104 protein-coding genes and 1 pseudogene (2 of these 105 cut by a window edge) are annotated in these 113,038 nt (G+C 64.2%); 39 read left to right on the top strand and 66 right to left on the bottom strand.

Annotated features, from left to right (window positions below):
• The 3 genes from PSEMAI1_RS0103890 to PSEMAI1_RS0103880 form a co-directional block, all read left to right on the top strand.
• A protein-coding gene (locus PSEMAI1_RS0103890) for a hypothetical protein (protein WP_024301603.1) crosses the window boundary here: on the top strand, positions 1 to 366 show its 3' portion. The gene continues 150 nt to the left of window position 1, outside the view; 366 of the gene's 516 nt are visible here — the last part of the coding sequence; its start codon lies beyond the left edge, outside the window; its stop codon occupies positions 364 to 366.
• Between the two features lie 158 nt (positions 367 to 524).
• Positions 525 to 2,453, top strand: a complete 1,929-nt coding sequence (locus tag PSEMAI1_RS20450) for a sensor domain-containing diguanylate cyclase (RefSeq protein WP_024301602.1) — start codon at positions 525 to 527, stop codon at positions 2,451 to 2,453.
• Between the two features lie 193 nt (positions 2,454 to 2,646).
• Positions 2,647 to 3,588 carry a diguanylate cyclase domain-containing protein gene (locus PSEMAI1_RS0103880; protein WP_024301601.1) on the top strand — a complete coding sequence of 314 codons (942 nt, stop codon included), beginning with the start codon at positions 2,647 to 2,649 and terminating at the stop codon, positions 3,586 to 3,588.
• 134 nt (positions 3,589 to 3,722) lie between these two features.
• Here PSEMAI1_RS0103880 and mpl read toward each other — a convergent pair whose 3' ends face one another.
• The 18 genes from mpl to grpE form a co-directional block, all read right to left on the bottom strand.
• Positions 3,723 to 5,099, bottom strand: coding sequence for a UDP-N-acetylmuramate:L-alanyl-gamma-D-glutamyl-meso-diaminopimelate ligase (gene mpl, locus PSEMAI1_RS0103875; RefSeq protein ID WP_024301600.1), 1,377 nt, complete (start codon positions 5,097 to 5,099; stop codon positions 3,723 to 3,725).
• Positions 5,100 to 5,208: 109 nt separating this feature from the next.
• Positions 5,209 to 6,606 carry a sodium:proton antiporter gene (locus PSEMAI1_RS0103870; RefSeq protein ID WP_024301599.1) on the bottom strand — a complete coding sequence of 466 codons (1,398 nt, stop codon included), beginning with the start codon at positions 6,604 to 6,606 and terminating at the stop codon, positions 5,209 to 5,211.
• A 212-nt stretch (positions 6,607 to 6,818) separates the two neighbouring features.
• A complete protein-coding gene (locus PSEMAI1_RS20835; protein WP_232219829.1) occupies positions 6,819 to 9,095 on the bottom strand; it encodes a diguanylate cyclase domain-containing protein in 2,277 nt (758 codons plus the stop codon).
• Between the two features lie 223 nt (positions 9,096 to 9,318).
• Complete coding sequence (gene gloA / locus PSEMAI1_RS0103860) at positions 9,319 to 9,705, bottom strand: lactoylglutathione lyase (protein ID WP_024301597.1); 387 nt, start codon at positions 9,703 to 9,705, stop codon at positions 9,319 to 9,321.
• A gap of 25 nt (positions 9,706 to 9,730) precedes the next feature.
• Entirely contained in the window at positions 9,731 to 10,423 is a 693-nt protein-coding gene (locus PSEMAI1_RS0103855) for a M48 family metallopeptidase (RefSeq protein WP_024301596.1), read from the bottom strand.
• Positions 10,404 to 11,174: a 1-acyl-sn-glycerol-3-phosphate acyltransferase gene (locus tag PSEMAI1_RS0103850; protein ID WP_024301595.1), complete on the bottom strand. Its 771-nt coding sequence runs from the start codon at positions 11,172 to 11,174 to the stop codon at positions 10,404 to 10,406. The genes PSEMAI1_RS0103855 and PSEMAI1_RS0103850 overlap by 20 nt, the downstream gene beginning before the upstream one ends.
• Positions 11,175 to 11,202: 28 nt before the next feature.
• A complete protein-coding gene (gmhB, locus tag PSEMAI1_RS0103845) occupies positions 11,203 to 11,745 on the bottom strand; it encodes a D-glycero-beta-D-manno-heptose 1,7-bisphosphate 7-phosphatase (RefSeq protein WP_024301594.1) in 543 nt (180 codons plus the stop codon).
• A gap of 77 nt (positions 11,746 to 11,822) precedes the next feature.
• Positions 11,823 to 13,883: a glycine--tRNA ligase subunit beta gene (glyS, locus tag PSEMAI1_RS0103840; protein WP_024301593.1), complete on the bottom strand. Its 2,061-nt coding sequence runs from the start codon at positions 13,881 to 13,883 to the stop codon at positions 11,823 to 11,825.
• The gene (locus PSEMAI1_RS0103835; RefSeq protein WP_024301592.1) at positions 13,880 to 14,320 is read right to left on the bottom strand and encodes a surface-adhesin E family protein; all 441 of its coding nucleotides are present in this window, start codon (positions 14,318 to 14,320) and stop codon (positions 13,880 to 13,882) included. The genes glyS and PSEMAI1_RS0103835 overlap by 4 nt, the downstream gene beginning before the upstream one ends.
• 2 nt (positions 14,321 to 14,322) lie before the next feature.
• Complete coding sequence (glyQ, locus tag PSEMAI1_RS0103830; RefSeq protein WP_024301591.1) at positions 14,323 to 15,213, bottom strand: glycine--tRNA ligase subunit alpha; 891 nt, start codon at positions 15,211 to 15,213, stop codon at positions 14,323 to 14,325.
• 139 nt (positions 15,214 to 15,352) lie between these two features.
• Entirely contained in the window at positions 15,353 to 16,384 is a 1,032-nt protein-coding gene (gene tdh / locus PSEMAI1_RS0103825; protein WP_024301590.1) for an L-threonine 3-dehydrogenase, read from the bottom strand.
• Between the two features lie 133 nt (positions 16,385 to 16,517).
• Positions 16,518 to 17,720, bottom strand: coding sequence for a glycine C-acetyltransferase (locus tag PSEMAI1_RS0103820; RefSeq protein ID WP_024301589.1), 1,203 nt, complete (start codon positions 17,718 to 17,720; stop codon positions 16,518 to 16,520).
• A gap of 216 nt (positions 17,721 to 17,936) precedes the next feature.
• Positions 17,937 to 18,938 (bottom strand): porphobilinogen synthase, encoded by a 1,002-nt coding sequence (gene hemB / locus PSEMAI1_RS0103815; RefSeq protein WP_024301588.1) that lies wholly within the window; start codon positions 18,936 to 18,938, stop codon positions 17,937 to 17,939.
• Positions 18,939 to 19,059: 121 nt separating this feature from the next.
• Complete coding sequence (locus PSEMAI1_RS0103810; RefSeq protein ID WP_024301587.1) at positions 19,060 to 19,305, bottom strand: hypothetical protein; 246 nt, start codon at positions 19,303 to 19,305, stop codon at positions 19,060 to 19,062.
• Positions 19,306 to 19,741: 436 nt separating this feature from the next.
• A complete protein-coding gene (locus PSEMAI1_RS0103805) occupies positions 19,742 to 21,232 on the bottom strand; it encodes a sodium:alanine symporter family protein (protein WP_024301586.1) in 1,491 nt (496 codons plus the stop codon).
• A 321-nt stretch (positions 21,233 to 21,553) separates the two neighbouring features.
• Complete coding sequence (gene dnaJ, locus PSEMAI1_RS0103800; protein ID WP_024301585.1) at positions 21,554 to 22,672, bottom strand: molecular chaperone DnaJ; 1,119 nt, start codon at positions 22,670 to 22,672, stop codon at positions 21,554 to 21,556.
• 157 nt (positions 22,673 to 22,829) lie between these two features.
• Complete coding sequence (gene dnaK / locus PSEMAI1_RS0103795) at positions 22,830 to 24,746, bottom strand: molecular chaperone DnaK (protein ID WP_024301584.1); 1,917 nt, start codon at positions 24,744 to 24,746, stop codon at positions 22,830 to 22,832.
• Positions 24,747 to 24,877: 131 nt separating this feature from the next.
• Positions 24,878 to 25,423, bottom strand: coding sequence for a nucleotide exchange factor GrpE (gene grpE / locus PSEMAI1_RS0103790; protein WP_024301583.1), 546 nt, complete (start codon positions 25,421 to 25,423; stop codon positions 24,878 to 24,880).
• A gap of 436 nt (positions 25,424 to 25,859) precedes the next feature.
• On the opposite strand from grpE, the gene aceA reads away from it, so the two are divergent.
• Positions 25,860 to 27,158 carry an isocitrate lyase gene (aceA, locus tag PSEMAI1_RS0103785; RefSeq protein WP_024301582.1) on the top strand — a complete coding sequence of 433 codons (1,299 nt, stop codon included), beginning with the start codon at positions 25,860 to 25,862 and terminating at the stop codon, positions 27,156 to 27,158.
• A 140-nt stretch (positions 27,159 to 27,298) separates the two neighbouring features.
• Here the strand turns inward: aceA and PSEMAI1_RS0103780 are convergent, their stop codons facing one another.
• Positions 27,299 to 28,696 carry an amino acid permease gene (locus PSEMAI1_RS0103780; protein ID WP_024301581.1) on the bottom strand — a complete coding sequence of 466 codons (1,398 nt, stop codon included), beginning with the start codon at positions 28,694 to 28,696 and terminating at the stop codon, positions 27,299 to 27,301.
• 732 nt (positions 28,697 to 29,428) lie between these two features.
• Between PSEMAI1_RS0103780 and PSEMAI1_RS0103775 the strand changes: the two genes are divergently transcribed.
• From PSEMAI1_RS0103775 to PSEMAI1_RS0103755, 5 genes are all read left to right on the top strand, one after another.
• A complete protein-coding gene (locus PSEMAI1_RS0103775) occupies positions 29,429 to 30,397 on the top strand; it encodes an ABC transporter substrate-binding protein (RefSeq protein WP_024301580.1) in 969 nt (322 codons plus the stop codon).
• Between the two features lie 59 nt (positions 30,398 to 30,456).
• Complete coding sequence (locus PSEMAI1_RS0103770) at positions 30,457 to 31,383, top strand: ABC transporter permease (protein ID WP_024301579.1); 927 nt, start codon at positions 30,457 to 30,459, stop codon at positions 31,381 to 31,383.
• A complete protein-coding gene (locus tag PSEMAI1_RS0103765) occupies positions 31,370 to 32,164 on the top strand; it encodes an ABC transporter ATP-binding protein (RefSeq protein ID WP_024301578.1) in 795 nt (264 codons plus the stop codon). The genes PSEMAI1_RS0103770 and PSEMAI1_RS0103765 overlap by 14 nt, the downstream gene beginning before the upstream one ends.
• Positions 32,165 to 32,326: 162 nt before the next feature.
• Entirely contained in the window at positions 32,327 to 33,034 is a 708-nt protein-coding gene (locus PSEMAI1_RS0103760; protein WP_024301577.1) for an SIMPL domain-containing protein, read from the top strand.
• Positions 33,035 to 33,134: 100 nt separating this feature from the next.
• Entirely contained in the window at positions 33,135 to 33,746 is a 612-nt protein-coding gene (locus PSEMAI1_RS0103755) for a glutathione S-transferase (RefSeq protein ID WP_024301576.1), read from the top strand.
• Positions 33,747 to 33,784: 38 nt separating this feature from the next.
• On the opposite strand, the gene PSEMAI1_RS0103750 is transcribed toward PSEMAI1_RS0103755, so the two are convergent.
• The 5 genes from PSEMAI1_RS0103750 to htpG form a co-directional block, all read right to left on the bottom strand.
• Complete coding sequence (locus PSEMAI1_RS0103750) at positions 33,785 to 34,432, bottom strand: 3'-5' exonuclease (RefSeq protein WP_024301575.1); 648 nt, start codon at positions 34,430 to 34,432, stop codon at positions 33,785 to 33,787.
• A gap of 86 nt (positions 34,433 to 34,518) precedes the next feature.
• Entirely contained in the window at positions 34,519 to 34,962 is a 444-nt protein-coding gene (gene trxC, locus PSEMAI1_RS0103745) for a thioredoxin TrxC (protein WP_024301574.1), read from the bottom strand.
• 103 nt (positions 34,963 to 35,065) lie between these two features.
• Positions 35,066 to 35,449 carry a DUF2784 domain-containing protein gene (locus PSEMAI1_RS0103740; protein ID WP_024301573.1) on the bottom strand — a complete coding sequence of 128 codons (384 nt, stop codon included), beginning with the start codon at positions 35,447 to 35,449 and terminating at the stop codon, positions 35,066 to 35,068.
• Between the two features lie 38 nt (positions 35,450 to 35,487).
• Positions 35,488 to 35,841, bottom strand: coding sequence for a hypothetical protein (locus PSEMAI1_RS0103735; RefSeq protein WP_024301572.1), 354 nt, complete (start codon positions 35,839 to 35,841; stop codon positions 35,488 to 35,490).
• A gap of 198 nt (positions 35,842 to 36,039) precedes the next feature.
• The gene (gene htpG, locus PSEMAI1_RS0103730; RefSeq protein ID WP_024301571.1) at positions 36,040 to 37,944 is read right to left on the bottom strand and encodes a molecular chaperone HtpG; all 1,905 of its coding nucleotides are present in this window, start codon (positions 37,942 to 37,944) and stop codon (positions 36,040 to 36,042) included.
• Positions 37,945 to 38,119: 175 nt separating this feature from the next.
• Here htpG and PSEMAI1_RS0103725 point away from each other — a divergent pair, with 175 nt between their 5' ends.
• A complete protein-coding gene (locus tag PSEMAI1_RS0103725; protein ID WP_029770482.1) occupies positions 38,120 to 38,911 on the top strand; it encodes an ABC transporter substrate-binding protein in 792 nt (263 codons plus the stop codon).
• Between the two features lie 37 nt (positions 38,912 to 38,948).
• Here the strand turns inward: PSEMAI1_RS0103725 and ispH are convergent, their stop codons facing one another.
• From ispH to PSEMAI1_RS0103685, 8 genes are all read right to left on the bottom strand, one after another.
• The gene (ispH, locus tag PSEMAI1_RS0103720; RefSeq protein WP_024301569.1) at positions 38,949 to 39,884 is read right to left on the bottom strand and encodes a 4-hydroxy-3-methylbut-2-enyl diphosphate reductase; all 936 of its coding nucleotides are present in this window, start codon (positions 39,882 to 39,884) and stop codon (positions 38,949 to 38,951) included.
• Between the two features lie 109 nt (positions 39,885 to 39,993).
• Positions 39,994 to 40,497, bottom strand: coding sequence for a signal peptidase II (gene lspA / locus PSEMAI1_RS0103715; protein WP_024301568.1), 504 nt, complete (start codon positions 40,495 to 40,497; stop codon positions 39,994 to 39,996).
• Positions 40,490 to 43,273: an isoleucine--tRNA ligase gene (ileS, locus tag PSEMAI1_RS0103710; protein ID WP_024301567.1), complete on the bottom strand. Its 2,784-nt coding sequence runs from the start codon at positions 43,271 to 43,273 to the stop codon at positions 40,490 to 40,492. The genes lspA and ileS overlap by 8 nt, the downstream gene beginning before the upstream one ends.
• Positions 43,270 to 44,205, bottom strand: a complete 936-nt coding sequence (locus PSEMAI1_RS0103705; protein ID WP_024301566.1) for a bifunctional riboflavin kinase/FAD synthetase — start codon at positions 44,203 to 44,205, stop codon at positions 43,270 to 43,272. The genes ileS and PSEMAI1_RS0103705 overlap by 4 nt, the downstream gene beginning before the upstream one ends.
• 133 nt (positions 44,206 to 44,338) lie before the next feature.
• On the bottom strand, positions 44,339 to 44,995 hold the full coding sequence (locus PSEMAI1_RS0103700; RefSeq protein ID WP_024301565.1) for an OmpA family protein: 657 nt from the start codon (positions 44,993 to 44,995) through the stop codon (positions 44,339 to 44,341).
• Between the two features lie 230 nt (positions 44,996 to 45,225).
• Positions 45,226 to 45,750, bottom strand: coding sequence for a DUF934 domain-containing protein (locus PSEMAI1_RS0103695; protein ID WP_024301564.1), 525 nt, complete (start codon positions 45,748 to 45,750; stop codon positions 45,226 to 45,228).
• A complete protein-coding gene (locus PSEMAI1_RS0103690) occupies positions 45,734 to 47,392 on the bottom strand; it encodes a nitrite/sulfite reductase (RefSeq protein WP_024301563.1) in 1,659 nt (552 codons plus the stop codon). Before PSEMAI1_RS0103690 ends, PSEMAI1_RS0103695 begins: the two co-directional genes overlap by 17 nt.
• 30 nt (positions 47,393 to 47,422) lie before the next feature.
• Positions 47,423 to 48,130, bottom strand: a complete 708-nt coding sequence (locus PSEMAI1_RS0103685; protein WP_024301562.1) for a phosphoadenylyl-sulfate reductase — start codon at positions 48,128 to 48,130, stop codon at positions 47,423 to 47,425.
• A gap of 121 nt (positions 48,131 to 48,251) precedes the next feature.
• Between PSEMAI1_RS0103685 and cysB the strand changes: the two genes are divergently transcribed.
• Positions 48,252 to 49,193, top strand: coding sequence for an HTH-type transcriptional regulator CysB (cysB, locus tag PSEMAI1_RS0103680; RefSeq protein WP_024301561.1), 942 nt, complete (start codon positions 48,252 to 48,254; stop codon positions 49,191 to 49,193).
• 81 nt (positions 49,194 to 49,274) lie between these two features.
• Here cysB and fabG read toward each other — a convergent pair whose 3' ends face one another.
• Positions 49,275 to 50,015 (bottom strand): 3-oxoacyl-ACP reductase FabG, encoded by a 741-nt coding sequence (fabG, locus tag PSEMAI1_RS0103675; RefSeq protein WP_024301560.1) that lies wholly within the window; start codon positions 50,013 to 50,015, stop codon positions 49,275 to 49,277.
• A 211-nt stretch (positions 50,016 to 50,226) separates the two neighbouring features.
• Entirely contained in the window at positions 50,227 to 51,855 is a 1,629-nt protein-coding gene (locus PSEMAI1_RS0103670; protein WP_024301559.1) for an ABC-F family ATPase, read from the bottom strand.
• Between the two features lie 171 nt (positions 51,856 to 52,026).
• Between PSEMAI1_RS0103670 and dapA the strand changes: the two genes are divergently transcribed.
• Together dapA and bamC are read left to right on the top strand one after the other, a co-directional pair.
• Entirely contained in the window at positions 52,027 to 52,902 is an 876-nt protein-coding gene (gene dapA, locus PSEMAI1_RS0103665) for a 4-hydroxy-tetrahydrodipicolinate synthase (protein WP_024301558.1), read from the top strand.
• A 22-nt stretch (positions 52,903 to 52,924) separates the two neighbouring features.
• On the top strand, positions 52,925 to 54,055 hold the full coding sequence (gene bamC, locus PSEMAI1_RS0103660; protein ID WP_024301557.1) for an outer membrane protein assembly factor BamC: 1,131 nt from the start codon (positions 52,925 to 52,927) through the stop codon (positions 54,053 to 54,055).
• Positions 54,056 to 54,357: 302 nt separating this feature from the next.
• Here the strand turns inward: bamC and PSEMAI1_RS22125 are convergent, their stop codons facing one another.
• Together PSEMAI1_RS22125 and PSEMAI1_RS0103655 are read right to left on the bottom strand one after the other, a co-directional pair.
• Positions 54,358 to 54,810, bottom strand: coding sequence for a hypothetical protein (locus PSEMAI1_RS22125; RefSeq protein WP_232219828.1), 453 nt, complete (start codon positions 54,808 to 54,810; stop codon positions 54,358 to 54,360).
• Positions 54,811 to 55,944, bottom strand: coding sequence for a cupin domain-containing protein (locus tag PSEMAI1_RS0103655; RefSeq protein WP_024301556.1), 1,134 nt, complete (start codon positions 55,942 to 55,944; stop codon positions 54,811 to 54,813).
• A 143-nt stretch (positions 55,945 to 56,087) separates the two neighbouring features.
• On the opposite strand from PSEMAI1_RS0103655, the gene PSEMAI1_RS0103650 reads away from it, so the two are divergent.
• Positions 56,088 to 56,567 (top strand): peptidylprolyl isomerase, encoded by a 480-nt coding sequence (locus PSEMAI1_RS0103650; RefSeq protein ID WP_024301555.1) that lies wholly within the window; start codon positions 56,088 to 56,090, stop codon positions 56,565 to 56,567.
• A gap of 25 nt (positions 56,568 to 56,592) precedes the next feature.
• On the opposite strand, the gene PSEMAI1_RS0103645 is transcribed toward PSEMAI1_RS0103650, so the two are convergent.
• The 6 genes from PSEMAI1_RS0103645 to PSEMAI1_RS0103620 form a co-directional block, all read right to left on the bottom strand.
• Positions 56,593 to 57,342, bottom strand: a complete 750-nt coding sequence (locus PSEMAI1_RS0103645) for a phosphatase PAP2 family protein (RefSeq protein WP_024301554.1) — start codon at positions 57,340 to 57,342, stop codon at positions 56,593 to 56,595.
• Positions 57,342 to 58,154: a peptide chain release factor N(5)-glutamine methyltransferase gene (gene prmC, locus PSEMAI1_RS0103640; protein ID WP_024301553.1), complete on the bottom strand. Its 813-nt coding sequence runs from the start codon at positions 58,152 to 58,154 to the stop codon at positions 57,342 to 57,344. The genes PSEMAI1_RS0103645 and prmC overlap by 1 nt, the downstream gene beginning before the upstream one ends.
• A 7-nt stretch (positions 58,155 to 58,161) precedes the next feature.
• The gene (gene mgtE / locus PSEMAI1_RS0103635) at positions 58,162 to 59,604 is read right to left on the bottom strand and encodes a magnesium transporter (RefSeq protein WP_024301552.1); all 1,443 of its coding nucleotides are present in this window, start codon (positions 59,602 to 59,604) and stop codon (positions 58,162 to 58,164) included.
• Positions 59,605 to 59,818: 214 nt separating this feature from the next.
• Entirely contained in the window at positions 59,819 to 60,502 is a 684-nt protein-coding gene (mtgA, locus tag PSEMAI1_RS0103630; RefSeq protein WP_029770480.1) for a monofunctional biosynthetic peptidoglycan transglycosylase, read from the bottom strand.
• Positions 60,502 to 61,323 (bottom strand): shikimate dehydrogenase, encoded by an 822-nt coding sequence (aroE, locus tag PSEMAI1_RS0103625; RefSeq protein WP_024301550.1) that lies wholly within the window; start codon positions 61,321 to 61,323, stop codon positions 60,502 to 60,504. Before aroE ends, mtgA begins: the two co-directional genes overlap by 1 nt.
• A gap of 116 nt (positions 61,324 to 61,439) precedes the next feature.
• Positions 61,440 to 61,892: a rhodanese-like domain-containing protein gene (locus PSEMAI1_RS0103620; protein ID WP_024301549.1), complete on the bottom strand. Its 453-nt coding sequence runs from the start codon at positions 61,890 to 61,892 to the stop codon at positions 61,440 to 61,442.
• Between the two features lie 279 nt (positions 61,893 to 62,171).
• On the opposite strand from PSEMAI1_RS0103620, the gene glnA reads away from it, so the two are divergent.
• The 5 genes from glnA (at position 62,172) to PSEMAI1_RS0103595 (ending at position 69,976) form a co-directional block, all read left to right on the top strand.
• Positions 62,172 to 63,590, top strand: a complete 1,419-nt coding sequence (gene glnA, locus PSEMAI1_RS0103615; RefSeq protein WP_024301548.1) for a glutamate--ammonia ligase — start codon at positions 62,172 to 62,174, stop codon at positions 63,588 to 63,590.
• Positions 63,591 to 63,774: 184 nt separating this feature from the next.
• On the top strand, positions 63,775 to 64,272 hold the full coding sequence (locus tag PSEMAI1_RS0103610; protein ID WP_024301547.1) for a DUF4124 domain-containing protein: 498 nt from the start codon (positions 63,775 to 63,777) through the stop codon (positions 64,270 to 64,272).
• A gap of 97 nt (positions 64,273 to 64,369) precedes the next feature.
• The gene (glnL, locus tag PSEMAI1_RS0103605; protein ID WP_024301546.1) at positions 64,370 to 65,419 is read left to right on the top strand and encodes a nitrogen regulation protein NR(II); all 1,050 of its coding nucleotides are present in this window, start codon (positions 64,370 to 64,372) and stop codon (positions 65,417 to 65,419) included.
• 209 nt (positions 65,420 to 65,628) lie between these two features.
• Positions 65,629 to 67,092 carry a nitrogen regulation protein NR(I) gene (gene ntrC, locus PSEMAI1_RS0103600; RefSeq protein WP_024301545.1) on the top strand — a complete coding sequence of 488 codons (1,464 nt, stop codon included), beginning with the start codon at positions 65,629 to 65,631 and terminating at the stop codon, positions 67,090 to 67,092.
• A gap of 175 nt (positions 67,093 to 67,267) precedes the next feature.
• Entirely contained in the window at positions 67,268 to 69,976 is a 2,709-nt protein-coding gene (locus tag PSEMAI1_RS0103595) for an HAD-IC family P-type ATPase (protein ID WP_024301544.1), read from the top strand.
• A 3-nt stretch (positions 69,977 to 69,979) separates the two neighbouring features.
• Here PSEMAI1_RS0103595 and PSEMAI1_RS0103590 read toward each other — a convergent pair whose 3' ends face one another.
• A complete protein-coding gene (locus PSEMAI1_RS0103590; RefSeq protein ID WP_024301543.1) occupies positions 69,980 to 70,903 on the bottom strand; it encodes a LysR family transcriptional regulator in 924 nt (307 codons plus the stop codon).
• Between the two features lie 268 nt (positions 70,904 to 71,171).
• On the opposite strand from PSEMAI1_RS0103590, the gene metE reads away from it, so the two are divergent.
• The gene (metE, locus tag PSEMAI1_RS0103585; protein WP_024301542.1) at positions 71,172 to 73,454 is read left to right on the top strand and encodes a 5-methyltetrahydropteroyltriglutamate--homocysteine S-methyltransferase; all 2,283 of its coding nucleotides are present in this window, start codon (positions 71,172 to 71,174) and stop codon (positions 73,452 to 73,454) included.
• Between the two features lie 144 nt (positions 73,455 to 73,598).
• Here metE and PSEMAI1_RS0103580 read toward each other — a convergent pair whose 3' ends face one another.
• The 3 genes from PSEMAI1_RS0103580 to PSEMAI1_RS0103570 all read right to left on the bottom strand — a co-directional run bounded on the left by PSEMAI1_RS0103580 (position 73,599) and on the right by PSEMAI1_RS0103570 (position 75,259).
• Positions 73,599 to 74,063, bottom strand: coding sequence for a histidine phosphatase family protein (locus PSEMAI1_RS0103580; protein ID WP_024301541.1), 465 nt, complete (start codon positions 74,061 to 74,063; stop codon positions 73,599 to 73,601).
• Between the two features lie 105 nt (positions 74,064 to 74,168).
• Positions 74,169 to 74,885, bottom strand: coding sequence for an LrgB family protein (locus PSEMAI1_RS0103575; protein ID WP_024301540.1), 717 nt, complete (start codon positions 74,883 to 74,885; stop codon positions 74,169 to 74,171).
• Positions 74,882 to 75,259, bottom strand: coding sequence for a CidA/LrgA family protein (locus tag PSEMAI1_RS0103570; protein WP_232219827.1), 378 nt, complete (start codon positions 75,257 to 75,259; stop codon positions 74,882 to 74,884). The genes PSEMAI1_RS0103575 and PSEMAI1_RS0103570 overlap by 4 nt, the downstream gene beginning before the upstream one ends.
• A 126-nt stretch (positions 75,260 to 75,385) precedes the next feature.
• Here PSEMAI1_RS0103570 and PSEMAI1_RS0103565 point away from each other — a divergent pair, with 126 nt between their 5' ends.
• Positions 75,386 to 75,919, top strand: coding sequence for a chorismate lyase (locus tag PSEMAI1_RS0103565; RefSeq protein WP_232219826.1), 534 nt, complete (start codon positions 75,386 to 75,388; stop codon positions 75,917 to 75,919).
• Positions 75,916 to 76,785, top strand: a complete 870-nt coding sequence (gene ubiA, locus PSEMAI1_RS0103560; protein ID WP_024301537.1) for a 4-hydroxybenzoate octaprenyltransferase — start codon at positions 75,916 to 75,918, stop codon at positions 76,783 to 76,785. Before PSEMAI1_RS0103565 ends, ubiA begins: the two co-directional genes overlap by 4 nt.
• Positions 76,786 to 76,955: 170 nt before the next feature.
• Here ubiA and PSEMAI1_RS0103555 read toward each other — a convergent pair whose 3' ends face one another.
• A complete protein-coding gene (locus tag PSEMAI1_RS0103555; protein ID WP_024301536.1) occupies positions 76,956 to 77,381 on the bottom strand; it encodes a hypothetical protein in 426 nt (141 codons plus the stop codon).
• Positions 77,378 to 78,319 (bottom strand): Nudix family hydrolase, encoded by a 942-nt coding sequence (locus PSEMAI1_RS0103550; RefSeq protein ID WP_024301535.1) that lies wholly within the window; start codon positions 78,317 to 78,319, stop codon positions 77,378 to 77,380. The genes PSEMAI1_RS0103555 and PSEMAI1_RS0103550 overlap by 4 nt, the downstream gene beginning before the upstream one ends.
• Before the next feature lie 175 nt (positions 78,320 to 78,494).
• Here PSEMAI1_RS0103550 and PSEMAI1_RS0103545 point away from each other — a divergent pair, with 175 nt between their 5' ends.
• The gene (locus tag PSEMAI1_RS0103545; RefSeq protein ID WP_024301534.1) at positions 78,495 to 78,878 is read left to right on the top strand and encodes a VOC family protein; all 384 of its coding nucleotides are present in this window, start codon (positions 78,495 to 78,497) and stop codon (positions 78,876 to 78,878) included.
• Between the two features lie 117 nt (positions 78,879 to 78,995).
• Positions 78,996 to 79,591: pseudogene (locus PSEMAI1_RS22450) on the top strand (dihydrofolate reductase family protein).
• Positions 79,592 to 79,780: 189 nt separating this feature from the next.
• On the opposite strand, the gene PSEMAI1_RS21965 reads toward PSEMAI1_RS22450, so the two are convergent.
• Positions 79,781 to 80,128, bottom strand: a complete 348-nt coding sequence (locus PSEMAI1_RS21965; protein WP_198019573.1) for a hypothetical protein — start codon at positions 80,126 to 80,128, stop codon at positions 79,781 to 79,783.
• Positions 80,129 to 80,205: 77 nt separating this feature from the next.
• Between PSEMAI1_RS21965 and PSEMAI1_RS0103535 the strand changes: the two genes are divergently transcribed.
• The 4 genes from PSEMAI1_RS0103535 to PSEMAI1_RS21645 all read left to right on the top strand — a co-directional run bounded on the left by PSEMAI1_RS0103535 (position 80,206) and on the right by PSEMAI1_RS21645 (position 84,680).
• Entirely contained in the window at positions 80,206 to 81,891 is a 1,686-nt protein-coding gene (locus PSEMAI1_RS0103535) for an IS1634 family transposase (protein ID WP_024301533.1), read from the top strand.
• A 171-nt stretch (positions 81,892 to 82,062) separates the two neighbouring features.
• Positions 82,063 to 82,473, top strand: coding sequence for a hypothetical protein (locus PSEMAI1_RS21960; RefSeq protein ID WP_024301532.1), 411 nt, complete (start codon positions 82,063 to 82,065; stop codon positions 82,471 to 82,473).
• Positions 82,474 to 82,507: 34 nt separating this feature from the next.
• On the top strand, positions 82,508 to 83,899 hold the full coding sequence (locus PSEMAI1_RS0103525; protein ID WP_024301531.1) for an NAD(P)/FAD-dependent oxidoreductase: 1,392 nt from the start codon (positions 82,508 to 82,510) through the stop codon (positions 83,897 to 83,899).
• A gap of 373 nt (positions 83,900 to 84,272) precedes the next feature.
• On the top strand, positions 84,273 to 84,680 hold the full coding sequence (locus tag PSEMAI1_RS21645) for a hypothetical protein (protein ID WP_156943080.1): 408 nt from the start codon (positions 84,273 to 84,275) through the stop codon (positions 84,678 to 84,680).
• Positions 84,681 to 84,782: 102 nt separating this feature from the next.
• On the opposite strand, the gene PSEMAI1_RS0103520 is transcribed toward PSEMAI1_RS21645, so the two are convergent.
• The 3 genes from PSEMAI1_RS0103520 to hda form a co-directional block, all read right to left on the bottom strand.
• The gene (locus tag PSEMAI1_RS0103520) at positions 84,783 to 85,652 is read right to left on the bottom strand and encodes an ATP-binding protein (RefSeq protein ID WP_024301530.1); all 870 of its coding nucleotides are present in this window, start codon (positions 85,650 to 85,652) and stop codon (positions 84,783 to 84,785) included.
• Between the two features lie 189 nt (positions 85,653 to 85,841).
• Complete coding sequence (locus PSEMAI1_RS0103515) at positions 85,842 to 86,510, bottom strand: HAD family phosphatase (RefSeq protein ID WP_024301529.1); 669 nt, start codon at positions 86,508 to 86,510, stop codon at positions 85,842 to 85,844.
• Complete coding sequence (gene hda / locus PSEMAI1_RS0103510; RefSeq protein WP_024301528.1) at positions 86,507 to 87,181, bottom strand: DnaA regulatory inactivator Hda; 675 nt, start codon at positions 87,179 to 87,181, stop codon at positions 86,507 to 86,509. Before hda ends, PSEMAI1_RS0103515 begins: the two co-directional genes overlap by 4 nt.
• A gap of 551 nt (positions 87,182 to 87,732) precedes the next feature.
• Here hda and purM point away from each other — a divergent pair.
• From purM to PSEMAI1_RS0103470, 8 genes are all read left to right on the top strand, one after another.
• The gene (gene purM / locus PSEMAI1_RS0103505; RefSeq protein WP_024301527.1) at positions 87,733 to 88,770 is read left to right on the top strand and encodes a phosphoribosylformylglycinamidine cyclo-ligase; all 1,038 of its coding nucleotides are present in this window, start codon (positions 87,733 to 87,735) and stop codon (positions 88,768 to 88,770) included.
• Positions 88,771 to 88,868: 98 nt separating this feature from the next.
• Complete coding sequence (gene purN / locus PSEMAI1_RS0103500; RefSeq protein ID WP_024301526.1) at positions 88,869 to 89,504, top strand: phosphoribosylglycinamide formyltransferase; 636 nt, start codon at positions 88,869 to 88,871, stop codon at positions 89,502 to 89,504.
• Positions 89,477 to 90,694 (top strand): DUF3108 domain-containing protein, encoded by a 1,218-nt coding sequence (locus PSEMAI1_RS0103495; RefSeq protein ID WP_232219823.1) that lies wholly within the window; start codon positions 89,477 to 89,479, stop codon positions 90,692 to 90,694. Before purN ends, PSEMAI1_RS0103495 begins: the two co-directional genes overlap by 28 nt.
• A 13-nt stretch (positions 90,695 to 90,707) precedes the next feature.
• Complete coding sequence (locus PSEMAI1_RS0103490; protein ID WP_024301524.1) at positions 90,708 to 91,961, top strand: SAM-dependent methyltransferase; 1,254 nt, start codon at positions 90,708 to 90,710, stop codon at positions 91,959 to 91,961.
• A 207-nt stretch (positions 91,962 to 92,168) separates the two neighbouring features.
• Positions 92,169 to 92,489, top strand: coding sequence for a Grx4 family monothiol glutaredoxin (grxD, locus tag PSEMAI1_RS0103485; protein ID WP_024301523.1), 321 nt, complete (start codon positions 92,169 to 92,171; stop codon positions 92,487 to 92,489).
• Between the two features lie 122 nt (positions 92,490 to 92,611).
• Complete coding sequence (locus tag PSEMAI1_RS0103480; protein WP_024301522.1) at positions 92,612 to 93,439, top strand: EAL domain-containing protein; 828 nt, start codon at positions 92,612 to 92,614, stop codon at positions 93,437 to 93,439.
• Between the two features lie 133 nt (positions 93,440 to 93,572).
• On the top strand, positions 93,573 to 94,205 hold the full coding sequence (upp, locus tag PSEMAI1_RS0103475; protein ID WP_024301521.1) for a uracil phosphoribosyltransferase: 633 nt from the start codon (positions 93,573 to 93,575) through the stop codon (positions 94,203 to 94,205).
• Positions 94,206 to 94,349: 144 nt separating this feature from the next.
• Positions 94,350 to 95,594: a uracil-xanthine permease family protein gene (locus PSEMAI1_RS0103470; protein ID WP_024301520.1), complete on the top strand. Its 1,245-nt coding sequence runs from the start codon at positions 94,350 to 94,352 to the stop codon at positions 95,592 to 95,594.
• A gap of 99 nt (positions 95,595 to 95,693) precedes the next feature.
• Here PSEMAI1_RS0103470 and PSEMAI1_RS0103465 read toward each other — a convergent pair whose 3' ends face one another.
• From PSEMAI1_RS0103465 to PSEMAI1_RS0103420, 10 genes are all read right to left on the bottom strand, one after another.
• Positions 95,694 to 96,206 (bottom strand): GNAT family N-acetyltransferase, encoded by a 513-nt coding sequence (locus tag PSEMAI1_RS0103465; RefSeq protein ID WP_024301519.1) that lies wholly within the window; start codon positions 96,204 to 96,206, stop codon positions 95,694 to 95,696.
• 158 nt (positions 96,207 to 96,364) lie between these two features.
• The gene (locus PSEMAI1_RS0103460; protein WP_024301518.1) at positions 96,365 to 97,987 is read right to left on the bottom strand and encodes an MFS transporter; all 1,623 of its coding nucleotides are present in this window, start codon (positions 97,985 to 97,987) and stop codon (positions 96,365 to 96,367) included.
• A 139-nt stretch (positions 97,988 to 98,126) separates the two neighbouring features.
• Positions 98,127 to 98,873 (bottom strand): TerC family protein, encoded by a 747-nt coding sequence (locus PSEMAI1_RS0103455; RefSeq protein WP_024301517.1) that lies wholly within the window; start codon positions 98,871 to 98,873, stop codon positions 98,127 to 98,129.
• Between the two features lie 68 nt (positions 98,874 to 98,941).
• Positions 98,942 to 100,447, bottom strand: a complete 1,506-nt coding sequence (locus PSEMAI1_RS0103450) for a tripartite tricarboxylate transporter permease (RefSeq protein ID WP_024301516.1) — start codon at positions 100,445 to 100,447, stop codon at positions 98,942 to 98,944.
• 14 nt (positions 100,448 to 100,461) lie between these two features.
• On the bottom strand, positions 100,462 to 100,926 hold the full coding sequence (locus tag PSEMAI1_RS0103445) for a tripartite tricarboxylate transporter TctB family protein (protein WP_029770477.1): 465 nt from the start codon (positions 100,924 to 100,926) through the stop codon (positions 100,462 to 100,464).
• An 81-nt stretch (positions 100,927 to 101,007) separates the two neighbouring features.
• Entirely contained in the window at positions 101,008 to 101,907 is a 900-nt protein-coding gene (locus PSEMAI1_RS0103440; protein WP_029770476.1) for an SMP-30/gluconolactonase/LRE family protein, read from the bottom strand.
• A 56-nt stretch (positions 101,908 to 101,963) separates the two neighbouring features.
• The gene (locus PSEMAI1_RS0103435) at positions 101,964 to 102,920 is read right to left on the bottom strand and encodes a tripartite tricarboxylate transporter substrate binding protein (RefSeq protein ID WP_024301515.1); all 957 of its coding nucleotides are present in this window, start codon (positions 102,918 to 102,920) and stop codon (positions 101,964 to 101,966) included.
• Positions 102,921 to 103,020: 100 nt separating this feature from the next.
• Positions 103,021 to 104,001 carry a tripartite tricarboxylate transporter substrate binding protein gene (locus tag PSEMAI1_RS0103430; RefSeq protein ID WP_024301514.1) on the bottom strand — a complete coding sequence of 327 codons (981 nt, stop codon included), beginning with the start codon at positions 103,999 to 104,001 and terminating at the stop codon, positions 103,021 to 103,023.
• Positions 103,998 to 105,200 (bottom strand): CaiB/BaiF CoA-transferase family protein, encoded by a 1,203-nt coding sequence (locus PSEMAI1_RS0103425; protein ID WP_024301513.1) that lies wholly within the window; start codon positions 105,198 to 105,200, stop codon positions 103,998 to 104,000. Before PSEMAI1_RS0103425 ends, PSEMAI1_RS0103430 begins: the two co-directional genes overlap by 4 nt.
• Positions 105,197 to 106,144: a hydroxymethylglutaryl-CoA lyase gene (locus PSEMAI1_RS0103420; protein WP_024301512.1), complete on the bottom strand. Its 948-nt coding sequence runs from the start codon at positions 106,142 to 106,144 to the stop codon at positions 105,197 to 105,199. Before PSEMAI1_RS0103420 ends, PSEMAI1_RS0103425 begins: the two co-directional genes overlap by 4 nt.
• 358 nt (positions 106,145 to 106,502) lie before the next feature.
• Here PSEMAI1_RS0103420 and PSEMAI1_RS0103410 point away from each other — a divergent pair, with 358 nt between their 5' ends.
• The gene (locus PSEMAI1_RS0103410) at positions 106,503 to 107,285 is read left to right on the top strand and encodes an IclR family transcriptional regulator (protein ID WP_024301510.1); all 783 of its coding nucleotides are present in this window, start codon (positions 106,503 to 106,505) and stop codon (positions 107,283 to 107,285) included.
• A 117-nt stretch (positions 107,286 to 107,402) separates the two neighbouring features.
• Here PSEMAI1_RS0103410 and PSEMAI1_RS0103405 read toward each other — a convergent pair whose 3' ends face one another.
• Entirely contained in the window at positions 107,403 to 110,243 is a 2,841-nt protein-coding gene (locus PSEMAI1_RS0103405; RefSeq protein WP_232219822.1) for an FAD-binding and (Fe-S)-binding domain-containing protein, read from the bottom strand.
• 181 nt (positions 110,244 to 110,424) lie between these two features.
• Here PSEMAI1_RS0103405 and PSEMAI1_RS0103400 point away from each other — a divergent pair, with 181 nt between their 5' ends.
• Positions 110,425 to 110,976 (top strand): hydrolase, encoded by a 552-nt coding sequence (locus PSEMAI1_RS0103400; RefSeq protein WP_024301508.1) that lies wholly within the window; start codon positions 110,425 to 110,427, stop codon positions 110,974 to 110,976.
• Positions 110,977 to 111,548: 572 nt separating this feature from the next.
• A complete protein-coding gene (locus PSEMAI1_RS0103395) occupies positions 111,549 to 111,884 on the top strand; it encodes a DUF2322 family protein (protein WP_029770474.1) in 336 nt (111 codons plus the stop codon).
• 228 nt (positions 111,885 to 112,112) lie between these two features.
• Here the strand turns inward: PSEMAI1_RS0103395 and rplI are convergent, their stop codons facing one another.
• The 3 genes in view from rplI to priB are tightly spaced (at most 20 nt apart) and all read right to left on the bottom strand, a layout consistent with a single transcriptional unit that may run on beyond the window.
• Positions 112,113 to 112,562, bottom strand: coding sequence for a 50S ribosomal protein L9 (gene rplI / locus PSEMAI1_RS0103390; RefSeq protein ID WP_024301506.1), 450 nt, complete (start codon positions 112,560 to 112,562; stop codon positions 112,113 to 112,115).
• Between the two features lie 20 nt (positions 112,563 to 112,582).
• Positions 112,583 to 112,810: a 30S ribosomal protein S18 gene (gene rpsR, locus PSEMAI1_RS0103385; RefSeq protein ID WP_008953312.1), complete on the bottom strand. Its 228-nt coding sequence runs from the start codon at positions 112,808 to 112,810 to the stop codon at positions 112,583 to 112,585.
• 5 nt (positions 112,811 to 112,815) lie between these two features.
• A protein-coding gene (gene priB / locus PSEMAI1_RS0103380; protein WP_024301505.1) for a primosomal replication protein N crosses the window boundary here: on the bottom strand, positions 112,816 to 113,038 show its 3' portion. 77 nt of this gene lie beyond the right edge of the window; 223 of the gene's 300 nt are visible here — the last part of the coding sequence; its start codon lies off the right edge, out of view; the stop codon is at positions 112,816 to 112,818.

Raw genomic sequence — 113,038 nt, 5'->3', positions numbered from 1 at the left:
GACGACGCCGACCCGCTGTTGCTGCGGCTCGAGGCCAAGATCGACCTGACGCTGGAGCTGGTGCTCGCCTCGCGCTACCCCGAGCGCCCGCCGATCACCCCTTGCCGGCTCGGCCTCGACGCCGTCGCCTGGCGTTCTGCGACGGCTCATGCCGTCGGCGAGCAGGTCTTGCTGACGCTCTACCCCAATAGCGACTCCGCCCTCATCCTGCGGCTGGCGGGGCGCATCGTGGACTGCCAGCCGGCCCACGGCCAGCCTGGCTTCCTGCTGCAAGCCGACATCAAGCCCTCCTTCGACAAAACCACCCATCTGCAGTGGGAAAAATGGGTGTTTCGTCGCCACCGCCGCGCCATCCAGGAGCGCTGAGTCCCCCCTCGTTCGGTATTCGTCACACCTCTTTGATTCAACAATCAACAAAATTTTAAAAATTACCGTCTATCTTTAAATCAGGCCTGTTCCACCTGGCATTTTCCATCCGCCGTGGAACGGCTTATGATTCAAACATCATTGCGCTGGGATGACTCATGAGCCCCACCATGACCACGGATGAGCCAAAGCTCATCGGCCACCGGCTTCGCCGTGAGTGGCGTGCCCACTTGCTCGGCCTGCTGCTGTTTTGCCTGACCCTGATCTGGCTGATGACAGCGGCCCTGTTGCGCGCGCGCTCCCTCTCGATCGAAGAACATGCCCGGCACATGGCGCAGGCCCAGCTCAATCTGGCCAGCATCCAGTTCGAGCAGCAGTTCACCTTGCTCAAACGAGCTCTGCAGCAACACACCGCGGAATCCGGCAGCACCGCCTTGCTGTCCCAGCCGATCGACAATCTGGACGAGCTCTGGCTGATCCCGCCACAGGGCACGCCGTACTCGCTGACCAAGGGCAGCAGCCGCCCACCCCGCCACATCCAGGAACAGGCACGGCAACTCGGCGCCCTCCCGGTGGAGAAGGAGGCTTTCGTGCTGATCCCGCCGCCGCTGCAATTCTCCGTCAGCAAACGCATCCCCTTCCTGCTCCCCGCCTGCAGCAAAGTGGGCTGCGAGGGGGTCTATTACGGGAGCTTCAATGCCACCGGCTGGCTACCCACGCTGCTACGCAACAGCCCCGGCAGCCAGCTCCAGCTGCTCAATTCCGCCGGCCAGCTGCTAGTCCAGTCCACCGCCGACCCGGCCCAGATCGAACCACCGGGAGTGCTGCAGCAGCTGGCACAGTGGCTGACACTGCAGCCCCCCTCCCGCGTGGAGGCGACCCAGCTCATCCCGTCGATCCCGCTGCGGCTCAAGTCGTTCGTCTCCACCGGCGAAACCTGGAGCACCGATCACAGCTTGCCGCTGCTGCTGCTGGGCAGCAGCCTGTTGAGCACCCTGCTGATCTTTTTCGGCATCATCGGCAACCACCTGCACCGCCAGGCGCAGATGGAACGACAGCGCATGGACGAGCATGCCGCACTGCTATCGCTCTCCAACACCAATCTGAAGAACAAGCTGCACAAGCTATCGTCCACGCACCAGGACCTGCAGGCGCTGCTCGACACCATCCAGGTCGGCGTGCTGATCCTCCACCCAGACAAGCATGAAGTCACCACCGCCAACATGGCGGCGGGGCGTCTGTTCGGCCTGCACACCTCCGAACTGGTCGGCCGCAACATCCTCAGCCTGCTCGCCGATCCGGCCGAGGTGGAAGACTGTGAGAGCCTGCTCGATCAGGGAGTGGGGGTGAGCGACCGCGAAATCCAGCTGCTGGACGGTAGCGGCAAGACCTTCTGGTCCCAGGTCTCGATGCGCCGTGTCCGCTTCAACGACCACCACAGCATCGTCATGAGCGTGGTCGACATCAGCGAACGCATGAGCCATAGCCAGCAGCTGGAGCGGGAAAAGCAGGAGACCGAACGGCTGGTGAAGCAGCTGCAGGAGATGCAGCACGAACTGTACGAGCGCGCCACCCACGACGACCTGACCGGTGTCGCCAACCGCCCGCACTTCCTGCAGCAGGCGCAGCAGGCGTATCGCCAGGCGCTACGCCAGGGCACACCGCTCAGCCTCGCCATCATCGACCTGGACATGTTCAAGCTGGTGAACGACACCTATGGCCACGATGCCGGCGATCTCGTGCTGCAGCAGGTCGCCATGGCCTGCGAAAGCTGCCTGACCGAACCGCAGCAGCTGGGCCGGCTGGGAGGGGAAGAGTTCGCCATCCTGATGCCGCAATACGACTACACCCAGGCGATCGAACTGGCCGAAAAGGTCAAACGCACAATCGCCGAACTGATCATCAACTATCATGATGACAAGATAAGGGTGACCTTGAGCATCGGCGTGTCTTGCTGGAGTCCACAGGACAGGCCGCTGATGATAGGCCGGCTGTTCAAGCTGGCCGACCTGGCGCTATACCAGGCCAAGGAAACAGGACGCAACCGCGTCGTCCCCGCCCGGGCACTCAACTGTCTGGAGCCCTGAAGACACCTGAAAACCGTTGCGCCGCGATCGGAAGCAAGCGGTCCGAAGCGGCGCTTGGAATAGAACCAGGGAGCACGGCGAAAGTGCAGGCGGTGCGTGGCCGCTATCGGCCGAACGACCGGTTTTTCGACGAGCCCCTGAGCGGGGTCGCAGGGGATGTGGCCGGGGGACGGCCACAGCCGAGGACGATGCCATGAAGCTATCAGAAGAAGTCTTGCAGCCGCTCATCGACACTTTGCCCGGTGGGGTATTGCTGATCGATGCCGACACCAACCGCATCGTTCATGCCAACCAGTTGTCGTCCATCCTGCTCGGCGTACCCTACAACGAACTGGCCGGCCAGCCGTTCTTCCCTTTCCTCGCCGACGACCCGGACGGCCGCACGCTGATGCAGGCGCTGGAGCAGCGCGGCATGCTCTACAACTATCCTTGCGTACTGCGCTCATCCAGCGGCCGCCCCTTCCAGGTGTCGCTGCTGATGCGCCGCCTGCCGCAGACCGACCGTCCGGTCCTGGTGGTCAGTTTCAGCGATCAGTCGGAAAACAAGATCCTCGGCCAATTGCTCGACTACGAGCGCCAACTGCTCAACCGTACCCTCAAGCTGGTCAAGACCCTGCGCGAAGAAATCCAGCAGCACGAACTGGAAGACTCGGTCAGCGGCGTGATGGGCATCCGCTCGCTGATGAGCAACACCCAGACCGAGGTAGGACGCGCTCATCGCTACGGCAGCCCGCTGGCCGGCCTGTTGCTGCGGCTGGACGAACCGCCACAGACGGCGGGACAAGACACCAGCAAGGACAGCAACCTGACCCACCTGCACCAGCTGACCAGCAGCCTGTGCATTCAGGCCTCGCGCGAGAGCGACCTGATCGCCAAACGGGAAGACGGCGCACTGGTGATGATACTGCCCAACACCACGCTGGACGGCAGCAAACTGCTTGCCCTGCGCCTGCTCCGCTCGCTGTCGCAGCTCACGCTGGTGCGCAACGGCAAGGAAGAACACCACACCGCCAGCATCGGCGGCAGCAGCCTACGGCAGGAGGAGCGCTCGCCCAAGGCGATGCTGGAAAGAATGGATTTGGCACTGCAGGTGGCCCAGGCACGCGGCGGCAATCAGCTGATCATGCAAAGCTGAGAGCTTGTGAATAAATCTGCTGTGCGCCCCGATCCCGGTCCTGCGATGCTCGCTGTACCATTTGTACGGCTGTGCTTCTCAAACCGGCCTCATGGCGCTCGCGACGATTTCTTTCACAAGCTCCGAGGTGGGGCTCAACGAGCCGACAAGGCGTCCAGCAGCTTCTGGTGGATGCCACCGAAACCGCCGTTGCTCATCACCAGCACGTGGCTGCCCGCCTCGGCCTTGGCCACGATGGCCGCCACCAGGCGCTCCAGATCATCGAAGGTCGCCGCCTTGTCGCCCAGCGGCGCCAGCGCCTCGGCCGGATTCCAGCCCAGGTTCGCGCCGTAGCAGAACACCAGGTCGGCCCCGGCCAGCGCCCCCGGCAGCGCCGCTTTCATGGTGCCGAGCTTCATGGTGTTGGAGCGCGGCTCCAGCACCGCCAGGATCGGGCTGCGGCCCACCTTGCGGCGCAAACCTTCCAGCGTGGTGGCGATGGCGGTGGGATGATGGGCGAAGTCGTCGTACACCGTCACCCCATCCACCACGCCACGCACTTCCATGCGCCGCTTCACGTTCTGGAAACGCGCCAGGGCGTCGATGGCGTCCTTGACCGCGACGCCGGCATGGCGGGCGGCGGCGATCGCGGCCAGCGCGTTGAGACGGTTATGCTCGCCCAACAGCGTCCAGCGCACCCGCCCCTGCAATTCGCCACCCAGCAACACGTCGAAATGACCCTGCTCGTCCACGTTGGCAAGCTGCCAGCCGGCATCGACGCCGAAGCGCTCCACCGGCGTCCAGCAGCCGCGCTCCAGCACCTCGTCCAGGCTCGCCTCGCGGCCGTTGCTGATCAGCCTGCCATTGCCCGGCACGGTGCGCACCAGGTGATGGAACTGGGTCTGGATCGCGCCCAGATCGGCAAAGATGTCGGCGTGGTCGAATTCCAGGTTATTGAGCACGGCGGTGCGCGGGCGGTAGTGCACGAACTTCGAGCGCTTGTCGAAGAAGGCGGTATCGTACTCGTCGGCCTCGATCACGAAGAACGGGCTGCGGCTCGCCGGATCCAGCGCCGGCGCCCCCGGCAGGCGCGCCGAGATGCCGAAGTTCTGCGGAATGCCGCCGACCAGGAAGCCCGGCGCCAGTCCAGCATCCTCCAGGATCCATGCCAGCATCGAACTGGTCGTGGTCTTGCCGTGCGTGCCAGCCACCGCCAGCACCCACTTGTCGGCCAGCACGTTCTCGGCCAGCCACTGCGGGCCGGAAATGTACGGCAGGCCGCGGTTCATGATCTCTTCCATCAGCGGCGTGCCGCGCTTGACCACGTTCCCGATCACGTACACGTCGGCACCGATGGCCAGTTGTTCCGTCCCGAAGCCCTGGGTCAGTTCGATGCCCATGGCCTCAAGCTGGGTGCTCATCGGCGGGTAGACGTTGGCGTCGCAGCCGGTCACCTTGTGACCGGCCTGTTTGGCGATGGCGGCAAGACCTCCCATGAAGGTGCCGCAAATTCCGAGGATGTGGATATGCATGGAGAAGAAATTCCAGAACTGCGTGGCGGTTGGTGCCAAAAGCGGCTAGCTTACGCGGGATTGCCTCCCCCCTCAAGCCGGCCCCAGGCTGGCGGCCAACCGGCCACGTTCAGAAGAAGATCACCGTCAACCCGGCAAACAGCGGCAACAGGATGGCCCCCGACCACAGCAGGAAGCCGAAGAAGCCCGGCATCGCGACCCGGCGTTGCTCGGCGATCGCCTTGACCATGAAGTTCGGCGCGTTGCCGATATACGTCATCGCCCCCATGAATACCGCCCCCATCGAGATCGCCATCAAGGTCTGCGGCAGTTCCTTCATCAACAGCTGCGCGTCGCCGGCCGCCAGGTTGAAGAACACCAGGTAGGTCGGGGCATTGTCGAGGAAGCTCGACAACAGCCCTGTCAGCCAGAAGTACATGGCGTTGGCCGGCATGCCGTCCTCGCCCGATACCAAGCCCACCAGGGCCGCCAACTGGCCGTCACTGCCGGCCTTCAGGATGGCGATGGCCGGCACGATGGTGATGAAGATGCCGGCGAACAGCTTGCCCACCTCCAGCATCGGCGCCCAGTTGAAGTCGTTGCCGGCGCGCACCTGGCTGGGCGTCAGCGCCAGCGACACCAGCGCGATCAACAGCAGGATCAGGTCGCGCACCACGTTCTGCAGCTCGACAGGCGTACCGAGCACGTCGACGTTCAGCCCCGGCTTCCAGAGGCCGGACAACAACACAGCGCCGACCACGCCGGCGATCAGCAGGAAGTTGCCGCTGCCATAGAGTTTCAGCGGCGAATCCGGCGACGGGTCGCGCGGCAGCACCCCTTCCTTGCGGTAATAGTAGCTATCGACCAGGTAGAACAGCGCCAGCAGCGCCAGCGCGGCGACCAGCACCGGCAGCGCCATGTGCCGGACGGTCCAGAAGAAGTCGACGCCCTTGAGGAAGCCCAGGAACAACGGCGGGTCGCCCAGCGGCGTCAACCCGCCACCGACGTTGGCCACCAGGAAGATGAAGAACACCACCACGTGCACGTTGTGCTTGCGGTTGTCGTTGGCCTTGAGCAACGGGCGGATCAGCAGCATGGCCGCACCGGTGGTGCCCATGACCGACGCCAGCAGCGTGCCGATCGCCAGCAGGCCGGTATTGAGCCGGGGCGAGCCGTGCAGATTGCCCCACAGCAGGATGCCGCCCGACACCGTGTAGAGCGCGAACAACAGGACGATGAAGGGCAGATACTCGGTCAGCAGGGCGTGCACGATCAGCGCCGCCGTGCTGGCGGGGCCGAAGATCACGGTGAACGGCAGCAAGAACAACGCGCTCCACAGCGCGGTGATCTTGCCGAAATGGTGATGCCAGATTCCCGGCGCAAAGATCGGAAACAGCGCGATCGACAGCAGGATGCCGCAGAACGGCAGGGTCCACAGCAGACTCAGCGAGGCACCGTCGAGTTCGGCGGCGTGCGTCAGCGAAGGTAACAAGGACAGCAAGGCAAGCGGCAGCAGGTTCCTGCTCATCGGATCTCCTGAAAAGGGGGTTGGCCTTCCCTCCGCCTCTCCTCTACCAAGAGACCGGAACGGAAGGCGAGAGCCCGGCACGCATCGCGGCCGGACGGAAGAAGCGGTGCGATCGCTCCTGGCAAGGCACGCCGGCAGGCGTGCCGCCTTGAATCCGGCCATGGCGACAGGAGAAAGTTCCGCCGCCCCTTCCCGCGTGCGCGGCTTGCCGCTCAGTCAACGGGCAGGCCGGATGCTTCGGCGGAATGATTCTCCTGTCCCGACGAGCCCCCCACGTCGAAGCAGCGGATGGTGTTGCGGCCGGCGCGCTTGGCCCGGTACAGGGCGACGTCGGCGTGCTTGAGCAGTTCGTCCACCGTCTTCTGCTCGGCCAGGAACAGGCTGATGCCGATGCTGGGCGAGCTGTGGTATTCGTAGCCCTTGAGCGAGTAAGGCCGGTTGAGACTGGCGCGGATTTTTTGCGCCACACGCTCGGCTAGGGACACCGCCGGCAACAGATCGCCGCTCAGCCTCTCCAGCATCACCACGAACTCGTCGCCACCGAGCCGGGCTACGGTATCCTCTTCGCGCACCGCACCGACCAGCCGTTCGGCCACCTCGACCAGCAGCAGGTCACCCATGTCATGGCCCATGGTGTCGTTGAGTGCCTTGAAGTGGTCCAGATCGATGAACAGTACGGCCCCATAGCTATGCTGTCGCGTGCTCTTGGCAAATGCCTGGCGCAGCCGGTCCTGCAGCAAACGGCGGTTGGCCAGACCGGTCAGCGGATCATAGAAAGCGAGACGGTGGATGTCCGCCTCCGCTTGCTTGCGCTCGGTGGCGTCCTGGAACGTCACCACTACGCCGGTCAGCCTGCCCTGCTCCCGGATCGGCGAGACCGTCAACGTGACCGGGAAGCCGCTGCCATCCTGGCGGGTGAACCATTCGTCACGCCCCTGTCGCGGCAGGCCGTCCGCCAGAGTTTGCTGCAACGGACACTCATTGTCCTGACGGGGCCGGCCATCGGCGTGCTGGCCATGGAACAACTGGTGCGCAGCATGGCCGATGACCTCGTCGGCACGGTAGCCCAGCATGCGCAGCGCCGCCGGATTGATAAAGGTAATGCACTGTTTAGAGTCCACCCCGTAGATACCCTCACCCGCCGCCATCAACAGTAGCTCGTTGCGCTGCGACAGGCGCTCGATCTCGCGTAGCGCATTGCGCTCCTCGGTAACGTTCCGTCCGATAACGATCAACCCCTTGCGCCGGCCGTCGCTCTCGAAAATCGGCACCTTGCGCACCTCGAACTCATGCAACCGGCCCTCCTCGTCGTGCAAATGCTCGTCAAACAGGCACAGCTTGCCGGTCTGCCAGGTGAGTTCATCGTCACGCTGGCAGGCCTCGCTGATGGCGCGGAATTCGGGCCGCTCCGTCCCCAGTTCGAGGTCGGTCTTGCCTTGCCAGTCGACACCGTGCAAACGGAACAGGCGCTGCGCGGTACCGTTAGTGATCAGCCAGCGGCCATCCCCATCCTTGAAGAAGATGGCGTCGGGCATCGCCTCGATCAGGCTGCCGAGCCGCTCCTTGGTGCTCTTGATCTCGGCCTCGGCCCGGTCCCGCTCCGCCTGCAATGCCGTGATCAGTAAGCCGATCAGCACCAGCGACACCATGAAGGCCCACAGCAGCATCAGCCCCTGATGCACATCGTTCAGGAAAAAAGGCCCGTGCCCGCTGGCGGTCCCCACGGTGGCGATCGCCGACAACAACAGCGCAGCCAGCGAGGCGCCGGTCACGCCAAAGCGCAAGGCGGCCCAGACGACCAGCGGCAAGAGGAGGAACACCAGCGGCAACGCACGATGACCCTGTCCGGGATTGGCGACAAACGTCATCCACGCCGCCAGCACCGCCAACAGGCACCAGACCATCAGCTCGGTGCGGCGATAGTGCAGCGCTTGCCGGCTTTCCCCGCTGAGGGTCAGCAACAGCGGACCCGCCAGCAGGACGCCGACCGTGTCGCCCATCCACCAGGTCTGCCAGGCGCGGCCCGCCATCCCTTCGGGAATCTGACCGGCCAGCGACAGACTCACGACCCCGCCGGAAGCCGACAACAGCATGCCGAGCGCGGCCGCCAAGGCGAACAAGGCGACGTCCTGCTGCCGGTCGAAGGTGCGATGGAAACCCAGCCGCTGCAATACCCACAAGGTCGCAAGCGGGCCCAGGGTATTGCCGATGGAGATGCTGGCGGCGGTCCCCCACGGTGAGCCGATAGACAGGTTGACCAGTATCGCACCCAGCCAGATGCCCGGCCAGTAACGCCATCCCCAACGCGCCAGCGCCGCCACGGCGATGCCGGTCGGCAGCCAGACCAGCGTGATGTTCGAACCAATATAGGGGATGGCCAGCCCAAGTCGACCGGTGCCGACGTAGGCGCAGACGAGCAGCAGGAAGCGGAAAATCATCTGCCCTCGTACGCTCGGGCCGGAGGTGGAGAACGGGGCGGAGTTGGACACGGAATGGTTCTATCGATAGTTGACCTGGCGCCGCGCGGCAAGCCTCTATCGAGAGCAAGGCGGCGCACCCCGGGCATGACGGTGCCGGGGTAGCATACCATGCGACTATCCTATCAGGTAGAAAAAATCCCTGAAACCCGAAGGGGATATTGGGCTGGGACAAGATGCGACGGGAGTCGCCATGGGCCAGACGGCGGCCCGCCCCGCCCTCGCCCGGCGGGACTCAGCGATGCTTCTGGATGAACTCGATCTTGTAGCCGTCCGGGTCCTCGACGAAGGCGATCACGGTATGGCCGTGCTTCATCGGGCCGGCCTCGCGCACCACCTTGCCGCCCTTGGCACGCACCATGTCACAAGCCTGGGCCGCGTCGTCCACCTCGATGGCGATATGACCGAAGGCGGTGCCGAGTTCGTAGCTGTCGGTATCCCAGTTGTGGGTCAGCTCCAGCACGGTATGGGCGGACTCGTCGCCGTAGCCGACGAAGGCCAGGGTGAAACGGCCTTCGGGGTAGTCGTTGCGGCGCAACAGGCGCATGCCGAGCACCTCCTGGTAGAACGCCAGGGAACGCTCGAGATTGCCGACGCGCAGCATGGTATGCAGTAGACGCATGATTTTTCCTTCCGTTGAAATCAGATCAGCCGAAGGCGAACAGCGTGTCGCCGTGTTGCTTCAGCCACTGGCGCGCCGCGCGCCAGTGCGGAAACATCCGTTCGGTTTCCGACCAGAACGCGGCGGAGTGGTTCATGTGCACGAGGTGGGCCAGTTCGTGCGCCAGCACGTAGTCGAGGATGTCGGTCGGCGCCTGCACCAGCCGCCAGTTGAGGCGGATGGCGCCGCTGGCCGAGCAGCTGCCCCAGCGGGTGCGGGCCGACGACAGCGCCAGCGAAGCGGGCTGACGGCGGCAGAGCCGTGCCAGCTCGGCGAGCCGGGCGGGAAAACGGCGCGCCGCCTCGCGCCTGAGCCAGGCGGCGACGGTGGCATCGAGCCGTTCGCGCTCGTGCTCGGCCACGCCGGCCACCTGCAGGGTCCGGCCGGCCTGCCGGGCCGCCGGACGATTGCCGGCGACGTGGGCGATCTCGAGCGGCTCGCCCGCCAACAGCAGCCGGAACGGCTGCGCCGCCCGTTCGGCACTACGCCGCTGCTGCTCCAGCCAGTGCTGCCGTATCCACTCGCGGCGCTTTTCCAGCACCGCCTGCAGCGTGCTCATCGGCACCGCCGGATGGGCGATCAGTTCGACCCGCCCCTGGCACACGCGGATGCCGATGCTCTGGCGCGGCCGACGCACCAGCGTGACCGGGATATCGGCCTCAGGCAGGCTGAGAATCACCTGCCCGCCGTTTGCGCTGGTCCGGATGGGCGAACGGGCCGACGCCGCCGATTTCCTGCTGGCGCGCCTCGATCCATTCTTCAGCCTCACGCGTCATCGCCGCCGAACTCTTGTCCTGCGGCAGGATCGGCTTGCCGATCACCACGGTGATCTCGCCCGGAAACTTGCGAAAGGCATTCTTGGGCCAGAACTCGCCGGCGTTGAGCGCCACCGGCACCATCGGCACGTCGAAGGCCTTGGCCATGCGCGCCGCGCCCTGCTGATAACGTCCCTGCTCGCCCGGCGGGGTGCGCGTGCCCTCGGGGAACACCGCGATCCAGTAGCCCTTGGCGATGCGCTCGCGGCCCTGTTCGACGATCTGCTGGCTGGCCTTGGTCTTGGCCGAGCGGTCGATGGCGATGGTGTCGAGCAAGGCCAGGCCCCAGCCGAAGAACGGAATCCACAGCAGCTCCTTCTTGGCGACGAATACCTGCGGCGGGAAGATCGCCTGCAGCGCCAGCGTCTCCCAGCCGGACTGGTGCTTGGAGCAGATGATGGACGGCGTGTCGGGGATGTTCTCGGCGCCGACCACCTTGTAGCTCAGACCGCAGACGTGTTTCAGCAGCCACAGCAGACCCTTCACCCAGGCCTGGGCAAAACCGTGGCGCACACGATGCGGCGCGACGCAGCCCAGCAGGATCAGCAGGAAGCAGAACGTCGTCAGGAAGGAAAGCCCCACCCAGTAAATCAGGGTACGAATCCAGATAAGCATTACGGCACTATGCCCTTGTGTAGAGATGTCAGTGGTGCGTTTGAATCAGGTATTCGGCCGCGTCGTAGAGGTCGTCGAACACCAGCGTGCCCTCCGGCAGGCCGCCCTTTTCCAGGGTCTTGGCGCCCTTGCCGGTCTTGACCAGGATGGGCTGGCCGCCCACCGCGGCGATCGACTCGAGATCGCGCAGGCTGTCGCCGATCATCGGCAGGCCTTCCGGCTTGACGTTGAAGCGCTCGGTGATCTCCTTGACCATGCCGGGCAGCGGCTTGCGGCAGTCGCAGTTGTCGTCCGGCGTATGCGGACAGAACACCACGGCGTCGATCCGCCCGCCGGCCTGGTTGACCAGCCGGTGCATCTTGGCGTGCATGGCGTGCAGCGCGTGCAGGTCGAACAGTCCGCGGCCGAGGCCCGACTGGTTGGTGGCCACCACGATGCGCCAGCCCGCCTGGGTCAGGTTGGCGATGGCCTCCAGGCTGTGGTCGAGCGGCTCCCACTCCAGCGAGTTCTTGACGAAGTCGTCGCGATCCTTGTTGATCACGCCGTCCCGATCCAGGATGACTAGTTTCATGGCAGTTTTTCTGTCGGTAGAACGACCCAAAGCGCGGACCGGCCGTTGCAGCCCGCCCGCGCCACTCGGTGGCGGCCTCAGTCGGCCAGCAGAGAGATGTCCGCCACGCGGTTGAACAGCTCGGCCAGACGCGCCAGGAGCGCGATGCGGTTGGCGCGCACCGCGGCGTCGTCGGCCATCACCATCACGCCGTCGAAGAAGGCGTCGACCGGCGCCTTCAGGCTGGCGAGCTGGGAGAGCGCACCGGCGAAGTCGTGCGCGGCGAACTTGTCAGCGACCTGCGGCGCCAGCTGCTGCACCGCGGCGTACAGCGCCTTCTCGGCCTCTTCGACCAGCAGCGCATGGTTGACCACGCTCACCTCCCCCTCGGCCTTCTTCAGGATGTTCTTCACGCGCTTGTTGGCGGCGGCCAGGGTGGCGGCTTCCGGCAGCTGCTTGAACTCGGCCACGGCGGCCAGCACGGCGCGCACTTCGTCGAGGCGGGTCGGCTCGAGCGCCAGCACGGCGTCGATCTCGTCCACCTTGTAGTCGGCGGCGAGGAAGTTCTTCAGGCGCTCGAGGCAGAAGGCGAACACTTCGTCGACCACACTGGCGGAGAGCTTGCCGGCCGGGAAGGAGTCGTGGGTGTCGACGATCAGCTGCTTCAGGTCGAGCGGGGTGTCGAGCACCATGCGCAGCACGCCCAGCGCGGCACGGCGCAGCGCGAACGGGTCCTTGTCGCCGGTCGGCACCAGACCGATGCCCCAGATGCCGACGATGGTTTCCAGCTTGTCGGCCAGCGCCACGGAGAGCGCCACCGGGCCGTGCGGCAGGCTGTCGCCGGCGAAGCGCGGGTGGTAATGGCCTTCGATGGCGGCGGCCACCGCTTCGCGCTCGCCGTCGTGACGGGCGTAGTACATGCCCATGATGCCCTGCAGCTCGGGGAATTCGCCGACCATGTCCGACACCAGGTCGGCCTTGGCCAGGTAGGCCGCGCGGCGGGCGTCGTCGACGTTGGCGCCGAGCTTGCCGGCGATGGTGCCGGCCAGGTTCTGCAGGCGCTCGACGCGCTCGAGCTGGCTGCCGATCTTGTTGTGGTAGACCACGTCGGCCAGGCGCGGCAGGCGCGATTCCAGGCGCACTTTCTGGTCCTGCTCGAAGAAGAACTTGGCGTCGGAGAGGCGCGCGCGCAGCACGCGCTCGTTGCCGTGAGTGATGTGCGACGGGTCGGCCGCCTCGAGGTTGGACACCAACAGGAAACGGTTCATCAGCTTGCCGTGGGCATCCAAGAGCGGGAAGTACTTCTGGTTCTGCTGCATGGTCAGGATCAGGCACTCCTGCGGCACCTTGAGGAATTCGGCCTCGAAGCCGGCCTCCAGCACCACCGGCCATTCCACCAGCGCGGTCACCTCGTCGACCAGCGCCTGGTCGGCGGCGATCACGGCGCCAAGCTTGCCCGAGGCTTCGGCCAGGCGGTGGCGGATCAGTTCGCGGCGCGCTTCGAAGCTCGCCACCACCTTGCCCTGTTCGTACAGCACGCGGGCGTAGCTGTCGGCGTCGGGCAGGCTGACCTCGCCCGCGGACAGGAAGCGGTGGCCCAGCGTCACACGGCGGCTGGCGAGTCCCAGCACCTCGCCCGCGATCAGTTCGCTGCCATGCAGTAGCACCAGGCCGTGCACCGGGCGCACGAACTGGTATTCGGAGTCGCCCCAGCGCATCAGTTTGGGCGCCGGCAGCTTCTTCAGTGCCAGCGCGACGATGTCGGACAGCACGGCGGCGAGCGGCTGGCCGGCCTTGACGCTGCGGTAGGCGTAAACGTCCTGCTTGCCGTCGCTCATGGTGGTGAGCTCGCTCACCTCGACGCCGCAGGAGCGGGCGAAGCCGGAGAGCGCCGGCGTCGGCTGGCCGTCCTTCATGCCGGCGGCGACCGCCGGGCCTTTCTTGACGATGGTCTGGTCCGGCTGCACAGCGAGCACACCGGGCAGGGTCAGCGCCAGGCGGCGCGGCGAGGCGAACACGTGGGCGCTGGCGTCGGCGGCGACGAACTGCAGTTTTTTCAGCTCGTCGGTGATGGTCTGGGCAAAGCTTGCCGCCAGCTTGGGCAGGGCCTTGGGCGGCAGTTCCTCGGTGAGGAGTTCGATCAGCAGGGTCGGATTCATGGTCTGTTGGATTTCTTGCTGGAAGCGGTTTTGCCGGCGGCACAGACGACGCGCATCATGGCGTCGGCCACCGAGCCTTCATAAACGGGTTGCCAAGCCCAGCTGTAGCGCGGCAGCGGGTACATCGTCGACCACACATGCTTGTTGGAGCGGCTGTAATAGTCTGAGGAGACGAAGGCGTACTGGTACTTGGCGCAATCGGCATAGCCGGAGGTACGACGGATGTGGAACTTCACGTCGTAACCTTTCTCGTACTGGCGCTCGGCAAAACGCTCCTGGTTGACGAAATGGATCAGCCCGTCCTCGCGCCAGATGGACGCGAGGTCCACCGCCAGCTCGAGCGCCCCGCCCTGGCTGTACACCGACCAGTCGGCGGCCGGCGCCGCCAAGGCGGGCGCCGCGAGCGCGGCAAGACAGAGTCCGACCCACGTCTTCATGGTCAGGCCTTCTGGCACATCGGGAAGCCCAACGCCTCGCGCGAGTCGTAGTAAGCCTGTGCCACCTGACGGGCGAGGTTGCGGATACGCCCGATGTAGGCGGCGCGTTCGGTCACCGAGATGGCGCCGCGCGCGTCCAGCAGGTTGAAAGTGTGGCCGGCCTTGAGGATGGTCTCGTAGCCCGGCAGCGGCAGCCCGGCTTCCAGGAGGCGCTTGGCTTCCGCCTCGTAGTCGGTGAACTGCTGGAACAGCAACGGGACGTTGCTGTGCTCGAAGGCGAACCGGGACTGCTCGACTTCATTCTGCAGGAACACGTTGCCATAGCTCAGCATGCTGCCGTCCGGCATGCGCGTCCACACCAGGTCGTAGACGTTCTCGACACCCTGCAGGTACATCGCCAGGCGCTCCAGGCCGTAGGTCAGCTCGCCCAGCACCGGCTTGCACTCCAGCCCGCCGACTTGCTGGAAGTAGGTGAACTGCGTCACTTCCATGCCGTTGAGCCACACTTCCCAACCCAGCCCCCAGGCGCCCAGCGTCGGGTTTTCCCAGTCGTCTTCGACGAAGCGGATGTCATGCACGGTCGGGTCGATGCCCAGTTCCTTCAGCGAGCCCAGGTAGAGGTCCTGCAGGTTGGGCGGGGACGGCTTGATCACCACCTGATACTGGTGATGCTGGAACAGGCGGTTGGGGTTCTCGCCGTAGCGGCCGTCCTTGGGACGGCGCGACGGTTGCACGTAGGCGGCCGCCCACGGCTCGGGGCCCAGCGCGCGCAGGAAGGTGGCGGTGTGCGAGGTGCCGGCACCGACTTCGGTATCGTACGGCTGCAACAGTGCGCAGCCCTGACGGTTCCAGTAGTTCTGCAGCGTGAGGATGATTTCCTGGAAAGTGAGCATGTCGCGTATCACGAGTGAAAGAGTAAAGACCGATTCTACCGATTACCGGGGAGCGGGAAAAGCAAACGGCAGGCCAAAACGGCCTGCCGTTGTCAGAAAAATGCCCACCGCATGGCTACCCATGCGGGACAGCAGCCGCTTACGCGGCTTGCCAGTCGAGAATCACCTTCCCGCTCTGCCCCGACAGCATCGCGGCAAAGCCCTGCTCGAAGTCGTCGACCTTGAAGTGGTGGGTGATGATCGGGTCGAGCTTCAGCCCGGACTGCAGCAGCGCCACCATCTTGTACCAGGTCTCGAACATCTCGCGGCCGTAGATGCCCTTGATCTCGAGGCCCTTGAAGATCACCTGATTCCAATCGATGGCGGTATTGGCCGGCGGGATGCCAAGCAGCGCGATCTTGCCGCCGTGGTTCATGGTCTCCAGCATCTGGCGGAACGCCTGCGGGTTGCCGGACATCTCCAGCCCGACGTCGAAGCCTTCGCACATGTGCAGCTCGCCCATCACCGCCTTCAGGTCTTCCCTGGCCACGTTGACGGTGCGCGTGGCGCCCATCTTCCTGGCCAGTTCCAGGCGGTAATCGTTGACGTCGGTGATCACCACGTGACGCGCGCCGACGTGGCGGGCGATGGCCACCGCCATGATGCCGATCGGGCCGGCACCGGTGATCAGCACGTCCTCGCCGACCAGGTTGAAGCTCAACGCCGTGTGCACGGCATTGCCGAACGGGTCGAAGATGGCCGCCAGATCATCGGAGATGTCGTCCGGGATCGGGAAGGCGTTGAAGGCCGGGATCACCAGGTACTCGGCAAACGCACCGGGACGGTTGACGCCGACGCCGACGGTGTTGCGGCACAGGTGGCGGCGCCCGGCACGACAGTTGCGGCAGTAGCCGCAGGTGATGTGGCCTTCGCCCGAGACGCGCTGGCCGAGGGCGAAGCCCTGCACTTCCGAGCCGATGCCGGCCACCACGCCGACGTATTCATGGCCGACGTGCATCGGCACCGGGATGGTCTTCTGCGCCCAGTCGTCCCAGTTCCAGATGTGGATGTCGGTGCCGCAGATGGCGGTCTTGGTGATCTTGATCAGCAGATCGTTGTGGCCGATTTCCGGCACGGGAACGTCGGTCATCGAGAGACCGCGTTCGGATTTGAGTTTGGCAAGCGCCTTCATGGTGTCGTCCTGTGCGGGGCCGGTCGCAGGATCGCCGCGGCCAGCCTTAAAGCCCATCCCATCAGGTGGCTGCGCTCCGGCAGCACTCAATCGCTCACCTACTGGGACTGGCACCGAAAAGTCATATTGAAAATCAGCGGATCACGCCCAGTTCGCGGCCGACGCGCACGAAGGCGGCGACCGCGGCTTCCACCTGTTCCGGGGTGTGGCCGGCCGACATCTGGGTGCGGATGCGCGCCTTGCCCTTGGGCACCACCGGATAGGAGAAGCCGATCACGTAGACGCCTTCGGCCAGCAGCGCCGCGGCCATCTCGCCGGCCAGCTTGGCGTCGCCCAGCATCACCGGGATGATGGGATGCTGGCCCGGGATCAGCGAGAAGCCGGCGGCGCTCATGCCGTGGCGGAACAGCTCGGCGTTGCGCTGGAGGCGGGCGCGCAGTTCAGCGCCTTCACTGCTTTTCAGGATTTCGAACACCTTGAGGCTGGCGGCGGCAATGGCGGGCGCCAGGGTATTGGAGAACAGGTAGGGGCGCGAGCGCTGGCGCAGCAGGTCGATGATGGGCTGACGGCCGGACACGTAGCCGCCGGAGGCGCCACCCAGCGCCTTGCCCAGCGTGCCGGTATAGATGTCGACGCGCTCGGCCACGCCGCACAGCTCGGGGGTGCCGGCACCATGCTCGCCGATGAAGCCGACGGCGTGCGAATCGTCCACCATGACGATGGCGCCGTAGCGGTCGGCCAGCTCGCAGATGCCCTTGAGGTCGGCGATGATGCCGTCCATCGAGAACACGCCGTCGGTGACGATCAGCTTGAAGCGCGCCCCGGCGGCGTCGGCCGCCTTGAGCTGGGCCTCGAGATCGGCCATGTCGTTGTTCTTGTAGCGGAAGCGCTTGGCCTTGGAGAGACGCACGCCGTCGATGATCGAGGCGTGGTTGAGTTCGTCCGAGATCACCGCGTCCTCTTCCGACAACAGGGTCTCGAACACGCCGCCGTTGGCGTCGAAACAGCTGGAATAGAGGATGGTGTCGTCGGTGCCGAGGAAGTCGGCGATGGCTTTTTCCAGGTCCTTGTGCACCTGCTGCGTACCGCAGATGAAGCGCACCGAGGCGCAGCCGTAGCCGTAGTCGTCGAGCCCCTGCTTGGCCGCGGCGATCAGTCGCGCGTCGTCGGCAAGGCCCAGATAGTTGTTGGCGCAGAAATTCAGCACATGGTGGCCATTGGCCAGCGCGATGTCGGCCCCTTGCGGGCTGGCGATGATGCGCTCGGGTTTTTCGAAACCGTCGGCGCGGATTTGCGCCAGCGTCGCCTGCAGATGGGCGAGATAGGTATGGTTCATCGGGCACATTCCCTGTGTGGTCGGCGTGGAAGCCGGAGCGGGATCGCCGCCAACCGGCCGTCATCGTTCTGACACCATTCTAGACCAGCCCCGGACCCCTGATCAGTCACAGTTGCCGGCGATTTGGCGGGGGCGGCTGTCACTGTCCGGCCGAGTCCGGCACAAACAAAACCCGCCACGCGGGCGGGTCGGGAGGGATGCGGATGGGGCGGAGACTCAGCGCTTGAGCAAACGTGCCGCGTCCAGCGCGAAGTAGGTCAGGATGCCGTCGGCGCCGGCGCGCTTGAACGCCAGCAGGCTTTCCATCATGCACTTCTCTTCGTTCAGCCAGCCGTTCTGGAACGCCGCCTTGAGCATGGCGTACTCGCCCGACACCTGGTAGGCGTAGGTCGGCACGCGGAAGGTGTCCTTGATGCGGCGGATCACGTCGAGGTAGGGCATGCCCGGCTTGATCATCACCATGTCGGCGCCCTCTTCCAGATCCATCGCCACTTCCTGGATGGCTTCTTCCAGGTTGGCCGGGTCCATCTGGTAGGTGGACTTGTCGGCCTTGCCGAGGTTGGCCGAAGAACCGACCGCGTCGCGGAACGGGCCGTAGAACGCCGAGGCGTACTTGGCCGAGTAGGCCAGAATCTTGGTGTGGATGTGGCCGGCTTCTTCCAGCCCCTCGCGGATGGCGGCAATGCGGCCGTCCATCATGTCGGACGGGCCGAACACGTCGGAGCCGGCCTCGGCGTGACACAGCGCCTGCTTGACCAGCACCTCGATGGTCTCCTCGTTGAGCACGTAGCCGGACTCGTCGATGATGCCGTCCTGGCCATGGATGGTGTAGGGGTCGAGGGCGCCGTCGGTCATCAGTCCCAGTTCGGGGAAACGCGCCTTCAGCTCGCGCAGCACCGTCGGCACCAGCCCTTCCGGGTTGTACGCCTCGGCACCGGCATTGTCCTTGCCGGATTCGATCACCGGGAAGATCGACAGCATCGGGATGCCGAGCTCCAGCGCCTGCTCGGCGGTGTAGAGCAGCTTGTCCAGGCTCTGGCGCGTCACCCCGGGCATCGAGGCCACCGCCTCTTCGCGGTTGGTGCCTTCCAGCACGAACACCGGATAGATCAGATCGTTGGCGGTCAGCACGTTTTCGCGCATCAGCCGGCGCGAAAAGTCGTCCTTGCGCATGCGGCGCAGGCGCGTGGCGGGGAAGAAACGGTTGGCGAAAATCATCGTGATTCGGGTCCTGTCGGAACGTGACGGCGTACCCTGGGGTGGTGGGCAAGGCACGCAAAGGCCGTTAGCTTAACAAGCCCGCCCGGTCCAGACCAGCGAACGACGGAGAACACGCTGTTCACTCGGGGCGAGCGTTGCCCTCCGGCGGACTGCCGGCCTCTTCCGCCTGGCCACCGTCCTGCTCCGGCTTCTTGCCCCAATCGTCCTCCTCTTCCTCATCGAAAGCGTAAGGCTGCGGCACCACACCCGGCGGCAACTCGATCGGCGGCTCCTTGCGCGCCAAGCGCGCCAGCAGCCCTAGAGCGGACACCAAGGGGGCGCCAATCACCACCACCCAGAACCACGTTTCATGAACGATATCCATAGCGTCGGCCAACCTTTTGCCGTGCCGGCACGCGCCAGCAATTGATTAGACAAGTTAATTCTATGCCGGATTCGTCCCCTGCCTCATTCTCATCCCGACATGGAGTTAATATTTGGTTATTGATCAGAAATTTTTATAAATGGATATAACATTGATATCCTGAAATACTGGTGCGGGAGAAAACCCGCCTTGCCGACTCTGTGCCCCATGAAGAAGTGCACGGACTCATGAAACTCGATCAGACAATCCGATACATCCGCTAACGACCATTTGCTCTGACTGCTCCATTGGTGGGAGCGTGTTCCCTTGCCCCCGGTTTCGGGGGATTTTTTTGCTTCCGCACAACGCAGGAGCCCATGGCACCTAATTTTCCCGCGCAAAAAGAAAAACGCCGGAGATGAATCCGGCGTTCGCGTAAGGCAATGGTGTTACAGGCTTACATCTTCTCGTAGACCGGCTGGCCGCCATGCTGGCGTTCGGCCTCGAGGTTGTCTTCCGCCTGATGGCCGGTCCAGTAGTCGGCATTCTTGATGCCCAGTTTTTCCGGATGGAACACCGGGTCCAGCCCCTTGGCCTTCTGCGCCTCGTAGTCACGCAGCGCGATGAAGGCCGGCTTCTGCAGCATCAGGATGGCGGTGATGTTGAGCCAGGCCATCAGGCCGACGCCCAGGTCGCCCAAGCCCCAGGCCAGGTCGGCGGTCTTGACGCTGCCGTACACGGTCGCCGCCATCAGGCCAAACTTCAGCACCAGCGTCAGCCACGGACGGTTCACCTTGCGGTTGATGTAGGCGATATTGGTTTCAGCAATGTAGTAGTAGGCCACGATGGTGGTGAAGGCAAAGAAGAACAGCGCCACCGCCACGAAGATCGAGCCGAAGCCCGGCATGATGTTTTCCATCGCGGTCTGGGTGTAGCCCGGACCCGCCGCCACGCCGGCGATGCCGGTGAACAGCGCCTTGCCGTCCGCGCCCTGCACGTTGTACTGGCCGGTGATCAGCAGCATGAAGGCGGTGGCGGAGCACACGAACAGCGTGTCGACGTAGACCGAGAACGCCTGCACCAGGCCCTGCTTGGCCGGGTGCGACACGGAAGCGGCGGACGACGCGTGCGGGCCGGTGCCCTGGCCGGCTTCGTTGGAATACACGCCGCGCTTCACGCCCCACTGGATCGCCATGCCGAGGATGGCGCCGAAACCGGCATCCAGGCCGAAGGCGCTGTTGACGATCAGGCTCAGCACGTGCGGCAGCTGGCCGATGTTCAGCGCTACCACCACGCAGGCCACGATGATGTAGCCCAGCGCCATGAACGGCACCACGATCTCGGCGAACGAAGCGATGCGCTTGACGCCGCCGAAGATGATGAAGCCGAGCATCACCGCCAACAAGGCTGCAGTCACGTTAGGATCGATACCCAGAGCGTTCTGCAGACCGGCCGCGATCGAGTTGGACTGGGTGCCCGGCAACAGCAGGCCGCAGGCGAAGATGGTGGCGATGGCGAAGAACAGCGCGTAACGCTTCATGCCCAGGCCCTTCTCGATGTAGAAGGCCGGACCGCCACGGTATTCGCCGTTGATCTTTTCCTTGTAGATCTGGCCCAGGGTGGACTCGACATAAGCCGAGCTCGCGCCGAGGAAGGCAACGACCCACATCCAGAACACGGCGCCCGGACCACCAAAGGTGATCGCGGTGGCGACCCCGGCGATGTTGCCGGTACCAACGCGGCCGGCCAGGGTCATGGCCAGCGCCTGGAACGACGACACGCCGCTGTCGCTGGACTTGCCGTCGAACATCAGGCGGATCATTTCGCCAAAGTGGCGTACCTGGGCGAAACGGCTGCGCAGCGAGAAGAACAGGCCGACGCCGAGGCACAGGAAGATCAGCGCCTTGCTCCAGACCCAGCCGTTGAGAAAATCGACTATTTCCATCATATCTTGTGTTTCTCCGGGACTCAGTTGATACCAGTTGTTGTCGGACGGTGGCGGGATGCGCCGTCCTTGTTGTTAGCAGGTTCCTGTCCGCTAGCCCTGTCGATCCGGGCCGAGCAGTCAGAGGAGCAGAAGATACTGAGGAAGTTTCCGGATGACTACAAAAAACTGTCTACAAACTCCCAAAAAGCAACGTCTCACCAAAATTCTCCAAAACCAGGCAACAAAACAAGAAAACTGCCTGCACTAAAGGCAAAAATCGCAATAAAAAACGGCGCCCAACAGGACGCCGTTGTATTTCCACTACGCCTAAGCAGCTCGGCCTCAGCCGAAAAAGTCCTTCAGCTTGTCCATGAACGACTTGGCGCGCGGGTTGTGCATCGCGGTATCGCCCTGGCTGATCGCCTCGAACTCGCGCAGCAGCTCCTTCTGGCGCTCGGTCAGGTTGACCGGGGTCTCCACCACCACGTGGCACAGCAGGTCGCCGTAGTCGGAACCGCGCACCGCCTTGATGCCCTTGCCGCGCAGCCGGTACTGGCGGCCGGACTGGGTTTCCGCCGCGATCTTGACCTTGGCCATGCCGTCGAGCGTGGGGATTTCCACCTCGCCGCCCAGCGCCGCGGTGGCAAAGGAAATCGGCATCTCGCAGTGCAGGTCCATGCCGTCGCGCTGGAACACCGGGTGCGCCTTGATGTGGGTGACCACGTACAGGTCCCCGGGCGGGCCGCCGTTCTGCCCCGCCTCGCCCTCGCCGGACAGGCGGATGCGGTCCCCCTCGTCGACGCCGGCGGGAATCTTCACGTTCAGCGTCTTGTGGGTCTTGACCTGGCCGGCGCCATGGCACTTGTGGCACGGGTCGGTAATCTGCTTGCCGCTGCCGTGGCAGGTCGGGCAGGTCTGCTGGATCGAGAAGAAGCCCTGGCTCACGCGCACCTGGCCATGGCCGCCGCAGGTGGGGCAGGTCTTGGGCTGGGTGCCCGGCTTGGCGCCGGAGCCGTGGCAGACGTCGCAATTCTCGTGCGAAGGGATGCGGATCTGCTTCTCGCAGCCGCGTGCCGCCTCTTCCAGCGAAATTTCCATGTTGTAGCGCAGGTCGGCGCCACGATAGACGTTGGAACGACCGCCGCCGCGACCGCCAAAGATGTCGCCGAAGATGTCGGAGAAAGCGTCGGCAAAATCGCCGAAGCCTTGGCCGCCGCGCGCGCCGGCGGCGTTGGGATCGACCCCGGCGTGGCCGAACTGGTCGTAGGCCGCACGCTTCTGCCCGTCGGACAGGATCTCGTAGGCCTCCTTGACTTCCTTGAACTTCTCCTCGGCGTCCTTGCTATCCGGATTGCGGTCCGGGTGGTACTTCATCGCCAGCTTGCGATAGGCCTTCTTGACGTCGTCGTCGGAGGCATCGCGGTTCACGCCGAGGGTGTCGTAATAATCACGTTTGGACATGCTGTTCTACCTTGGGGCCATGCGCCGGGGCTGGCCGAAAAGGGGGATTCCGAAACAGGAAAGGCACAGAGGCCGGGGAAAGCCCTCGGAACCCTGTGCCTCTCTAGAGCCCGCCGCCGACATGCAGCGCCGGAGCCGGCCCTAGGCGCAAGAACGCTTACTTCTTGTCCTTCACTTCTTCGAACTCGGCATCCACCACGTCGCCTTCGTCCTTCTTGCCGGCACCGGCAGCCTCGGCCGCGCCCGCTTCGGCCTGGGCCTGGCTGTACATCTGCTCGGCCAGCTTGTGCGAGGCGGTCATCAGCGCCTGCACCTTGGCGTCGATGGCGTCCTTGTCATCGCCCTTCACCACTTCCTCGGCTTCCTTCAGCGCGGCTTCGATGGCGGACTTCTCGTCGGCCGAAACCTTGTCGCCATGCTCGGCCAGCGACTTCTTCACCGAGTGGATCATGCCTTCGGCCTGGTTGCGCGCCTGCACCAGCTCATGCAGCTTCTTGTCTTCCTCGGCGTTGGCCTCGGCGTCCTTCACCATGCGCTGGATCTCTTCCTCGGACAGGCCGGAGGACGCCTGGATGGTGATCTTGGCTTCCTTGCCGGTGCCCTTGTCCTTGGCCGACACGTGCAGGATGCCGTTGGCATCGATGTCGAAGGTCACTTCGATCTGCGGCATGCCGCGCGGCGCCGGCGGAATGTCGGACAGGTTGAACTGACCCAGCGACTTGTTGGCCGACGCCTTCTCGCGCTCGCCCTGCAGCACGTGGATGGTCACCGCGGTCTGGTTGTCGTCGGCGGTGGAGAAGGTCTGCTGCGCCTTGGTCGGGATGGTGGTGTTCTTCTGGATCAGCTTGGTCATCACGCCGCCCAGCGTCTCGATACCCAGCGACAGCGGGGTCACGTCGAGCAGCAGCACGTCCTTGCGGTCGCCGGACAGCACCGAACCCTGGATGGCGGCGCCGACGGCCACGGCCTCGTCCGGGTTCACGTCCTTGCGCGGCTCCTTGCCGAAGAACTCCTTCACCGCGTCCTGCACCTTCGGCATGCGGGTCTGGCCGCCGACCAGGATCACGTCGGAGATGTCGTTGATCGACACGCCGGCATCCTTCAGGGCGACGCGGCACGGCTCGATCGAGCGCGCGATCAGGTCTTCCACCAGGCTCTCGAACTTGGCGCGGGTGATCTTCATCGCCAGGTGCTTCGGACCGGTGGCGTCCATGGTGATGTACGGCAGGTTCACCTCGGTCTGCGAGGCGGACGACAGCTCGATCTTGGCCTTTTCCGCGGCATCCTTCAGGCGCTGCAGCGCCATCACGTCGTTCTTCAGGTCCACGCCCTGCTCGCGCTTGAACTCGGTCACGATGTAGTCGATCAGGCGCTGGTCGAAGTCCTCGCCGCCGAGGAAGGTGTCGCCGTTGGTCGACAGCACTTCGAACTGGTGCTCGCCTTCCACGTCGGCGATCTCGATGATCGAGATGTCGAAGGTACCGCCGCCCAGGTCGTACACGGCGATCTTGCGGTCGCCTTCCTTCTTGGCCAGGCCGAAGGCCAGCGCAGCCGCGGTCGGCTCGTTGATGATGCGCTTGACGTCCAGACCGGCGATACGGCCGGCGTCCTTGGTGGCTTGGCGCTGGCTGTCGTTGAAGTAGGCCGGCACGGTGATCACGGCTTCGGTCACTTCTTCGCCGAGGTAGTCTTCGGCGGTCTTCTTCATCTTGCGCAACACTTCGGCGGAAATCTGCGGCGGCGCCAGTTCCTGGTCACGCACCTTGACCCACGAGTCGCCGTTCTTGGCCTTGATGATCTCGAACGGCATCAGGTCGATGTCCTTCTGCACTTCTTTTTCTTCGAAGCGGCGGCCGATCAGGCGCTTGATGGCGTACAGGGTGTTCTTCGGGTTGGTCACCGCCTGGCGCTTGGCCGGCGCGCCGACCAGGATCTCGCCGTCTTCCATGTAGGCGATGATGGACGGCGTGGTGCGCGCGCCTTCGGCGTTCTCGATCACCTTCGGATGGCCGTTCTCAATGACGGCCACGCAGGAGTTGGTGGTGCCCAGGTCGATACCGATGATTTTGCCCATGTCTTGTTCCTTTTCCTTGAATCTCTTACAGCGGCGCCGCCTGTCGCGATAGTCGCCGCCTGTTGACTGGATAGGTAATGGCTATGCCCACGTTTTCAAGAGGACTTTAGCCAACCTTTTTAAACTTGGATTTACTCTTGCGCCTTCGTCTTGGCGACCACGACCATGGCCGGGCGCAGTACGCGGTCAGCCACTTGGTACCCCTTCTGCATCACGCGCAGCACGGTGTTCGGCTCGGCGTCCGACTCCTCGGTGCTGATCGCCTGATGGCGGTGCGGGTCGAGCGGCTCGCCCACCGGGTTGATTTCCTTGATCTGAGCCTTGTCGAAGGCCGATACCAGTTGCTTCAGCGTCAGGTCGACGCCGAACTTCAGGTTGTCGAACTGGCCGCTCTGGTCGGCCAGCGCCATCTCCAGGCTGTCCTTGACCGCCAAGAGCTCGAGGGCGAACTTGTTGATGGCATATTTCTGCGCATTCACCACCTCTTCGGCCGTACGACGGCGCATGTTCTCCATTTCGGCACGGGAGCGCAAAAACTGTTCACGGGCTTCGGCCAACTCGATCTCCAGTGCGGCAACGCGCGCCTCCGTGGTCGGCTCGACCGCGGTCTCGGCGGGAGTCTCGGCGGCGGAGCTGTCCACGGCCTCGTTGACCGGATTCTGTTGGTTTTCCTGCATGACGATTCCCTTGTTGGCTAGGCGATTGATGATGACCTGACGCTAGGTAGGGGCTTTGGCGAAAAATTCAAGAGCGCGCGGATGACGCGCAAGCGATCAAGCAACCGCTCGTTTGGAAACTTTTTCGTTCGAAACAGGAAAAAATCGGCGCAAGCTTGGATTCGTTTTTTGTCGCTTTTGTTAGCTTTTGAAAACAAAGGATTTTTTTGTGCTGCAGCGCACACATTACGATTTTTTTATGATTAAATGGACTCACAGCACACGCCGACAAGCAGGTCTGCCTCCCTTACGGAATAGGCTTTCGCGGTCGGAAACGACAACGGGCAAAACACGTTGTCAATAAAAAGGTGACGGTAAAACCGATTCATCCTAGCCAGAGGAACGCCGGCTGAATTGACCGGTTTACTAAGAAACGTATTCGAGAAGGATTGACCGCATGACTACTCGCGAACAACGCATTGCCGCCATCCAAAAAGACTGGGACGAAAATCCGCGCTGGAAGGGCATCAAGCGCGGCTACACCGCCGCCGACGTAGAGCGCCTGCGCGGCTCCGTGCAAGTGGAACACACCCTGGCCCGCAACGCCGCCAACAAGCTGTGGCACCTGGTCAACAACGAGCCGTACATCAACTGCCTGGGCGCGCTGACCGGCGGCCAGGCCATGCAGCAAGTGAAGGCCGGCATCAAGGCCATCTACCTGTCCGGCTGGCAAGTCGCCGCCGACAACAACGAATACTCCGCCATGTACCCGGACCAGTCGCTGTACCCGGTTGACTCGGTGCCGAAAGTGGTCGAACGCATCAACAACGCCTTCACCCGTGCCGACGAAATCCAGCACGCCAAGGGTATCGAGCGCGGCGACGCCGGCTACATCGACTACTACGCTCCGATCGTGGCCGACGCCGAAGCCGGTTTCGGCGGCGTGCTGAACGCCTACGAACTGATGAAGGCGATGATCCGCGCTGGCGCCGGCGGCGTGCACTTCGAAGACCAACTGGCTTCGGTGAAGAAGTGCGGCCACATGGGTGGCAAGGTGCTGGTGCCGACCCAGGAAGCGGTGCAGAAGCTGATCGCGGCGCGCATGGCCGCCGACGTCTACGGCGTGCCGACCCTGGTGATCGCCCGTACCGATGCCGAAGCCGCTGACCTCCTGACCAGCGACTGCGACGAGCGCGACCGTCCGTTCCTGACCGGCGAGCGCACCGCCGAAGGCTTCTACAAGACCCGCAAGGGCCTGGAGCAAGCCATCAGCCGCGCCATCGCCTACGCCGACTACGCCGACCTGGTATGGTGCGAAACCGGCACGCCGGACCTGGAGTTCGCCCGCAAGTTCGCCGAGGCGGTCCATGCCAAGCACCCGGGCAAGCTGCTGGCCTACAACTGCTCGCCGTCCTTCAACTGGAAGAAGAACCTGGACGATGCCACCATCGCCAAGTTCCAGCGCGAGCTGGGCGCCATGGGCTACAAGTACCAGTTCATCACCCTGGCCGGCATCCACAACATGTGGTACAACATGTTCGATCTGGCGCAAGACTACGTGGCTCGCGGCATGTCCGCCTACGTCGAGAAGGTGCAGGAGCCGGAATTCGCCGCCCGCGAACGTGGCTACACCTTCGTCTCGCACCAGCAGGAAGTCGGCACCGGCTACTTCGACGACATCACCACGGTGATCCAGGGCGGCAAGTCCAGCGTGACCGCGCTGACCGGCTCGACCGAAGAAGAGCAGTTCCACTAAGCGTTCGACTGAACGGCAATTCGACCCTGCCGTCTGTGTCAAACTACCCCCGCCCCTCAGGGCGGGGGTTTTTCATTGCGCGCGAGCGCAAAAAAGGCCGGTCGCGACCGGCCTTGAAGCACTTTGACGCCAGGTGAAGATCAGCCGGCAACGTGCAGCAGCGAGCGGCGGCGCGAGTAACCGAAGTACACCACCAGGCCCAACACCAGCCAGATCACGAAGCACAGCCAGGTCAGCGCCGCCAGTTGCGTCATCAGGAACACGCAGAACACGATGGCCAGCGCCGGCACGTAGGGCACGCCCGGGCAGTGGAACTTGCGCGGCAGGTCCGGTTCGCGCTTGCGGAGCAGGATGATGGCGGCGGCGATCAACGAGAACGCGGCCAGCGTACCGATGTTCACCAGCTCGGCCAGCGTGCCCAGCGGCACGAAGCCGGCGATCAGCGCGATGACGGTGCCGATCAGCCAGGTGGCCTTGTACGGCGTGCCGTACTTCGGGTGCACCTCGGAGAACACCTTGGGCAGCAGGCCGTCGCGCGACATCGCGAACAGGATGCGCGTCTGGCCGTAGGTCATCACCAGGATCACGGTGAGCATGCCGAGGATGGCGCCGAGATCGACGAAGCCGGCGAACCAGTCGAGCTTGGCCACCTGCAGCGCCAGCGACACCGGGTGATCGATGCCCTTGAACTGCAGGAACGGCACGATGCCGGTCATGATGGCGGAGACGATCACGTACAGCAGCGAGCAGATCGCCAGCGACCAGATCACCCCTTTCGGGATGTCCTTCTCCGGGTTCTTCACCTCTTCCGCGGCGCAAGTCACCGCGTCGAAGCCGAGGAAGCTGAAGAACACGATGGCGGCACCGTGGAACACGCCGCTCATGCCGTAGGGCAGCGCCGGGTCCCAGTTGGCGGGCTTGACGTGCCACACCGCGATGCCGATGAACAGCACCACCACGGCTACCTTGATCAGCACCACCACGTTATTGACCTTCTTCGACTCCTTGATGCCGAAGGCCAGCAAAGCGGTGATCAGCATGGCGATGACGAAGGCCGGCAGGTTGAACACGGTCTCCACGCCGGGACGCGCCCCCGCGGCGGCGGTCAGCGCATCGGGCAGATGGAAGCCGAAGCCCGCCATCAGGCTCTGGAAGTAGCCCGACCAGCCCACCGAGACCGCCGACGAAGCCAGCAGGTATTCCAGCATCAGATCCCAGCCGATGATCCAGGCGATCAGTTCGCCCAGCGTGGCGTAGGCGTAGGTATAGGTGGAGCCCGACACCGGCAGCATCGAGGCGAACTCGGCGTAGCACAGCGCGGCAAAACCGCAGGCGATGGCACCGATGACGAAGGACAACACCAAGCCGGGGCCGGCCACCGTGGCGCCGGTGCCGGTCAGAACGAAGATGCCGGTGCCGATGATGGCGCCGATGCCCAGCATGGTCAGGTCGAAGGCGGACAGCTCCTTGCGGAGCCCTTGCGAGGTCTGGGCAACGGACAGCATGCCCATCACACTCTTCTTGCGCAGCAAGCTCATGATTCAAACAATCCCTGTGTGTTTCGTGGTACTCAAAATGCCATGCGCCCGCTATCCGGGCGGGCGCATTACAGGGCAGGCACACGGCATTCCGACAAAAACCCGTCAGCCGATGGAAGAAGCATAAAAGCCACTGCCATGGCGACGAAATGGCGCGATATTACCCAAATACTTCCAGCAAGCAAGGCAAAAATCCCAGAGCACGCTCGCCATCGTCATGACGGAGCGTCGTTCAGCGTCGGCCCTTGCACGGACAGGCATGCAAAATAGCCCCTATTGTCATCTACCTGAAACACTTCGCTACGATCTGCCGATCCAGCGCAATTTCACGCCTTTTCAATCCCTCCGGGAACGGCACTCGCCAAGCCACAGCGAACAGCCATGATGGAACGTGGTCGCAAAGCCGCAGGCCAAGGGACGGACGACTCGTCGGGACGACACACCATTCATGCTATTTCACCACAGAAACTCGCAGCACCAGCGGATTCAGCTACCAAACAGAAAAACTGCAGACAAAATACTTTGCCACGATTCACCCCGTAGCACCCGGCACATGCCGCCCTCTCTCCATGCACACCTTCAGACAAGCATGATTTCACTAAAACACCCGTCATCGACGGCACTTTATTGCGCAACATCGGGAAATTATTTTTGTGCTTTGCCATAAAATTGCCGCACCGTCCGGACGCGAGCCCCCCCCCGTTCCGGCCCCATACAGAACAAGGAGCCACCATGAAGTCCCTATCCCATCGTACCCTGCTGCTGGCCGCCGCCGTTTCCGCCCTGTCCAGCCCGCTGTTCGCCGCCGGGATGAAATCGGTGGCGGTGACCGCCATCGTCGAGCACCCGGCGCTGGACGCTGCCCGCAAAGGCATCGAGGACGAGCTGAAGGCCGCCGGCTACACCGCCGGCCAGAACCTCAAGTACCAGTTCCAGAGTGCGCAGGGCAACGCCGCCACCGCCGCCCAGATCGCCCGCAAGTTCATCGGCGACCAGCCCGACGTGATCGTCGCCATCGCCACGCCGAGCGCCCAGGCCGTGGTGGCCGGCACGCGCAGCATCCCGGTGGTGTTCACCGCGGTCACCGACCCGGTCGCCGCCAAGCTGGTGAAGGACTGGAAGGCTTCCGGCGGCAACGTCACCGGCGTCTCCGACATGCTCCCGCTCAAGCCGCAGGTGGAGCTGATCAAGAAGGTGAAGCCGGGCGCCAAGCGCGTCGGCATGGTGTACAGCCCGGGCGAAGTGAACTCGGTGACGGTACTCAAGGAGCTCAAGACCGAGCTGGCGAGCCAGGGCATGACGCTGGTGGAAGCCGCCGCGCCGCGCAGCGTCGACGTGGCCTCCGCCGCCAAGAGCCTGGTCGGCAAGGCCGACGTGGTCTACACCACCACCGACAACAACGTGGTGTCGTCCTACGAGGCGCTGTACAAGGTGGCCGTGGATGGCAAGCTGCCGCTGGTGGCCGCCGACACCGACACCGTCAAGCGCGGTGCCGTGGCGGCACTCGGCATGAACTACTACGACATGGGCCGCCAGACCGGCAAGATCGTGGTGCGCATCCTCAAGGGCGAAAAGCCGGGCGCCATCGCGCCGCAGACCGGCAGCGCGCTGAACCTGGTGCTCAATCCCGGCGCCGCCGCCAAGCAGGGTGTGACGCTCTCGCCTGAGCTGCTGAAGTCCGCCAAGGAAACCGTCAAGTAAACCCTCACTCCGGCCCGGGCCCTGACGAGCCCGGGCTTTTGCATTTCGAGGTTCCCATCATGTCGACCATAGCCCTCATGGGCGCACTGGAAATCGGCTTCATCTTCGCGCTGGTGGCGCTGGGCGTGCTGATCTCCTTCCGCATCCTGAACTTTCCCGACCTGACCGCCGACGGCAGCTTCCCGCTCGGCGGCGCAGTGGCGGCAACGCTGATCGCCGGCGGCCACGACCCGTGGCTCGCCACGCTGGCCGGCACCGCCGCCGGCGCGCTGGCCGGCCTGACCACCGCCTGGCTCAACGTACGTCTCAACATCCTGCAGCTGTTGGCCAGCATCTTGGTGATGATCGCGCTCTACTCGATCAACCTGCGCATCATGGGTGCGCCCAACGTGCCGCTGATCGGCGCCGACACCGTGTTCACGCCCATCATAAATCAGGCACCCGAGCAGCAATACCTGCTGCAGCCGCTGGTGCTGGCGGCGATCGTGCTGATCGCCAAGCTCGGCCTCGATGCCTTCTTCGCCTCGCACACCGGTCTTGCCATGCGCGCCACCGGCGCCAACCCGCGCATGGCCCGCGCCCAGGGCATTTCCACCGATCGCCTGACGCTCGCAGGCATGGCGCTGTCCAACTCCCTGGTGGCGCTGGCCGGCGCGCTCTACGTGCAGACCCAGGGCGGCGCCGACATCTCGATGGGCATCGGCACCATCGTCATCGGACTCGCCGCCGTGATCATCGGCGAAACGCTGCTGTCCGGGCGCGGCATGATGATCGCCACGCTGGCGGTGGTGCTGGGTGCGCTGATCTATCGCCTGTTCATCGCGCTGGCGCTGAACGCCGACTTCATCGGCCTGCAGGCGCAGGATCTCAACCTGATCACCGCGCTGTTGGTGGGCTTTGCGCTGGTGCTGCCCTCGCTCAAACGCAAATTCGCCGCCAAACGGCCGGCCGCCACCAAGGGGAGCACTGCTCATGATGCGCGCTAAGGGCCTGTTCAAGACCTTCAACCCCGGTACCCCGATCGAGAACCCGGCTCTGCGCGGGACCTCGCTCGACATCCCACAGGGCCAGTTCGTCACCGTGATCGGCTCCAACGGCGCCGGCAAGTCGACCTTCCTCAACGCCATCAGCGGCGACCTGATCGTCGATCAGGGCAGCATCGAGATCGCCGGGCGCGACGTCACCCGTCTCAACGCCTGGCAGCGCGCCGGGCTGGTGGCACGCGTATTCCAGGACCCGATGGCCGGCACCTGCGAGGCGCTGAGCATCGAGGAGAACCTGGCGCTGGCGTGGCAACGCGGCGAGCGGCGCGGCCTGAGGGGCGCGCTCAACGCCAAGCTGCGCGCCGAGTTCCGCGAACGGCTGGCCACGCTCAAGCTGGGACTGGAAAACCGCCTGTCCGACCGCATGGGCCTGCTCTCCGGCGGCCAACGCCAGGCGGTCAGCCTGCTGATGGCCTCCTTGCGTCCGTCGCAAATCCTGTTGCTCGACGAACACACCGCCGCGCTCGACCCCAAGACCGCCGCCTTCGTGCTGGAACTGACCGACAAGATCGTGCGCGACAGCGGCCTGACCGCGATGATGGTGACACACTCGATGCGCCAGGCGCTCGACCACGGCGACCGCACCGTGATGCTGCATCAGGGCCGGGTAATCCTCGACGTGGCCGGTGACGAACGCCGCCGCCTCGACGTGCCCGACCTGCTGGCGATGTTCGAGAAGAGCCGCGGCGAGAAGCTGGCGGATGACGCGCTGCTGCTGGGCTGAGCGCGTCCCACCCTCCCCCTTCGGCCAACCATGACAGGTTGGCCGAAGCTTTGGGTGTGGTGCTGAACTCATCGCGCCGACCATCGTCATAGTCTCTTGTCACGACAGCGGCCGCTTCTGCGCCATACTGTCATCACCCATTTCCTTGCGACAGGAGCCCCCATGACCCGCCTGACCACCCTGTTGAGCCTGGCCGCCCCCTTGTTCCTGCTGGCCCCGCTGGCGCCGGCCGCCGAACCGGCCGACCCCGCCGCCACCATGCTGAACCTGTCGGCCAGCGCCCAGCGCGAAATCGCCAACGACCAGATGATCGCCACGCTGTACGTGCAGGACCGCCAGCCGCAGCCGGCCCAACTGGCCAATCGCCTCAACCAGCTGATCAACCGCGCCCAGAGTGACGCGCGCGCCTACAAGAACGTCGAGGTCAGCAGCGGCAGCTACAACAGCTGGCCCGCCTACAACAAGAGCGGCAAGATCGACGGCTGGCAAGGCCGCGCCGAACTGAAGCTGAAAACCCGCGACATGGCGCAAGGCAGCGAACTGATCGCCAAGCTGCAGGGTTACCTGTTGCTGGAAGGCGTGCAGTTCGTCGTCTCCGACGACGCCCGCCGCATCGCCGAAAAGGCCATGATCCCGGAAGCCATCGCCGCCTTGATGGAGCAGGCCCAGATCGCCTCCAAGGCGCTGGGCAAGAGCACGCTGAACATGCGCCAGCTCACCATCGGCAACCAGGCACCGCCGCCGGTGCCGCTCCTGATGCGCGGCAAGACGCTGGCGATGGCCGCCGATGCCGAAGTCGCCCCGGCCGAATGGCAGCCCGGACGCAGCCAGCTGCAATTGCAGGTCAACGGCCAGCTGGAACTGCGCTAAAGCGCTTTGAGGCGGCACGCCGATACGTTAAAGTAAGCTGGCTTACCGGCCGGTCCGTGCCGACCGGCCCCTCCCCACGACCAAGCACTCTGTTCACGCCATGAAACTGATAGCGTCACTGACCAGCCCCTACGCCCGCAAAGTGCGGATCGTGCTCGCCGAGAAGAAAATCGACTGCCCGATCCAGATCGACCAGCCCTGGGAGGCCGATTCGCAGGTCGCCCGCTACAACCCGCTCGGCAAGGTGCCGGTGCTGGAACTGGACGACGGCAGCACTCTGTACGACTCGCGGGTGATCGTGGAATACCTCGACAACATCTCGCCGGTGTCGCGGCTCTTGCCGCAGGACAACCGCTCGTTCATCGCCACCCGACGCTGGGAAGCGCTGGCCGACGGCATCTGTGATGCCGCCGTCGCCATCGTGATGGAACGGCGCCGCCCACCGGAAAAGCAGAGCGAGGAATGGATCGCGCATCAACAACAAAAGGTCGAGCGCGGCCTGGCGGCGCTGGAGCATGATCTGGGCGAGCGGCCCTGGTGCAACGGCGAAGGCTACAGCCTGGCCGACATCGCGGTCGGCAGCTGCCTGGGCTATCTGGATTTCCGCTTCGCACAACTGGACTGGCGCGCCAGTGCCCCCCATCTCGCCGACTATTACCAGCGGCTCACGGCACGGCAATCGTTCATCGATACCGCGCCACCGACGGCCTGAACCGGACCGCCGCGCTCCCCCCACACGAACCGGGACAGTCACCCCGGTTTTTTGTTGCCTGAACCCGCGTGCCCCAGCCCGGCATCAGCCCGCCCCAGCCGCTCCAGCTCGTGGAATACCTGCAAGGCGACGTAGGCATCGTTGCCGGCGTACACCCGCTGCGCCTCGCTCAGCACCGGGCTCGCCCAGTTCGAGGTCGACTGGCGCTTCGACTTGCGGAACTGCTGCCCGAACAGCCGCGCCACCGCCTGGACCGCACCCACGGTATGGCGGTCGCCCGGCTGGCGGAACAAACGCCCGATGTCCACCAGCCCGGCGCACTCGATGCCCAGCTTGGCCTTGAGACGCTGCACGTCCGACCCGAGTTCGAAGCCGACCTTGCGGATCGCCGGCGACTCCAGAATATCCCGCAGCCGTGCCAGATCGCCCAGCCGCTCCACCGGGAACAGATAGGCGTGGCCGGCGGTGGCCAGCTGAATCAGGTGCGGCCCGCTCGATACCTCGCCCTTGAGGAAGGTCGGGCGGGACTCGGTATCGAAGCCCAGCACGCGGCACACGCTCAACTGGCGATACGCGGCCTCCATCTCCGCCTCGTTCGTCACCACGCTGACGGCCTTGAGCGCCAGCCCCGGGTAGGGTGGCAGGGTCCGGATATCGTCCTTGGAGAAGTGTTGTTCTGGAATCATGGGATGGCGGCAGGGACAAAAGTAACGGAGCCGGCCGAGTGTACGCGGGGCCCGGCCGGAACACCAGCGCGGCCCCTCCGCTTGCCTCAGCGCAGCGGACAGCCCGCTGCGCTGAGCTGCCGCTCGGCCCATTGCAGCAGCTCGGTCGCCTGCAGCACGCCGCTATGACGCGCCAGCTCGCGCCCCTGCCAGAACAGGATCAGGGTCGGGATACTGCGGATCTGATATTGCCGCGACACCAGCGGAGCCTGCTCGGTATCCACCTTCACGAAGCGCATCGCCGGACGTGTCTTGGCCGCGGCGGCGAACTGCGGCGCCATCATCTGGCACGGCCCGCACCAACCGGCCCAGAAATCCACCAGCACCGGCAACTCGGTGCCGGCGAGAAAGCCCGGCAAGGCGGCGTCAGACAAGGCCACCGGGGCGGCGGCGAGCAGTGAAGTCGCGCACTTGCCGCACTTGGGCGACTCGTGCAGACGCTCCTCGGGCACACGGTTGCGCACGCCGCAGGCGGGACAAACCAATTGCATGAAACGTTCCTTTCCGATCGGCGATGCCCACAGCCCGATCCCGGCACCGCAGGCCGGCGCAGATCGAACCCGGCGCGAGGTAGGCTCAAGCACCGCCACCCGCTCACCCGGCCCCTCTGTTCCGGCCCTTGCGCCAGCGATGGATCACGTAGCCGTACACCGCCAGGTTGACGGCCACGACCAGCCCCCCCAGCACCAGCTGGATATCCCGGTTCAAGGCCTCCGGATAGATCAGCGGCACGAGGTAGTTCTCGACAAAGCCGCCATGATAACCAGCCGCCCCACCCAGCTCACGCAGCCAGTTTTCCAGCGGCGTCAGCGGGCAGACCCATCCCCCCACCTCCACCGCAAAGCCCCAGCCGACGGCGGGTAGATGCCACCATGCCCACCATCTCCGCCACAAGGCCAGCAAGCCGCCCAGCAGCACGAAAACGATGAACGACAAGTGAAGCAGCACCACGGCATCGGCCAGCAGGCGATAGATCATGCGCACATCCTCCCACGGCAGGAGCAGACCGGAACGGCTTACCGGCCTTGGCGAGAGCCGGCCCCGAGGCGGCGCCAGAACCGTCCCAGCACCAGGCCGGCGACGAACACCGCCCCCCATGCCGCCCACTCGGCACCGGCCCCGAAGCCCCATCCGGCCGACGATGAACCGCCCGGGCAGGCCGCCTTCTCCCATTCCCGCGCCGAGATCTGCGTCATGCGCGAGAGCCCATCGAGCCCGTAAACACAGAACTCGCCGCCGGGCAGGCTACAGAAGCGCTCGGCGGGACAGCGCGTCAGAATCTTCGCCGCCACCCCCTCCCCACACACCGCACCGGCGCTCTTCAGCACCTGCTGCGTCACTTCGGGGTATTTGGAAACCAGTTCCGGCATGGCACCTCCTCGGCCTTCCCCTGCTCCGCCCATCGCAACGCCGCCAGGCCTTCCGCCTCGCCGCGAAGCCCTCGGCCGCCCTCTTTAATAGCCCACTCTCACGCACGTTGCCAGCACCGACGCAAAAAAACCGTCCGACCCTCGCGGGCAGGACGGTTTCGAAGATACCTTCAGCCAACCATGGCCGAAGCGGACGGCTTATGCCGACAGTTCCAGCAGCAGCTTGTTGATGCGCTTGACGAAGCTCGCCGGGTCCTCCAGCTTGCCGCCTTCGGCCAGCAAGGCCTGGTCGTACAGCACCTGGGCGAGGTCGCTGGCGCGCGCCTCGTCCTGCTCCTCGGCCAGACGCTTCACCAGCACATGCTCCGGATTGATCTCCAGCGTCGGCTTGGCGGCCTGCGGCACGTTCTGCCCCGCGGCCTTGAGCAGGCGCTCGAGGTGCGTGCTCATGTCATGCTCGCCCACCACCAGGCAGGCCGGGCTGTCGGTCAGGCGGGCGGTCGCGCGCACGTCCTGCACCCGCTCGGCCAGCACGCTCTTGATGCGCTCCACCACCGGCTTGGCAGCCTCTTCGGCCTGCTGCTGCGCCGCCTTGTCCTGCTCGTCCTCGAGCTTGCCCAGATCGAGCGCGCCCTTGGCCACCGACTGCAGTGGCTTGCCGTCGAATTCGTGCAGCGAAGCGGTCACCCACTCGTCGACGCGGTCGGTCAAGAGCAGCACCTCGACACCCTTCTTCTTGAACACTTCCAGGTGCGGACTGTTCCTAGCGGCGGCCAAGGTCTCGGCGGTGATGAAGTAGATCTTCTCCTGACCTTCCTTCATGCGTGCCACGTAGTCGGTCAAGGACACGGTCGGCGTGTCGCCCTCGCTCGCGGTGGTCGTGAAGCGCAGCAGCTTGGCGATGCGCTCCTTGTTGGCGAAGTCCTCGCCGACGCCTTCCTTCAGCACCTGGCCGAACTCCTGCCAAAACGTGGCGTACTTCTCGGCGTCGTTGGCGGCGAGGTCTTCCAGCAGCGCCAGCACCTTCTTCACGCAGCCGGCGCGGATGGCATCGATGTCCTTGCTCTGCTGCAGGATTTCACGCGATACGTTCAACGGCAAGTCGTTGCTGTCGATCACCCCGCGCACGAAACGCAGGTAATGCGGCATCAGCTTCTCGGTGTCCTCCATGATAAACACGCGGCGCACGTACAGCTTGACGCCCTGCTTGCGCTCGCGGTCGTACAGGTCGAACGGCGCGCGCGACGGGATGTACAGCAGCTCGGTGTATTCCTGGCGGCCCTCGACGCGGGCGTGGCTCCACGCCAGCGGCTCGCCGAAGTCGTGCGCGGTGTGCTTGTAGAACTCGCGGTACTGCTCGTCGCTGATGTCGCTCTTGGAACGGGTCCACAGCGCCGAAGCGGCGTTGACGTTTTCCCACTCGTCCGACACCACTTCCTTGCCGTCCTCGTCGAACGTGGACCCCTTCTTCATCTGGATCGGGATCGAGATGTGGTCGGAGTAGGTGCGCACGATGCGCTTGATCGACCAGTCGTTGAGGAACTCGTCCTCGCCCTCCTTCAGGTGCAGCACGATCTCGGTACCGCGCGTCGCCTTCTCCACCGGCTCCAGCGTGTACTCGCCGTGCCCCTCCGACTCCCAGCGCACCGCCTCGCCAGCCGGCGTGCCGGCGCGGCGCGTGGTCAGCGTCACCTTGTCGGCGACGATGAAGGCGGAGTAGAAGCCGACGCCGAACTGGCCGATCAGGTTGGCGTCCTTCTTGGCGTCGCCGGTCAGCGACTCGAAGAAGGCCTTGGTGCCGGACTTGGCGATGGTGCCGATGTGCTCGACCACCTCGGCCCGGCTCATGCCGATGCCGTTGTCGGTGATGGTGACGGTACGCGCGGCCTTGTCCAGGCTCACACGGATTTTCAGCTCGGCGTCATCTTCCAACAGCTCCGGCTTGGCGATCGCCTCGAAGCGCAGCTTGTCGGACGCGTCGGAGGCGTTGGAGATGAGTTCACGCAGGAAGATTTCCTTGTTCGAGTACAAGGAATGGATCATCAGGTGCAGAAGCTGTTTGACTTCGGTCTGAAAGCCCAGGGTTTCTTTCTGTGCGCTCATGGTGTCATTTCAAGGTTGTTGACGGAATGAGGGGGAAGTAGAGGCAGACGGCGCTATTTCAAGTGTCGCCGGCCATCGTGTATGCTGTCGGGGTGAGTTCGCCTCCTCGATCCGGCAGCTGGCCCCAGCTGGGGAACCCACTCCCAATACGAACAAAAATCACCGAGCGGCACACATGCGCAGATTCCTCAGCCTCCTCTGGAGCTTGCTGGCCCTGGTCGCGGCCAGCAGCCACGCAGCAGGCCCCTTCACCGTCTGCTTCGAAGAGTGGCAGCCCTACGCCTGGGTGAACCCAGCCGGCCAGGCCTACGGCCCCAGCATCGACATCTATCGCCAGGCCCTGCGTCAGGCCGGCATACCCACCGTCGCCTTCAAGGAAATGCAGTACAACCGCTGCTCGGAACAGGTCAAGCAGGGCCTGGTCGACATGAAGCTGTTCGTGCTCGACAACGAGTTGCCCGGCCAGCCGCAACTGCACGAGCCGACCGAATACTGGCAGATCGCCGCCATCGTGCGCCAGGACTCCCCGCTACAGCACTATCAGGGCTTGTCCGACTTCGAGCGCGCCCGCCTCGCGCTGATCACCGGTTACCTCTACCCGGAACCGCTGGACGCCTTCATCCGCACCCATGCCTGGTCGGCTTCCGACCCGACCCATGCCTACCGCCTGATCGCCAGCAAGCGTGTCGACGCCGTCTTTCTCGACCTCTTGGCGTTCGAACAGCGCAACCGCACGCTGCGTCTGCCGCTGCGCCCGCTGCAGCCGGTCGTCGCTCGCCTGCCGGTGTTCGCCGTGCTGTCCTCACGCCACCAGGAACTGTCCAAAGCACTGGACGCGGTCATCGGCCAGATGAGGGAACAAGGCGAGATCGACCGGCTCTACCGCCTGTATACCGGCCGCACCCTGGCCCAATGGCTGCACTACGCCGGCCCGGTGGAAGGCACGACACCAAGCAAAACGCCCTGACCAGCAGGGCGTTTCTGTTCGGCGGTCGGTGTCCCGCTCAGGAAGCGGCGCGCAGCCCCGGCGGCAGGGCGAAGGTCGTGGTTTCCTCCACCCCCTCCAGCTCCGTCACGCTGTCTGCGCCCAAGGCGCGGATGCGCTCGATCACCGCCTGCACCAGCACCTCCGGCGCCGACGCCCCGGCGGTGACGCCGACCCGGCCCTTGCCCTCGAACCACTGCGGTTCGAGCAGCGTGGCATTGTCGACCATGTAGGCCTCCACCCCCTTCAGCGCCGCGACTTCGCGCAGGCGGTTGGAGTTGGAACTGTTGGGCGAACCGACCACGATCACCAGGTCGCATTGCTCGGCCAGCACCTTGACCGCGTCCTGGCGGTTCTGCGTGGCGTAGCAGATATCGTCCTTCTTCGGATTGGCGATGGCCGGAAAGCGCTCGCGCAGCGCCGCGATGATGTCGCGCGTCTCATCCACCGACAGCGTGGTCTGGCTGACGTAGGCTAGCTTGTCGGGGTTCTTCACCGTCAGCGTCGCCACGTCGGCGACGTTTTCCACCAAGTACATGTCGCCGTCGACTTGGCCCATGGTGCCTTCCACCTCGGGATGGCCGGCGTGGCCGATCATGACGATTTCCATGCCGGCCTGGTGCATGCGCTTGACCTCGACGTGCACCTTGGTCACCAGCGGACAGGTGGCATCGTACACCGTCAGCCCGCGCTCCTCGGCCTCCAGGCGCACCGACAGCGGCACACCGTGCGCCGAATAGATCAGCGTGGCGCCACGCGGCACGTCGGCCAGATCCTCGATGAAGATGGCGCCCTGCTGGCGCAGCTTGTCCACCACGAAGCGGTTGTGCACCACCTCGTGACGCACGTAGATCGGCGCGCCGTACAGCTCCAGCGCGCGCTCGACGATGGCGATGGCGCGATCCACCCCGGCGCAAAAACCGCGCGGGTTGGCGAGCATGATGGTCTTCGTCATCGGTTACTCCTCATCGGTTCGGTAGGGCGGGCACGGCCAGAGCCCTTGCCCGCCCGGTTTCGCCAGCCCGGCCGGCTGCCGCACACGCGGCCTGCGGCCAAGCTGGCAATCATGGTTGCGGCTTTTTCAGGCCGTCGATCACCATCAGCGCCGCGCCGACACAGATGAACGAGTCGGCCAGATTGAACGCTGGGTAGTACCAGGCGTTGTAATAATGCACCTGGATGAAGTCGATCACGTGGCCGTGGATCAGCCGGTCGATCACGTTGCCCAGCGCCCCGCCCATGATGAAGGCGGCGGCCAGGTTCATGCGGCAGGAAAAATGGCCCTTGATGATGTTCCAGCCCAGCCAGCCCGACACGGTGAAGGCCAGCAAGGTGAACAAATGCTTCTGCCAGCCACCGGCGCCGGCCAGGAAGCTGAACGCCGCCCCCGGGTTGTACAGCAGGGTGAAGCTGAAGAAACCGGGGATGACCTCGCGCACCTCACCGAACTGGTACTGGCTATTGAAGTACACCTTGCTCGCCTGATCGAGCACGATGACCACCAAGGCCAGCGCGAACCACCTCAGGACTCCCCTGCGGCCCATGGCCAGTGCTGCGCTATCAGGCATGGAGGCGCGCCTCGCCCTTGCCGTCGATGTTTTCCACGCAGCGACCGCACACGTTGTCGTGGCCGGCATGGGCACCGACGTCGTCGCGGTAGTGCCAGCAGCGCTCACACTTGGCGTGGATCGACGGGGTCACCACCACGCGCGTCTCTTGCGCCTCACGCACCGTGGCGCGCGACACGATCAGCACGAACTTCAGGCTGTCGCCCAGCGAGGCCAAGAGCGGATAGAGCTCGCCATCGGCCTCGATGTCGAGCTCCGCCTGCAGCGAGGAGCCCAACTTGTCTTCGGCGCGAAGTGTCTCGATATCCTTGTTGACCGTGGCGCGGAAAGCGCGCAGCGCCTGCCATTTCGCCACCAGCGCAGCCTCCTGTTCGGCCTCCGGCAGCGGGAATTCGTGCCAGAGGTGGAACAGCGTGCTCTCCTCCTCGCTCTTGGTCAGCACTTCCCACGCCTCCTCGGCGGTGAAGCATAGGATCGGCGCGATCAACAGCAGCAGGCTGCGCGTGATGTGGTAGAGCGCGGTCTGTGCCGAGCGGCGGGCGTGGCTGTCGGCCTTGGTGGTGTAGAGGCGATCCTTCAGCACATCGAGATAGAACGCGCCCAGGTCTTCCGAACAGTAGCCGACGATCTCCTGCACCGCGTGGTGGAAGGCGTAGCGGGTGTAGAGCTCGCCGGCCACCTTCTCCTGCAGTTCCTTGGCCATCAGGATGGCGTACTGGTCGATTTCCAGCAGATCGTGGAACGGCACCGCGTTGTCCAGCGGGTCGTAGTCGGACAGGTTGGCCAGCAGGAAGCGCAGCGTGTTGCGCAGACGGCGATAGCTCTCGGTGACGCGCTTGAGGATCTCGTCAGAGATCGCCAGTTCGCCGGAATAATCGGTCGACGCCACCCACAGCCGCAGGATGTCGGCGCCGAGGCTATCGTTGACCTTCTGCGGCGCCACCACGTTGCCCTTGGACTTGGACATCTTCAGCCCCTTGCCGTCCACCACGAAGCCGTGGGTCAACAGCTGCTGGTACGGCGCGCGGCCGATGGTGGCGCAACCGGTGAGCAGGGACGACTGGAACCAGCCGCGGTGCTGGTCGGAACCTTCCAGGTACAGGTCGGCCGGCCACGCCAGCTCCGGGCGTTGCTTCAGCACGGCGAAGTGGGTCGAACCGGAGTCGAACCAGACGTCCAGCGTGTCGGACAGCTTCCGGTACTGTTCGGCCTCGTCACCCAGCAGCTCTTTCGCGTCGAGGCTGAACCACGCTTCGATACCCTGCTGCTCGATGCGCAGCGCCACTTCCTCCAAGAGCTGCGCCGAACGCGGATGCAGCTCGCCGCTTTCCTTGTGCACGAAGAAGGTCATCGGCACGCCCCAGTTGCGCTGGCGCGACACGCACCAGTCCGGGCGGTTGCCGATCATCGCCTCGAGGCGGGCGCGGCCCCAGCCCGGGAAGAATTCGGTGGCGTCGACGGCATTGCGCGCGCGTTCACGCAGCGCCTCGCCGCCATTGCCCTGCTTGTCCATGCCGATGAACCATTGCGCGGTGGCGCGGAAGATGATCGGCGTCTTGTGGCGCCAGCAGTGCGGATAGCTGTGCGCGAGCTTGGTGTGATGGATCAGCGTGCCGCGCTCGGCCAGCGTCTCAATCACCTTGGGATTGGCCTCCCACACCGACAGGCCCGCGAACAGCGGCGTCGACGAGGTGTAGCGGCCGTCGTCCATCACCGGGTTCTCCACCGGCAGCTCGTAGGCCTGGCCTACCTGGAAGTCCTCCAGGCCGTGCGCCGGCGCGGTGTGCACCAGGCCGGTACCTGCGTCGGTGGTGACGTGCTCGCCGCAGACGATCGGCACCACGCGCTCGTAGAACGGGTGCTGCAGTGGCAGACCCTCCAGCTGCTCACCGACGGTTTCCGCCAAGAGCGGCGCCTCTTCGCAACCGTAACGCTTGAGCGCGGCCGGGGCCAGCTCCTTCACCAGCACCAGCTTGCCCTGCGGGGTATCGAACAACTGGTAGGTCAGCGCGGCGTTGATCGCCACCGCCTGGTTGGCCGGCAAGGTCCACGGCGTGGTGGTCCAGATCACCGCCAGCGCGTTGTCGATCGCCCCCGCCAGACCGAAGGCTTCGGCCAGGCGCACGCCATCCAGCACCTTGAAGCCGACGTCGATGGCCGGCGAGGTCTTGTCCTCGTACTCCACCTCGGCCTCGGCCAGCGCCGAGCCGCACTCGATACACCAGTGCACCGGCTTCTCGCCCTTGAACAGGTAGCCGTTCTCGTAGATCTTGCCGAGGGTGCGCACGATGTCGGCCTCGGTCTTGAAATCCATCGTCAGGTAGGGATTGTCCCAGTCGCCCAAGACGCCCAAGCGGATGAAGTCCTTCTTCTGGCGCGCGATCTGCTCGTGCGCGTATTCGCGGCACAGCTCACGGAACTTGGCGGCGGGAATGTTCTTGCCGTGCAGCTTTTCCACCATCAGTTCGATCGGCAGACCGTGGCAGTCCCAGCCCGGCACGTAGGGCGCGTCGAAGCCGGCCAGCGTCTTGGAACGGACGATGATGTCCTTGAGCACCTTGTTGACCGCGTGACCGATATGGATGTCGCCGTTGGCGTACGGCGGGCCGTCGTGCAGGATGAACTTGGGACGCCCGGCGGCCAGCTTCCTCAGCTTGTCGTAGCGTTTCTGCTCGCTCCAGCGCTTGAGCCAGCCCGGCTCGCGGCGGGCCAGGTCCCCGCGCATCGGAAACGGGGTATCCAGAAGGTTGACGGTCTTGCGGTAATCGATACTCATGCCTGCTCTCGCTGCAAACTGGTCAAATAGGTTTTGGCACTGGCAGCATCGCGTTCGATCTGGGCCACCAGGTCAGTCAAATTGTCGTAGCGCGCTTCATCGCGCAATTTCTTCAGGAAGCGTACGCTCAGACGCCGGCCGTAGAGGTCGCCGGCATAGTCGAACAGATGTACTTCCAGCTTGTAGTCCGGGGTGGTGCTGACGGTGGGATTCAGCCCCAGGCTGGCGACCCCGCCCTTGCGCCCATCCGGCGTATCCACCTCGACCACGAATACCCCTTGCAGCGCCGGCCTGCGGTGCGGCAGATGGATGTTGGCGGTCGGGAAGCCGATGGTGCGCCCCAGCTTCTTGCCGTGCATGACGCGCCCGGACAACTGGTAGGGCCGGCCCAGCAGGCGCTGGGCGGCGTCCAGGTCGCCACCGGCCAGGCATTCCCGCACCCGTGTGCTCGAGGCCCGCTCGCCCTGCACCAGCACCGACGGCATGGCCTCGGTGGCGAAGTCGGGACAAGATGACAATAGCCTGAAATCGCCCTTGCGGTCGGCGCCGAACTGGAAATCGTCACCGATCAGCAGATAGCGGGCCTGCAGTTGCTCGACCAGCACGCCGTGCACGAAATCCTGCGCTGCCATACGCGAAAAACGGTGATTGAAGCGGTAGACGAACAGGTAGTCGACCTGGCCGAACTGGCGCAGGAACAGCACCTTGTCGCGCAGGGTGGACAACCGGGCAGGCGGGTTGGCGCGCGCGAAGAATTCGCGCGGGTGCGGCTCGAATGTCAGCAAGGCCGTAGGCAAATCACGGGCGTCCGCTTCCACACGCAAGCGGGCCAGCATGTTCTGATGCCCCATGTGCACGCCATCGAAATTGCCGATGGTCAACGCACAGGCCGGCAAGCCAAAGCGGCGAGGATCTCCAAGGAATACCTGCATCACCCGTTCTGCATTCCGAAAACTTCCGATTGTAGCGGTCGACACCGGAGAGCGTCCAGCCATTCCGCTGCGGCGCACAAGCAAAAAGCCCTGCCAGGGCAGGGCTTTTTTTCAACACCGGAAACGGCCAGAATTACTTCTGGATCACGGATTCCTTGAAGGTGTCGATGGTCAGCTCGACGCGACGATCGCCTTCCAGGCAAGCGTTGCGGTCGGCTTTCTTCTTCAGCTTCTTGGCCTTGCATTCTTCGGTCAGCTTGGCTTCGCTTTCGCCCTTGCCAACAGCAGTCACCTTCTCGGCCGGTACGCCGGCGGCCACGAAGTAGTTCTTCACGGCATCGGCACGCTTCTGGGACAGCGCCTGGTTGTACTTTTCCGAGCCCAGGTAGTCGGTGTGACCAGAAACTTCAACAGACTTCAGGTTGGCATCGCCCTTCAGGCGGTTAACCAGCGGGTCCAGTTCGTTCTTGGCATCAGCACGCAGGGCAGCCTTGTCGAAGTCGAACAGCACTTTGGCGGACAGGGTCACTTTCTCTTTGACCGCAACCATCACCGGTTTCGGCGCTTCAACTACCGGAGCCGGGGCCGGCTTGGCGGCTTCCTTGTCACCACACTCGACCAGACCTTCGGTAGCCTTGTCGAAGAAATTGGTTCTCCAGCACTCGCCGTAGTTGTTGCGGGTTACGGCGTCGGTGCTTTGATCGGCGGTGTAGCCCGGCTTGGCGGCAAAGGCACTGGCGGATACCAGCAGAGCGGCGACCAACGCGCTCAGTTTCAACTGCTTGTTCATGTTATTCCCTCTTTATCAATACGCATCTTGGTGCGACGGAGCGCAATGGCGTCTATCAGCTTACTGCAAACTACAAATACAACAGAAAGATTGCCAAAGCTGTGTTTATGCATTCAAACCGCACTATAGGAATCAGGTCATGACCTGTCAATAATGCAGCTGCGGCCAAAATACCAAGCCGGCGCAAAAGTGTGGTTATTTCCACACCCAGCGCCGGCCTTTTGTTTCAGTTATGCAACATTTTCATGCCGACTGTTGCGTCTACGAAACAGTGGTTCCGGTTCGCGCCAAGTAGAGTGATAGCGCTCGCTAAAAGTTCCGAAGCCCTTCAGCGCATCTTCCAGATTCTTGCCTTCCTTGATCTCGAAGCTGTTGAAGCCGACCTGCCACAGGTAATGAACCAGGTCCTGCCAGACGTCCCCCAGGGCGCGCAATTCGCCCTGATAGCGATAACGCTCGCGCAGCAGCCGGCCGATGCTGTAGCCGCGGCCGTCGGTGAAGGCCGGGAAATCCACCGCCACCAGCGGAAAGCTCGCCAAATGCGTGGCCAGCTCGGCCGGCTCGTCGTCCGGCGCCAGCCACACCGCCACCTGGCCGGCACGGTTCTGCCACATCGCCGGCTCAGCCTTCCAGATGGCGAACGGTACGACCACGTCCCGTTCGGAAGCCACCTCGGGCAACTGCCCGGCTTCGTCCGGACGCAATACCGTCCAGCTGTCGGTCACCACCTGACCATCTTTAATGATGCTTCGCATAGACGCGCTCCTTGAACGGTTCGAGGCCGATGCGGCGCACGGTCTCGATGAAGCGCTCGCCATCCTGGCGCTGCTCCACGTAGAGGTTCATGATTTTTTCAAACGCCAGCGGCACGTCGGCCTGAGCAAAGGACGGCCCGATCACCTTGCCGATGGCGGTATGGTTGCCCTGGCTGCCACCCAGCGTGATCTGATACCACTCCTCGCCGTTCTTGTCGACGCCGAGAATACCGATGTTACCGATGTGATGATGGCCACAGGCGTTCATGCAGCCGGAGAAGTTGCAGTCGATCTCGCCCAGGTCGTGCAGGTAGTCGAGATCGTCGAACTTGCGCTGGATCGCTTCAGCCACCGGAATGGAACGGGCGTTGGCCAGCGAGCAGAAGTCGCCGCCCGGGCAGCAGATGATGTCGGTCAACAGGCCGACGTTCGGCGTGGCGAAACCCTGGCTACGCGCCAGCTGCCACACTTCATAGAGATCGCTTTCCTTTACGTCCGGCAGAATCACGTTCTGCTCGTGCGCCACGCGGATTTCACCAAAACCGAAGCGCTCCGACCAATCCGCCACCGCTTCCATCTGCTCGGCCGTGATATCGCCCGGCGGCACGCCGGTCTTCTTCAGCGACAGCACCACCGAGCGGTAGCCTGGCTGCTTATGAGTCCGGGTGTTGTGCTCTACCCAGCGGGCAAAGGCACGGTCTTCGGCCAGCTTGGCGGCAAAGCCCTCCGGATTGGCGGCCCGGGTCTCATAGGCCGGATCGTTGAAGAAACTGGCGTAATGCGCCACGTCCACGTCGCGCAGGGTGGCCGGGCCATCCTTGAGATGCAACCACTCGTCTTCGACCTTGGCGGCGAAGCCCTGCGGGGTGAGCGCCTTGACCAGGATCTTGATACGCGCCTTGTACTTGTTGTCGCGACGGCCGTAGCGGTTGTAGACACGCAGGATGGCGTCGAGATAGGTGAGGATGTGATGGGTCGGCAGGAACTCGCGGATCACCTCGCCCACCATCGGGGTACGGCCGAGGCCGCCGCCGACGATCACCTTGAAACCGACTTCGCCGTCGGCATTCCTCACCACGTGCAGGCCGACGTCGTGCACCAGCGTCGCGGCACGGTCTTCAACCGAACCCGACACGGCGATCTTGAACTTGCGCGGCAGGAAGGCGAATTCCGGATGCAGCGTGCTCCACTGGCGGATGATCTCGCAGTAGGGGCGCGGATCGATCAGTTCGTCGGCGGCCACGCCGGCAAAGGCGTCGGTGGTGGTGTTGCGCACGCAGTTACCGGAGGTCTGGATGGCGTGCATTTCGACTTCCGCCAGTTCGGCCAGAATATCCGGTACGCGCTCCAGCGCCGGCCAGTTGAACTGCATGTTCTGGCGCGTGGTGAAGTGGCCGTAGCCCTTGTCGTAAGTGCGCGCGATGTGCGCCAGCTTGCGCAACTGGCGGCTCGCCAGGTGGCCATAGGGAATGGCAATGCGCAACATCGGCGCGTGGCGCTGAATGTAGAGGCCGTTCATCAGCCGCAAGGGGCGGAACTCGTCCTCGGAAAGCTCGCCCGCCAGGAAGCGGCGGGTCTGGTCGCGAAACTGTTCAACGCGCTCGCGCACGATGCGGTAATCGACTTCGTCGTAACGGTACATGGTGGGGGCTTTACTCTGGTTCTAGGCCGTTCAGCGCTTGATGATGGACACGGCAGACTGCTTCACGTGCAGCCCGCATTCCTTGTTCTCGGGATTTTCCCACCACCAGCGGCCGGCACGGATGTCTTCGCCGACGGAAATCGCCCGAGTACAGGGCGCGCAGCCGATCGACGGGTAATGGCGGTCATGCAGCTCATTGTACGGCACCTGGTTTTCCCGGATATACGCCCACACGTCCTTCTCGCTCCACTCGATCAACGGATTGAACTTCATCAAGCCGTTGTCGGCGTCGAACTCGCGGTCGCCCAGGTCCTGGCGCGTCGGCGACTGCTCGCGGCGCAGGCCGGTGATCCAGGCCTTCTTCCCAGCCAGAGCACGCTTGAGCGGTTCGATCTTGCGGATGTGGCAACAGGACTTGCGGTTGTCCACGCTGTCATAGAAGGCGTTGATGCCGAATTCATTGACGAAGGATTCGACCGCCGCGGTATTCGGAAAATAGACCTGCACCGGGTTGGCAGGATAGCGCTCGCGCACCTGCTGCATCAAGGTGTAGGTCTCGGCCGGCAGACGACCGGTATCGAGACTGAAAATGCCGATCGGCAGCTGAAGCCTGGCGATCAGATCGGTCAGCACCATGTCCTCGGCACCGAAACTGTTGGCCAGCACCGCCGGCGCATGATCGCGGGCAATCTCCTGCAGCAGGGCCTCGGTCTGGGCCAGCTTTGCCTCAAGGGTCATCAAACGCACTCCATAGAAACCTGAACGTAAACTTTTGCCATGCTACCCAACATCCTTATATTCCTAAAAGACTGATGTGTTAGTATTTAATTACTTCTGGTTTTAACGCGGATGCTCCATCATGAAGCTGCAACAGCTACGTTATCTGGTCGAAGTCGCCAAGCAGGGACTGAACGTGTCCGAGGCGGCCGAGAAACTTCACACCTCCCAGCCCGGCATCTCCAAACAGATTCGCCTGCTGGAAGACGAACTCGGCATCCAGGTGTTCATCCGCAACGGCAAGCGCGTGGTGTCGGTGTCCGAGCCGGGCAAGGAAGTGCTGCGCATCGCCGAGCGCATCCTGCGCGAAGCCCAGAACCTCAAGCGTGTCGGCGACGAATTCTCGCGCGAATCGGAAGGCGCGCTGACCATCGCCACCACCCACACCCAGGCGCGCTACGCCCTGCCCCCCACCATCGCCGAATTCCTCAAACGCTGCCCGAAGGTGCGCCTGTCGCTCAAGCAGGGCAGCCCGACCCAGATCTGCGACATGGTGCTGTCCGGCGAGGCCGATCTCGCCATCGCCACCGAGGGCATTTCCCTCTACAAGGAGCTGGCGATGCTGCCCTGTTACGAGTGGAACCGTTGCGTGGTGGTGCCGAAGGGGCATGAGCTCAGCCTGCTGGAGCGCCCGCTCACGCTGGCCGACATCGCCCGCCACCCGATCATCACCTACGACTTCGCCTTTGCCGGCCGCTCCAAGATCAACAAGGCGTTTACCGATGCCGGCCTGACGCCCACCGTGGTGCTCACTGCCATCGATACCGACGTGATCAAGACCTACGTCTCGCTGGGGCTCGGAGTCGGCATCATCGCCACCATGGCCTACGAGCCCGAACGCGACGTTGCGCTGACCGCCATCGATGCCAGCCACCTGTTCGAACCGTCCGTAACCAAGATCGGCATTCGCCGCGATGCCTACCTGCGCGGCTTCGCCTACACCTTCATCGAACTGTTCGCCCCCCACCTGCACCGCCGCGAAATCGACGCGGCACTCTTGGCCAGCGAGCACGGCCACGACTGAGCCGTGCCGGCGGGACGATAAAACGCCCTGCCGGCACAGGGTGCAGACAGGGCGTTCGGACAACTGCCGGCAGCAAGCGGATCAGAGCGTCAGGCCGCCGGTCACCTCAATCGCGGCGCCATTGATGTAGCTGGCGTCATCGGAGGCCAGGAAGGCGTAGACGTTGGCGATTTCCGACGGCTCGGCCATGCGGCGCATCGGCACCTTCTCTTCCATCGCCTGGATCACTTTTTCCGGCATCGACTTGAGAATCGGGGTAGCGACGAAGCCCGGGCACACCGCATTGGCACGGATGCCTTTCTTGCCCAGCTCCTTGGCCCAGGTCTTGACGAAGCCGATCACGCCGAACTTGGAAGCGGCGTAGTTGGTCTGACCGAAATTGCCGTACACACCGACCACCGACGACGCATTCAGGATGACCCCGCTGCCCTGCTCCACCATGGTGTCGACCACGGCCTGGGTGCAGTTGTAGACCCCCTTCAGGTTGATGTCGATGACCTTGTCAAACTGGTCTTCGCTCATCTTCATCAGTTGGGCGTCCATCACGATGCCGGCGTTGTTGACCAGCACGTCGATACGACCGTAGCGGGCCTTCAGGTCGGCGACCATGGCGGCGATCTGCGCACGGTCGGTGACGTTCACCTGATAACCGACGGCCTCGCCGCCGGCCGCCTTCAACTCCTCCACCACCGCGTTGACCGCGTCGATGTTCAGGTCGCAAACCGCGACGATGGCCCCTTCCTTGATGAACTTCTCGGCGGTCGCCTTGCCGATACCGCTGGCCGCCCCGGTAATGATTGATACCTTCCCTCGCAAACGCATGGCATTTCTTCCTTACATATACATGTGAGACAAGCAACCCGAACTCGGGCGGGACTTAGGCTCCACCATTCAACCCCTTCCCAGGGTCGCTATTGGTTTTTATCGTTATTTTGACTGATACACGATGGTGCAGCGCAATCATTGCGCTGCACCATGGAAAATATAGCCCATCCCGAAAACGGGATAAAGCCATGTTTACAAACAGTTACGTTTACTCCAGGCCCTTGCTGCTCAGGTAGGATTCGTAATCGCCCATGTAGTGCTCGTAGCCACCCTTGCCGTCCAGCTCCAGGATCTGGGTCGCCAGCGAGCTCACGAACTGGCGGTCGTGCGAGACGAAGATCAAGGTGCCCTTGAACTTCTCCAGCGCCATGTTCAGCGATTCGATCGATTCCATGTCCATATGGTTGGTCGGTTCGTCCATCACCAGTACGTTGGGTTTGGTCAAGATCAGCTTGCCGTACAGCATGCGCCCCTTCTCGCCACCCGAAAGCACGCGCACCGGTTTGGTCACGTCGTCACCGCCGAACAGCAGGCGACCCAGGGTGCCGCGGATGACCTGCTCGTCGTCGCCGTCCTGGCCCCAATCGCGCATCCATTCGGTCAGCGTGCGGTCGCTGTCGAAATCTTCCTCGTGGTCTTGCGGGTAGTAGCCGATCTGGGCCTTCTCGGCCCACTTGACACGGCCGGCGTCGGCGGTGACGCCAGCCGCGTTGTGCGCCTCGTAGGCGCCGGCCAGGAGCTTGACCAGCGTGGACTTGCCGGCGCCGTTGGGGCCGATGATGGCCAAGCGCTCGCCGGCCTCGAGGATCAGGTTGAGATCCTTGAACAAGGGCTTGTCGAAGGACTTGGACAGACCCTCGATCTCCACCGCCTGGCGGTGCAGTTTCATCTTGTCTTCCACCTCGAAGCGGATGAACGGGTTCTGCCGCGACGACGGTTTCACTTCGACCATTTCGGCCTTGAGCTTGTCCACCTGTTTCAGACGCGAGGTGGCCTGACGGGCCTTGGACTTGTTGGCCGAGAAGCGGGCCACGAACTCCTGCAGGTCCTGGATGCGTTCCTTGGCCTTGGCGTTGGCCGACAGCTGACGCTCGCGCGCCTGGGTCGAGGCGATCATGTAGTCGTCGTAGTTGCCCGGATAGATCTGGATGGTGTTGTAATCCAGGTCGGCCATGTGGGTGCACACCGAGTTCAGGAAGTGACGGTCGTGCGAGATGATGATCATGGTGGAGTTGCGCTCGTTCAGCACATGCTCCAGCCAGCGGATGGTATTGATGTCGAGGTTGTTGGTCGGTTCGTCGAGCAGCAGCACATCCGGATCGGAAAACAGCGCCTGCGCCAGCAGCACGCGCAGCTTGAAGCCCGGCGCCACCTCGCTCATCGGACCGAAATGCAGTTCGGACGGAATGCCCACGCCCAGCAGCAGCTCGCCGGCGCGCGCCTCGGCGGTGTAGCCGCCGTATTCGGCGAACTTGGCCTCCAGTTCCGCCGCATGCATGTAATCGTCCTCGGTGGCCTCGAGGTTGGCGTAGATCGCGTCGCGCTCGCTCATGGCGGCCCACATTTCGATGTGACCCTGCAGCACCACGTCGATCACGCGCTGGTCTTCGTAGGCGAACTGGTCCTGGCGCAGCTTGCCCAGGCGCAGCCCGTTTTCGATCGCGACTTCGCCGCCGGTCGGCTCGAGATCGCCACCGAGGATTTTCATGAAGGTGGATTTGCCGGAGCCGTTGGCGCCGATCAGGCCATAACGGTTGCCTTCCCCGAATTTGACCGAAACCTTTTCGAAGAGCGGTTTCGCACCAAACTGCATGGTAATGTTCTGTGTACTAATCACGCTTGGATCCTTCAGCCAGATCGCCGTAAGTATCGGAAAAACGAAGGATTCTAGCACAATTGCCTAGTCTTTCGCGATCTCCATCCCGCTCTGGCGCACGCCCTTTTGCCATGGAGGGGAATTCCGCTACAATCGAAGGCCTCTTGAAACCCCTGATAAATAGGCTGAACTATGCTTACCGGTAGCTTGGTCGCGCTGGTCACCCCGATGCTCGAGGATGGTCAGGTTGACTTCGAATCCCTCAAGCGTCTCGTTGACTTCCACATTGACAACGGCACCGACGGCATCGTCGCGGTCGGCACGACCGGCGAATCGGCGACCCTCGGCGTCGAAGAGCACATTGCCGTCGTCGAGGCCGTGGTCAAGCATGCAGCCAAACGCGTCGCGGTCGTGGCCGGTACCGGCGCCAACTCGACCGCCGAAGCGATCGAACTGGCCGAGCATGCCCGCCAGGTCGGCGTCGACATGACCCTGTCGGTCGTGCCGTACTACAACAAGCCCACCCAGGAAGGCATGTACCAGCACTTCCGTGCCATTGCCGAAGCCGTCGACATCCCGGTCATCCTGTACAACGTGCCGGGCCGTACCGTCGCCGACATGAACAACGACACCGCACTGCGACTGGCCCAGATCCCCAATATCGTCGGCATCAAGGACGCCACCGGCGATATCGGTCGCGCCTGCGACCTGGTACTGCGCGCGCCGAAAGACTTCGCCCTCTACTCGGGCGACGACCCCACCGGGATGGCCTTCATGCTGTGCGGCGGCCACGGCGTCATTTCCGTCACCGCCAACGTCGCCCCCAAGCTGATGAGCGAGCTGTGCCAGGCCGCGCTCGCCGGCGACACGGTCCGGGCCCGCGCCATCAACGACAAACTGCAGGGTCTGCACAAGCAGCTGTTCATCGAACCGAACCCGATTCCGGCCAAGTGGGCGCTGCAGCAGATGGGGCGGATTCCTGGCGGCCTGCGCCTGCCGCTGACCCCGCTGACCGACGCTGCTACCTCGGCGGTACGCGCCGCCATGCAGCAGGCGGAAGTCCTCTAACCCCCATTCGATGGGAGAACGCATGAAACGAAGCGCGCCTGCCGCGATTCTGCTGCTGACCGGCCTGATGGCCGGCTGCAGCACATCCGAACCACTCGAGAACAAGCTCGATTACAAAACCGAAGCCCCCAAGAACATCAACACGCTGGAAGTGCCGCCCGACCTGACCGCTCCGCAGATCCGCAACCGCTACGAGCTGCCGCGCTCGGGTGTGGCCTCGCTGAACGAACTCAACCAGGCCCAGGGCCCCCTGAAGGCCGCCACCACCGCGACCGCCGCCACCAAGGTCGACAACATCCGCATGGAGCGTGCCGGCTCCCAGCGCTGGCTGGTGGCCGAGAACAAGCAGCCGGAAGAACTCTGGCCGGTGCTGAAGGCGTTCTGGCAGGACAATGGTTTCGTCATCAAGACCGAAGAGCCGCAGCTGGGCATCATGGAGACCGATTGGGCCGAGAACCGCGCCAAGCTGCCCAACGACGTGATCCGCAAGTTCATGGAAACGGTGGGGCTCGGCAATGTCTACTCGACCTCCGAGCGCGACAAGTTCCGCATCCGCGTCGAGAAGACCGCCGCGGGCACCGAAGTGTACTTCTCGCATCGCGGGATGTATGAAGTGTTCGTTGACGAAGGAAAATCGGAAACCAAGTGGCAGCCGCGCCCGGCCGATCCGCAACTGGAAGCCGAACTCTTGGGCCGCTTCATGATCCGCCTCGGCCAGACCGAAGAGAAGGCCAAGGAGGCGATCAAGCAGACCCAGGCGCCGGAAACCCCGAACAGCCAGATCGTGGACGGCAAGCTGACTGTCAATGACGGCTTCGACCGCGCATGGCGTCGCGTCGGCCTGGCCTTGGACCGCATCGGCCTGGTGGTGTCCGACCGCAACCGCTCGCAGGGCATCTACTATGTGAAGCCGGCAAAAGGCGAGGCCGTCAGCGGCAAGACGGAGAAATCCGGCGGCTTCTGGTCCAGCCTCGCGTTCTGGAGCAGCGGCGACAAGGGCGAGGCGGCACCGAAGGACGAAGAGTTCCTGGTGCAGTTGAAGGAAGAGACGCCGGGCAGAACCCAGATCGTCCTCTCCGACAAGGCCGGCAAGCCGCTGCCTGCAGCTCAGACACGGACCGCCCTGGGCAAGCTGCAGAATGAACTGCAGTAAACACCGTCCAAAGCATGAATAAAACCCGCTATAGGCGGGTTTTTTTCATGCACTCCTGCCTCGCCCAGCAAAGGCAGCTCGGACAGCAGCCCCTCAACTCGCTCGAAAACAGCGGGACCAGGACAACCTCAGAGGGACAGTGGCCACGAGCCAGGAGCCCGCCGTCGCCCCACCCCACTCCAGGCTCAACCCACAGCCTCAGGTAGCAGAAAGCGAGTCGACAGCCAGAGGCTGGTCTGCGAGCACCAAACAGGCACAAAAAAGCCGACCCATCTGGGTCGGCTTTTTCTACAGCAACCGAATTACTGAGCAGCGGAAGCAGCAGCCGGAGCGGAGGCTTCAGCGGTAGCAGCCGGAGCGGAAGCTTCAGCAGCCGGAGCGGAAGCTTCAACCGCCGGAGCGGAAGCTTCAACAGCAGCCGGAGCTTCTTCTTTCTTACCGCAAGCGGACAGAGCAACGGCCAGCAGGGCAGCAACGAGGAGCGACTGTTTCATTTTTAAGACCTTTGACTTTAAGTAATGAGAACAATTTTTCAGCAAAAATCGCCACCGGCCAACCGGAAGCGACTGAAATTTTTCAGTGGGCAAATTGTAGCATGAAAAAAACGGCTGTACAGAGGGTGCAGCGAGCAAAACGGCAACAGCCCCATGAAATTTTTCTTGCAGTGCAGCAAACAGCCCATAAACAGGGTTTTCCCACCTAGCAATTCGCTTCCGAACCGGTGTTGGCGGAAAACAACCAATATTATGTTGCAATCATGCAACACTATTGCCGATATGCCAGTACCCTGACAAATAGCCCTCGTACAGAACTTCGGTCATCGTATCCGAAAACGCCTGACCTGCCAGCTTGCGGGCATTGGCGAACTGTTGCCATAACGACACATCGGCTGCGTCCACCTCCAGCCGTTCGCCGTTGCAGTACAGCATTTCGCCGCGGTACAGGATCTGGCTCTTGGCATCGAGCATGACCCCTGCCGTCGCCACTTGTCGGGCAAATTCGTCCGGTTCCAGAGGGTCGTCCGGCGCATCGTAGAACACGTGCGGTTTGGGCTCGGTCAGGTAGTGGCCGAGGAAGTCGCCGACCGTGGCATGGTCCCACTGGATACGCTGCAGCATGCCCTCGACCTGGGTGATCATGGCGTCGCCGATGGCGGCGGGGTCCGATGGCTGCGACCGGAGGTCGGGATCGGCGTACCGGCCGTCGAAGCAGACCCGATCCTGCAGGTACACCAGGAACTGGGTGGCCAGCTCCTGCACCGACGGTGCACGGAAACCAATGGAATAGGTCATGCCCGGCTCCAGCGCCACGCCGTAATGGGCATAGCGCGGCGGCAGGTAGAGCATGTCGCCGTGCTCCAGCACAAACTCCTGCTCCGCCTCGAAGTGCTGGAGCACCTTGATCGGCGCATCCTCGATGAAGGCCTCGTCCTTCTGCGCGGAAATCTGCCAGCGCTTCTGGCCGCCGACCTGCAACAGGAACACGTCGTAGGAGTCGAAATGCGGGCCGACCGTACCGCCAGGCGGAGCGTAGCTGATCATCAGGTCGTCAAGGCGGGCGTACGGGATGAAATTGAAGCGCCACAGCAACTCGTCGATATGCGGCAGGTGGTGATTGACGTTCTGCACCAGAATGGTCCAGTCGCTGGCCGGCAGGCGTTTGAAGCGGGACGGGCGGAACGGCCCGCGCTCCAGCTTCCACTGCCCCTTGTTGAATTCGATCAGGCGCGACTCGACGTCGTCTTGCGTGGCCAGTTCGGCCAGCCAGTCGAAGCCGACGTGCGGCCCCACGTCCTTGATGGCGCCACGGATCAAGAGCGGCTTCTTGTGCCAGTATTCTTGCAGGAAATGTTCGGGCGTGATGCCGCCCAGCAGGCTCAGAGGAGTCATGGCAGTTTCTCGGTTGGCGGGTGCTGCAATGGTTTACAATACGCTTCAGGCGGGAACGCCCAGCATCTGGTTGCTGCAGGCACAAGGAACGCTTGGTGCCCTTGACCTGTCGAATCTCTTTATTTCTTGCACGGACAATTCTCATGCAAATTGCCAAAAATACCGTCGTTACCCTCCACTATGAGATGTTCGACGCTGACAATACCCTTCTCGACAAGACCGAGGAGCCCATCAGCTATCTGCACGGCGGCTACGACGGCATCTTCCCGCTGGTGGAAGAGGCACTGCAGGGCAAGGCGGTCGGCGACTCCATCGACGTGAAGATGGAGCCGGACGATGCCTTCGGCGAACCGGAAGAAGAACTGGTTCGTGTCGAGCCGCTGGACGTGTTCCCGGCCGACGTCGAAGTGGGCATGATGTTCGAAGCCGACGACCCGGAAACCGGCGACGTGCTGTTGTTCCGTGTGACCGACATCGCCGACGGCAAGGCCGTGGTCGACGCCAACCATCCGCTGGCCGGCCTGACCATCCGTTTCGTCGCCAAGGTCGTCGACGTACGCGCCGCCAGCGCCGATGAAATCAGCCACGGCCACGCCCACGGCGAGCACGGCCACCACCATTGATCGGCGACGGCCCAGCCGTCTGCCGTCAACGACGGAACCGGAGCAGCCCGCCCAGGGCAACGCCGGTTCCGATCACCAGCCTCAGCCAGTATTCCTCATGATGCCGCGGCCAATCCTTCACGGCCGTGAACACCACCGCCAGCAACAACACGGCGCTCAGTAGCGCCAGCAGTCGTTGCGCCACCTCCTCCGGCCAGCCCTGCGGGGCGGCATGGCGTAGCGCCAAACGCATCACCCCCCATCCCACCAGCGCCCCGGCCAACACATCCAGCGGCCAGTGCACACCGATCGCCAGCCGCGACAGCGCCACCAGGCCGGCCACCATGGCCAGACTCCCCGCCCCCCAGCGCCCAACCTTAGGGTGGGCGCTCCAGGCCGTCGCCAGCAACGCCGACGCCATGGCATGACCGGAAGGGAAGGAGCCGTTGCCCGGCAAGGCATCCAGCAACTGGACGGTTCCCACCGGCAACACCAGCGGGGGACGCGGCACCGCGAAGCCGCCCTTGAGCAAGAGCGCCAACAGGATGGCGAGTGCCGTTCCGGCGAGCAGCGCCGGCAGCCGTTGCGGCTGTTGCCAAGCCAGCGGGAACAGCAAGGCGATGACGGTTTTCCAGTCGCCGAACACGCTGACCAGGCGCCAGAAGACCGCCGGCAGCAAGCGGGCCGACTGGTGGCCGAGCAGGAAGAGCTGCTCGTTCCAGTCGGGCCGGATGGCCAGCACGGCAGTCAGCGCCAGCAACAATGCCGGCCCCAGGCGGCAAACCCAGCGCCCCATCAGCCCGCCTTGCGCCCCAGCGTCACCCGGTCGAGGCCGGCGAGGTCGGACAGGGTCTCGACCTCGGCAAGCCCGGCGGCACGGAACAGCGCACGCACGGCGCCGCCCTGATCGTAGCCGTGCTCGACCATCAGCCAGCCGCCCGGCAGTAGCCGGTCTGGCGCGCCGGCGGCAATCTCGCGCAGACAGGAGAGGCCATCGTCTTCGTCGGTCAGCGCCAGGCGCGGTTCGAAGCGCACGTCACCTTGCTCCAGATGATGATCGGCAGCGGCAATGTACGGCGGATTGGACACGATCAGGTCGAACACAGCCGTCTTCGGCAGCGGCGCGTACCAGCTGCCCTGGTAAAAGGTTACCGGCGCCGCCAGTTGGACGGCATTGGCGCGCGCGACTACCAGCGCCGCCTCGGAGACGTCCACCGCGCTGACCTGCCACTCGGGCGCTTCCAGCGCCAACGTCACGGCAATCGCCCCGGAACCGCAGCCCAGATCGACCACCCTGGCCGGCCTGCGGCCAATTCTGGCGAGCGCCGCTTCGACCAGATGCTCGGTTTCCGGACGCGGAATCAGCACCGCTGGCGACACCCGGAACGGCCGGCCGTAGAACTCGCGCTCACCCAGCAGGTAGGCAATCGGCTCGCCCGCCAGCCGCCGCTCGGCCAGGCCGCGATAGGCCGCCTCCTGCTCCACCGTCAGCTCGAGTTCGGGGTAGCCGACCAGCTTGGCCGGAGCGAAGCCGGTGGCCTGCATCAGCAGCAGGCGCGACTCCAGACGCGGCAGGGGATAACGGCGCAGGGCCTCGTCTATCGTCATGATGGCGTTACAGCAGCAACAAGGTCGCGAGACCGAGGAAGATGAAGAAACCACCGGAATCGGTACAGGCCGTGATCATCACGCTGGAACCGACTGCCGGATCCTTGCCGAATTTTTCCATGGTCAGCGGGATGTACACCCCCATGGTGGCGGCCAGCATCAGGTTGAGCGTGGTTGCCGCCACCATCACCAGCCCCAGCGCCAGGTTGCCGTACAAGGCCCAGGCCAGCAGCCCGAGCGCACCTCCCCAGACTAGGCCGTTGATGGCGCTGACGCCGAGCTCCTTGCGCCACAGCCGTGCCGCCTGCCCTGCCTGCAACTGCCCCATCGCCAGCGCGCGCACGATCATGGTGATGGTCTGATTGCCGGAATTGCCGCCGATGCCGGCGACGATGGGCATCAGCGCCGCCAGGGCGACGATCTTCTCGATCGAGCCTTCGAAGACGCCGATCACGCGCGAGGCGACGAAGGCCGTGCACAGATTGATCGCCAGCCAGGACCAGCGGTTCTTCACCGAGTCGATCACCGGCGCGAACAGGTCTTCCTCTTCCTTCAGACCGGCCAGGTTGAGCACTTCGCTTTCCGTTTCTTCACGGATCACGTCGACCATCTCGTCCACGGTCAGGCGGCCGATCAGCAAGCCCCGGTCGTCGATCACCGGCGCCGTGACCAGGTCGTAGCGCTCGAACGCCAGCGCGGCGTCGGCGGCGGCTTCCTCCGGATGGAAGGTCACCACCTCGGTGGCCATCACCTCCTGCACCAGGGCATCCGGATCGGACACCAGCAGCTTGCGCACCGGCAGCACGCCCTTGAGCACGCCCTCCTCGTCGGTGACGAAGATCTTGTCGGTGTGCGACGGCAGCTCGTCAAAGCGGCGCAGGTAACGCAACACCACCTCGCAGCTGACGTCGGCGCGGATCTTCACCAGCTCGAAGTCCATCAGCGCGCCGACGCGGTCCTCGGCGTAGGACAGAGCGGACTGCAGCTGGGCACGCTCCTGCTCGTCGAGGGTGCCCATGACCTCGTACACCACCTGGCGTGGCAGGTCGGCGGCGAGATCGGCCAGCTCGTCGGTGTCGAGCTGCTCGGCGGCGGCCACCAGCTCGTGCTGCTCCATCGACTCGATGAGGGTTTCCCGCACCGCGTCGGAGACTTCCAGCAGGATTTCGCCGTCCTGCTCGGCCTTGACCAGGTCCCACACCAGCAGGCGGTCTTCCAGCGGCAGCGCCTCCAGAATGTGGGCGATGTCGGCCGGGTGCAGCTGGTTCAGCTTGTTCTGCAGTTCGACCAGGTTCTGCTTGTGAACGAGGTTCTCGACCAGGTCATGCTTTTCCATCTCCTGGCGATGGACAAGGTCTTCGACCAGCCGGTGGCGCTCGATCAGGCGCTGCACCTGGCTCAGGTTTTCCTGCAGACGATCAGTGGGTTGTTTCTTTTCGACAACCGTCATGCACGTCTCCTTCCGCCGTCAGCGGAAGCGCTCGTACACTCCGGTCCTGAAGGCGGGGATTATTCGATAACAGAGTAACGGGGTTTCGTTACGGGATAACTGGGTAAGTCCATACGTTAACGCCGTGCCTGGCACGGCCGAACGGAGAAAAAAAAGAATTTTAGCATGAGGAGACCCTGGGTTCCAGCCGGGAACCCAGGATAAGTGCACCGGATCAGGGCAATTCGGCGTAAGACAAGCGGCGCAGGATGATGCGGGTCTTGCGCGCCAGCCCGCGGGCGTTGCGATGCTCGTCGTAATAGCGCGGGTTCGGCACCATGGCCGCCAGCCTTGCCGCTTGCGCGGCGGACAGGCTGCTTGCCCCGGTACGGTAGTAATGACGTGCGGCCGCCTCGGCGCCGAACACGCCGTTACCCCACTCGATCACGTTGAGATAGATCTCGAAGATGCGCCGCTTGTCCATCACCGCCTCCAGCATGACGGTGATCACGGCCTCTTCCATCTTGCGCCAGGGCGTCTTGCGCCCCGACAGGAACAGGTTCTTGGCCAGCTGCTGACTGATGGTCGAACCGCCGGCCACGATCCTGCCCTGCTTCACGTTCTTCTCGAAGGCGCTCTCGATGCCGTCCCAGTCGAACCCTTCGTGGTCGACGAACTTGGCATCCTCGGCGGCGATGATGGCGCGCTTGAGGTTGGCCGAGATGCGCTGGTACGGCATCCACTTGTGGTGCAGCTCGGCATCGGGGTTTTCCTCCTGCAGACGCGCCAGCTGCTCGTCCATGAAGGCGCTGGTGGAGGGATTGTTGCTGCGCCAGTACACCACGTGCCCGAAAATCCACAGGTTATACAGCACAAGGGCGGCCACCAGGACCGCCCCGATCTTGAGCAGGAGGCGCATCAGGCCAGCAGGTCGCGCAGCATGTGGGTCACTTTGCGGGTTTCCGGCTGCACGCCGTGCCAGATGGAGAAGGACTCGGCCGCCTGCTCGACCAGCATGCCCAGGCCGTCGGCCAGCATGCCGGCGTTTTCCGACTGGGCGCGCTTCAGGAACGGGGTCAGCCCCTTGCTGTAGACCATGTCGTAGGCCAGGGTACGGGCGGTGAACACGCCGTACGGAACCGGCGGCAGCTCGTTGTTGAGGCTGGTCGAGGTGGCGTTGATCACCAGGTCGAAGCTCCGGCCTTCCAGCTGTTCGTAGCCGACGGCCTTGATCTCGCCCCAGCCGGCGAACTGGTGCGCCAGGGCTTCGGCCTTGATCAGGGTGCGGTTGGCGATGGTCAGCGAGGCCGGCTTCTGCTCCAGGATGGGCGCCAGCACACCACGCACCGCGCCGCCCGCGCCCAGGATCAGCACGCGCTGGCCGGCGATCGGAAAGTCGAGGTTTTCCACGATGTCGCGCACCAGACCGACGCCGTCGGTATTGTCGCCGTAGACCTTGCCGTCGCGGAAGGTCAGCGTGTTGACCGCTTCGGCGGCGCGGGCGCGTTCAGTCAGTTCGGTCGCCATACGATAGGCGTTGCCCTTGAACGGCAGGGTGACGTTCATGCCCTTGCCGCCCGCGGCGACGAACTCGCCGACCACCTGCTCGAACTTGTCGAGCTCGGCGAACAGCTTTTCATACTGGATGTCGAGCTGGCAGGCGCGGGCGAACTCGGCATGAATGAAGGGGGACTGGCTGTGGGAGATGGGGTTGCCGATGACGGCGTAACGGTCGGTCATGATTCTGCTTTCTCGATATTGCTCAACGACGGCCAATTCGCTTGCTTCGCGCGGCGTCCTGAATGGAAACTCTTCAACTCAGCACTTTGCCGCGAAGCCCGGCAAACATCAACCTTTTATCCCTGAATCCAGGGCAAACCGCGCCCCTTCCAGCCATTGACCCGGCCGCGATGCTGCTCGGCGTCCTTGTCGCCCTCGAACCCCTCCAGCACGTTGTAGACGGTGGCATACCCCATGGCCGTGGCCAGGCGTGCCGCCTCGTCGGAACGCGCACCGGAACGGCACATGAACAGGACGACCTTTTCCTTGTCGACCTGTTGCTGCAACTGGTTGGCAAAATTCGGGTTGGGCACCATGCCGGGAAAGCTGCGCAGTTCGATGCGCAGCGCCTCCGGCACGACGCCGACGAACTGCCATTCGGCCTGGCTGCGCACATCCACCAGCACGGCCTCCGGCATGCCCTGCAACAGTTCATAGGCTTCGTCCGGCGTCAGTGCGCCGGCGTAAGGCAGCCCCATGTCGCGGCCGCGCTCACCACCGCGCCGCTGAATGTCGTTGATCTTGCTCATCGTCAATCTCCTCGCAAGGGAATTACACTACCGATCTACCAATAATTATCGGGAAAGCCCCGTTCTGGCGCAAACCAAGCAGCACGCACCAATACAGGGCACAGCACAGACCACTTGCACCAAATCGGAGCCTGACGCAGCACGTGCAAGTCTGCCAAGGCTTGTGCCACAATGAGAAAGCCCATTGAAACGGGCTGGCACGCTTCCTGCTAGTTTTAGTCGCAAACCCTTAGTACAACGCATACTCTGTAGATGCACGTAGCCCAACAGGAGAACACCATGGCGGTTGCAGACGTTTTGAAACTGATCAAGGACAACGACGTCAAGTTTGTAGATCTTCGCTTTACCGATACCCGCGGCAAAGAGCAGCACGTATCCATCCCGGCCCACATCGTCCTCAATGACGGCGAAGAGTGGTTCGAGCGCGGCCACGCTTTCGATGGCTCCTCGATCGCCGGCTGGAAAGGCATCCAGGCTTCCGACATGCTGCTGATGGCCGACCCGGCCACCGCCAAGATCGACCCGTTCTTCGACGAACCGACCGTGTTCATGTCCTGCGACGTGATCGATCCGGCCGACGGCAAGGGCTACGACCGCTGCCCGCGCTCCATCGCCAAGCGCGCCGAAGCCTACCTGAAGACTACCGGCATCGGTGATACCGCCTACTTCGGTCCGGAACCGGAATTCTTCATTTTCGACTCCGTGACCTGGGGTGCCGACATGTCCGGCTGCCACGTGAAGATCCAGGCCGAAGAAGCCGCCTGGGCTTCCGCCGAACAGTTCGAAGGCGGCAACCTGGGCCACCGTCCGGGCATCAAGGGCGGCTACTTCCCGGTTCCGCCGGTTGATTCCGCTCAGGACCTGCGTTCCGCCATGGTACTGCTGCTGGAAGAGCTGGGTGTGCCGGTCGAAGTGCACCACCACGAAGTGGCTACCGCCGGCCAGAACGAAATCGGTACCAAGTTCAGCACCCTGACCCAGCGCGCCGACTGGACCCAGATCCTGAAGTACGTGGTTCACAACGTGGCCCACAGCTACGGCAAGACCGCCACCTTCATGCCGAAGCCGATCGTCGGCGACAACGGCTCGGGCATGCACGTGCACCAGTCGATCTGGAAAGACGGCCAGAACCTGTTCGCCGGTGACGGCTATGCCGGCCTGTCCGAGAACGCCCTGTACTACATCGGCGGTATCATCAAGCACGCCAAGGCCCTGAACGCCATCACCAACCCGGGCACCAACTCGTACAAGCGTCTGGTTCCGCACTACGAAGCTCCGGTGAAACTGGCCTACTCCGCCAAGAACCGTTCCGCTTCGATCCGCATTCCGCACGTGGCGAGCCCGAAGGCCCGTCGTATCGAAGCCCGCTTCCCGGATCCGCTGGCCAACCCGTACCTGTGCTTCTCGGCTCTGCTGATGGCCGGCCTGGACGGCATCCAGAACAAGATCCACCCGGGCGATGCCGCCGACAAGAACCTGTACGATCTGCCGCCGGAAGAAGACAAGCTGATCCCGACCGTGTGCGCCTCGCTCGACGAAGCCCTGGCCGCACTGGACGCCGACCGCGAGTTCCTGACCCGTGGCGGTGTGTTCTCCAACGAGTGGATCGACGCCTACATCGAACTGAAGATGCAGGAAGTCAACCTGACCCGCATGACCACCCACCCGGTGGAATTCTCGATGTACTACAGCCTGTAATCACAACGGCTTGCAAACGGACCAAACGGCAGCTTAGGCTGCCGTTTTTCTTTTAAAATACCGGCGCTTGCCCCAGCGGCACGCGCCGGCCGCCCGCCCCGACTCTCCCGATGTGACGGACGAGGCGGATTTGCTTATGATGAAATCACCTATCAGCATAGACCACGCAGGACCCCCTTCTCCGATGAAGACGATGCTTTTCTGCCTATTGTTGGCGAGCAGCCTGGCGCAGGCCCAGACCATCTACAAATACGTCGACCCGAGCGGCCACGTCACCTTCTCGAACACCCCGATGAAGGGTGGTGCGCCGATCAAGCTGTCACCCTTGTCGACCTATTCGAGCAGCGACGAGGTGAAACCGAGCAGCTCGGCCCCGTCCAGCTCTCCCAGCACGCCCCCCTTCAGCAGCCGTTACCCCAACGTCGACAGCGCCACCCAGCAGCAGCGCGACAACGGCCGGCGCAAGATCCTGGAACAGGAATTGGCCAACGAGCAGAAGGCGCTGACCGAAGCCCAGAAGGCGCTGGCGGAGGGCCGTGCCACCCGGCTCGGCAACGAGCGCAATTATCAGAAATACCTCGACCGCGTACAGCAGTTGCAGGAGCAGGTGACCGAGCATCAGAAGAACGTCGAGGCGCTGCGCCGCGAATTGGGGCAGGCCGCTTCCAATGCACCAAAATAAGGCATACCATCACCGGTAAGGGGCTTGTGTCCGTCCGCTGTGCTGGCGTGGATATTGCTAGACGAATAGCGGACACACACTTCACGACCGGATTTCCATGACATCATCCAGCTTTGCCGGGCTCGAGCTGCTCGACACCCCGGTGCTGATCGTGCGGACCGACGGTTCGCTCGACTACGTCAATCCCGCCAGTGAAAACCTGTTGGCACTGGGACGGCGCGAGTTGTTGCGCCATCAACTGACCGGCCTGTTCCAAAGCAGTGCAGCGCTGAAGCAGGCGCTGGATACCGCCTTCAAGAACAACGTCAGCTTCATCGAACACGACCTCGAACTGAAACTGCTGCACAACGAGCAGCCGCTGCACGTCGCGCTGTCGATCACGCCGATCGACAACGACGGTTCGCGCGCCCTGGTGGAGCTGCGCCCGCTCGACCAGCAGCTGAAGATCGCCAACGAGGAACGGCTGCTGCTGCAGCAACAAGCCAACCGCGAGCTGATCCGCAACCTGGCGCACGAGATCAAGAACCCGCTGGGCGGCATTCGCGGTGCCGCGCAACTGCTGGAACACGAGCTGGGCGACCGCGACGACCTCAAGGAGTACACCGAGGTCATCAAGGAGGAGGCGCTCAGGCTGCAGTCGCTGGTGGACCGGCTCTTGGCACCGCACCGCCGCCACGTTTCCAGCGAGATCAACATCCACGAGGTGCTGGAACGGGTGCGCAGCATCGTGCTGGCCGAGTACCCGCACGGGCTGATCATCTGGCGCGACTACGACATCAGCCTGCCGACGCTGGTGGCCGACAAGGAGCAGTTGATCCAGGTGGTGCTCAACATCACCCGCAACGCCATCCAGGCGATGAAGGCCAAGGGCGAGATCATCCTGCGCACGCGAGTGGCGCGCCAGGTCACGCTGGCGCGCAAGCGCTACACCCTGGCACTGAAATTGCAGATCATCGACAACGGCCCGGGCATCCCGGAGGAGATTCGCGATCACATCTTCTATCCGCTGGTCACCGGCCGCGCCGAGGGCACCGGCCTCGGGCTGACGCTGGCGCAGGCCTTCGTCCATCAGCACGGCGGCAGCATCGAGTTCGAGTCCCGCCCGGGCTGCACCTGCTTCACCGTGATGCTGCCGCTGGGCAATTAGGCCTTCGCACCCAAGAGTGGCTGACAAAACCCCGCGCAGCAGTCTTGGCTAGGCGCGCGGCCGCAGAAAACGAGGCGTAGCCGAAGTTTCTGCGAAGCTACATGCAAGTAGTACGGCAAGTGTTTACTGAGCGAATCAAAGATTCGCACGCGAGCGCAACAACGCCAAGAGGGTTTTGTCAGCGGCTCTAAAACATCGAGAGGGACACCATGCATACAAACCCGGTCTGGATCATTGACGACGACAAGGCGATCCGCTGGGTCCTGGAAAAGGCCCTGGCACGCGGCGGCATCGGCTTCGAGAGCTTCGCCAGCGCCGACGACGCGCTCAACGCCCTGTACGACGCCAGCCCGCGCGTCATCATCAGCGACATCCGCATGCCCGGCACCGACGGCCTAAAGTTCCTGTCGCGGGTCAAGGTGGATCATCCGGAAATCCCGGTCATCATCATGACCGCCCACTCCGACCTGGACTCGGCCGTGGCTGCGTTCCAGGGCGGGGCCTTCGAATACCTGCCCAAGCCGTTCGACGTCGACCAGGCCACCGCACTGATCGAGCGCGCACTGGCCGAGACCCGCGAGCCCTCCGAGGCGCAGAACGGCGAGGAGGAGATGCCGGCGCTGTTGGGCCAGGCACCGGCGATGCAGGACGTGTTCCGCGCCATCGGCCGGCTTTCCCAGTCGAGCGTCACCGTGCTGATCACCGGCGAGTCGGGTACCGGCAAGGAACGCGTGGCCGAGGCGCTGCACCGCCATTCGGTGCGCGCCAGCAAGCCGTTCATCGCACTCAACACCGCGGCGATCCCCAAGGATCTGCTGGAGTCGGAGCTGTTCGGTCACGAGAAGGGCGCCTTCACCGGCGCGCTGGCGTCGCGCCGCGGCCGCTTCGAGGAGGCCGAGGGCGGCACGCTGTTCCTCGACGAGATCGGCGACATGCCGATCGAGCTGCAGACGCGCTTGCTGCGCGTGCTGTCGGACGGGCACTTCTACCGCGTCGGCGGCCACACGCCGATCAAGGCCAACGTGCGGGTGATCGCGGCGACGCACCAGAACCTGGAGGAGCGGGTCAAGAACGGCCAGTTCCGCGAGGACCTGTTCCACCGCCTGAACGTGATCCGGCTGCGCCTGCCGCCGATGCGCGAGCGCAGCGAGGACATTCCGCTTCTGACCCGCTACTTCCTGACGCGCAGCGCCAAGAACCTGGGGGTGGAGCCGAAGCGGCTGTCCGACGCGGCGATGGAGGTGGTGCGCCACTACCCCTTCCCCGGCAACGTGCGCCAGTTGGAGAACCTGTGCCAGTGGATCACGGTGATGGCGCCGGGGCAGACGGTGGAACTGGGCGACCTGCCGGCCGACATCCGCGACCCGGCGCTGCATCCGGTGCTGGAAGCCGGTGCCGAGGGCGGCGCCGGCGCCGCCACGGTGTACGGCGGCGACTGGATGAAGGGTTTGGCCGACGAGGTGGCGCGCCGCCTGCGCGCCGGCGAGATCGGCATCATCGACGACCTGACGCGGCGCTTCGAGGAGACCTGCATCCGCAGCGGGCTCGCCCACACCGGCGGGCGCAAGGTGGAGGCGGCCCACCTGTTGGGCTGGGGCCGCAACACGCTGACGCGCAAGATCCAGGAGCTGGGCATGGAGGCCGCGCACGGCGAGGAAATCGGCCACGGCTGAGGCCCGGCATCATCTTTTTCCCGTCCGTTGACGAAGGCGATGGCAAGGCCAGACCGGACTTGTCATCGACACCCGCGCCCACTCCACTCTTTCGTCATTGTTTGACCAAAACCATAGGCCCACGGCGCAAGCAGGGTTAGCATGGAAGCATCCGGTAGGTCTATCGGGAGGCACCATGAACGGCAACACTCCCCCACCCTGGCATCACCTCGAGATTCACGACACGCTGGCGCGGCTCGCCAGCACGGCACAGGGGCTGTCGTCCGCCGAAGCCGCCCGGCGGCTCACCCACCACGGTCCCAATGTCTTGCCGGAAGCGCCGCGCCCCGGTCCGTGGCGGCGGCTGCTGGCGCAGTTCCACAACGTGCTGATCTACGTGCTGCTGGCTTCCGCCGTGGTGACGCTGGCGATAGGCGACTGGGTCGACACCGCGGTGATCGTCGGCGTGGTGCTGATCAACGCCGCGATCGGCTTCTTGCAGGAAGGCAAGGCCGAAGCGGCGCTGAATGCCATCCGCCACATGCTGGCGCCACAGGCGACGGTGCTGCGCGACGGCGAACGCCTGACCCTGGCGGCCAGCCAGCTCGTGCCCGGCGACGTGGTGCTGCTGCAAAGCGGCGACAAGGTTCCGGCCGACCTGCGCCTGCTGGAGATCCGCAACCTGCGCCTCGACGAGTCGGCGCTCAGCGGCGAATCGCTGCCGGTCGACAAGAATCCCGCCCCGCTCCCCCCCGAGACAGTGTTGAGTGACCGCCGCAACATGGCCTACGCCGGTTCGGTGGTCAGCTACGGCCAAGGCAGCGGCGTGGTGGTCGCCACCGGCCGCGACACCGAGCTGGGCCGCATCACCCGCCTGCTGGCCACGGTCCAGGCGGACAGCACGCCGCTGACACGCATGCTGCAGCAGTTTGCGCGCTGGCTGACCGCGCTCATCCTGCTGGTGGCGGTGCTGACCGTGCTGCTCGGCGTGTACTGGCGCGGCCAGCCCTGGCCGGAGATGTTCATGGCGGCGGTCGGTCTGGTGGTGGCGGCCATCCCGGAAGGGCTGCCGGCCATCGTCACCATCACGCTGGCGATCGGCGTCGAGCGCATGGCAAGGCAGCGCGCCATCATGCGCCGGCTGCCGGCGATCGAGACGCTGGGAGCGGTCAGCGTCATCTGCACAGACAAGACCGGCACGCTGACCTGCAACGAGATGACCGCCGTGCGACTGGTCACGGCGCGCCACGAGGTCAGCGTCAGCGGTGCCGGCTATCGCCCCGACGGCGCCTTGCATCTGGCCGGCACACCTTTGCCGCCGGGAAGGCAGACCGACGTCGACGAGCTGGTGCGTGCCGCAGCGCTGTGCAACGACGCCCGCCTCTTGCATCACGACGGCCACTGGCGCTTGTGCGGCGACCCTACCGAGGGAGCGCTCCTGACGCTGGCGCACAAGGCCGAGTGGCCACCGGAGGTGCTGCACGAACAATGGCCGCGGCGCGACGCCATCCCCTTCGAGGCGGAATACCGCTTCATGGCCACCCTGCACCACGACCGCAACGGCCACCGCCAGATCTACCTGAAGGGCGCGCCGGAGGTGGTGCTGGCCCGCGCCAGCCACGAGCTGGCCGAAGGCCGCCTGACCGAGCTCAATGCCGCCCGCTGGCAACAGACGGTGGCGGAGCTGGCGGCACAGGGCATGCGCGTACTGGCGCTGGCCGGCAAGTCGCAGCCCCATGCCGGGGAGGAACTGGATTTTGCCGACGTGGAAGACGGGCTGACCCTGCTCGGACTGGTCGGCCTGATCGACCCGCCGCGCCCCGAGGCGGTGCGCGCGGTGGCGAGCTGCCAGCAGGCCGGCATCCGGGTCAAGATGATCACCGGCGACCATGCCCTGACCGCCACCGCCATCGCCCGCGAACTCGGCATCGGCGACGGCCGGCTGGTGCTCAGCGGCGAGGAGCTGGAGGCGATGGACGATGCACGGCTGGCCGAGGCGGTGCGCCATACCGACGTGTTCGCCCGCACCAGCCCGGAACACAAACTGCGCCTGGTGCAGGCGCTCAAGCGCCACGGCCAGGTGGTGGCGATGACCGGCGACGGCGTCAACGATGCGCCGGCGCTGAAGCAGGCCGACGTCGGCGTGGCGATGGGCGGCAAGGGTACCGAAGCGGCCAAGGAAGCGGCCGACATGGTGATCACCGACGACAACTTCGCCAGCCTGACGCGCGCAGTGGCGGAAGGCCGCACCGTCTACGACAACCTGAAGAAGACCGTGCTGTTCATCCTGCCCACCAATATCGGCGAAGCCGCCATCATCGTGGCGGCGGTGGTGGCCGGACTGCCGCTGCCGATCACGCCGGTACAGATCCTGTGGATCAACATGGTCACCGCCGTGACGCTGGCGCTGGCGCTGGCGTTCGAACCGTCCGAGGGCCTGGTGATGCGGCGCCCGCCGCGCCGCGCCGACGCCAGCCTGCTCGACCGGCTGTTCCTGTGGCGGCTGCTGCTGGTCGGCGCGCTGATGGTGGCGGTGCCGTTCGCGCTCTACCTCGACGCGGTGGAGCGCGGCCTGGGAGAAGCGCTGGCGCGTACCGTGGCGGTGAACAGCATGGTGGCGATCGAAATCGCCTACCTGTTCAACATCCGCCAGCTCGACGCCAGCGCCATCAGCCGGCACGGGCTGGGCGGCAATCGCGTGGCCCTGCTCAGCGTCGCGCTGCTGGTGCTGCTGCAACTGGCCCTGAGCTACGCCGCGCCGATGCAGGCGCTGTTCGGCACGGCCGGGCTCGCCGGCGGGGAGTGGCTGAAGATACTCACCGGGGCGCTCGCCTGCTTCCTGCTGCTGGAGGGCGAGAAGGCCTTGCTGCGCCGCTACCGGCAGCTGACGCGGGCCACCCACTGAACGCTACAGCACCGACAGGCCGGGCAGCGTGGCGAAGCTGGTCTCGCGCACCGTGGCGAGAAAGTCCTGCATGTAGGCGAGTTTGGCGTCGTCCTCGCGCAGCGCGGCGTAGAGCTCGCTCTTCAAGCCGGCCGTGCCGATCGGCCGCGCCACCACGTAGCCGCGCTCGAGGTAGGGCTTGACCGCCCAGAACGGCAGCGCCGACACGCCGCGCCGGCTAGCCACCAGCTGGATGATGGCGACGGTCAGCTCGCTGGTGCGGCGCGCCGGATTGACCCCGGCCGGGGCGAGCACCTTGCGCACCAGGTCCAACATGTCGTCCGGCACCGGGTAGCTGATCAGCGTCTCGGCGGCAAAGTCCTCGGCGCCCCAGGCGCGCTTGTCGGCCAGCGGATGGTCGCGCGCCGCGATGCCCACCATCTCGTAGGCGAACAGCGGCTGGTGCACGATGCCCGGCTGCGCCTCGGCCTCGGAGACGATGGCGAGATCGGCGCGCCGCGTCAGCAGCAGCCCGACCGGGTCGGCGTGGAAGCCCGACACGATGTCGAGCTCGACCGCCGGCCAGTGGCTGCGGAAGGCGTCCATCGCCGGCATCAGCCAGTCGAAGCAGGTGTGGCACTCCACCGCCACGCGCAGTTCCCCCGCCTCCCCCTGGCGCAGCCGCGCCAGGTCGCGCTCCGCCGCCGCCACCTTGCCCATGAGCTCGCGCGCCAGCGCCAGCAGCCGCTCGCCGGCCAGGGTGAAGCGCAAGGGCTGGCTCTTGCGCTCGAACAGCGCCAGGCCGTAGTGCTCCTCCAGTTGCTTCAGCTGATGCGACAGCGCCGACTGTGTCAGGAACACGCGCCGCGCCGCCTGCGACACGCTGCCGGTCTCGGCCAGCGCCAGCAGGGTCTTGAGATGGCGGATTTCCAGTGCACTGTTGTTCATGAATGAAATCGATACAAAACTCTAAAATAATGAGTTTGTATCATATAGCAAAACACCTCATCCTTGTTCCCGTGATTTTCGATTCCGCCTTTACCATCCCTATCGACTACAAGCCTGCTTCAGTAGGCGAGCGAGCCAAAACAGCTTGAACGCTGCCAGCGCACAGGAACCGGAATGGACACGTAGTCCATGAGGATTCCGAGCACTGCCGGCGATCAAGATGTGAAGGCGCAGCCGCCTAATGGAGCAGGCTCTACAGGAGCTCCCCATGACCACTATCCATTTGCTCGGCTTTCCGCGCATCGGCGCCAGGCGCGAGTTGAAACAGCTGCAGGAAAGCTACTGGAAGCAGGACATCGACGAAGCCGCCTTGCTGAAGGGCGCGCGCGAGCTGCGCCAGCGCCACTGGCTGCTGCAGAAGGGTGCCGGCGTCGAGCTGGCGCCGGTCGGCGACTTCTCGCTGTACGACCACGTGCTCGACGCGCAGGTGTTGGTGGGCGCCCTGCCCGCCCGCTTCGGTTTCGACGCCGCCACGCTCAGCACGGCGCAGTACTTCGCACTGGCACGCGGCAACGCCCACCAGCCGGCGCTGGAGATGACCAAATGGTTCGATACCAACTACCACTACCTGGTGCCGGAATGGCAGGCCGAGACGACGTTTGCTGCCAACCCCGCACCACTGCTGGCCCAGCTGCGCGAGGCGCAGGCGCTGGGCCTCAAGGCCAAGCCGGTGCTGCTCGGCCCGCTGACACTGCTGTGGCTGGGCAAGGTCAAGGGCGCAGCGTTCGACCGCCTCAGCCTGCTGCCGGCCCTGCTCGACTGCTATCGCGAGCTGCTCGCCGCGCTGGCCGCCGCCGGCGCCGAGTGGGTGCAGCTCGACGAGCCGATCCTGGCGCTCGATCTGCCGGCCGATTGGCTAGCGGCGTTCGCGCCGAGCTATCAGGCTCTGGCCGAAGCCCCGGTCAAGCTGCTGCTGGCGAGCTACTTCGGCGGAGTGGCCGAACACGCCAAGCTGCTGAAAGCGCTGCCGGTGGCCGGTCTGCATCTCGACCTGGTGCGCGCCCCGCAACAGCTCGACGCCTTCCTGGCCGACTGGCCCGCGGACAAGGTGCTGTCCGCCGGCTCAATCGACGGACGCAACGTCTGGCGCGCCGACCTCAGCGCCGTGCTGACGTCACTGGAAGCAGCGCATGCACAGCTGGACGAGCGACTGTGGCTGGCGCCGAGCTGCTCGCTGCTGCATTGCCCGGTCGACCTGGCACAGGAGACCGAGCTCGATGTCGAGCTGAAGACCTGGCTCGCCTTCGCCGTGCAGAAACTGAACGAGCTGAAGCTACTGAAACGGGGATTGATCGACGGCCGCGACGCCATCGCTCCGGAACTGGCCGGCAGCGACCACGCCCAGGCCTCGCGCCGCGCCAGCCCGCGCATCCACCGCCCGTCGGTAGCGGCCCGGCTGACACGACTGGCCGACGGCAGCGACCGGCGCCACAGTCCGTACCCGCAACGCGCCGCCGCCCAGCGCGCCTGGCTGAACCTGCCCGTACTGCCGACCACCACTATCGGTTCGTTCCCGCAGACCGCCGAGATTCGCGCCGCACGCGCCGCCTTCAAGCGCGGCGAGCTCGACGCTGCCGGCTACGACTCCGCGATGCAGCGCGAGATCGAACTCGCCATCCGCCGCCAGGAAGAACTCGGCCTCGACGTGCTGGTACACGGTGAGGCGGAACGCAACGACATGGTCGAATACTTCGGCGAGCAGCTATCCGGCTACGCCTTCACCCAGTACGGCTGGGTGCAAAGCTACGGCAGCCGCTGCGTCAAACCGCCGATCATCTACGGTGACGTCGAGCGCCCGCAGCCGCTGACGGTGCGCTGGGCGGTGTACGCACAGAGCCTGACCACGTACCCGGTCAAGGGCATGTTGACCGGTCCGGTGACCATGCTGCAATGGTCGTTCGTGCGCGACGACCTGCCGCGTAGGGAGGTGTGTTGGCAGATCGCGCTGGCGTTGAACGATGAGGTGCTGGACCTGGAAAACGCAGGCATCCGCGTGATCCAGATCGACGAGCCGGCCTACCGCGAGGGGCTGCCGCTGAAGCAGGCCGACTGGGCGGAGTACCTCGCCTGGGCGAGCGCGGCGTTCCGGCTGTCGGCCACCGGCACCGACGACGCCACGCAGATCCACACCCACATGTGCTACTCGGAGTTCAACGACATCCTGCCGGCCATCGCCGCGATGGATGCCGACGTGATCACCATCGAGACCTCACGCTCGGACATGGAACTGCTTACCGCCTTCGGCGACTTCGCCTACCCCAACGAGATCGGCCCCGGCGTGTACGACATCCACAGCCCGCGTGTACCCAGCGAGACGGAAATCGAGACGCTGCTGGAGAAGGCGCTGGCGGTGATTCCGGCCGAACGTCTGTGGGTCAACCCGGACTGCGGCCTGAAGACGCGCGGCTGGCCGGAAGTGGAGGCGGCGCTGGCCAACATGGTGGCGGTGACGCGCCGCCTGCGTGCCCGTCTGGCCGAAACCGTGGCCTGACATCGCCGTAAAATGGACGAAGGGCACCGTCGCCAAACGGTGCCCTTCTCACACTGTGGCCAGACCATGATGGGTTTCGCTATGCTCCACCCATCCTACGGATCCTGATGCCCCACTCGCGACGGACGGAAAACGGGCTTTCGCCTACTCGCTGCTGGTCAGCATCCCCGGCGTCATCATCACCTTCAGCCGTACCGAGGCGATGCCGCCGCGCTCGCGGTGGTTGAGCCACCAGATCGCGCCCTTCTTGACGCTCCACAGGTCAGGCTGGCCCGACATCAGCTGCGCCGCCAGCCGCCCGAGGTAGGGCTGATGGCCGACCAGCACCACGGTCTTGCCCGGCTGCGGCCACTTCACGGCGGTGAGCACGCTCTCCGGAGAGGCATCCGGGTTGATCTCGGGCACCACCTCGTAGCTCTTCATCAGGAAGGCGGCGGTCTGCTGCGAGCGGCGCGCCTCGGACGCCAGCAGGGTGAATTCGCGCGGCAGGCGCACGCGCAGCCACGCCGCCATCAGGTGGGCCTGCTGCTGGCCCTTGCGCGTCAAGCGCCGCGCCAGATCGTCCGAGCCATCCTCGGCTTCGGCGTGACGCCACAAGATCAGATCCATGTTCTCCTAACTCCCTTCGTCGTCATCGCCTGCCCCCAGCATAGCGCCTGGCGCAGGCAGACCGGCAGTGTAGCGGGGCCGGATGTCAGCTTGGTGTCAGTGCGCTTAAAGGTGAATCAGACTCAACAACACCGGCACCAGCACCGCCGTCACCAGCCCGTTCAGCCCCATCGCCAGGCCGGCGAAGGCGCCCGCCGTTTCCGACAACAGGAACACGCGCGCGGTTCCGATGCCGTGCGCCGAGATGCCGGTGGCCACCCCCAGCACCAGATCGTCGTCGAGACGTAGCCGGGTGAACAAGGGCTTGACCACGACCGCGCCGAAGATGCCGGAGACGATGACGAAGGTCACCGCCAACGCCGGAATGCCGCCGATGTTCTCGGCGATGCCGATGGCGATCGGCGTGGTCACCGCGCGCGGCATCAGCGACAGTAGCACCTCGTGCGGCAGCCCAAACGCCATGCCCAGCCCCACCGCACTGAGGATGCCGGTCAGCCCGCCGGCCAGCAGCGTCAGGGTCAGCGGCAGCGCGGCGCGCTTGAGCCGCGCCAGGTTGTGGTAGAGCGGAATCGCCAGCCCGACGGTGGCCGGTCCCAGCAGCAGCTGGATCAGCTGCGCGCCCTTCAGGTACTCCTCCGGCTTGATGCCGCAGCCCAGCAGCACCGCGATCACCAGCACGCTGCCGATCAGCACGCTGTTGGTCAGCGGATGGCCGTGGGCGCGCCGGTTGAGCCACAGCGCCAACCGGTAGGCGGCCAGCGTCAGCGCGAGCCCCAGCAAGGGCGAGCCGCGCAGCCATTCCAGCGCCGAGGCCACGTTCATGCCGGCCTCCGCAAGCGACGACGTGCCAGCAGCGCCTTGAGCAGCACGGCCGGCACCAGCAGCGTGATCAGCGTGGCGCCAGCCAGGGTCGCCAGCAGCGCCCAGCCATGCGCCGCCAGCAGCGGCCAGTAGACGATCACGCCGGCGCAGGCCGGGATGAACAGCAGCGAGAAATGGCCGAGCAGCTGCGGCACGTGGGTGTCGAGGCTCGCAGGGATGCCTCTCCTGACGCACAGCGTCAAAAACAGCAGCAGCATGCCCATCACCGCGCCGGGCAGTGGCAAGACCAGGCTGCGGCAGATCAGCTCGCCGGCGAGCTGGTAGCCGACCAGCCAGAGCAGGGTTTCGATCACGGTTTGGTCCAATCGGGTCAAGAGACTTAACCATAACAAAATCACTGTCTCAGCACGACCACGGGTAAACCCTGAAACGCGACACCTCCCCAGCCCGAAGGGGGCAGAGACGGGACAGCGCCAAGCGGCTTTGGCATAATGCGCGCCATGCTTCTGGATACCCGCTGGGCTGCCACGCCCCCCTCCCTGCCGCCGGCCCTGCTGGACTGCCTGACCGAGCCCGGTTCACTGACCGAGCGGCTGATGTCCTACGGCCATGACTTCGCCGTCACCGTGCTGGAGCAGGGCGACAGCCGCGTCCACGACGACGAGGCGGCACTGCTCGGGCTGCCCGTCGGCGCCCCGCTCTACGCCCGCCACGTGGCCCTGACGCTGGACGATACCCCGGTGGTGGTGGCGCGCAGCGTGACGCGCCTCGGCTGCCCGGCCTGGCACCCCATCCTGCAGCGCGGCAGCCGCTCGCTCGGCTTTACCCTGTTCGGTGGCCACGCCGGCATCGTGCGCGAACCGCTCGCCTACCGCGAGCTCGACGCCACGCATCCGCTGTTTGCGCTGGCGCACGCGCACGACCCGGCCTCAGCCCATAGCTACCCCGCGCGCCGCTCGCGCTTTCTGCTGGTGAACACCCCGCTGATCGTGTGCGAAGTGTTCCTGCCCGCCCTGGAGAGATTCCTGCCATGAACGCCCACCTCGCCGACCGCCTCACCGTCTACAGCCAACTGATGCGCATCGACAAGCCGATCGGCACCCTGCTGTTGCTGTGGCCGACACTGTGGGGGCTGTGGCTGGCCGGCAACGGCCACCCGGACATGATGGTGGTGGCGATCTTCATCGCCGGCACCTTCCTGATGCGCTCGGCCGGCTGCGTCATCAACGACTACGCCGACCGCGACTTCGACGGCAAGGTGGAACGCACCAAGGCGCGCCCGTTCGCGCGCGGCGCAGTGAGCAAGAAGGAGGCGCTGCTGCTGGCCGCAGGGCTGTCTCTGGTTGCGCTGCTGCTGGTGCTGCCGCTCAACCCGCTGACGCTGCTGTTGAGCGTGCCGGCCGTGTTCCTCGCTGGCAGCTACCCGTTCACCAAGCGCTTCCTGCCGATCCCGCAGGCCTATCTGGGTATCGCCTTCTCGTTCGGCATCCCCATGGCCTTCGCCGCGCTGACCGGGAGCGTGCCGGCGCTGGCCTGGCTGATGCTCTTGGCCAATACCTTCTGGACCCTGGCCTACGACACCGAGTACGCCATCACCGACAAGCCGGACGACCTGAAGATCGGCATCAAGACCTCGGCCATCACCTTCGGCGACTACGACGTGGCGGCGGTGATGATCTGCCACGGCGTGTTCCTGGCGCTGATGGTGCTGGTCGGCCACGAGGCCGGGCTTGGCGCCGCCTACTACGCCGGGCTCGGCGTGTCGGCGCTGCTGATGGTGCAGCAGTACTTCGCCATCCGCGGACGCGACCGCCAGCGCTGCTTCAAGTCCTTCCTCGACAACAACCGGGTAGGCGCAGCGGTGTTCGCCGGGCTGGTGCTGGACTTCCTGCTGCGCTGAGTCGACCTGCGCCAGAAACGCGAAACGGGCCAGACGGCCCGTTTTTGTTGGATATCAGGAAGCTCGGGACCGGTCAGCCCCGTAGGATGGGTGAAGCGCAGCACAGCCCATCAATCGATGCCGATGGGTTCCGGCATGGCACGTCTCCACCCATCCTACGCCCCAGCCTGTTACGAAGTGCGGAACGGCAGGCTATAGCGCCGCCCCTCCACCTCCAGCACCATGATCCAGTCCTGGCGCTGGCTCACGCACATCGGCAGCGTCACGCGTGCCTGCCAGCCGCCCGGCCCCGCCACGAAGCGGTAGCGGTTGAATCCCATGTCCATGTCGCGCATCGAGAACTCGGCCGCCGGCGCCTCCTTGGCCGCACCGGTGAGGCGGATGTCGAACGGCTGGCCCGACTTGGGCGGACTGGCAAACTGCAACTGCATGCCGTTGGGCAGGGTGCAACTGCTCTGCGCCGGGTCGCACGCCACGTCCAGCACCGCCGCCTCGGCCGGGCGGCTCAGGTACCAGCTGATCAGCGCGAACTTCACCGCCCCCAGCACCACCAGCGCCACGCCGATGGTGGCCCACTTCAGCTGCGACTTGGTCATCGCCACGCCCCCCGCATCAGCGCCACGCCGTGCGCGCCGTGCGCGCGCGCCTCGCTCAGATCGGCCGCGCTCAGGCCGCCCAGGGCGTACACCGGCAGCGGCGTGCCGCCGGCCAACCGGCATTCGAAGCCGTCCCAGCCCAGTGGCGCCTTGTCCGGGTGACTGGCGGTGGCCTTGACGTGGCCGAGCAGGGCGTAGTCCAACCCCAGTTCGGCGGCCTTGTTCAACTCTTCCGCCGAATGCACTGACGCGCCGACCCAGGCGAAGTCCGGCCGCGCCGTGGCTGCCGCCAGACGCTGGCCGTTCAGGTGCACGCCGTCCACCGGCCAGCCGGCGAGCCAGGCCGGGTCAGCGTTGACGACGATCTTGCCGCCACGCGGGCGCACGATGGCCGCCACGCGCTCGACCAGCGCCGCCAGCTCGTCGCGGCTCAGCTGCGGCTCGCGCAGCTGGATCAGTTTCAGCTCGGGCCGCGCCGCCAGGGCCTCAAGGAAGGCCTCGACGCCGATCTCGTGCGCGCAGCTGATGGCGTACACCTCCGGCAGCTCCAGCGACTTCAGGATCGGTCCGTTGGCCGGCAGCATCGGCCCCACGGTGTACTGCCCCGGCACCTGCCAGGCGAAGGCCTGCCCCTCGTGCGGCTGTGGCGTGCCGTCCCAGGCCCAGATGCGGTAGAAGGTGAGGTGCACCGAGGCGTGCTCGTAGTGGTGCACCTTGGTCAGCCACGGCGTGGCGCGGGTGACGTTGATGCCCATCTCCTCGTGGAACTCGCGGACCAGCGCCGCGAACGGCGCCTCGCCCGGCTCGACCTTGCCGCCGGGAAACTCCCAGTAACCGGCGTAGGGCTTGCCCTCGGGGCGGCTGCCGAGCATGAAGGAGCCGTCCGGGCGCATCAGCGCGCCGGCGACGACGGGGATGATCTTGTGGTCGGACTGCATGGGGGAACCGGAAACGATGGATGACGGGAATGATAGCGCGTCGGGGTGGCTTTGTGTCGGATGGAACGGCCGACGCCTTACCGGCCTGACCGCGGCAGGAAGAGCAAGGTTGGCCTAAACGGCCACCGTGGCATAGGCTGAACGATAGCCCAACCTCGAAGCAGGAGGTCGCCCCATGAGCGTGCAACTGAACCACACCATCGTCTGGTGCCGCGACAAGCAGAAGTCGTCGGCCTTCCTCGTCGGCATTCTCGGCCTGCCCGACCCCACCCCGTTCGGGCCCATGCTGGTCGTCAAGCTCGACAACCAGGTCTCGCTCGACTTCTACGAACAGGAAGGCAAGATCGCCCTCCAGCACTATGCCTTCCTGATCGGGGAAGACCAATTCGACCAGGTCTTCGCCCGCATTGGCGCCAGGGGCCTCCCCTACTGGGCCGATCCCGGCAAGCAGCGCCCGGGCGAGATCTACCACAACAACGGCGGGCGCGGGTTCTATTTCGACGACCCCGACGGCCATCTGCTCGAGGTCATGACCCGGCCTTACGACAGCGGGGAATAGTCCAGGGACGTTCCACCCATCCAGTACACCGGCACGCCCGACTGACACGGGCGAACCGGACAAGGAACCATCGTGAGCCAGATCATCGTATCCGAGTTCGTGACGCTGGACGGCGTCATGGAAGCCCCCGGCGGCGAGCTAGGCCATCCGCACAGTGGCTGGGTGCGCGACTTCATGGGCCCCGAGCAGCTGCGCTACAAGCTCGACGAAGTACTCGAGGCCGAATCGCTGCTGATCGGGCGGATCACCTACGAATCGTTCGCCGCCGCCTGGCCGCAACGTTCGAAACCCAGCCACGGCGCCGACCCGGACCTGGAACGGGTGGCCGACCAGCGCAGCGAGATGCAGCAGTTCGCCGACAAGATGAACGCCATGCCCAAGCACGTCGTCTCCACTACCCTGCGGAATCCACAATGGAACAACTCGCACGAGATCAGCGCGACGTCGCCAGCGAGATCGCCCGGCTCAAGCAGCAGGAAGGCGGCCCGATGCTGGTGATCGGCAGCCGGACCCTGGTACACACGCTGATGGCGCACGACCTCGTCGACGAGTACCGCATCATGATCTTCCCGGTGCTGCTGGGCAGCGGCCGGCGCTTGTTCCCAGAGACGCCGGACAAGACGGTGTTGCGGCTGGTGGATAGTCGGACGTTCAGTACGGGAGTGGTGGTCCATACTTACTGTCGGTCTCCGTCAGAGTCGGGGAAATCCTGATTTCCCTACTCGACTCGGCAGCTTGGAAAGGTTTGCCGGTCCCGCCCGGCTGGCGGGTCAAGGGAATTGCGTGGCCAATTCCCTTGACAATCCCAAGGCCACCCCCACGATCCCCGCCCTTCGGGTTCCCGGCCGCAAGCAGTCTGGCAAGGCGCTAGCGAAACTCGCGATTCGCTAACGTCGAATCGCTCAAACAGCCGCCAGCTTAAAACCTTGCCAGCCAACTTGCGCCCGGCGGGGATCAAGGGGGACCAGTCCGCGCTCCCGACCGACGTACTCAAAACAATCAGCCCCGTAACTTGGGCTGAACACCGTGAAGCCCAACAGCACCTCGTTGATGAGGGGCTTCAACCTGCCTTTTAGAGCCTTGGAAGGTAGCAAACCGGCAAGCTCGACATACCATGAGTCCTGATGCGACGTAATTGTCGTATGATAATTGTATATCACGATCACCCGAGTTCGACAGTTCGCGCCCAAAATCGGCCTATTTTGACTCCTCACCTCTAATAACCATGCGGGTTTCAGCGCTGGTTTCACCAAAACTCTTGTGGTGGCACATTATTGGCTAGAGCTGCCATATTTGACAGTGTATTCATGCATGTTACAGTGGCGGCATGTTCGTCAAAGTCACCAAGTCCGGCAGCCGCCGTTACGTTCAACTGGTCGAGTCCTATCGGGATGAAGATGGGCGCGTCAAAAAGCGCACCGTCGCCACCCTCGGACGGCTCGACCAGATCGGCTCGGAGCTTGAATCCGTCATTTCAGGCTTGCTGCGCCTGACCGGCCGTTCCGTACCTGACCATGTCGCACCGACCTTCGAATCGGCCCGTGCACTGGGTGACGTTTGGGCGCTGACCGAGCTCTGGGAGGAACTGGGCTTTAGTCAACTACGCCAAGCCTTCCGCCGCACCCGCCACAGCATCGACGTCGAAGCACTGCTGCGGGTGATGGTGCTCAACCGGCTGTGCGATCCCGACTCCAAACTCGGCGTGCTGCGCTGGCTGGAGACCGTCAGCCTGCCTGGCATCGTCGCCGAAGAGATCGAGCACCAGCACCTGCTGCGCGCAATGGATGCGTTGATCGAGCATCAAGACGCGGTCGACCAGGTCGTGTCTGCGTTGCTACGCCCGTTGCTCGATCAGGAGCTGGCCGTGGTGTTCTACGACATGACCACGATCCGTGCCGAAGGCCTGTCGCAGCAGGATGGCGACGTGCGCCAGTTTGGCATGGCCAAGGAAGGGCTGATCGCCCGCCAGTTCATGCTCGGTGTGGTGCAGACCGCCGATGGCATCCCGCTTTACCACGAAGTGTTCGACGGTAATACCGCCGAAGTCACCACGCTCAAGCCAACCATCGAGAAGGTGATCCAGCGCTTCCCGATCCGGCGCGTGATCGCGGTGGCTGACCGTGGGCTGCTGTCCACTGACAACCTGACCGAATTGCAGGCGATCACGTTGCCCAGCGGCAAGCCGCTCGAGTTCATCCTGGCGGTGCCGGGACGGCGCTACAGCGAATTCGCCGAACTGCTGGCGCCGTTTCAACAGGCGCACTGTCAGAACGCCAGCCAAGAAGTGGCCGGCGAACTCAAGTGGGATGGGCTGCGCCTGATCGTTGCGCATAACCCGGAAACGGCCGCCGACCAAGGCTCCCAGCGTGACCGTACGATCGCCGAGTTGGAGCGCAAAGCCGCTGAATGGACCGGTAAGCTCGACGCGCAGGACGCCGGCCAGCGCCGTCGCGGGCGCAAACTATCCGACGGTGGCGCGCGTGCCCGGTTCTACCACGAGGTGTGCGAAGCGCATCTGGCGCGCATCATCCGGGTTGACCTCAAGAGCGAACTGTTCAATTACAGCATCGACGAACAGGCGCTCGCTCATGCGAGGCTGATGGATGGCAAGCTGCTGTTGGTCACCAACACCGCCGATCTGACGCCCGGGCAGGTGATCGAGCGCTACAAGTCGCTGGCCGACATCGAACGCGGCTTTCGCGTGCTCAAGTCGGAAATCGAGATTGGGCCGGTCTATCACCGCTTGCCGGAGCGCATCCGTGCCCACGCCACGATCTGCTTCATGGCGTTGATCCTGTATCGGGTGATGCGCCAGCGCCTTGCCGCCAGCCAAAGCGGCCTGTCGCCCGAACGGGCGCTGTCGCTGTTACGGCGGATTCAGCATCACCGCGTGACCTTGAATAACACCCAACCGATCTCGGGGATCTCATCGATCAGCCAGGAACAAACCGACATCCTGTCCGCCTTGCGGGTCAAAAAGCCGACTGCCAGCAAGCAGTTGCCCCTTCTGTAGGGTAGCGTTTCAAGCTTACCCATAGAAGAATCAATAACTTACGATTTTTACTGTCGAACTCGGGCGATCATAGAGGCTTGTTTCGCCAGCCCTTCTGTGCGCAACACCTCCATGACGCAATTCAATAAGCCGTTTAAGTCGTCTACCGATAGTTGAAGCCATGGAACGCCTATGAACAGACTACTCGTCGTTGCTGCCCTTCTCGCTGCCTTCACTGCCGTAGTTCACATCTTCGCAGGAGGCGCGGATGTTGCGGCTCCGTTGCTAGCATCCGCACTGGATGGCGAACCGAAACTCACGCTCTATGCCGTATGGCACATGGCCTCGGTTGCACTGAGCCTGTCGGCTGCGGCCTTTCTCGTTGGCAGCTTGCCTCGCCACGCGGGAGCAGCTCGCTATCTCATACTGTTCGTTTCTGCCTTATGGTGCGCTTTCGGCCTTGTCTTCCTGGGCGTGGTCGCCATTCAGCCGGAGAGCGGCTGGCTTTTAAGATTGCCGCAATGGGTGTTGTTGCTCCCTGTTGGCCTTCTCGGGCTATGGGGCGGCTCTAGAATGCCACTCCCGTCTAGGAGGTTGGGCTGAATATAGTGAAGCCCAACAGTGCCCTCACCATCAAATGCATATAGACAACCATCCTCTCCAGCCGAATGTTGTCGTTGTTGGCGCCGGCATCGCTGGCCTCACGGCAGCCCATGAGCTAAAGCAACGCGGCATCCATGTCGTGGTTGTCGAGGCAGACAACCGTGTCGGCGGACGCATGACCAGTGACTCCATTGACGGCCACATCCTCGATAGAGGCGCGCAGTTCCTGTCCACCGAATACGCCACGATCCTCCAGCTTCTGCACGAAACTGGCTTGTCAGAGCAAATACGCCCAACTTCACATTACAGCGCCATCATTCGTGGAGGCAGTCCGCGCAAGATGCGCGCGGATCGACCTCTCGATGCGCTGAAGTCCGGACTGTTGAGCTGGCGTGCCTGGCTCAGATTCGGCTGGAATTCTTTCCAAGCGGGGAATGACCTTCGGAAAAGGTCGTTGAGCGACTACAGCCAGTGGGCTGCGTTCGACCAACAAAGCGTATCGGATTGGATGCGGCATGGGGCGATGCGAGATGTCGTCAACTACCTCTTTGAGCCCATGCTTCAAGGGTTCTACTTCCAGACACCGGAAGAGACATCCCAGGCCCTCGGATTGGTACTGACCGCCTTTGGCTTTCGCCGGTCAAAGACATTGACGTTGAATAACGGCCTCGGAAGCCTACCTGAGGCCTTAGCCGCGAATCTGGATGTGCGGCTCAATACACCTGTCAGCCAGATCTCGTTCTCGGATGACAAGGTGGTCATCACGACATCGTCCGGCCATATCCTGGCAGATCGAGCAATCCTGGCCGTGCCAGCGCCAATTGCCCTCAGGATGCTTGACGCCCCCCTTCTTGATACGCCGACACGCCACTTGCTTGAAACACCATACACGTCGAGCATCAATGTGGGACTCATCACGGATGAAGAGTTCGCGCTTCCTGAGGAATTAGACGACGTCTACGGGATGTTGATTCCCCGATCAGAGCGAATCGGCATAGCTGCAATTGGTATCGAGAACAACAAACGCCTTGGATGCCGAGTAACAGGCCACCTATTGAACATGATGTTCTGTCACGACAGGGCAAGCCGGTTGATGTCCTTACCGGCTGAGATGGTTGTCGCCGAGGCGGTCCGAAATGCAAGCCATTATTTTCCAACCTTGGCTCAGCATGTGACGCAAAGCCGGGTTTACAGATGGCCTGCGGCAGAGCCGTGCTCAAACATTGGGAGAGCGATCAATTTGCGCCGATACCGTGATCAGTGCGCAAGGCAGGCCCCCTCTCTCTTGCTGGCCGGTGACTACATGAGCATGCCGTTCACGGAGGGTGCAGCGGAGTCCGGCCTGTGGGCAGCAGAGTTGTTAACGCGAAACACTTTCATTACTACGATAGGAGGAAGTCCATTTGCAAGTGTTCAACACAGATGATGCGTGCTACGCACGCAGCACCGATTAAACTGGGCATTGGAACATGCTAGAAGAAACCCTGAAAAAGCCCCAGAATTCAGTGATTCGTGAAAAATTACTTAAGCACCGCTTCCTATATGACGTCCAACTTTCATACCTATCAAAAGGTAGCAGTATAATTTATCACGAATCCGATTTCGACAGAAATGGATTTGACATTCTTCTAGACAACTTAAACCATCAACGGCATTTTCAGATGAAGAGCATAGTGCACTCTTCAAAAACCAATTCGTTTCTTGTACATAGGACTTTGTTGCGCCCTAGAATTTCCGAGCTTAATTTTTACCCTCTTTCGCACGACTCATTTGGCGTTGGTTATGGAGGGGGAGTAATCTTGATTATTGCCAAAGAATTAGAAAACAATAAGCTACAGGTGCGGTATCGCTTTTGTGACGGCCTTATTTTATGTGCCTTTGCGGCTGGATACCTCTCTTACCGCTCAAAGGTGAAGAACCAATCAGCAATAAATTCATTTATGCAATATCAGGATCCAAGAAAAATTGGCGGCATGATTAATTTGTCTAAGTCATGCTTTTTGGAATTCACCTCACTTGAAAACTTGATGAATTTTGCCGGTTTAGGGTTGTATGGTGATGGACCAAGATGGAACTTACAACGAGCCGTTGCCCGCTTTTACAGGCTTTCGAATAAGGTTGATAGGAAGCTCTCCGTTGAAAACTGGAAGAGCATCATTCACAATGAATTGGACGGAATGCTTTTATGGAACGGCTTGGCACACTAATCGATGGCCGAATCAAGTATTTCACGTTGCGCCTTCCAGCCGTTGCGGCAGCAGCATGTGGCGCATTCCGCTGCTCCTGAAACTTTGTGTTAGCAGTGTTCCTCACTCCGCCCTCCTCTCCTCCTCACCCCGCCCCGCCCAGTCGCAGGCAAACTGCCACGCCACCCGGCCGGAACGACTCCCCCGCGTCAGGCTCCACTGCAGCGCCGCACGCTCGGCCTCGGCGTCCATTTCCAGCCCGAAGTGCTCTAGCCACTGCGCTGCCGCCGCAAGGTAGGCGCGCTGGTCGAAGGGGTAGAACGACAGCCACAGTCCGAAGCGGTCGGATAGCGACACCTTCTCCTCCACCGCTTCGCCGGGGTGGATTTCGCCGTCGTGCTGCTGGGTCTGGCGGTTGTCGCTCATGCGCTCGGGCAACAGGTGGCGGCGGTTGGAGGTGGCGTACACCAGCAGGTTGTCGGCGCGGCGCGCCAGGCCGCCGTCGAGCGCGGTCTTGAGCGCCTTGTAGCCGTCGTCGCCTTCCTCGAACGACAGGTCGTCGCAGAACAGGATGAAGCGCTCGGGGCGCGCGGCGACCAAATCGACGATCTGGGCGAGATCGGCCAGGTGGTCCTTGTCGACCTCGATCAGACGCAGCCCCTGCTCGGCGAACTCGGGCAGCAGCGCCTTGATCAGGGACGACTTGCCGGTACCGCGTGCGCCGGACAACAGCACGTTGTTGGCCGGGCGGCGCTCGATGAACTGGCGCGTGTTGCGCACCAGTTGGGCAAGCTGGCGGTCGATGTGGGTGAGATCGGAGAGACGCACGCTGTGCGGCGCGGGCAGCGCTTCGAGCCAGCCGGCCATGCCCTGGCGGCGCCAGCGGAAGGCCTGGGCGCTCCAGTCCGGTTCGGGCCGGGCCGGCGGCAGCAGCGGTTCGAGGCGCGCCAGCAGGGCTTCGGCGCGGGCGAGGAAGGATTCCAGCTTGTCCATGAGTCTCTCGTTCTTTCTCTTGAAGGTTGGCCTGGCGGAACGCAAACGGCGGGCGAAGAAATCTATGGTCAGCCTGAAACCAACAGCCCAGCAAGCGTAGCCTGCTGGGCTGTTGGTTTCAGGCTGACCATCACATTAAGGCCGGTCACCCGGCCTTAATCTTAATGCAAAGGCACAGCCGCCCGATGATCAGGAACGCAGCGTGATCACCGGCCAACCCTTGTCCTCGGCATGCGCGCGCAGCGTATCGTCCGGGTCGACCGCCACCGGGTGGCTGACGATGGAGAGCAGCGGGATGTCGTTGCGCGAGTCGCTGTAGAAGAAGCTCTTGTCGTAGCTCGCCAGCGTCTCGCCGCGCTGGGCGAGCCAGTCGTTGAGGCGGGTGATCTTGCCATCCTGATAGCTCGGCACGCCGGTCGGCTTGCCGGTGTAGTTGCCGTTCTCGTCCACTTCCAGCTCGACCGCGATCAGGTGCTCGACGCCGAGTTCGGCCGCGATCGGGCCGGTGATGAAGCGGTTGGTGGCGGTGATGATCAGCACCACGTCGCCCTGCGCCTCGTGCGCGGCCAGCAGTTCGCGCGCCTTCTGCGGAATGATCGGCTTGATGTGCTCTTCCAGGTAGGCGGCGTGCAGCTCGGCCAGTTCTTCGCGGCTGAAGCGGGTCAGTGGCTGGAGCTGGAAGTCGAGGAATTCGTAGATGTCGAGCGTGCCGGCCTTGTACTGCTCGTAGAAGTAGTCGTTCTGGCGCGCGTGGTGCTCGGGGTCGAGCAGGCCGCGCTTGATCAGGAATTTCGGCCACTCGGTGTCGGAGTCGCCGGCGATGAGGGTGTTGTCGAGGTCGAAAAGGGCGAGGTTCATGGTTCTGGTGAGGCAGTGTGGAGGATGTTCTTGACCAGGGGGACCGTGATCGGGCGGCGCAGCGCCAGCGAATAACGGTCGAGCAGGTCGAGCATGCCGATCAGGCTCGAGAGGTCGCGCCGCCAGTGCGTCAGCAGGTAGCGGAACACGTCGTCGGGGATCGCCAGTTGGCGTTCGGCGGCGTGGGCGTGCAAGGCGGCCAGCTTGTCGGCGTCGGACAACGGCTTGACCTCGAACACCAGCCCCCAGCCCAGCCGGGTGCGCAGGTCGTCGCGCACTGCCAGCGCCATCGGCGGCAGGCGGCCGGCCATCAGGAGGCGGCTCTCGCCGCCCTCTTTCAGCGAGTTGTAGAACGAGAACAGCGTGATCTGATCGTCCGGCGCCAAGTCGTCGACGTGGTCGACGGCGATGAAGCTGGCTTCACGCGCGAAGTCGGGCAGATGCTCGCGCTGGCCGTCGAGGTAGATCGAGGCGCGCCCCAGCGTCTCGGCGTGGGCGATCCAGGCCTGCAACAGATGGGTCTTGCCGCTGCCCGGTTCGCCCCACAGATAGATGAACCGCTCGTCGCCCGGATGGGTGAGCGCCGCGATCACTTCCCGGTTGCGTTCGGCGACGAAGTTGTCGAAGGCGGGAAGCGGCGTGGGCGTGAGGTCGAGTATCAGTTGATCCAAAATGCGCGCAGGGCCGGAATAAGTAGCCCATTTCATTAAGACGGCTGTGCCTTTGCATCTTGAGTGCCGGCAGACATCGAGCGATGGGTTTCGCTTTGCTCCACCCATCCTACGTTTCTGGCGCACTCAACCTGCTTTGGCTCGCTCGCTTACTGAAATAGGCTCCGAGTCGTCAAAAGCCTGATTTTACGCTGATCCGGCGGGGTCGTGAAACCCGCCGGCGCCGGCCGGGACGCCCGAACGCGCCTGCGGCGGCAAAAAAGCGCCGGCAAGGCAGCGTGCAAACGGAAATTCGGTTAAAATACAGGCGCTTTTTTTCGGCCTCGGCCGGAAAACCCCTTGCCACCGGACGCCCGGATGCATGCGTTTCACCCGGCCTGGTGAAACGGAACCGGCACCTGACGCTGCTCCGGAATCCGCCACGAGCGGGCCTTGGCGGGGTGAAGAACACAGACACCGGCATGGGCCGACCGGTCCATGACGATGTCCACCGCGCACGAGCCCCGATCCGGGCGGCGCAGCAAGATTACGAAACAGAAAGTGAGCTGACCTTGAACACCACGTCCCTCAGTTACCGTGATGCCGGCGTCGACATCGATGCCGGCGACGCGCTCGTCGAAAACATCAAGCCGTTCGCCAAGCGCACCATGCGCCCGGAAGTCCTCGGCGGCCTCGGCGGTTTCGGCGCACTGGTGGAAATCTCCAAAAAATACCAGGAGCCGGTGCTGGTTTCCGGTACCGACGGCGTGGGCACCAAGCTCAAGCTGGCCTTCGACTGGAACAAGCACGACACCGTGGGCATCGACCTGGTGGCGATGAGCGTCAACGATATCCTGGTGCAGGGTGCCGAACCGCTGTTCTTCCTCGACTATTTCGCCTGCGGCAAGCTCGACGTTCCCCAGGCCACCGACGTGATCAAGGGCATCGCCGAGGGCTGCGAGCAGGCTGGTTGCGCACTGATCGGCGGTGAGACCGCCGAGATGCCGGGCATGTACCCGGTGGGCGAATACGACCTGGCCGGTTTCGCCGTCGGCGTGGTGGAAAAGAGCCAGGTCATCACCGGCCGCGACATCAAGCCGGGCGATGTGGTGCTGGGCCTGAAATCCAACGGCGCGCACTCCAACGGCTACAGCCTGGTGCGCAAGATCATCGAACGCGCCCAGCCGGAACTCGACGCCGAGTTCGACGGCGGCAAGACGCTGCGCGAGGCCATCATCGCCCCGACCCGCATCTACGTGAAGCCGCTCCTGGCACTGATGCAGCAGCTCACCGTGAAGGGCATGGCCCACATCACCGGCGGCGGCATCACCGAGAACACCCCGCGCGTGCTGCCGGAAAACACCGTGGCGCAGATCGACGCCAACAGCTGGGAGCTGCCGAAGCTGTTCCAGTGGCTGCAGGCCGAGGGCAATGTCGACGCGCAGGAAATGTACCGCACCTTCAACTGCGGCATCGGCATGGTGGTGATTGTGGATGCCGCCGACGCCGACAAGGCGGCGGCCTTCCTGACCGAGCAGGGCGAGACCGTGTACCGCATCGGTGAAATCCGCGCGCGCAACGGCGACGAGCACCAGACCCAGGTAGGCTGATCGTCCCCGTCCGCAACACAACGCCGCTGGCTGACGGGCTGGCGGCGTTTGTCTTTGGTAGTCTGTACGGCAAGGACGCTTGCCTACGCTCAACCACCATGAAAAACATCGTCATCCTGATTTCCGGCCGCGGCTCGAACATGCAGGCCATCGTCGAGGCGCCGATTCCCGGCGCGCGCATCGCCGCCGTGATCAGCAACCGCCCCGGCGCCGCCGGGCTGGCCTGGGCCGCCGAACGCGGCGTGCCCACCGCCGTGCTCGACCACAAGGCCTTCGCCAGCCGCGAGGCGTTCGACGCTGCGCTGGCCGAGCTGATCGACAGCTACGCCCCGGACCTGGTGGTGCTGGCCGGCTTCATGCGCATCCTGACGCCGGACTTCACGCGCCGCTACGAAGGCCGCATGCTCAACATCCACCCCTCGCTGCTGCCGGCCTTCACCGGCCTGCACACCCACCAGCACGCCATCGACATGGGCTGCAAGGTGGCCGGCTGTACCGTGCACTTCGTCACCGCCGACCTCGACCACGGTCCGATCGTGTCGCAGGGCGTGGTGCCGGTGCTGGACGACGACACCGAAGACACGCTGGCGGCGCGCGTGCTGAAGATCGAACACCGGCTCTATCCGGAAGCGGTGCGCCGCTTCGTTGCCGGCGAGCTGGCCATCGTCGACGGCAAGGTCAAGGGCCGCTCCCAGGACGCCGGACAATGCCTGATCTCGCCCTCGCTGGCCTGAGCTACACCGGACGACGGGAACGCTTCGCCTCCCGCACCGCTCGAACCTCCATGCGACTTTACCGTCCCCTGCTGCTCGCGCTGGCGATATCGCTGCTGCTGCACCTGGGGGTGCTGCTGTCCGACCGGCTGCCGGGCCGTGCCCCCGAAAGCACACCCGAGGCCAAGCTGCAGCCCTTGTCGGTGGCGATGCAAGCAATGACGCTGGAGACGGCGGAACGTCCCGTCGCCACGCCAGGGCCGTCCTCCGGCCTGGTTGCGGTGCACTCCACGCCAGCCCCGGCGACCGGGCGCCGCCATCGCGCCCGGGTTGCGCCCCGAGCCGACACCGCCTCCGCGCCCGTCACCGAAACGGCCCCCGCCGCCAAAGAGATGGAGGCCGGCGCCCAGGGAGCTCCTGCGGCCAAAGACTTGGTGGCCGCCGCCGACGCCACTCCGGCACCAGCACCGCAGGAGAAACCGTCGAGCGGAGACAACACCGAGCCCAGCGCCACGCCGCCAGAAGAACCGGGCGACGTCGCCGGCCTGGAGGCCAAGGCCGCCGGCTCGTCGCGCCGCTTTCCCGATCAGTCGCGCGTCGACTACCAGTTCTACTACGGCAGCCTGATGGCCGGTCACGGCGAGATCAGCTGGCAGCGCAACGGCGGCAGCTACACGCTGGAGGCGCGGCTGACGCCGATCATCGGCCCCAGCCTGCGCTACCAGTCGCGCGGCAGCGTCGGCAAGGGCGGCCTGACCCCGCTCGCCTACCAGGCCTGGCGCGGTGACAACGAGCGTGAATCGGCCCGCTTCGACTGGCCCGCCAACACCCTCGCCTACGGCGACCACGGCGACAAGCAGGCCGAACTCGCCCCCGGCACCCAGGACATTCTCAGCCTGGGCTACCAGCTGGCGCTGACCGGCGGCCGCCAGCTGTCCCCACGGCAGCGCATCACCACCGGCAAGAAGGTGTACGACTATCCCCTCGCCCCGGGCGGCGAGACCCGCTACCCGCCCGATCACGGCGCGCTGCGCGTGGTGGTGTTCCGCGCCAAAAACGGCGACGACCTGACCGAATTCTGGCTGGCACCGGACTACGCCAACCTCCCGGTACGCATCCTGCGCGTCGACAAGGACAAGACGATCGACCAGCGCGCCCGCCGCATCGACATCAACGGCAAGACCGTCTGGTCTCTGTCGGAAAACCCATAACGGAACCACGATGATCAACCAGACCCAGCTTTTCCACATCGAAACCGTGCTCGGCAAGATGATCCGCTTCGATCGTCCGGCCGATGCCGTGCTGAGCGCCTATTTCCGCGAGCACGCCAACCTTGGCGCCAACGACCGCCACGTCATCGCCGAAACCGCCTTCGCCTGCCTGCGCCGCTTCAGCCAGCTCAAGGCGGTGATCGCGCCGCAGAAGGCCACCCCGCGCCGCCTGGCGCTGGCCACGCTGGCGCGCGTACGCGGGCTGAACCTGAAGGAGTTCGGCAGCAGCCTGAAAGAGGAGGAGCGCGAGTGGGTAGCCGAGCTGAAGGGCAAGACGCTGCCGGAGGAGCTGGCGGTGCAGGCCGAGCTGCCGGCCTGGGTGATCGAGCGTCTGTCGGAAAACACCCCGGAACAGATCGTCGCGCTGGGCCGCGGCATGATCGAGAGCGCGCCGCTCGACCTGCGCGTCAACACGCTGAAGATGAAGCGCGACGAGGCGCTGCTGGCGCTGCGCCGCGACGGTTTCGAGGCCGAGCCCACGCCGTACTCGCCGCTGGGCATCCGCCTCAAGGGCAAGCCGGCGCTCAACCGCCACCCGCTGTTCAAGGACGGCAGCATCGAGGTACAGGACGAGGGCAGCCAGCTGTTGGGCCTGATCACCGGCGCGCGCCGCGGCGAGATGGTGGTGGACTTCTGCGCCGGCGCCGGCGGCAAGACGCTGCTGTTGGGCGCGCAGATGGCCTCGACCGGGCGGCTGTACGCCTTCGACGTGTCGGAAAAGCGCCTTGCCAACTTCAAGCCGCGCCAGGCGCGTTCCGGCCTGTCCAACGTGCACCCGCAGCTGATCGCGCACGAGAACGACACCCGTATCAAGCGCCTGGCCGGCAAGGCCGACCGCGTGCTGGTGGATGCGCCCTGCTCGGGCCTGGGCACCTTGCGCCGCAACCCCGACCTGAAGTTTCGCCAGAGCCCGGAGAGCGTGGCCGAACTGAATGCCAAGCAGGCGTCGATCCTCGCCTCGGCGAGCCGGCTGGTGAAGGCCGGCGGGCGCCTGGTGTACGCCACCTGCAGCCTGCTGCCGCAGGAGAACCAGGCGATCGTCGAGGCCTTCCTCGCCGAGCACCCGGACTTCGAACTGGTGCCGGTGTCGGACGTACTGGCCGAGCAGAAGATTCCGCTGGAGATGGGCGACTACCTGGCGCTGCGGCCGGACCAACACAATACCGACGGCTTCTTCGCCGCCGTGCTGACCCGCAAGAAAGCGTAGCGGCGGTAGCGAAGGCCGGGCCGTGGCGGGCTGCCGTTCGCCACGACCAACCGATCAGCGGCCACGGGCCGGTGTGGCGCAAATTGACCCGCTGCCGGCCTGACCGTAAAATAACCCATTGAAACACTCGGGTATTGCGTCGAAGATCAGGCCCACCCCCTGCTCGCCGGCGGCCAGCCTCAAACCAACGCAAGGATTCTGCCATCCATGGATATCCAGGAAACCATCAAGCAAACCGTTACCAGCAACCCGGTCGTGCTGTTCATGAAGGGCTCGGCCCAGTTCCCTCAGTGCGGTTTCTCCGCGCGCGCGGTGCAGATCGTGAAGGCCTGTGGCGTGGACGATTTTCTGACCGTCGACGTGCTGCAGGATCCGGAAATCCGCCAGGGTATCAAGGACTTCTCCAACTGGCCGACCATTCCGCAGCTCTACATCAAGGGCGAGTTCATCGGCGGCTCGGACATCATGTACGAGATGTACCAGTCCGGCGAACTGCAGGAGTTGCTGAAGGACATCACCCAGGCGTGATAGTGCGCCTGTGACACCACAACCCGGCCGACGCGCCGGGTTTTTTGTCGTCGGCGACAGACAGTTTTTTTCGTTCGTCATACAATGGCGGAATTTTCTGCATCATCCGCCATACCATTGCCATGACGAACGAATTCCTGCCCTATCAAGACCTCGGCGCACCGTACCCACCGAGCACCAGCGCCATGTCGATCGATGAAATCTGGCGGGCGCTGGTCAACGATCAGCTGGAGCCCTACTTCCAGCCGGTGGTCGAGCTGAGCTCGCGCAAGGTGATCGGGGTGGAAGCGCTGGCGCGCTGGCGCCACCCGGCGCTGGGAGTGCTGTCGCCGGTCACCTTCGTGCCGATCATGGAAGAGCGTGGCATGATCCGCGAGCTGACCGAACTGATCCTGGAAAAATCGCTGTACGCCTGTCGCGACTGGCTCGACCACGGCCACGACCTGGCGGTGTCGATCAACCTGTCGGCGCTGTCGCTGACCGACCGCAACCTGCCCGACCTGCTGGAAAGCAAGTGCCGCATCGTCGGCCTGCCGGCATCCAGCCTGATCCTCGAGCTATCCGAGAATACCTTGCGCCAGCACTGGGAACTGGCCGAGGAGCAGCTCGGCCAGTTGCGCCAACGCGGCTTCGGCGTCGCGGTCGACGAATACGGCATCGGTACCGGCGTGGCCACGCGCCTGAACGGCGAGCAGTTCTCAGCAATGAAGATCGACCGTGCCTTCGTGCACGGCGCCGGCAGCAACCCTCACCTGCGCGCCATCCTGCAGGAGAACCTGCGCCTGGCGCAGAGCCACGGCCTGTTCACCGTGGCCATGGGACTGGAAGACACCACCGACCTGGCACTCTTGAGCGAGTTCGGCTGTGACGCGGTGCAGGGCTACCTGTGTTCGGCCCCGCTCCCTGTCGAGGGTTTGTTGCCATGGATTTACCAGTGGGAAAAAGGCTAAAATCGCGCCATGGCGTAAATACCTGTTTAATCCCGCGAGAGCGGCAGCGACCCTGCCATTCCCGGACACAATGCCAAACAGCCGGTATCCCGAAGCGGGACCCCGGCTGTTTTTTCACGAGCAAGGAAGCCGCATGAACATCACCGTAGTGCACCACCCGCTGGTGCAGCACAAGCTCGGGCTGCTGCGCGAAGGCGCCATCAGCACGATGAAATTCCGCCAGCTGACCCAGGAGCTGGCCCGCCTCCTGGCCTACGAGGCCACGCGCGACTTCGAGCTGGAGACCGTCACCATCGAGGGCTGGTGCGGCCCGATCGAGGTGCAGCAGATCAAGGGCAAGAAGGTGACCGTGGTGCCGATCCTGCGCGCCGGCCTCGGCATGCTGGACGGCGTGCTCGACTTGGTGCCGTCGGCCAAGATCAGCGTGGTCGGGCTCTACCGCAACGAGGAGACGCTGGAGCCGGTGCCCTACTTCGATAAATTCGTCGACAACCTCGACGAGCGCATCGCCATCATCATCGACCCGATGCTGGCCACCGGCGGCTCGATGGTCGCCACCATCGATCTGTTGAAGCGCAAGGGCTGCAAGCACATCAAGGCAGTGGTGATGGTGGCAGCACCGGAAGGCGTGAAGGTGGTCAATGCCGCGCACCCAGACGTGCAGATCGTGGCCGCCTCGCTCGACAACCACCTCAACGAGCACGGCTACATCATCCCGGGCCTGGGCGACGCCGGCGACAAGATCTTCGGCACCAAGCACAACTGAGCGCTTGTGGGGAATCGGCTGCGCATCCCTGAACGGGGCTACGGTGCCGCTTGGCGCCTGCGGAGCGCTCGCAGAGGACCGCGCGCGGCGGTTTCCTTCACAGGCTCCGAATCCACTACCCAACGCTAACAATAAGGGGCTTTCATGTTCCAACAACTCAAGACGGCGGTATCGGGAGCCCAGATCCTGTTCGTCGCCTTCGGCGCCCTGGTGCTGGTGCCACTGCTCACCGGGCTCAACCCGGCCATGGCCCTGCTGGGCGCCGGCCTCGGCACCTTGCTGTTCCAGCTCACCACCGGCCGCCAGGTGCCGATCTTCCTCGGCTCCTCGTTCGCCTTCATCGGCCCGATCATCTACTCGATGCAGACCTGGGGCATGGGCGCCACCATGTTCGGCCTGTTCTGCGCCGGCTTCATGTACTTCGTGTTCGCCGCCATCGTCAAGTGGCGCGGCATGGAGCTGGTCAACCGCCTGCTGCCGCCGGTGGTGATCGGCCCGGTGATCATGATCATCGGCTTGAGCGTGGCCGGCGCCGCCTCGAACATGGCGATGGGCCGCGCCGGCGGCCAGCAGGTGATGCCGTACGAGACCTCGCTGCTGCTGGCCGCGGTGTCGCTCGCCACCACCATCGTGGTGTCGATCTTCGCGCGCGGCATGTTCAAGCTGGTACCGATCCTGGCCGGCGTCACCGTCGGCTATATCGTGGCGGCGCTGCTGGGCGTGGTCGATTTCGCCAAGCTGGCCAATGCACCGTGGTTCGCGGTGCCGCAATTCCATAGCCCTGAAGTGAACTGGGCGGCGGCGCTGTTCATGCTGCCGGTGGCGATCGCCCCGGCCATCGAGCACATCGGCGGCGTGATGGCGATCGGCGGCGTCACCGGCAAGGACTACACCCAGACCCCCGGCCTGCACCGCACGCTGAGCGGCGACGGCCTGGGTGTGTGCCTGGCCGGCCTGATCGGCGGCCCGCCGGTGACCACCTACGCCGAGGTCACCGGCGCGGTGATGATCACGCGCAACTTCAACCCGGTGGTGATGACCTGGGCGGCGCTGTTCGCCATCGCCATGGCCTTCTTCGGCAAGTTCAACGCGCTGTTGCAGTCGATCCCGATGCCGGTGATGGGCGGCATCATGGTACTGCTGTTCGGCACCATCGCCTCGATCGGCCTGAAAACGCTGATCGAAGCCAAGGTCGACCTGATGGAGCCGCGCAACCTGGTGATCATCTCGGTGGTGCTGACCGCCGGCATCGGCGGGCTGGAGCTGAAGCTGGGCTCGTTCGGACTGGCCGGCGTCGGCCTGTGCTCGCTGTTGGCGATCGTACTGAACCTGATCCTGCCCAGGCATTCCGCCACCCACGACGGCATCGTCGAGGGGCAGGATCTGTAGCCACGGCTTCGGCCTAGCCTTGAAGCAAACAACCCGCGTCGTCACGGTGCGGGTTGTTTGTGTGTGCGGCGGCGGGGCCGATGCCCCTTGCGCCGATCCTCAACCACGCCTGGCCAGCGCCCCGCGCAATCGTGCCATCAGCAGACCGTCGACGTACTCGCCGTCACGGAACGAGTCGGCGTGCAAGCGCCCTTCTTCTTCGAATCCCAGCTGCCGGTAGAGCGCGATGGCCCGCTCGTTGTCGGCGTAGACGTGCAGTTCCAGCCGGGTCAGGCCGAGCCAGTCGTCGGCGTAATCGAGCAGCGCGCCCATCAACTGGCGCCCCACGCCCTTGCCCTGCCAATCTTCGTGCACCACCAGCGCCAGCGAGGCGGTATGGGATCGGCGCTTCTGCGGCGCCTGGAGCAGGGCTCCATAGCCGATGGCGCGGTTGGCGCCGTCACAGGCCACTAGCGCGTGCGTATCGTCCGGTATCTCGGCCAGGCGCTTCTCCCAGTGGGCCAGCGAGGGATACGGCAGCTGCAACGAGTTGCGAATGACCGAAGGGCAGCAGAACAGGGCCTGCAAGGCCGGAGCGTCGCCAAGCTCGACGCGGCGGATGGGATAGCTCATGGGGTCTCCGGTGAATGAGGCGGAGACGGCTCGGGATCGCCGACGCCGTCCCCGCCGACCATCATGACAAAGACCGGGCCTTGCCCACAAGGGCCCCCTTCGGCCACTTGTCCGGATTCACTTGAACCCGGTGGCATGGATGCCGGCCTGGAGCCCCATCAGCCCCGGGCCATTGGCTCGGCGATATAACGCCGGATGCGCGGAGGTTCCTCCCCAAGGTGCAAGGCGTGGCGTCGCTCCCGCAGCGCAATGTCTGCCGCCGTAGCGCGCTGGTTGCGCCGCATGTATTCAACCCACGAGCTGTCGGTGAAGTGTTCGATGTAGACACCGGGCTCGGAGGTGTCGTGGAACAGTTCCCACGACAGCGCACCATTGCGCAGCCGGGCGCGCCGCGTCTCGCGCATCAGTTCGGCAAATTCCACAGCACGGGCCGGATCGATGCGATATTCGACCGTGATCAGCACCGGCCCCTGCTCCGGCTCAATCGGAATGGCCACTTCCGGCGCCTGCCACAGGCGCACCGGCGTCTTGTCTTCACCGGTGAGCCCACCCAGCTTGAAGCGGCGGGTAGCCAGCAGCCCCACCACGGCGGCAGCAGCCGCCAGCACCAGTGCCTGACGCACATCGGCGAAGGTGGCCACCTGCCCCCACAGAGCGGCCCCCAAGGCGCTGCCCCCCATCATGGTCATCTGGTGGATCGACATGCCGCGCGCCCTGACCCAATCCGGCAACGCAGCCTGCACCGATACGGTTAGCGAATTGGCCACCGAAATCCAGGCCATGCCGGCGACCGGCAGCGCCAGCGTGGCCAGCCAGGGATGAGGAGCGAGGGCGACGATCAACGTCGTCGCCGCATGCAGCAAGGTGCCGTAGGCGACCAGCGTATCGCGCGTCATGATCTGGCGCAGGCGCGGCAGCATGAATGCCGCGACCACGGCGCCTCCGCCCATCGCCGCGAGCAGCAGGGTGAAGGTGCCGGCGTCACCGCCCGGGAAACCCTTGGCGATCAGCGGCAATAGCGCCAACAAGGCGATGGACAGCGTGAAGAAGGTGAACACCCGCCACAGCACGGCGTGGATCTCGGGCGACTGCCTGACATACTGCAACCCCACCCAGATTGCACCGAAGAATCGCTCGCTGGGCAGCACACTGATCTTCTGCTCGTAGCGCCAAGTCAGCAGCAGCAGGCCGACGCAGATCGACAGCACGGCATTGAGCAGGAACACGTGGCCACTTCCGCCGGCGGCGATGACAGCGCCGGCCACGATCGGGCCGATGATGCGGGACAGGTTCATCGCAACGGCGTTGAGGGCCAGTGCGCCGGGCAACTCCGGACGAGGCACCAGCGTCGGTACCAAGGCGGCGAACACCGGCCAGCGCATCGCCAGGCCGATGCCGTTGGCAAAGGTGAGCACCAGCAGCAACGGTGCGCTCTGCACGCCCAGGAAGGTGGTCAGGCACAAGGCCACTGCCACCGCCGCCACCCAGAACTGGGTGACGATGAAGTAGCGGCGCCGATCGACAATGTCCGCCAATGCACCGCTGGGCACGCCCAAAAGAAAGACCGGCAAGGTCGAGGCCGCCTGCACCAACGCAACCATCACCGGAGTGGAACTGAGCGAGGTCATCAGCCAGGCCGCGGCGACATCGTTCATCCACATGCAGATGTTGGCTGTCAGCCAGGTTCCCCACAGCAGGCGGAACACCGGCTGCCTGAGCGGTGACCAGACTGGCTGTTGCACCCGGGCGGCAGAAGGAGTCGAATCACTGGATAAATGCATGGGATATCCCGGATGATCGGTCGCCAAGCCAGCCCGGCAATGGCCCCAACGCCACCATTATCAATCCCCGGCCCTCACCCGGGATGGCTGCGGGAGCGGGCCGTCCACCGGCATCATTATTTTCAGCATGATCCGTTCCTCATCGTTCACGTAGCGGCTCCTCCGCCGGAATGCCCACCGCCTGTTCAAGCTGCACCGGCGGAACCCCGCACTGATGTTTGGCGAGCGTGCTGCCGACCGCCACCACCAACACCGCACCCGCCGCAGCCGAGGCGTAGTGCAGCCAGTGCGGCGCGTCGGCCAGGTAGGGCTTGACCATCACATCACCCACCACCATGTCGCCGGCGATCCAGCCTAGCAAGGCCGCGCCCAGCGTGATCACCACCGGGAAACGGTCCATCAGCTTGAGCACGAACTGGCTGCCCCAGACGATGATCGGGATGCTGATGACGATACCTAACGCCACCAGCCCCAGCTCGCCCTTGGCGGCGCCGGCCACGGCGATGACGTTGTCCAGGCTCATCACGGCGTCGGCCACGATGATGGTCTTGATCGCGCCCCACAGATGGGCGCTACCCTCGATGTTGCCGTGGCCGTCGTCGTCTTCCGGCTGCAGCAGCTTGACGCCGATCCACAGCAACAGCAGCGCGCCGACCACCTTCAGGAACGGCAGCGACAACAATTGCAGCGCAAAGAAGATCAGCACGATGCGCAGGCCGATGGCCCCGGCCACGCCCCAGAAAATCCCCTTGCGGCGCTGTGCTTCCGGCAACTTGCGGCAGGCCAGCGCGATTACCACGGCATTGTCGCCGCCCAGCAGGATGTCGATGGCAATGATCTGCACCACGGCCAGCCAGAAGGTGGCATCTAACAAAAACTCCAGCATGTCTTGCCTTTACTTGAGTTAAGCATGGCGCCGCCACCTCAAACGAATGGCGGCGTGTTGGCATAGGGTCAGTCTTCCTCGTGGAAAGCCTCTTCACGCTTCTTGCGCACGACTGGCGACAGCACAGCAGCCAGCGCCGCCACGGCCAGCACCAGCATCGTGGCGCTGAGCGGACGACTAACCAGCACCATTGGGTCCCCTTTGGACAGCAACAAGGCGCGACGCAGGAACTCTTCCATCATCGGCCCCAGGATGAAGCCCAGCATCAGCGGCGCCGGTTCGCACTCGAGTTTGCGGAAGACATAGCCCAGCACCCCGAACACCGCCATCAGGTAGACATCGAACTCGGTGTTGTTCAGGCTGAACACCCCGATCGCACAAAACACCAGGATCGCCGGATATAGCAGGTGGTACGGTACCGAGATCATCTTGACCCACAGCCCGACCAGCGGCAGGTTCAGCACCAGTAGCATCAGGTTGCCGACCCACATCGAGGCGATCAGGCCCCAGAACAGCACCGGTTGTTCGGTGATGACCGACGGCCCCGGCTGGATGCCCTGGATAATCATCGCCCCGATCATCAGCGCCATTACCGGGTTGGACGGAATCCCCAGAGTCAGCATCGGAATGAACGAGGTCTGCGCACCGGCGTTGTTGGCCGCTTCGGGAGCGGCGACGCCCTCGATCGCGCCATTACCAAACTCGGCCGCGTTCTTCGAAACTTTCTTCTCCAGCGCGTACGAGGCAAACGAAGCCAGCATCGCACCGCCCCCCGGCAGGATGCCCAGCACCGCACCCAGCCCGGTGCCACGCAGCACCGGGGCGACAATGCGCTTGAGATCGTCCCGGCTCGGCATCAGGCCGGCCACCTTGCTTTGCATGACGCTACGCGTGGTTTCGTGCTGCAGGTTGGCAATGATCTCGCCCAGGCCGAACACCCCCATGGCGATGGCGACGAAGCTGATACCATCGGAGAGTTCCGGTACGTCGAAGGTGTAGCGCATCACGCCAGAGTTGACGTCGGTACCGATCATGCCCAGCAGCAGGCCGAGCATGATCATGCCCAAGGCATGCAGCAGCGAACCGCTGGCCAGCACGATCGAGGCGACCAGGCCCAACACCATCAGCGAGAAGTACTCGGCCGGGCCGAACTTGAGCGCCACGTCGGCCAACGCGGGTGCCGCCACCGCGATCAGCACGGTGCATACGGTACCGGCGAAGAACGAGCCGATGGCCGCGGTGGCCAGCGCCTTGCCGGCGCGGCCCTGACGGGCCATCTGGTAGCCATCCAGCGCGGTGATCACCGACGAGGCCTCGCCCGGCAGGTTGACCAGGATGGCGGTGGTGGAGCCACCGTACTGGGCACCGTAGTAAATTCCGGCCAGCATGATCAGCGACGATTCTGGCGGCAAACCGAAGGTGATCGGCAGCAGCATGGCGATGGTGGCGGTCGGCCCCAGCCCCGGCAGCACACCGATGGCGGTGCCGAGAAACACCCCTATCAGGCAGTACATCAGGTTGGCGAGACTGCCCGCCGTTTGCAGGCCCATGATGAGACTATTGAGCAAATCCATGACGCACGTCCCTCTCAGGCACCGAACCAGGAACCGAGCAGGGGCATCGGCACACCCAGGCCCTTGACGAATACCAGGGAACACGCGGCGATGAGCGCAATCATGGCCACGCTGGCGCGCCACTCGAAGCGGAATTGGCTACTGGCGGCGGCGCTGAGTAGAATCAGCGCTAGCATGGCGACAACCAGTCCCACCGGCCTGAGCAACAGGCCGAACAGCACCGTGGCACCGATCACCAAACTGATCGGCTTCCAGGGGATATGGCCGATCGCTTCGCCGGCGCGGAAGAAAGAACGTCCTATGGCAACCAGGCCGAACAGCAGCAGCAGGCCACCCAGCACGGTGGGAAAGTAACCGGGGCCCATGCGGGCCGCTTCTCCCGTGCCGTAATCCTGGGCGATATACACCCCTGCCCCGCCAACCAGCACGTACAGTACGCCGGTCCAGAAATCCTTTGGACCCTTTATTACTGAACTCATGAATTGTCTCCATTCTCCATTGATCAACCGGCCCGTTGTCGTTGTCCTATCCCTCAAGGGGAAGAGGGGCCGGTTTGACTGTTAACTACCGCTAGCTGGCAGCGCTGCACGCAGGATGGTGCCGGTCTCGGCCTCGGTGAGATACAGCGTCCGCTTGTCCACACCCTGGAAAGCAATGTTGGTGACGGTATGCCCGGCCACGCTCTTCAGCACGTAGAGCGGCTCCCCGCGCTGGTTCAACACGAAGGCTGCCCCCAGGCTGGCATGCGCCACCACCAAGTTGCCGTCGTGATCGGTCGCCAGACCATCCGGGCCACTAGCGCCATAAAAGGTAAAGAACTGACCGACCTTCGACACGCTGCCGTCGTCCATCAGCGGCGCGCGCCAGACGCAGTTGCCACGTGTCGCGGCCACGTACAGCACGTGTTCGTTCGGCGACAGCGCAACACCGTTGGGGCTGGGCACGTTATCGAGCAACAGATCGAGCCGGCCATCGGCGCACAGCCGGTAAACCCGCCCAGTCGGATCATGCAGACCGGTCTGCCCCTGGTCGGTGAAATACATGTCGCCATTGGTCGCGAACACCAAGTCATTAACGCCTCGGAAGCGCTCGGCATTGCGGCGCGTCAGCCACGGCGTGACCTTACCCGACACCGGATCCAGCCGCATCAGCCCGTTCAGGTAATCGGCGATGACCAGATCGCCGTCCGGGTGGAACTTGAGACCGTTCGGCTCTCCGTCGTATTCCGCGACCGTATTCCACACCCCGTCCGGTGAAATGCGGAAAACGCGACCGTGGGGAATATCGGTGACATAGAGGTTGCCGTCCGTGTCGAACACCGGCCCCTCGAGAAAGCAATCGATACAGGCACCGGCCTTGTTGGCATCCGCCCAGGCCGAACGCCGGTCACGGCGCAACTGTAAGGGCATGGCGCTGAATACCTCGGTCTCCAGCACCGTGGGCTGTTGGAACAGAAACATCGGCACTCCTCTGGCCACGGCAGGAACAACGATTCCCAGCCATGGCGTCAGACACGTTACTCGGGCTTGATCTTGTTGCTCCCGACCAAGTCGCCCCAACGCTTGATTTCACTGCCGACAAACCCGGCAGCTTCCGCTGGCGAGTTAGCCACGACCGTCAGCCCAAGTTCCTCGAAACGCTTGTGCGACGCGGGGGCTTTCAGCGCAACGGCGATGTCCTTGTGCCACTTCGCCATGATTTCCTTGGAGGTGGCGCCCGGGACGGCCAGACCGACCCAGTTATCGGCAATCATCTTGGGTACTCCGGCTTCGGGAGCAGAAGGCACATCGGGCAACAAGGCCACCCGTTTGGCGCTCGATACCATCAGGGCGCGCAGCTTACCGGACTTGATATGCGGCAGTGCGGTGGGAATCGCCGTGAACAACACCTGCACTTGGCCACCCATCAGGTCTTGCATGGCCGCGGCGGCACCCTTGTACGGAACGTGGGTGATGTCCGCTCCGCTCAGGCTCTGGAACAGCTCGGCTCCCAGATGAGTGGATGATCCGGTACCTCCGGAACCGTAGTAGATGGAACCGGGTTTCGCCTTGGACAGGGCAATCAGTTCCTTCACCGATTTGACGGGCAACGACGGGGTCACCACCATCACGTACGGTACCTTCGCCACGGTGGTGATCTGCGCGAAGTCTTTCTTCGGATCGAAGGGCAGCCCCGGCAGCAAGGCTTCCGCCATGGCGAACGAGGTATCGATCATCAGCAGAGTCTGGCCATCCGGCGCAGCCTTGGCGGCGGCCCCCCAGCCAATCACGCCTCCACCCCCGGCGCGGTTCTCGACGATGGCCGTCTTTCCGGCTTCTGACAGCCCCTGGGCGACGATGCGCGCGGAGATGTCGACGGTACCGCCCGCGCCGTAGGGAACGATGATGGTCGCCGGCTTGTCTGCGTAGGAAGGCCCACTGACCAAGGTGGTGCAGGCTGCAGCCAGTGCGACGGCCCGTTTCAGGAATTTCATGTTGGCGTTCTCCTCCAATAGGTTTTCTACTCGCTATACAACATGCAACAGGAGGCCCGCACGGGATAGCCGAGCTAGGCCACTATCCCGTCTGGCTGTTTCAATCCAGCTTGATGTCGGCTTGGCGCACGATGGATCCCCATTTGTCCTGATCCGCCTTGATCAAGGCCGAGAAATCCTTCGGAGCCGTCCAGCGAGGTTGACCACCTTCCGCCACCAGTTTTTCGACCATAGCGGGGTTGTTCAGCGCCTTGGCCACCTCGGCGTTCAAGGCCGTGACAACGGCTGCCGGGGTTCCCTTGGGCGCGACCAGGCCATACCACGATTCGGTGACGAAACCCTGGTAACCCGATTCGGCGATCGTGGGGATACCCGGCAAGATGTTGACGCGCCTAGCCGAACTCACCGCGAGGGCACGCAGCTTTCCCGCCTTCAACATGCCTACCACCGATGCCGGGGTACTGAAGGTGAAGTCGACCTGTCCTCCCAGCAGATCGGTCAGCGCCGGGCCGATGCCCTTGTAAGGCACATGCACGAACTTGACTCCAGCACGATCGGCCAGCAGTTCCCCGGACAAGTGACCTATCGTCCCCGCTCCCGCCGAAGCCATCGTCAGACTCCCGGACTTGGCCTTTGCCGCACTCACCAGGTCGGCCATCTTGCGGTAAGGCGAATCGGCACGTACTACCAGCACCACCGGCTGCGCCGCCACCAGCGAGATCGGGGCAAAATCCTTCTGCGCGTCGAACGGCATCTTCGGGTAGATGGCCTGATTCACCGTGAGATTGGACGACTGTCCCATCCCGATGGTGTAACCGTCAGGCGCTGCCTTGGCCACCGCATCGAGCCCGATGTTGCCGCCGGCACCCGGTTTGTTTTCGACGACAATGGTCCACTTGGAAGAGGCGCCAATCTTTTCGGCAATCTGCCGCGCCAGGATGTCGGTACCGCCCCCCGGGGTCATCGGCACGATCAGGCGGATCGGCTTGCTCGGCCACTTGTCTTCGGCCAGCGCCCCCTGCGACAGGCCAACACTGAGCACCATCAGGCCGAGCAAAGTGCAAAATGGACGTCTTTTCATTGCATGTCTCCTCTATTGTCTAAAACCACCTTGGCCGCCAACAGGCGTTCCACCTCTTGCTGCGAATAACCCAACTCCTGCAATAACTCACGGGAGTGACTGCCCGGCAGCGGCACATCCAGCCGTGCACCGAAGCGGCGGCCATCCATCTCGAATGGCAGCATCGGCACCATGACGCTGCGGCCATCGGGCAAGGTGACCGGGGTCATGCCGCCCGACTCCAGCAGGTGCTGATCTTCGAACAAGTCTTGCGGACGCCGGATCGGCGCAAACGGCAGGCCGGCCCGCTCGCAGATGGCCATCAGTTCCTGCTTGCCCATGAGACCAAAATGCTCGCGCACCACCGGCAGGATGCGGTCGCGTGCCTCGACCCGCTGGTTGTTCAGAGCCAACGTCGTATCCGCCGCCAGTTCGGAAAAGCCAAACGCTTCACAGAACACCTGCCATTGAGAATCGCTGACCACCCCGACAAACACCTGCTCTCCGTCGCCGGTGGCAAAGACGTCATAGATGGCCCATGCCGAAATCCGGCTCGGCATCGGCGCGGCCGGTTTGCCGGTGACCGCGTACTGCATCATGTGCTGGGCAACGAGGAACACCGAGTTCTCGTACAGGCCGGACTGCACAAACTGACCTTTGCCAGTGTTTTTGCGCTCGTACAGCGCGGCGAGGATGGCCACCGCGCCGAACATGCCGCCCATGACGTCGTTAACCGAGGCTCCGGCCCGCAGCGGACGGCCCTCCGGTCCGGTCATGTAGGCCAGCCCGGTCATCATCTGCACCACTTCGTCGAGCGCAGTGCGGTGATCGTAAGGCCCCGGAAGGAAGCCCTTCATCGAGCAATAGATCACGTCCGGATTCAACACCTTGACGTCTTCGTAACCGAGGCCCAGCTTGTCCATCGCACCAGGGCGGAAGTTTTCTGTCACCACGTCGGCAGTAGCGAGCAGCGCCGTGACGGCGGCCATGCCTTCGACGGACTTGAGATCGACGGCCAAGCTTTTCTTGTTGCGGTTGTAGGTCATCCAATAGCCGGCACCCGAACCGCTCAAGCGACGGGTGTTGTCGCCTTGCGGCGCCGGTTCGACCTTGATCACCTCGGCGCCCAGATCGGCCAGCAGCAAACCGCAGGTCGGTCCCATCACCATGTGCACGAATTCGACGACACGCACGCCTTCCAGGGGAAGTTTCATACTCATGCGGCTGCCCTCCCCCCGGCATAGACGAATCCATTGGGCAGACCGGCATCCGGTACGAAGCCGTAGATCGGCTCGCCGGGCAGTCCTTCAGCAATCAAGCTACGGGCAGCGATCAACTTGTCCAGATCGACGCCAGTGCGCAGCCCCATCGACTCCAGCAGGAACACCAGGTCTTCGGTGACGATATTGCCGGTGGCACCGGGTGCGTACGGGCAGCCACCCAGCCCGCCTTGCGAGGCATCGAAGGTGGTGACACCGGCTTCCAGGGCGGCTACCACGTTAGCCAGCCCCTGGCCGCGGGTGTTGTGCAGGTGAGCGCCGCCGGCCTTGTCGCCGATTTCGGCAAATAGCCGGGTAAACAGACGGCGTACCTGGGCCGGGTTGGCATAGCCGGTGGTATCGGAAAGGCCGATCGAATCGGCGCCGTTGTTGGCCAGCATCACCGCCATCTCGATCACCCAGTCCTCGGAGACCGGGCCTTCCAGCGTGCAGCCGAAGGCCGTGGAGATACCCACTTCTATCCCCGGACGCTGCCCGGCAGGCAAGCTGTCACACAGTGCACGTAACTGCGCCACCTGGGCGATCGCTTGTTCCGGCGTCATATTGATGTTTTTCAGGCTGTGCTCGCGTGAGGCCGAGACCGGCAGCGTCAGCTTGGGCGCACCAGCCGCGATGGCCCGTTCGGCCCCTTTCAGATTGGGCACCAGCGCCAGCACCTTTAGTCGCGGAATCTTGATCGCCTCGCACACCACAGCTTCGGCATCGGCCATCTGCGGCAGCAGCTTGGGCGACACGAACGATCCCACTTCGATCTCACGCAGGCCGGCTGCAGCCAGCGCCTTGATCCAGCGATGCTTCACCTCGGTCGGCATCACCCGCTTGATACTCTGCAGCCCGTCACGCGGACCGACTTCACTGACCAAAACGTCCACTTCTTCCTCCATCCCGAACTCCTTCTGGTGGCGACCTCATTTGACGGGACTGCGCCATCGCCCCATTCGCACGTTCTGTCTAACAGAACGATGTTCTGTTTATTGAAATGACTATAGGGAGGTGACTACGGCTTGTCAAGCCTGTGCCAGGCAAGGGAACAGGGAAATGACATGCCAGCTCGCGACGACATAACGGAACATGAAAGGATGGCGCCAGGTAGACACGGTGCCCACGACAAGTCCGGTCGAAACAATCCGGAGATGAAAGGCACATCACAGCAGCAAGACAAGGCCTGCCAGGAAAGCACTCAGATCAGAGACGGGATGAGGAGCTTGACGGCCATGGAATGGCTTTACTAGCATGGACTGCATGACAGAACAGCATACTGACGAACAAAACACCGAATGGGGCAAGGCCAGCGGTGTAGCGGCCCTGGAGCGTGCCTTTTCCATTCTTCACTGCTTCAGAGCAGGAGAGGAAGCAGTCTCTCTCGCTGAGTTGGCGCGTCGAACCGGACTATACAAGAGCACGATCCTGCGCCTGCTCGGTTCATTGGAGTACGGCGGCTTCGTACGCAAGCTGCCCGACGGCAATTACTCGGTCGGCCCCGAACCACTGCGACTGGCACAGATTTATCAGGACTCCTTCCGTGTAAAGCACGTCATCCAGCCGGTGCTACAGCAGTTGTCCAAAGAAAGCGGCGAAACGTCGTCATTTTACGTCCGGCAGGGTAACAGCCGAATCGTGCTGCATCGGGTGGAGCCATCACGTACCGTCCGCTTTTCGGTGCGGGAAGGAGAACGGTTTCCCATCGAACACGGTGCATCGGGCAAGGTATTGCAAGCTTTCAGTCAGCCGCACCCGAAAGGCTTTGAAGAAGCACGAGAACGGCTGTGGTGCGTATCTTATGGTGAGCGCGATCCGGAAACCGCCTCAGCATCCGTCCCGGTTTTCGGCATCGGGCAGGAGCTACAAGGGGCACTGACCGTGTCCGGACCGAAGGAGCGCATCGGCTCGGTTGCCCCCATGCGCAACGCCTGCCGCTTACTGCTTGCCGCTGGGGCACAGGTCACCGCAGCGCTGGGAGGTGATCCGGGCGTGTTCGCTCATAGTCTAGAGCAACTGGACACGGTACCGTTTCCTACGCCATGAAGCGGGACAAACGAGCCCTCCTCCACGGCCATTGCGAACACAGACAAACGTATCGGCCAAGCTGACAACGATCACGCCGCCCCAAGGGCGGCGTTGTCGCGTTGCACCAGCCCCGACTCAGCCCTTGCTGCGCGTCGCCCTATCCACCAGATACATCAGGTGCTGGTAGGGAATGCCGGCATGTTCCGACAGGCCGATCTCACAGGTGGCGCTGGTGGAGAAGCCGCCGCAGCAGCCGCCCACCTGCTCCTTCAGCCCGGTCAGCGCCGAGGCGTTCAGCTCGGGATGGGAGAAGCCCTTGTCGCCGGCAAAGCCGCAGCAGGTGATGCCGGCGGGCTCGGTGACCCGGTTCGAGCAGCGCCGCGCCAGTGCGTTGAGCGTGGCGCCCTGGCCTAGCCGCTTCATCGAGCACACCACGTGCAGCGCGACGTGCTCGTCGAGGGGGGCGAACTCCAGGTGCTCGGCGGCGACGGTTTCGATGAAGGTGGTGACATCGACGATGTGCAGGCGCTCGTCACGGATGCCGTCCAGCATCGCCGCGGTGCACACGCCGTTGTCGACGATCACCGGCCAGCGGCCGTTGTCGCTCGCCGCCAACAGCGCTGCCTTGAGTTCGGCCAGCTTGGCGGCGGCGGCGTCCAGCGCCCCCTTGGACTTGAACGGCGTGCCACAGCACAGATTGTCCAACCCGGCCGGATAGATCAGCCGGTAGCCGGCCTTGCCCAGCACCGAGGCCACCACCTCGTTGAGCGGACGCGGATCGGGCATGGCGGTGGACGGGGCGAAAGTGCGGGTGAGGCAGGATGGCAGGTACACCACCTTGCGCTCGCTGGCGGAGCGGCCCTCGGCCAGGCGCGGCTTGGCCGCCGCGCGCGGGAAGTACGGCGTCCAGTGCGGAATGCGGCGGCCGAACACGCGGCGCAGGCCGTGCATCATGGCGCCGGTGACGGCATCGCCAGTCACGGCGTGAGTCGCGTCCAGCACTTTCAGACCGAGCCGGGCGCCACGTGTCGCGGTGTCGTAGTGACCGGCCAGCCAGTTGGCTGCGGCCCGGCCGACGTCGGTTTGATGGCTCTGGCGGATCTGCGAGGTCAGTTTGCCGGTGTTGATGCCGACCGGACAGGCGGTTTCGCACAGACCGCAGGTGGTGCAGGTCTCGTCGCCGGCGTACTGGTACAGTGCTTCCAGCTCGGCCAGGCGCTCCGGAGCATCTCCGGCACTGCGCAGTGCCGCCATCTCGCGGTTGGCGACGATGCGCTGGCGCGGCGTCAGGGTGATGGCGCGGCTCGGGCACATCACTTCGCAGAAGCCGCACTCGATGCACTTGTCGACCAGGGCGTCGACCACCGGGATCGGCTTGAGGTCCTTGACGTGCAGCAGGGCGTCGCGCGTCAGGATCACATCGGGGTTGAGGAGGCCCTGCGGATCGAAGATCGCCTTGATCTCCTGCATCACGCGGTACGCCACCGGGCCCCATTCCATCTCGACGAACGGCGCCATGTTGCGGCCGGTGCCGTGCTCGGCCTTGACCGCCCCCTCGTAGTCCACCGCCACCAGCCGGCACACCGCCTCGATGAAGGCCTCGTAGCGGGCGACTTCTTCGGCCCCGGAGAAGTTGGGGGTGAACACGAAGTGCAGGTTGCCCTCCAGCGCGTGGCCGAAGATGATCGCCTCGTCGTAGCGGAACTGCTTGAACAGCGCCTGCAAGGCCAAGGTGCCTTCAGCCAGGTGCTCGATTGGAAACGCCACGTCCTCGATGATCACCGTGGTCTCGGCGGCGCGCATCGCCCCGACGCTGGGGAACATGCCCTTGCGGATGTTCCACAGCTGGGTGTACTCGGCGGGCACGTCGGTGAAGTTCACGCCGGTCAGGGTGTCGATATGGCCGATGAAACCGGTGATCGCCGCCACGTTGGCCGACAGCGCGGCCGGATCGGCGGCGCGGGTTTCGATCAGGATCGCGGCGGCGTCTTCCGACAGCGTCCTGATCAGCTCCGGCACGCCAACCTTGTTCTCGACCGAGCGCAGGCTCGCCCGGTCCAGCAGTTCCGCCGCCGCCACCACGTCCTTGTGCTGCGCCAGCACCTGCACCGCGTCGCAGGCGGCCTTGATGGTGGGGTAGAACACCAGGGCCGAGGCCTTGTGGGCGTGCTCGACCACGGTGTGGTAGGTCACTTCGGAGACGAAGGCCAGCGTGCCCTCGCTGCCGACGATCAGGTGGGCGAGGATGTCGAGCGGGTCGACGAAGTCCACCAGGGCATTGAGGCTGTAGCCCGTGGTGTTCTTCATCTTGTACTTGCGGCGGATTTTAGCGGCCAGTTCGGCGTCGTCCTTCACCCGCGCCGCCAGAGCCGCCAGTTGCCCGAGCAGCTCGGCGTGGCTGGCGCGAAACGCCGCGACGTTCGCGGCGTCGGCGGTGTCGAGCACGGTGCCGTCGGCCAGCACCACGCGGATGGCGCGCAGGGTCTGGTAGCTGTTCTGCGCCGTGCCGCAGCACATGCCGCTGGAGTTGTTGTTGACGATGCCGCCGATCATGGCCGAGTTGATGGTGGCCGGGTCCGGGCCGATCTTGCGCCCGAAAGGCGCCAGCGCGGCGTTGGCGGCGGCGCCGACCACACCCGGCTGCAGCCGGATCGCCGCCCCGCCGTCGAGCACCTCGATGCCCTTCCAGCCGTAGCTCGCCACCACCAGGATGGAATCGCTCACCGCCTGGCCGGACAGCGAGGTGCCGGCGGCGCGGAAGGTGACCGGCAGCGCGAGCTCGGCCGCCAGCGCGAGGATGGTCCGCACTTCGGCCTCGTCCTGGGTCTTGACCACGATCTTCGGCGTCAGCCGGTAACAGGAGGCATCGGTGCCGTAGGCCAGGGTGGAAAGCGGGTCGGTGTAAATCCGCCGCGGTTCGACATGTTCCTGCAAGCGTTGGTGAAACTCGCGATACGCGCCCTGCAACATGGCCATCTCTCCTCCTGCGTCGCGAACCGCCAGCGTCCACGCGCGTGCTATTGTCGATGGCGCGATGGTGCCACATTTCCCCGAGCGCCCCATCAAGGGATAGCCCTTGGTCCGACGCCGTCTTGCGGTGCCGGCGGCACGGCTGCTAGGCTCAAGGCTGGTTCGTCACGGAACGAGGATACACCTCATGTTGATGCAACGCGACAACGCCACCTTGCTGGTGGTCGACGTCCAACAAAAGCTGGTGCCGGCGGTGGTGGACCCCGCTGGCATGATCGCCCGGGTGCGCTGGCTGCTCGGCGTGGCGCACGACACCGGGCTGCCGGTGGTGTTCTCCGAACAGTATCCGCAGGGGCTCGGCCATACCGTGCCCGAACTGCTGGCCGCCGCCCCCGCCGCGCCGGTGGTGGCCAAGCGGCATTTCTCCTGCGTGGCCGGCGAGTGCCTGCCGGACGAGTTGCTGGCGCGTCCCCAGGTCATCGTGTGCGGCATGGAAACCCACGTCTGCGTGCTGCAGACGGTGCTGGAACTGTTGGAAGCCGGAAAGCAGGTGTTTGTCGTCGCCGACGCGGTGGCAAGCCGTTCCCCGCACGATATCGAGCTGGGACTGCAACGCATGCGCGACGCGGGCGCGGTGCTGGTGAGCCGCGAGATGGTGCTGTTCGAGCTGCTGCGCGAAGCCGGCACCGAGCTGTTCCGCGCCATGAGCAAACGCTACCTGCAAGGCGAGCAGCCCTGAAAGCCCCTTCCCTTTCGAGCCCAGGCGATGGTCCTGTGTATGGAAGGCGGGCTGAATAAAACGGCATGACGGGCCGCCGGCCCTGAAACAGAACGGGCGGCACCAAAAACGAAAGGTTGGCCGAAACGCTTCGGCCAACCTTCTTTTCGCGAGATGACGGCTGAGCCGTTCTAGTTCTCCCCTATTGCTTCCACTTCTGGCCTCGGCGGGCTGAAAGTGCAGACTTGGCTCTGCTGCGTGCACTGCTATGGTGCATAAATCACCATAACTACACGGGAATGACACCAAATCGGTGCAAAACTCCCCCTTACCCCTGCATCATGGCAGCGGCACGCTGGACAACCGCTACCTATAAAGCAAACCGCGTGCCAGGAATTTCAAGCCTCGCCCTTCGTTCCCCCTCCGACAGCGCCGGAGCCAGCACCCTCCACCATCGTTTGCGAAAACGGCTCAGCGGAGCGTGATGGTAAAATGAGGCCGACACCGCATTTCAGGGCGTGTTGCACCCCATCGACGGCGATGCCGAGGACAAGCCGCCCTGCCCCATCCCACCTACCATCGAGGAAAACGTGATGACCACCACAACCAGCTTTAAGGACATCCTGGCCAGCCTACCCGACACCACCGGCATCGCCGCGCTGGTGCTGCTCGACGAGCACGACGAGCAGCAGGCCCGCCTGGAAAACCAGCCCGGCACCGCCGGCTCGGTCAAGGTCTACTACGCGCTGGTACAGCGCTTCGGCCACATCGACCGCGCAGCGGCGGAAGAAGGGCTGGCGCTCTACGCCGAGCATACCGCCGACGCTCGCCTCAATCCCGGCAAGCACCCCAACATCGACCGCCTGCTCGCCATCGCCGAAGGCGGCGCTCCCGGCCTGAAGGCGCGCATCGTACTGCAGGGTGACTAAGAGCCGCTAACAAAACCCTCTTGGCGTTGTTGTGCGGCTTGGCCGTACTACTTGTACTGTAGCTTCGCAGAAACTTCGGCTACGCCTCGTTTTCTGCAGCCGCACGCCTAGCCAAGACCGTTGCACTGGGTTTTGTTAACGGCTCTAAGCCATCTCGATCCGCCTGGATTCGGAAATAGAAAAAGCCCGCACATGTGCGGGCTTTTTCGTCAGGCGGGTAACCGGGAATCAGGCTTCCGGGGTCACGACCACCTTGATCGCCACCACGACGTCGTGGTGCAGGGCGATTTCCAGCTCATACTCGCCGATGGCCTTCAGCGGGCCGTTCGGCAGGCGAACTTCGAAACGCTTCACCGGCACGCCGAAGGCGGTAACGGCTTCAGCGATGTCGACGTTGGTCACGGAGCCGAACAGACGGCCATCCACACCGGCCTTCTGGGCGATGGTGATGGTGGCGTCGGCCAGCTTCTCGGCACGGGCCTGGGCATCGGCCAGGATTTCGGCTTGCTTGGCTTCCAGTTCGGCGCGGCGAGCTTCGAAGGCTTCCAGGTTGGCGGCGGTAGCGCGCTTGGCCTTGCCTTGCGGGATCAGGAAGTTACGGGCGTAACCGTCCTTGACTTTAACCACGTCACCCAGTTGACCCAGGTTGGCCACTTTTTCGAGCAGAATGATTTGCATCTTGTCGATCCTTTCCCGGCTTAGTGTTGGTCGGTGTACGGCAGGAAGGCCAGGAAGCGCGCGCGCTTGATCGCGGTGGTCAGCTGACGCTGATAGCGAGCCTTGGTGCCGGTGATGCGGGACGGGATGATCTTGCCGTTTTCGGCGATGAAATCCTTCAGGAGATCAACGGATTTGTAGTCGATTTCCTTGATGCCTTCTGCCGTGAAACGGCAGAACTTCTTGCGCTTGAAGAGTTGACGAGCCATTTTGACTAACCTTTTACAAATTCAACGTGTTCGATATGCAGTACCAACCGCGGGTTGCGCAGGCTGCGCTGGCTGAGGAAACCGCTGACGGTCACCATCTTGCCTGCCAGGCTACCGGAAAACTTCCGGCCCGCTTCACCGATCAGGAGTGCCTGAACTTCGCAGCTCACGTCCCTCTCGAAGCCCGCTTCACGCTGCCGCGATTGATGCCTGAGCCACATTTCCAAT

Origin of the sequence: Pseudogulbenkiania sp. MAI-1, from assembly GCF_000527175.1 — a bacterium.
GTDB lineage: Bacteria > Pseudomonadota > Gammaproteobacteria > Burkholderiales > Chromobacteriaceae > Pseudogulbenkiania.
Note: the sequence above shows the minus strand (reverse complement) of the source record. Positions and strands in the feature narration are given on the sequence as shown.

Excerpts from the sequence above, each read along its gene's own strand:
- PSEMAI1_RS0103775 (WP_024301580.1), top strand. The coding sequence starts at position 29,429 with ATGAAGTCCCTATCCCATCGTACCCTGCTGCTGGCCGCCGCCGTTTCC.
- dnaJ (WP_024301585.1), bottom strand. The coding sequence starts at position 22,672 with ATGTCCAAACGTGATTATTACGACACCCTCGGCGTGAACCGCGATGCC.
- PSEMAI1_RS0103650 (WP_024301555.1), top strand. The coding sequence starts at position 56,088 with ATGCAAATTGCCAAAAATACCGTCGTTACCCTCCACTATGAGATGTTC.
- gloA (WP_024301597.1), bottom strand. The coding sequence starts at position 9,705 with ATGCGTCTACTGCATACCATGCTGCGCGTCGGCAATCTCGAGCGTTCC.
- cysB (WP_024301561.1), top strand. The coding sequence starts at position 48,252 with ATGAAGCTGCAACAGCTACGTTATCTGGTCGAAGTCGCCAAGCAGGGA.
- dnaK (WP_024301584.1), bottom strand. The coding sequence starts at position 24,746 with ATGGGCAAAATCATCGGTATCGACCTGGGCACCACCAACTCCTGCGTG.
- lspA (WP_024301568.1), bottom strand. The coding sequence starts at position 40,497 with ATGCCTGATAGCGCAGCACTGGCCATGGGCCGCAGGGGAGTCCTGAGG.
- PSEMAI1_RS0103760 (WP_024301577.1), top strand. The coding sequence starts at position 32,327 with ATGACCCGCCTGACCACCCTGTTGAGCCTGGCCGCCCCCTTGTTCCTG.
- PSEMAI1_RS0103810 (WP_024301587.1), bottom strand. The coding sequence starts at position 19,305 with ATGGATATCGTTCATGAAACGTGGTTCTGGGTGGTGGTGATTGGCGCC.
- PSEMAI1_RS0103445 (WP_029770477.1), bottom strand. The coding sequence starts at position 100,926 with ATGAGTTCAGTAATAAAGGGTCCAAAGGATTTCTGGACCGGCGTACTG.
- PSEMAI1_RS0103685 (WP_024301562.1), bottom strand. The coding sequence starts at position 48,130 with ATGACCCTTGAGGCAAAGCTGGCCCAGACCGAGGCCCTGCTGCAGGAG.
- metE (WP_024301542.1), top strand. The coding sequence starts at position 71,172 with ATGACCACTATCCATTTGCTCGGCTTTCCGCGCATCGGCGCCAGGCGC.
- glnA (WP_024301548.1), top strand. The coding sequence starts at position 62,172 with ATGGCGGTTGCAGACGTTTTGAAACTGATCAAGGACAACGACGTCAAG.
- PSEMAI1_RS0103450 (WP_024301516.1), bottom strand. The coding sequence starts at position 100,447 with ATGGATTTGCTCAATAGTCTCATCATGGGCCTGCAAACGGCGGGCAGT.
- htpG (WP_024301571.1), bottom strand. The coding sequence starts at position 37,944 with ATGAGCGCACAGAAAGAAACCCTGGGCTTTCAGACCGAAGTCAAACAG.
- PSEMAI1_RS0103465 (WP_024301519.1), bottom strand. The coding sequence starts at position 96,206 with ATGAGCTATCCCATCCGCCGCGTCGAGCTTGGCGACGCTCCGGCCTTG.
- aroE (WP_024301550.1), bottom strand. The coding sequence starts at position 61,323 with ATGACCGACCGTTACGCCGTCATCGGCAACCCCATCTCCCACAGCCAG.
- PSEMAI1_RS0103835 (WP_024301592.1), bottom strand. The coding sequence starts at position 14,320 with ATGAAGACGTGGGTCGGACTCTGTCTTGCCGCGCTCGCGGCGCCCGCC.
- PSEMAI1_RS0103820 (WP_024301589.1), bottom strand. The coding sequence starts at position 17,720 with ATGAACCATACCTATCTCGCCCATCTGCAGGCGACGCTGGCGCAAATC.
- PSEMAI1_RS0103520 (WP_024301530.1), bottom strand. The coding sequence starts at position 85,652 with ATGGACAAGCTGGAATCCTTCCTCGCCCGCGCCGAAGCCCTGCTGGCG.
- grpE (WP_024301583.1), bottom strand. The coding sequence starts at position 25,423 with ATGCAGGAAAACCAACAGAATCCGGTCAACGAGGCCGTGGACAGCTCC.
- PSEMAI1_RS0103470 (WP_024301520.1), top strand. The coding sequence starts at position 94,350 with ATGTTCCAACAACTCAAGACGGCGGTATCGGGAGCCCAGATCCTGTTC.
- purN (WP_024301526.1), top strand. The coding sequence starts at position 88,869 with ATGAAAAACATCGTCATCCTGATTTCCGGCCGCGGCTCGAACATGCAG.
- PSEMAI1_RS0103495 (WP_232219823.1), top strand. The coding sequence starts at position 89,477 with ATGCCTGATCTCGCCCTCGCTGGCCTGAGCTACACCGGACGACGGGAA.
- mgtE (WP_024301552.1), bottom strand. The coding sequence starts at position 59,604 with ATGACGGTTGTCGAAAAGAAACAACCCACTGATCGTCTGCAGGAAAAC.
- ubiA (WP_024301537.1), top strand. The coding sequence starts at position 75,916 with ATGAACGCCCACCTCGCCGACCGCCTCACCGTCTACAGCCAACTGATG.
- gmhB (WP_024301594.1), bottom strand. The coding sequence starts at position 11,745 with ATGAAACTAGTCATCCTGGATCGGGACGGCGTGATCAACAAGGATCGC.
- PSEMAI1_RS0103740 (WP_024301573.1), bottom strand. The coding sequence starts at position 35,449 with ATGATCTATCGCCTGCTGGCCGATGCCGTGGTGCTGCTTCACTTGTCG.
- PSEMAI1_RS0103515 (WP_024301529.1), bottom strand. The coding sequence starts at position 86,510 with ATGAACCTCGCCCTTTTCGACCTCGACAACACCCTCATCGCCGGCGAC.
- trxC (WP_024301574.1), bottom strand. The coding sequence starts at position 34,962 with ATGCAATTGGTTTGTCCCGCCTGCGGCGTGCGCAACCGTGTGCCCGAG.
- PSEMAI1_RS0103455 (WP_024301517.1), bottom strand. The coding sequence starts at position 98,873 with ATGCTGGAGTTTTTGTTAGATGCCACCTTCTGGCTGGCCGTGGTGCAG.
- PSEMAI1_RS0103755 (WP_024301576.1), top strand. The coding sequence starts at position 33,135 with ATGAAACTGATAGCGTCACTGACCAGCCCCTACGCCCGCAAAGTGCGG.
- PSEMAI1_RS0103555 (WP_024301536.1), bottom strand. The coding sequence starts at position 77,381 with ATGACCAAGTCGCAGCTGAAGTGGGCCACCATCGGCGTGGCGCTGGTG.
- PSEMAI1_RS0103440 (WP_029770476.1), bottom strand. The coding sequence starts at position 101,907 with ATGTTTCTGTTCCAACAGCCCACGGTGCTGGAGACCGAGGTATTCAGC.
- PSEMAI1_RS0103700 (WP_024301565.1), bottom strand. The coding sequence starts at position 44,995 with ATGAACAAGCAGTTGAAACTGAGCGCGTTGGTCGCCGCTCTGCTGGTA.
- aceA (WP_024301582.1), top strand. The coding sequence starts at position 25,860 with ATGACTACTCGCGAACAACGCATTGCCGCCATCCAAAAAGACTGGGAC.
- PSEMAI1_RS0103780 (WP_024301581.1), bottom strand. The coding sequence starts at position 28,696 with ATGAGCTTGCTGCGCAAGAAGAGTGTGATGGGCATGCTGTCCGTTGCC.
- PSEMAI1_RS0103725 (WP_029770482.1), top strand. The coding sequence starts at position 38,120 with ATGCGCAGATTCCTCAGCCTCCTCTGGAGCTTGCTGGCCCTGGTCGCG.
- PSEMAI1_RS0103690 (WP_024301563.1), bottom strand. The coding sequence starts at position 47,392 with ATGTACCGTTACGACGAAGTCGATTACCGCATCGTGCGCGAGCGCGTT.
- PSEMAI1_RS20450 (WP_024301602.1), top strand. The coding sequence starts at position 525 with ATGAGCCCCACCATGACCACGGATGAGCCAAAGCTCATCGGCCACCGG.
- PSEMAI1_RS0103620 (WP_024301549.1), bottom strand. The coding sequence starts at position 61,892 with ATGAGCAAGATCAACGACATTCAGCGGCGCGGTGGTGAGCGCGGCCGC.
- PSEMAI1_RS0103645 (WP_024301554.1), bottom strand. The coding sequence starts at position 57,342 with ATGGGGCGCTGGGTTTGCCGCCTGGGGCCGGCATTGTTGCTGGCGCTG.
- PSEMAI1_RS0103850 (WP_024301595.1), bottom strand. The coding sequence starts at position 11,174 with ATGCTTATCTGGATTCGTACCCTGATTTACTGGGTGGGGCTTTCCTTC.
- PSEMAI1_RS21960 (WP_024301532.1), top strand. The coding sequence starts at position 82,063 with ATGAACAGACTACTCGTCGTTGCTGCCCTTCTCGCTGCCTTCACTGCC.
- PSEMAI1_RS0103410 (WP_024301510.1), top strand. The coding sequence starts at position 106,503 with ATGACAGAACAGCATACTGACGAACAAAACACCGAATGGGGCAAGGCC.
- PSEMAI1_RS0103550 (WP_024301535.1), bottom strand. The coding sequence starts at position 78,319 with ATGCAGTCCGACCACAAGATCATCCCCGTCGTCGCCGGCGCGCTGATG.
- hemB (WP_024301588.1), bottom strand. The coding sequence starts at position 18,938 with ATGATTTTCGCCAACCGTTTCTTCCCCGCCACGCGCCTGCGCCGCATG.
- PSEMAI1_RS0103525 (WP_024301531.1), top strand. The coding sequence starts at position 82,508 with ATGCATATAGACAACCATCCTCTCCAGCCGAATGTTGTCGTTGTTGGC.
- rplI (WP_024301506.1), bottom strand. The coding sequence starts at position 112,562 with ATGCAAATCATTCTGCTCGAAAAAGTGGCCAACCTGGGTCAACTGGGT.
- glnL (WP_024301546.1), top strand. The coding sequence starts at position 64,370 with ATGACATCATCCAGCTTTGCCGGGCTCGAGCTGCTCGACACCCCGGTG.
- PSEMAI1_RS0103545 (WP_024301534.1), top strand. The coding sequence starts at position 78,495 with ATGAGCGTGCAACTGAACCACACCATCGTCTGGTGCCGCGACAAGCAG.
- PSEMAI1_RS0103870 (WP_024301599.1), bottom strand. The coding sequence starts at position 6,606 with ATGAGCAGGAACCTGCTGCCGCTTGCCTTGCTGTCCTTGTTACCTTCG.
- mpl (WP_024301600.1), bottom strand. The coding sequence starts at position 5,099 with ATGCATATCCACATCCTCGGAATTTGCGGCACCTTCATGGGAGGTCTT.
- PSEMAI1_RS0103610 (WP_024301547.1), top strand. The coding sequence starts at position 63,775 with ATGAAGACGATGCTTTTCTGCCTATTGTTGGCGAGCAGCCTGGCGCAG.
- PSEMAI1_RS0103435 (WP_024301515.1), bottom strand. The coding sequence starts at position 102,920 with ATGAAATTCCTGAAACGGGCCGTCGCACTGGCTGCAGCCTGCACCACC.
- mtgA (WP_029770480.1), bottom strand. The coding sequence starts at position 60,502 with ATGCGCCTCCTGCTCAAGATCGGGGCGGTCCTGGTGGCCGCCCTTGTG.
- PSEMAI1_RS0103705 (WP_024301566.1), bottom strand. The coding sequence starts at position 44,205 with ATGCAGGTATTCCTTGGAGATCCTCGCCGCTTTGGCTTGCCGGCCTGT.
- PSEMAI1_RS0103595 (WP_024301544.1), top strand. The coding sequence starts at position 67,268 with ATGAACGGCAACACTCCCCCACCCTGGCATCACCTCGAGATTCACGAC.
- PSEMAI1_RS0103770 (WP_024301579.1), top strand. The coding sequence starts at position 30,457 with ATGTCGACCATAGCCCTCATGGGCGCACTGGAAATCGGCTTCATCTTC.
- ntrC (WP_024301545.1), top strand. The coding sequence starts at position 65,629 with ATGCATACAAACCCGGTCTGGATCATTGACGACGACAAGGCGATCCGC.
- fabG (WP_024301560.1), bottom strand. The coding sequence starts at position 50,015 with ATGCGTTTGCGAGGGAAGGTATCAATCATTACCGGGGCGGCCAGCGGT.
- PSEMAI1_RS0103420 (WP_024301512.1), bottom strand. The coding sequence starts at position 106,144 with ATGGAGGAAGAAGTGGACGTTTTGGTCAGTGAAGTCGGTCCGCGTGAC.
- PSEMAI1_RS0103405 (WP_232219822.1), bottom strand. The coding sequence starts at position 110,243 with ATGGCCATGTTGCAGGGCGCGTATCGCGAGTTTCACCAACGCTTGCAG.
- bamC (WP_024301557.1), top strand. The coding sequence starts at position 52,925 with ATGAAACGAAGCGCGCCTGCCGCGATTCTGCTGCTGACCGGCCTGATG.
- tdh (WP_024301590.1), bottom strand. The coding sequence starts at position 16,384 with ATGAAGGCGCTTGCCAAACTCAAATCCGAACGCGGTCTCTCGATGACC.
- PSEMAI1_RS0103590 (WP_024301543.1), bottom strand. The coding sequence starts at position 70,903 with ATGAACAACAGTGCACTGGAAATCCGCCATCTCAAGACCCTGCTGGCG.
- PSEMAI1_RS0103430 (WP_024301514.1), bottom strand. The coding sequence starts at position 104,001 with ATGAAAAGACGTCCATTTTGCACTTTGCTCGGCCTGATGGTGCTCAGT.
- PSEMAI1_RS0103880 (WP_024301601.1), top strand. The coding sequence starts at position 2,647 with ATGAAGCTATCAGAAGAAGTCTTGCAGCCGCTCATCGACACTTTGCCC.
- PSEMAI1_RS0103580 (WP_024301541.1), bottom strand. The coding sequence starts at position 74,063 with ATGGATCTGATCTTGTGGCGTCACGCCGAAGCCGAGGATGGCTCGGAC.
- glyQ (WP_024301591.1), bottom strand. The coding sequence starts at position 15,213 with ATGCTCACTTTCCAGGAAATCATCCTCACGCTGCAGAACTACTGGAAC.
- prmC (WP_024301553.1), bottom strand. The coding sequence starts at position 58,154 with ATGACGATAGACGAGGCCCTGCGCCGTTATCCCCTGCCGCGTCTGGAG.
- PSEMAI1_RS0103535 (WP_024301533.1), top strand. The coding sequence starts at position 80,206 with ATGTTCGTCAAAGTCACCAAGTCCGGCAGCCGCCGTTACGTTCAACTG.
- PSEMAI1_RS0103400 (WP_024301508.1), top strand. The coding sequence starts at position 110,425 with ATGTTGATGCAACGCGACAACGCCACCTTGCTGGTGGTCGACGTCCAA.
- PSEMAI1_RS0103765 (WP_024301578.1), top strand. The coding sequence starts at position 31,370 with ATGATGCGCGCTAAGGGCCTGTTCAAGACCTTCAACCCCGGTACCCCG.
- PSEMAI1_RS0103565 (WP_232219826.1), top strand. The coding sequence starts at position 75,386 with ATGCTTCTGGATACCCGCTGGGCTGCCACGCCCCCCTCCCTGCCGCCG.
- PSEMAI1_RS0103460 (WP_024301518.1), bottom strand. The coding sequence starts at position 97,987 with ATGCATTTATCCAGTGATTCGACTCCTTCTGCCGCCCGGGTGCAACAG.
- ileS (WP_024301567.1), bottom strand. The coding sequence starts at position 43,273 with ATGAGTATCGATTACCGCAAGACCGTCAACCTTCTGGATACCCCGTTT.
- upp (WP_024301521.1), top strand. The coding sequence starts at position 93,573 with ATGAACATCACCGTAGTGCACCACCCGCTGGTGCAGCACAAGCTCGGG.
- PSEMAI1_RS0103395 (WP_029770474.1), top strand. The coding sequence starts at position 111,549 with ATGACCACCACAACCAGCTTTAAGGACATCCTGGCCAGCCTACCCGAC.
- dapA (WP_024301558.1), top strand. The coding sequence starts at position 52,027 with ATGCTTACCGGTAGCTTGGTCGCGCTGGTCACCCCGATGCTCGAGGAT.
- PSEMAI1_RS0103480 (WP_024301522.1), top strand. The coding sequence starts at position 92,612 with ATGACGAACGAATTCCTGCCCTATCAAGACCTCGGCGCACCGTACCCA.
- ispH (WP_024301569.1), bottom strand. The coding sequence starts at position 39,884 with ATGACGAAGACCATCATGCTCGCCAACCCGCGCGGTTTTTGCGCCGGG.
- PSEMAI1_RS0103655 (WP_024301556.1), bottom strand. The coding sequence starts at position 55,944 with ATGACTCCTCTGAGCCTGCTGGGCGGCATCACGCCCGAACATTTCCTG.
- PSEMAI1_RS0103805 (WP_024301586.1), bottom strand. The coding sequence starts at position 21,232 with ATGATGGAAATAGTCGATTTTCTCAACGGCTGGGTCTGGAGCAAGGCG.
- grxD (WP_024301523.1), top strand. The coding sequence starts at position 92,169 with ATGGATATCCAGGAAACCATCAAGCAAACCGTTACCAGCAACCCGGTC.
- rpsR (WP_008953312.1), bottom strand. The coding sequence starts at position 112,810 with ATGGCTCGTCAACTCTTCAAGCGCAAGAAGTTCTGCCGTTTCACGGCA.
- PSEMAI1_RS0103425 (WP_024301513.1), bottom strand. The coding sequence starts at position 105,200 with ATGAGTATGAAACTTCCCCTGGAAGGCGTGCGTGTCGTCGAATTCGTG.
- PSEMAI1_RS0103735 (WP_024301572.1), bottom strand. The coding sequence starts at position 35,841 with ATGCCGGAACTGGTTTCCAAATACCCCGAAGTGACGCAGCAGGTGCTG.
- PSEMAI1_RS0103575 (WP_024301540.1), bottom strand. The coding sequence starts at position 74,885 with ATGAACGTGGCCTCGGCGCTGGAATGGCTGCGCGGCTCGCCCTTGCTG.
- glyS (WP_024301593.1), bottom strand. The coding sequence starts at position 13,883 with ATGAATCCGACCCTGCTGATCGAACTCCTCACCGAGGAACTGCCGCCC.
- PSEMAI1_RS0103695 (WP_024301564.1), bottom strand. The coding sequence starts at position 45,750 with ATGCGAAGCATCATTAAAGATGGTCAGGTGGTGACCGACAGCTGGACG.
- PSEMAI1_RS0103750 (WP_024301575.1), bottom strand. The coding sequence starts at position 34,432 with ATGATTCCAGAACAACACTTCTCCAAGGACGATATCCGGACCCTGCCA.